The organism is Streptomyces sp. NPDC006923 (assembly GCF_040635655.1).
Taxonomy (GTDB): domain Bacteria; phylum Actinomycetota; class Actinomycetes; order Streptomycetales; family Streptomycetaceae; genus Streptomyces.
The window spans coordinates 400,013-508,907 of the sequence record NZ_JBEYIF010000004.1; the positions used below are offsets into that span (position 1 = coordinate 400,013).

110 protein-coding genes, 1 tRNA gene and 1 riboswitch (2 of these 112 cut by a window edge) are annotated in these 108,895 nt (G+C 70.9%); of the genes, 49 read left to right on the forward strand and 62 right to left on the reverse strand.

The genetic code is table 11. From position 1 onward, the window contains the following. The 3 genes from ABZ707_RS10175 to ABZ707_RS10185 form a co-directional block, all read left to right on the forward strand. On the forward strand, window positions 1–1,794 hold the 3' portion of the coding sequence (locus ABZ707_RS10175) for a heavy metal translocating P-type ATPase (protein ID WP_360170808.1). It extends 483 nt beyond the left edge of the window; only the last 1,794 of its 2,277 coding nucleotides appear in the window; the start codon falls outside the window, past its left edge; it ends in the stop codon at window positions 1,792–1,794. Between the two features lie 79 nt (window positions 1,795–1,873). After that, window positions 1,874–2,554 (forward strand): hypothetical protein, encoded by a 681-nt coding sequence (locus tag ABZ707_RS10180; protein WP_360171345.1) that lies wholly within the window; start codon window positions 1,874–1,876, stop codon window positions 2,552–2,554. Window positions 2,555–2,636: 82 nt separating this feature from the next. Further along, on the forward strand, window positions 2,637–3,848 hold the full coding sequence (locus ABZ707_RS10185) for a Cmx/CmrA family chloramphenicol efflux MFS transporter (protein ID WP_360171348.1): 1,212 nt from the start codon (window positions 2,637–2,639) through the stop codon (window positions 3,846–3,848). 32 nt (window positions 3,849–3,880) lie between these two features. Here the strand turns inward: ABZ707_RS10185 and ABZ707_RS10190 are convergent, their stop codons facing one another. Then, window positions 3,881–4,150 (reverse strand): DUF4031 domain-containing protein, encoded by a 270-nt coding sequence (locus ABZ707_RS10190; RefSeq protein WP_360170811.1) that lies wholly within the window; start codon window positions 4,148–4,150, stop codon window positions 3,881–3,883. Continuing rightward, on the reverse strand, window positions 4,147–4,539 hold the full coding sequence (locus tag ABZ707_RS10195; RefSeq protein WP_360170814.1) for a hypothetical protein: 393 nt from the start codon (window positions 4,537–4,539) through the stop codon (window positions 4,147–4,149). The genes ABZ707_RS10190 and ABZ707_RS10195 overlap by 4 nt, the downstream gene beginning before the upstream one ends. A 141-nt stretch (window positions 4,540–4,680) precedes the next feature. Between ABZ707_RS10195 and ABZ707_RS10200 the strand changes: the two genes are divergently transcribed. The 10 genes from ABZ707_RS10200 (at window position 4,681) to ABZ707_RS10245 (ending at window position 14,542) form a co-directional block, all read left to right on the forward strand. Continuing rightward, entirely contained in the window at window positions 4,681–5,601 is a 921-nt protein-coding gene (locus ABZ707_RS10200; RefSeq protein ID WP_360170817.1) for a MurR/RpiR family transcriptional regulator, read from the forward strand. 101 nt (window positions 5,602–5,702) lie between these two features. Next, window positions 5,703–6,665: an N-acetylmuramic acid 6-phosphate etherase gene (gene murQ, locus ABZ707_RS10205; protein ID WP_360170819.1), complete on the forward strand. Its 963-nt coding sequence runs from the start codon at window positions 5,703–5,705 to the stop codon at window positions 6,663–6,665. Between the two features lie 41 nt (window positions 6,666–6,706). Further along, window positions 6,707–8,251 carry a PTS transporter subunit EIIC gene (locus tag ABZ707_RS10210; RefSeq protein WP_360170821.1) on the forward strand — a complete coding sequence of 515 codons (1,545 nt, stop codon included), beginning with the start codon at window positions 6,707–6,709 and terminating at the stop codon, window positions 8,249–8,251. Window positions 8,252–8,363: 112 nt separating this feature from the next. Continuing rightward, window positions 8,364–10,841, forward strand: coding sequence for a SpoIIE family protein phosphatase (locus tag ABZ707_RS10215; protein WP_360170824.1), 2,478 nt, complete (start codon window positions 8,364–8,366; stop codon window positions 10,839–10,841). Between the two features lie 280 nt (window positions 10,842–11,121). Continuing rightward, the gene (locus tag ABZ707_RS10220) at window positions 11,122–11,388 is read left to right on the forward strand and encodes a hypothetical protein (RefSeq protein WP_360170827.1); all 267 of its coding nucleotides are present in this window, start codon (window positions 11,122–11,124) and stop codon (window positions 11,386–11,388) included. Continuing rightward, window positions 11,369–11,884, forward strand: a complete 516-nt coding sequence (locus ABZ707_RS10225; protein WP_360170830.1) for a DUF6879 family protein — start codon at window positions 11,369–11,371, stop codon at window positions 11,882–11,884. The genes ABZ707_RS10220 and ABZ707_RS10225 overlap by 20 nt, the downstream gene beginning before the upstream one ends. A gap of 41 nt (window positions 11,885–11,925) precedes the next feature. Beyond that, window positions 11,926–12,729 carry a helix-turn-helix transcriptional regulator gene (locus ABZ707_RS10230; RefSeq protein WP_360170833.1) on the forward strand — a complete coding sequence of 268 codons (804 nt, stop codon included), beginning with the start codon at window positions 11,926–11,928 and terminating at the stop codon, window positions 12,727–12,729. Window positions 12,730–12,817: 88 nt separating this feature from the next. After that, the gene (locus ABZ707_RS10235) at window positions 12,818–13,030 is read left to right on the forward strand and encodes a hypothetical protein (RefSeq protein ID WP_360170836.1); all 213 of its coding nucleotides are present in this window, start codon (window positions 12,818–12,820) and stop codon (window positions 13,028–13,030) included. Window positions 13,031–13,100: 70 nt separating this feature from the next. Beyond that, window positions 13,101–13,556 (forward strand): NUDIX domain-containing protein, encoded by a 456-nt coding sequence (locus ABZ707_RS10240; RefSeq protein WP_360170839.1) that lies wholly within the window; start codon window positions 13,101–13,103, stop codon window positions 13,554–13,556. A gap of 59 nt (window positions 13,557–13,615) precedes the next feature. Beyond that, the gene (locus ABZ707_RS10245; protein WP_360170842.1) at window positions 13,616–14,542 is read left to right on the forward strand and encodes a hypothetical protein; all 927 of its coding nucleotides are present in this window, start codon (window positions 13,616–13,618) and stop codon (window positions 14,540–14,542) included. Window positions 14,543–15,072: 530 nt separating this feature from the next. Here ABZ707_RS10245 and groL read toward each other — a convergent pair. The 4 genes from groL to thrC all read right to left on the reverse strand — a co-directional run bounded on the left by groL (window position 15,073) and on the right by thrC (window position 19,248). Further along, window positions 15,073–16,698, reverse strand: coding sequence for a chaperonin GroEL (gene groL / locus ABZ707_RS10250; RefSeq protein WP_360170845.1), 1,626 nt, complete (start codon window positions 16,696–16,698; stop codon window positions 15,073–15,075). 377 nt (window positions 16,699–17,075) lie between these two features. Beyond that, window positions 17,076–17,279, reverse strand: a complete 204-nt coding sequence (locus ABZ707_RS10255) for a cold-shock protein (RefSeq protein WP_005315736.1) — start codon at window positions 17,277–17,279, stop codon at window positions 17,076–17,078. 364 nt (window positions 17,280–17,643) lie between these two features. Next, on the reverse strand, window positions 17,644–17,919 hold the full coding sequence (locus ABZ707_RS10260; protein ID WP_360170849.1) for a ubiquitin-like small modifier protein 1: 276 nt from the start codon (window positions 17,917–17,919) through the stop codon (window positions 17,644–17,646). Window positions 17,920–17,952: 33 nt separating this feature from the next. Further along, complete coding sequence (gene thrC, locus ABZ707_RS10265; protein ID WP_360170852.1) at window positions 17,953–19,248, reverse strand: threonine synthase; 1,296 nt, start codon at window positions 19,246–19,248, stop codon at window positions 17,953–17,955. Between the two features lie 15 nt (window positions 19,249–19,263). Beyond that, a riboswitch (SAM riboswitch) is annotated at window positions 19,264–19,391 on the reverse strand. 155 nt (window positions 19,392–19,546) lie between these two features. Here thrC and ABZ707_RS10270 point away from each other — a divergent pair. The 3 genes from ABZ707_RS10270 (at window position 19,547) to ABZ707_RS10280 (ending at window position 22,226) form a co-directional block, all read left to right on the forward strand. Then, complete coding sequence (locus ABZ707_RS10270) at window positions 19,547–20,506, forward strand: glucosyl-3-phosphoglycerate synthase (protein WP_360171351.1); 960 nt, start codon at window positions 19,547–19,549, stop codon at window positions 20,504–20,506. 32 nt (window positions 20,507–20,538) lie between these two features. After that, complete coding sequence (locus tag ABZ707_RS10275; protein WP_360170855.1) at window positions 20,539–20,727, forward strand: hypothetical protein; 189 nt, start codon at window positions 20,539–20,541, stop codon at window positions 20,725–20,727. Between the two features lie 86 nt (window positions 20,728–20,813). After that, window positions 20,814–22,226 (forward strand): trehalose-6-phosphate synthase, encoded by a 1,413-nt coding sequence (locus tag ABZ707_RS10280; protein WP_360170858.1) that lies wholly within the window; start codon window positions 20,814–20,816, stop codon window positions 22,224–22,226. A 40-nt stretch (window positions 22,227–22,266) separates the two neighbouring features. On the opposite strand, the gene otsB is transcribed toward ABZ707_RS10280, so the two are convergent. The 3 genes from otsB to ABZ707_RS10295 all read right to left on the reverse strand — a co-directional run bounded on the left by otsB (window position 22,267) and on the right by ABZ707_RS10295 (window position 24,723). Next, complete coding sequence (gene otsB, locus ABZ707_RS10285; protein WP_360170861.1) at window positions 22,267–23,115, reverse strand: trehalose-phosphatase; 849 nt, start codon at window positions 23,113–23,115, stop codon at window positions 22,267–22,269. A gap of 90 nt (window positions 23,116–23,205) precedes the next feature. After that, window positions 23,206–23,490 carry a DUF3263 domain-containing protein gene (locus ABZ707_RS10290; RefSeq protein WP_360170864.1) on the reverse strand — a complete coding sequence of 95 codons (285 nt, stop codon included), beginning with the start codon at window positions 23,488–23,490 and terminating at the stop codon, window positions 23,206–23,208. 12 nt (window positions 23,491–23,502) lie between these two features. After that, window positions 23,503–24,723, reverse strand: a complete 1,221-nt coding sequence (locus ABZ707_RS10295; RefSeq protein ID WP_360171354.1) for an extracellular solute-binding protein — start codon at window positions 24,721–24,723, stop codon at window positions 23,503–23,505. Between the two features lie 290 nt (window positions 24,724–25,013). On the opposite strand from ABZ707_RS10295, the gene ABZ707_RS10300 reads away from it, so the two are divergent. From ABZ707_RS10300 to ABZ707_RS10315, 4 genes are all read left to right on the forward strand, one after another. Next, the gene (locus ABZ707_RS10300) at window positions 25,014–25,946 is read left to right on the forward strand and encodes an ROK family protein (RefSeq protein WP_360170867.1); all 933 of its coding nucleotides are present in this window, start codon (window positions 25,014–25,016) and stop codon (window positions 25,944–25,946) included. Continuing rightward, complete coding sequence (gene nagA, locus ABZ707_RS10305) at window positions 25,946–27,100, forward strand: N-acetylglucosamine-6-phosphate deacetylase (protein ID WP_360170870.1); 1,155 nt, start codon at window positions 25,946–25,948, stop codon at window positions 27,098–27,100. Before ABZ707_RS10300 ends, nagA begins: the two co-directional genes overlap by 1 nt. A 125-nt stretch (window positions 27,101–27,225) precedes the next feature. Then, window positions 27,226–28,176: a 1-phosphofructokinase family hexose kinase gene (locus tag ABZ707_RS10310; RefSeq protein ID WP_360170873.1), complete on the forward strand. Its 951-nt coding sequence runs from the start codon at window positions 27,226–27,228 to the stop codon at window positions 28,174–28,176. Window positions 28,177–28,230: 54 nt separating this feature from the next. After that, window positions 28,231–29,103: a class II fructose-bisphosphate aldolase gene (locus ABZ707_RS10315; RefSeq protein WP_360170876.1), complete on the forward strand. Its 873-nt coding sequence runs from the start codon at window positions 28,231–28,233 to the stop codon at window positions 29,101–29,103. Here ABZ707_RS10315 and ABZ707_RS10320 read toward each other — a convergent pair whose 3' ends face one another. Then, entirely contained in the window at window positions 29,104–30,096 is a 993-nt protein-coding gene (locus tag ABZ707_RS10320) for a CBM35 domain-containing protein (protein WP_360170879.1), read from the reverse strand. A 197-nt stretch (window positions 30,097–30,293) separates the two neighbouring features. Then, complete coding sequence (gene cdgB / locus ABZ707_RS10325) at window positions 30,294–32,006, reverse strand: diguanylate cyclase CdgB (protein WP_360170882.1); 1,713 nt, start codon at window positions 32,004–32,006, stop codon at window positions 30,294–30,296. Between the two features lie 347 nt (window positions 32,007–32,353). Here cdgB and ABZ707_RS10330 point away from each other — a divergent pair, with 347 nt between their 5' ends. Next, window positions 32,354–32,923, forward strand: a complete 570-nt coding sequence (locus tag ABZ707_RS10330) for a flavin reductase family protein (protein ID WP_360170885.1) — start codon at window positions 32,354–32,356, stop codon at window positions 32,921–32,923. Between the two features lie 41 nt (window positions 32,924–32,964). On the opposite strand, the gene arfB is transcribed toward ABZ707_RS10330, so the two are convergent. Further along, complete coding sequence (gene arfB, locus ABZ707_RS10335) at window positions 32,965–33,396, reverse strand: alternative ribosome rescue aminoacyl-tRNA hydrolase ArfB (protein ID WP_360170888.1); 432 nt, start codon at window positions 33,394–33,396, stop codon at window positions 32,965–32,967. Window positions 33,397–33,572: 176 nt separating this feature from the next. Here arfB and ABZ707_RS10340 point away from each other — a divergent pair, with 176 nt between their 5' ends. Then, window positions 33,573–34,148, forward strand: coding sequence for a TerD family protein (locus ABZ707_RS10340; RefSeq protein WP_360170891.1), 576 nt, complete (start codon window positions 33,573–33,575; stop codon window positions 34,146–34,148). A 115-nt stretch (window positions 34,149–34,263) separates the two neighbouring features. On the opposite strand, the gene ABZ707_RS10345 is transcribed toward ABZ707_RS10340, so the two are convergent. Continuing rightward, complete coding sequence (locus ABZ707_RS10345) at window positions 34,264–35,679, reverse strand: M1 family metallopeptidase (protein ID WP_360170894.1); 1,416 nt, start codon at window positions 35,677–35,679, stop codon at window positions 34,264–34,266. 274 nt (window positions 35,680–35,953) lie between these two features. Between ABZ707_RS10345 and ABZ707_RS10350 the strand changes: the two genes are divergently transcribed. Next, window positions 35,954–36,808, forward strand: coding sequence for a hypothetical protein (locus tag ABZ707_RS10350; protein WP_360170897.1), 855 nt, complete (start codon window positions 35,954–35,956; stop codon window positions 36,806–36,808). A 90-nt stretch (window positions 36,809–36,898) separates the two neighbouring features. Here ABZ707_RS10350 and ABZ707_RS10355 read toward each other — a convergent pair whose 3' ends face one another. Next, window positions 36,899–37,156 carry a hypothetical protein gene (locus ABZ707_RS10355; protein WP_360170900.1) on the reverse strand — a complete coding sequence of 86 codons (258 nt, stop codon included), beginning with the start codon at window positions 37,154–37,156 and terminating at the stop codon, window positions 36,899–36,901. Between the two features lie 152 nt (window positions 37,157–37,308). Between ABZ707_RS10355 and ABZ707_RS10360 the strand changes: the two genes are divergently transcribed. Continuing rightward, window positions 37,309–37,806 (forward strand): hypothetical protein, encoded by a 498-nt coding sequence (locus ABZ707_RS10360; protein ID WP_360170903.1) that lies wholly within the window; start codon window positions 37,309–37,311, stop codon window positions 37,804–37,806. A gap of 342 nt (window positions 37,807–38,148) precedes the next feature. On the opposite strand, the gene ABZ707_RS10365 is transcribed toward ABZ707_RS10360, so the two are convergent. Continuing rightward, complete coding sequence (locus tag ABZ707_RS10365) at window positions 38,149–38,835, reverse strand: pentapeptide repeat-containing protein (protein WP_360170906.1); 687 nt, start codon at window positions 38,833–38,835, stop codon at window positions 38,149–38,151. A gap of 178 nt (window positions 38,836–39,013) precedes the next feature. Here ABZ707_RS10365 and ABZ707_RS10370 point away from each other — a divergent pair, with 178 nt between their 5' ends. Together ABZ707_RS10370 and ABZ707_RS10375 are read left to right on the forward strand one after the other, a co-directional pair. Beyond that, window positions 39,014–40,012 carry a zinc-binding dehydrogenase gene (locus tag ABZ707_RS10370; RefSeq protein WP_360170909.1) on the forward strand — a complete coding sequence of 333 codons (999 nt, stop codon included), beginning with the start codon at window positions 39,014–39,016 and terminating at the stop codon, window positions 40,010–40,012. A gap of 123 nt (window positions 40,013–40,135) precedes the next feature. Next, window positions 40,136–41,707, forward strand: coding sequence for an MFS transporter (locus ABZ707_RS10375; RefSeq protein WP_360170912.1), 1,572 nt, complete (start codon window positions 40,136–40,138; stop codon window positions 41,705–41,707). A 48-nt stretch (window positions 41,708–41,755) separates the two neighbouring features. On the opposite strand, the gene ABZ707_RS10380 is transcribed toward ABZ707_RS10375, so the two are convergent. After that, window positions 41,756–42,232, reverse strand: a complete 477-nt coding sequence (locus tag ABZ707_RS10380; protein ID WP_360170915.1) for a GNAT family N-acetyltransferase — start codon at window positions 42,230–42,232, stop codon at window positions 41,756–41,758. 237 nt (window positions 42,233–42,469) lie between these two features. On the opposite strand from ABZ707_RS10380, the gene ABZ707_RS10385 reads away from it, so the two are divergent. Continuing rightward, window positions 42,470–43,126, forward strand: a complete 657-nt coding sequence (locus ABZ707_RS10385; RefSeq protein ID WP_360170918.1) for a rhomboid-like protein — start codon at window positions 42,470–42,472, stop codon at window positions 43,124–43,126. Then, entirely contained in the window at window positions 43,123–44,514 is a 1,392-nt protein-coding gene (locus ABZ707_RS10390; protein ID WP_360170921.1) for an FAD-dependent oxidoreductase, read from the forward strand. The genes ABZ707_RS10385 and ABZ707_RS10390 overlap by 4 nt, the downstream gene beginning before the upstream one ends. 26 nt (window positions 44,515–44,540) lie before the next feature. On the opposite strand, the gene ABZ707_RS10395 is transcribed toward ABZ707_RS10390, so the two are convergent. From ABZ707_RS10395 to ABZ707_RS10410, 4 genes are all read right to left on the reverse strand, one after another. Further along, on the reverse strand, window positions 44,541–46,970 hold the full coding sequence (locus ABZ707_RS10395; RefSeq protein ID WP_360170924.1) for a SpoIIE family protein phosphatase: 2,430 nt from the start codon (window positions 46,968–46,970) through the stop codon (window positions 44,541–44,543). 434 nt (window positions 46,971–47,404) lie between these two features. Next, window positions 47,405–47,755 carry a lantibiotic dehydratase C-terminal domain-containing protein gene (locus ABZ707_RS10400; protein WP_360171357.1) on the reverse strand — a complete coding sequence of 117 codons (351 nt, stop codon included), beginning with the start codon at window positions 47,753–47,755 and terminating at the stop codon, window positions 47,405–47,407. Further along, the gene (locus ABZ707_RS10405) at window positions 47,710–47,925 is read right to left on the reverse strand and encodes a hypothetical protein (RefSeq protein ID WP_360170927.1); all 216 of its coding nucleotides are present in this window, start codon (window positions 47,923–47,925) and stop codon (window positions 47,710–47,712) included. Before ABZ707_RS10405 ends, ABZ707_RS10400 begins: the two co-directional genes overlap by 46 nt. 113 nt (window positions 47,926–48,038) lie before the next feature. After that, entirely contained in the window at window positions 48,039–48,332 is a 294-nt protein-coding gene (locus ABZ707_RS10410) for a transposase (protein ID WP_360170929.1), read from the reverse strand. 683 nt (window positions 48,333–49,015) lie between these two features. Here ABZ707_RS10410 and ABZ707_RS10415 point away from each other — a divergent pair. Continuing rightward, entirely contained in the window at window positions 49,016–49,357 is a 342-nt protein-coding gene (locus ABZ707_RS10415; protein ID WP_360170932.1) for a hypothetical protein, read from the forward strand. A 579-nt stretch (window positions 49,358–49,936) separates the two neighbouring features. Here the strand turns inward: ABZ707_RS10415 and ABZ707_RS10420 are convergent. Then, window positions 49,937–50,010 (reverse strand) — tRNA-Thr (locus tag ABZ707_RS10420). A 330-nt stretch (window positions 50,011–50,340) separates the two neighbouring features. Here ABZ707_RS10420 and ugpC point away from each other — a divergent pair. From ugpC to ABZ707_RS10435, 3 genes are all read left to right on the forward strand, one after another. Continuing rightward, a complete protein-coding gene (ugpC, locus tag ABZ707_RS10425; protein ID WP_360170935.1) occupies window positions 50,341–51,462 on the forward strand; it encodes a sn-glycerol-3-phosphate ABC transporter ATP-binding protein UgpC in 1,122 nt (373 codons plus the stop codon). Window positions 51,463–51,695: 233 nt separating this feature from the next. Next, on the forward strand, window positions 51,696–52,118 hold the full coding sequence (locus ABZ707_RS10430; RefSeq protein WP_360170938.1) for a hypothetical protein: 423 nt from the start codon (window positions 51,696–51,698) through the stop codon (window positions 52,116–52,118). Between the two features lie 38 nt (window positions 52,119–52,156). Beyond that, window positions 52,157–52,873 carry a nucleotidyltransferase family protein gene (locus tag ABZ707_RS10435; protein WP_360170941.1) on the forward strand — a complete coding sequence of 239 codons (717 nt, stop codon included), beginning with the start codon at window positions 52,157–52,159 and terminating at the stop codon, window positions 52,871–52,873. A gap of 210 nt (window positions 52,874–53,083) precedes the next feature. Here ABZ707_RS10435 and ABZ707_RS10440 read toward each other — a convergent pair whose 3' ends face one another. The 7 genes from ABZ707_RS10440 to ABZ707_RS10470 form a co-directional block, all read right to left on the reverse strand. Then, entirely contained in the window at window positions 53,084–54,667 is a 1,584-nt protein-coding gene (locus ABZ707_RS10440) for a DoxX family membrane protein (protein ID WP_360171360.1), read from the reverse strand. A 248-nt stretch (window positions 54,668–54,915) separates the two neighbouring features. Then, window positions 54,916–55,866, reverse strand: coding sequence for a 23S rRNA (guanosine(2251)-2'-O)-methyltransferase RlmB (gene rlmB, locus ABZ707_RS10445; RefSeq protein ID WP_360170944.1), 951 nt, complete (start codon window positions 55,864–55,866; stop codon window positions 54,916–54,918). A 144-nt stretch (window positions 55,867–56,010) separates the two neighbouring features. After that, window positions 56,011–57,411, reverse strand: coding sequence for a cysteine--tRNA ligase (cysS, locus tag ABZ707_RS10450; RefSeq protein ID WP_360170947.1), 1,401 nt, complete (start codon window positions 57,409–57,411; stop codon window positions 56,011–56,013). 141 nt (window positions 57,412–57,552) lie between these two features. After that, window positions 57,553–57,957, reverse strand: coding sequence for a PPOX class F420-dependent oxidoreductase (locus tag ABZ707_RS10455; protein ID WP_360170950.1), 405 nt, complete (start codon window positions 57,955–57,957; stop codon window positions 57,553–57,555). A gap of 125 nt (window positions 57,958–58,082) precedes the next feature. Continuing rightward, on the reverse strand, window positions 58,083–58,589 hold the full coding sequence (gene ispF / locus ABZ707_RS10460; RefSeq protein WP_360170953.1) for a 2-C-methyl-D-erythritol 2,4-cyclodiphosphate synthase: 507 nt from the start codon (window positions 58,587–58,589) through the stop codon (window positions 58,083–58,085). Beyond that, window positions 58,579–59,325: a 2-C-methyl-D-erythritol 4-phosphate cytidylyltransferase gene (ispD, locus tag ABZ707_RS10465; protein ID WP_360170956.1), complete on the reverse strand. Its 747-nt coding sequence runs from the start codon at window positions 59,323–59,325 to the stop codon at window positions 58,579–58,581. Before ispD ends, ispF begins: the two co-directional genes overlap by 11 nt. Before the next feature lie 381 nt (window positions 59,326–59,706). Then, window positions 59,707–60,189 (reverse strand): CarD family transcriptional regulator, encoded by a 483-nt coding sequence (locus ABZ707_RS10470; protein WP_003953493.1) that lies wholly within the window; start codon window positions 60,187–60,189, stop codon window positions 59,707–59,709. A 590-nt stretch (window positions 60,190–60,779) separates the two neighbouring features. On the opposite strand from ABZ707_RS10470, the gene ABZ707_RS10475 reads away from it, so the two are divergent. Then, a complete protein-coding gene (locus ABZ707_RS10475; RefSeq protein WP_360170959.1) occupies window positions 60,780–61,457 on the forward strand; it encodes a DUF461 domain-containing protein in 678 nt (225 codons plus the stop codon). Between the two features lie 89 nt (window positions 61,458–61,546). On the opposite strand, the gene ABZ707_RS10480 is transcribed toward ABZ707_RS10475, so the two are convergent. Next, a complete protein-coding gene (locus tag ABZ707_RS10480) occupies window positions 61,547–62,227 on the reverse strand; it encodes a response regulator transcription factor (protein ID WP_046498012.1) in 681 nt (226 codons plus the stop codon). Further along, on the reverse strand, window positions 62,224–63,480 hold the full coding sequence (locus ABZ707_RS10485; protein WP_360170963.1) for an ATP-binding protein: 1,257 nt from the start codon (window positions 63,478–63,480) through the stop codon (window positions 62,224–62,226). The genes ABZ707_RS10480 and ABZ707_RS10485 overlap by 4 nt, the downstream gene beginning before the upstream one ends. Before the next feature lie 214 nt (window positions 63,481–63,694). Here ABZ707_RS10485 and phoU point away from each other — a divergent pair, with 214 nt between their 5' ends. Both phoU and ABZ707_RS10495 read left to right on the forward strand, forming a co-directional pair. Beyond that, window positions 63,695–64,375 (forward strand): phosphate signaling complex protein PhoU, encoded by a 681-nt coding sequence (phoU, locus tag ABZ707_RS10490; RefSeq protein WP_360170966.1) that lies wholly within the window; start codon window positions 63,695–63,697, stop codon window positions 64,373–64,375. A gap of 174 nt (window positions 64,376–64,549) precedes the next feature. Further along, entirely contained in the window at window positions 64,550–64,699 is a 150-nt protein-coding gene (locus tag ABZ707_RS10495; protein ID WP_319682107.1) for a hypothetical protein, read from the forward strand. A gap of 137 nt (window positions 64,700–64,836) precedes the next feature. Here ABZ707_RS10495 and ABZ707_RS10500 read toward each other — a convergent pair whose 3' ends face one another. Further along, window positions 64,837–65,595, reverse strand: coding sequence for a phosphoglyceromutase (locus tag ABZ707_RS10500; RefSeq protein WP_360170970.1), 759 nt, complete (start codon window positions 65,593–65,595; stop codon window positions 64,837–64,839). 173 nt (window positions 65,596–65,768) lie between these two features. On the opposite strand from ABZ707_RS10500, the gene ABZ707_RS10505 reads away from it, so the two are divergent. Further along, window positions 65,769–67,154, forward strand: coding sequence for an MFS transporter (locus tag ABZ707_RS10505; RefSeq protein WP_360170973.1), 1,386 nt, complete (start codon window positions 65,769–65,771; stop codon window positions 67,152–67,154). 56 nt (window positions 67,155–67,210) lie between these two features. On the opposite strand, the gene ABZ707_RS10510 is transcribed toward ABZ707_RS10505, so the two are convergent. From ABZ707_RS10510 to mshA, 3 genes are all read right to left on the reverse strand, one after another. Beyond that, window positions 67,211–68,902, reverse strand: a complete 1,692-nt coding sequence (locus ABZ707_RS10510; protein ID WP_360170976.1) for a glycosyl hydrolase family 28-related protein — start codon at window positions 68,900–68,902, stop codon at window positions 67,211–67,213. A gap of 123 nt (window positions 68,903–69,025) precedes the next feature. Beyond that, window positions 69,026–69,526, reverse strand: a complete 501-nt coding sequence (locus tag ABZ707_RS10515; protein WP_360171363.1) for a YbjN domain-containing protein — start codon at window positions 69,524–69,526, stop codon at window positions 69,026–69,028. Window positions 69,527–69,557: 31 nt separating this feature from the next. Then, entirely contained in the window at window positions 69,558–70,901 is a 1,344-nt protein-coding gene (mshA, locus tag ABZ707_RS10520; RefSeq protein WP_360170979.1) for a D-inositol-3-phosphate glycosyltransferase, read from the reverse strand. Between the two features lie 175 nt (window positions 70,902–71,076). Between mshA and ABZ707_RS10525 the strand changes: the two genes are divergently transcribed. The 3 genes from ABZ707_RS10525 (at window position 71,077) to ABZ707_RS10535 (ending at window position 74,766) form a co-directional block, all read left to right on the forward strand. Next, window positions 71,077–71,934 (forward strand): class I SAM-dependent methyltransferase, encoded by an 858-nt coding sequence (locus ABZ707_RS10525; RefSeq protein WP_360170982.1) that lies wholly within the window; start codon window positions 71,077–71,079, stop codon window positions 71,932–71,934. 185 nt (window positions 71,935–72,119) lie between these two features. Beyond that, complete coding sequence (locus ABZ707_RS10530; protein WP_360170985.1) at window positions 72,120–73,244, forward strand: NlpC/P60 family protein; 1,125 nt, start codon at window positions 72,120–72,122, stop codon at window positions 73,242–73,244. Window positions 73,245–73,527: 283 nt separating this feature from the next. Continuing rightward, a complete protein-coding gene (locus ABZ707_RS10535) occupies window positions 73,528–74,766 on the forward strand; it encodes a SpoIIE family protein phosphatase (protein WP_360170988.1) in 1,239 nt (412 codons plus the stop codon). A 12-nt stretch (window positions 74,767–74,778) separates the two neighbouring features. On the opposite strand, the gene ABZ707_RS10540 is transcribed toward ABZ707_RS10535, so the two are convergent. The 5 genes from ABZ707_RS10540 to ABZ707_RS10560 all read right to left on the reverse strand — a co-directional run bounded on the left by ABZ707_RS10540 (window position 74,779) and on the right by ABZ707_RS10560 (window position 78,894). Then, window positions 74,779–75,114, reverse strand: coding sequence for a DUF2516 family protein (locus tag ABZ707_RS10540; RefSeq protein WP_360170991.1), 336 nt, complete (start codon window positions 75,112–75,114; stop codon window positions 74,779–74,781). A 126-nt stretch (window positions 75,115–75,240) separates the two neighbouring features. Next, window positions 75,241–75,924 carry a hypothetical protein gene (locus ABZ707_RS10545; RefSeq protein ID WP_360170994.1) on the reverse strand — a complete coding sequence of 228 codons (684 nt, stop codon included), beginning with the start codon at window positions 75,922–75,924 and terminating at the stop codon, window positions 75,241–75,243. 18 nt (window positions 75,925–75,942) lie between these two features. Then, window positions 75,943–76,503 (reverse strand): helix-turn-helix transcriptional regulator, encoded by a 561-nt coding sequence (locus ABZ707_RS10550; protein WP_360170997.1) that lies wholly within the window; start codon window positions 76,501–76,503, stop codon window positions 75,943–75,945. Between the two features lie 165 nt (window positions 76,504–76,668). Continuing rightward, window positions 76,669–77,562 (reverse strand): NADP-dependent oxidoreductase, encoded by an 894-nt coding sequence (locus tag ABZ707_RS10555; RefSeq protein WP_360171000.1) that lies wholly within the window; start codon window positions 77,560–77,562, stop codon window positions 76,669–76,671. A 666-nt stretch (window positions 77,563–78,228) separates the two neighbouring features. Next, complete coding sequence (locus tag ABZ707_RS10560) at window positions 78,229–78,894, reverse strand: TetR/AcrR family transcriptional regulator C-terminal ligand-binding domain-containing protein (RefSeq protein ID WP_360171003.1); 666 nt, start codon at window positions 78,892–78,894, stop codon at window positions 78,229–78,231. A 163-nt stretch (window positions 78,895–79,057) separates the two neighbouring features. On the opposite strand from ABZ707_RS10560, the gene ABZ707_RS10565 reads away from it, so the two are divergent. The 4 genes from ABZ707_RS10565 to ABZ707_RS10580 all read left to right on the forward strand — a co-directional run bounded on the left by ABZ707_RS10565 (window position 79,058) and on the right by ABZ707_RS10580 (window position 81,751). Continuing rightward, window positions 79,058–80,131, forward strand: a complete 1,074-nt coding sequence (locus ABZ707_RS10565; protein ID WP_360171006.1) for an alkene reductase — start codon at window positions 79,058–79,060, stop codon at window positions 80,129–80,131. A 208-nt stretch (window positions 80,132–80,339) separates the two neighbouring features. Then, window positions 80,340–80,501 carry a hypothetical protein gene (locus tag ABZ707_RS10570; protein ID WP_360171009.1) on the forward strand — a complete coding sequence of 54 codons (162 nt, stop codon included), beginning with the start codon at window positions 80,340–80,342 and terminating at the stop codon, window positions 80,499–80,501. Between the two features lie 39 nt (window positions 80,502–80,540). Beyond that, the gene (locus ABZ707_RS10575; RefSeq protein WP_360171012.1) at window positions 80,541–81,173 is read left to right on the forward strand and encodes a helix-turn-helix domain-containing protein; all 633 of its coding nucleotides are present in this window, start codon (window positions 80,541–80,543) and stop codon (window positions 81,171–81,173) included. A gap of 290 nt (window positions 81,174–81,463) precedes the next feature. Next, window positions 81,464–81,751: a hypothetical protein gene (locus ABZ707_RS10580; RefSeq protein WP_360171015.1), complete on the forward strand. Its 288-nt coding sequence runs from the start codon at window positions 81,464–81,466 to the stop codon at window positions 81,749–81,751. A gap of 164 nt (window positions 81,752–81,915) precedes the next feature. Here the strand turns inward: ABZ707_RS10580 and ABZ707_RS10585 are convergent, their stop codons facing one another. The 5 genes from ABZ707_RS10585 to ABZ707_RS10605 all read right to left on the reverse strand — a co-directional run bounded on the left by ABZ707_RS10585 (window position 81,916) and on the right by ABZ707_RS10605 (window position 87,857). Beyond that, window positions 81,916–82,782 carry an AraC family transcriptional regulator gene (locus ABZ707_RS10585; protein ID WP_360171018.1) on the reverse strand — a complete coding sequence of 289 codons (867 nt, stop codon included), beginning with the start codon at window positions 82,780–82,782 and terminating at the stop codon, window positions 81,916–81,918. A gap of 126 nt (window positions 82,783–82,908) precedes the next feature. Continuing rightward, window positions 82,909–85,056: an RNA polymerase recycling motor ATPase HelR gene (gene helR / locus ABZ707_RS10590; RefSeq protein WP_360171021.1), complete on the reverse strand. Its 2,148-nt coding sequence runs from the start codon at window positions 85,054–85,056 to the stop codon at window positions 82,909–82,911. Window positions 85,057–85,456: 400 nt separating this feature from the next. Then, on the reverse strand, window positions 85,457–86,050 hold the full coding sequence (locus tag ABZ707_RS10595) for a DinB family protein (protein WP_360171024.1): 594 nt from the start codon (window positions 86,048–86,050) through the stop codon (window positions 85,457–85,459). Between the two features lie 213 nt (window positions 86,051–86,263). Beyond that, window positions 86,264–87,016 (reverse strand): DUF4232 domain-containing protein, encoded by a 753-nt coding sequence (locus ABZ707_RS10600; protein WP_360171027.1) that lies wholly within the window; start codon window positions 87,014–87,016, stop codon window positions 86,264–86,266. A gap of 517 nt (window positions 87,017–87,533) precedes the next feature. Beyond that, complete coding sequence (locus ABZ707_RS10605; RefSeq protein WP_360171030.1) at window positions 87,534–87,857, reverse strand: MiAMP1 family antimicrobial peptide; 324 nt, start codon at window positions 87,855–87,857, stop codon at window positions 87,534–87,536. Between the two features lie 169 nt (window positions 87,858–88,026). Here ABZ707_RS10605 and ABZ707_RS10610 point away from each other — a divergent pair, with 169 nt between their 5' ends. After that, a complete protein-coding gene (locus tag ABZ707_RS10610; RefSeq protein WP_360171033.1) occupies window positions 88,027–88,446 on the forward strand; it encodes a helix-turn-helix transcriptional regulator in 420 nt (139 codons plus the stop codon). Window positions 88,447–88,456: 10 nt separating this feature from the next. Then, on the forward strand, window positions 88,457–88,873 hold the full coding sequence (locus tag ABZ707_RS10615; protein WP_360171036.1) for a VOC family protein: 417 nt from the start codon (window positions 88,457–88,459) through the stop codon (window positions 88,871–88,873). Here the strand turns inward: ABZ707_RS10615 and ABZ707_RS10620 are convergent. The 5 genes from ABZ707_RS10620 to ABZ707_RS10640 form a co-directional block, all read right to left on the reverse strand. Next, window positions 88,851–91,031 carry an AAA family ATPase gene (locus ABZ707_RS10620; RefSeq protein ID WP_360171039.1) on the reverse strand — a complete coding sequence of 727 codons (2,181 nt, stop codon included), beginning with the start codon at window positions 91,029–91,031 and terminating at the stop codon, window positions 88,851–88,853. The two genes, ABZ707_RS10615 and ABZ707_RS10620, sit on opposite strands and share 23 nt — an antisense overlap. A 77-nt stretch (window positions 91,032–91,108) precedes the next feature. Further along, window positions 91,109–91,768 (reverse strand): TetR family transcriptional regulator, encoded by a 660-nt coding sequence (locus ABZ707_RS10625; RefSeq protein ID WP_360171042.1) that lies wholly within the window; start codon window positions 91,766–91,768, stop codon window positions 91,109–91,111. A 78-nt stretch (window positions 91,769–91,846) separates the two neighbouring features. Further along, window positions 91,847–93,088, reverse strand: coding sequence for a GNAT family N-acetyltransferase (locus ABZ707_RS10630; RefSeq protein WP_360171045.1), 1,242 nt, complete (start codon window positions 93,086–93,088; stop codon window positions 91,847–91,849). 102 nt (window positions 93,089–93,190) lie between these two features. Beyond that, window positions 93,191–94,147, reverse strand: a complete 957-nt coding sequence (locus tag ABZ707_RS10635) for an asparaginase (protein WP_360171366.1) — start codon at window positions 94,145–94,147, stop codon at window positions 93,191–93,193. A gap of 61 nt (window positions 94,148–94,208) precedes the next feature. Further along, window positions 94,209–94,883, reverse strand: coding sequence for an ABC transporter substrate-binding protein (locus ABZ707_RS10640; protein WP_360171048.1), 675 nt, complete (start codon window positions 94,881–94,883; stop codon window positions 94,209–94,211). Between the two features lie 166 nt (window positions 94,884–95,049). Between ABZ707_RS10640 and dtd the strand changes: the two genes are divergently transcribed. Next, entirely contained in the window at window positions 95,050–95,487 is a 438-nt protein-coding gene (gene dtd, locus ABZ707_RS10645; protein ID WP_360171051.1) for a D-aminoacyl-tRNA deacylase, read from the forward strand. A 75-nt stretch (window positions 95,488–95,562) separates the two neighbouring features. Here dtd and ABZ707_RS10650 read toward each other — a convergent pair whose 3' ends face one another. The 6 genes from ABZ707_RS10650 to ABZ707_RS10675 all read right to left on the reverse strand — a co-directional run bounded on the left by ABZ707_RS10650 (window position 95,563) and on the right by ABZ707_RS10675 (window position 100,610). Beyond that, window positions 95,563–96,528, reverse strand: a complete 966-nt coding sequence (locus tag ABZ707_RS10650) for a folate-binding protein (RefSeq protein ID WP_360171054.1) — start codon at window positions 96,526–96,528, stop codon at window positions 95,563–95,565. 10 nt (window positions 96,529–96,538) lie between these two features. After that, window positions 96,539–96,976, reverse strand: coding sequence for a transcriptional repressor (locus ABZ707_RS10655; protein ID WP_360171057.1), 438 nt, complete (start codon window positions 96,974–96,976; stop codon window positions 96,539–96,541). A gap of 101 nt (window positions 96,977–97,077) precedes the next feature. Further along, a complete protein-coding gene (locus ABZ707_RS10660; protein WP_360171060.1) occupies window positions 97,078–97,650 on the reverse strand; it encodes an FABP family protein in 573 nt (190 codons plus the stop codon). 271 nt (window positions 97,651–97,921) lie between these two features. Beyond that, window positions 97,922–98,905, reverse strand: a complete 984-nt coding sequence (locus ABZ707_RS10665; protein ID WP_360171063.1) for a hypothetical protein — start codon at window positions 98,903–98,905, stop codon at window positions 97,922–97,924. Beyond that, on the reverse strand, window positions 98,902–99,807 hold the full coding sequence (locus ABZ707_RS10670; protein ID WP_360171066.1) for a hypothetical protein: 906 nt from the start codon (window positions 99,805–99,807) through the stop codon (window positions 98,902–98,904). The genes ABZ707_RS10665 and ABZ707_RS10670 overlap by 4 nt, the downstream gene beginning before the upstream one ends. Further along, the gene (locus ABZ707_RS10675; protein ID WP_360171069.1) at window positions 99,804–100,610 is read right to left on the reverse strand and encodes a hypothetical protein; all 807 of its coding nucleotides are present in this window, start codon (window positions 100,608–100,610) and stop codon (window positions 99,804–99,806) included. The genes ABZ707_RS10670 and ABZ707_RS10675 overlap by 4 nt, the downstream gene beginning before the upstream one ends. Before the next feature lie 107 nt (window positions 100,611–100,717). On the opposite strand from ABZ707_RS10675, the gene ABZ707_RS10680 reads away from it, so the two are divergent. Continuing rightward, the gene (locus ABZ707_RS10680) at window positions 100,718–101,086 is read left to right on the forward strand and encodes a DsrE family protein (RefSeq protein WP_360171072.1); all 369 of its coding nucleotides are present in this window, start codon (window positions 100,718–100,720) and stop codon (window positions 101,084–101,086) included. A gap of 122 nt (window positions 101,087–101,208) precedes the next feature. Here the strand turns inward: ABZ707_RS10680 and ABZ707_RS10685 are convergent, their stop codons facing one another. The 7 genes from ABZ707_RS10685 to ABZ707_RS10715 all read right to left on the reverse strand — a co-directional run bounded on the left by ABZ707_RS10685 (window position 101,209) and on the right by ABZ707_RS10715 (window position 106,746). Beyond that, the gene (locus tag ABZ707_RS10685; RefSeq protein ID WP_360171075.1) at window positions 101,209–101,499 is read right to left on the reverse strand and encodes a DUF3099 domain-containing protein; all 291 of its coding nucleotides are present in this window, start codon (window positions 101,497–101,499) and stop codon (window positions 101,209–101,211) included. Window positions 101,500–101,650: 151 nt separating this feature from the next. Next, on the reverse strand, window positions 101,651–101,938 hold the full coding sequence (locus ABZ707_RS10690; protein ID WP_014047432.1) for a DUF1416 domain-containing protein: 288 nt from the start codon (window positions 101,936–101,938) through the stop codon (window positions 101,651–101,653). A 29-nt stretch (window positions 101,939–101,967) separates the two neighbouring features. After that, window positions 101,968–102,807, reverse strand: coding sequence for a sulfurtransferase (locus tag ABZ707_RS10695; RefSeq protein ID WP_360171078.1), 840 nt, complete (start codon window positions 102,805–102,807; stop codon window positions 101,968–101,970). A 502-nt stretch (window positions 102,808–103,309) separates the two neighbouring features. Beyond that, window positions 103,310–104,059 (reverse strand): DUF2993 domain-containing protein, encoded by a 750-nt coding sequence (locus ABZ707_RS10700; RefSeq protein ID WP_360171081.1) that lies wholly within the window; start codon window positions 104,057–104,059, stop codon window positions 103,310–103,312. Window positions 104,060–104,193: 134 nt separating this feature from the next. After that, the gene (locus ABZ707_RS10705) at window positions 104,194–105,507 is read right to left on the reverse strand and encodes a hypothetical protein (RefSeq protein ID WP_360171084.1); all 1,314 of its coding nucleotides are present in this window, start codon (window positions 105,505–105,507) and stop codon (window positions 104,194–104,196) included. A 10-nt stretch (window positions 105,508–105,517) separates the two neighbouring features. Then, window positions 105,518–105,772: a MoaD/ThiS family protein gene (locus tag ABZ707_RS10710; RefSeq protein ID WP_319682044.1), complete on the reverse strand. Its 255-nt coding sequence runs from the start codon at window positions 105,770–105,772 to the stop codon at window positions 105,518–105,520. 101 nt (window positions 105,773–105,873) lie between these two features. Next, window positions 105,874–106,746: an alpha/beta fold hydrolase gene (locus ABZ707_RS10715; protein WP_360171088.1), complete on the reverse strand. Its 873-nt coding sequence runs from the start codon at window positions 106,744–106,746 to the stop codon at window positions 105,874–105,876. A gap of 339 nt (window positions 106,747–107,085) precedes the next feature. Here ABZ707_RS10715 and ABZ707_RS10720 point away from each other — a divergent pair, with 339 nt between their 5' ends. Next, complete coding sequence (locus ABZ707_RS10720) at window positions 107,086–107,910, forward strand: response regulator transcription factor (protein WP_360171091.1); 825 nt, start codon at window positions 107,086–107,088, stop codon at window positions 107,908–107,910. A gap of 24 nt (window positions 107,911–107,934) precedes the next feature. Further along, window positions 107,935–108,895, forward strand: the 5' portion of a protein-coding gene (locus ABZ707_RS10725) for a LacI family DNA-binding transcriptional regulator (RefSeq protein ID WP_360171094.1). 62 nt of this gene lie beyond the right edge of the window; 961 of the gene's 1,023 nt are visible here — the first part of the coding sequence; the start codon lies at window positions 107,935–107,937; its stop codon lies beyond the right edge, outside the window.

The window sequence follows — 108,895 nt, forward strand, 5'->3', positions numbered from 1 at the left end:
GCCCGCCATGGCGCGGCGACGATGGACACCCTGATCTCCGTCGGGACGTCGGCCGCGTTCCTCTGGTCGCTCTGGGCGCTGTTCTTCGGTATGGCGGGCATGCCCGGGATGACCCATCCCTTCGAGCTGACCGTCAGCCGTGGCGACGGCACCGGGAACATCTATCTCGAAGCCGCCGCCGGGGTCACCGCGTTCATCCTCGCCGGGCGTTTCTTCGAGGTCCGCTCCAAGCGCAAGGCCGGGGCCGCGCTCCGCGCGCTGATGGAGCTGGGCGCCCGGGAGGTCACCGTCCTGCGCGACGGACGCGAGGTCACCCTGCCCACGGCGGAGCTGAAGGCCGGTGACCACTTCGTCGTACGGCCCGGCGAGAAGATCGCCACCGACGGCACCGTCGTCGAGGGCTCCTCGGCCGTCGACGCCTCGATGCTCACCGGAGAGTCGGTGCCCGTCGAGGTCGCGGCCGGCGACGCGGTGACGGGCGCGACGCTCAACGCGGGCGGCCGGCTCGTCGTCGAGGCCACCCGGGTCGGCGCCGACACCCAGCTCGCCCGGATGGCCCGCATGGTGGAGGACGCGCAGAACGGCAAGGCCGCCGTCCAGCGTCTCGCCGACAGGATCTCCGCCGTGTTCGTGCCGGTCGTGATGGTCCTCTCGCTCGCCACGCTCGGCTTCTGGCTGGGCACCGGCGCGGGCCTGACCGCCGCCTTCACCGCCGCCGTGGCCGTACTGATCATCGCCTGCCCCTGCGCCCTGGGCCTGGCCACTCCGACCGCGCTGATGGTCGGCACCGGGCGCGGCGCGCAGCTCGGCATCCTGATCAAGGGCCCCGAGGTACTGGAGTCCACGCGCCGCGTCGACACGGTCGTCCTCGACAAGACCGGCACGGTCACCACCGGCCGGATGACCCTGCTCGCCACGCACATCGCGCGGGACGCCCAGGAGTCCGAGGTGCTGCGGCTGGCGGGCGCACTGGAGCACTACTCGGAGCACCCCATCGCCCGCGCCGTCGCCGAGGGCGCCACCGAGCGCGTCGGCGCCCTGCCCCCGCCCTCGGACTTCGCGAACCTCCCGGGGCTCGGCGTCCAGGGCGTGGTCGAGGGCCATGCCGTCCTGGTGGGCCGGACGAAGCTGCTCGCGCAGTGGGAGATCGGCCTCCCGGCGGAGCTGGAGCGGGCCGCGCAAGCCGCCGAGGCCGCGGGCCGTACGGCCATCGCGGTGGCCTGGGACGGCGAGGCGCGGGCCGTTCTCGAAGTCGCCGACGCGGTCAAGGAGACCAGCCCGGAGGCGATCCGCCGGCTGCGCGCCCTGCGTCTCACCCCCATCCTGCTCACCGGCGACAACAAGGCCGTGGCCGAGTCCGTCGCCGCCGAGGTGGGCATCGACCGGGTGATCGCGGAGGTGATGCCCGAGGACAAGGTCGAGGTCATCAAGAAGCTCCAGGCCGACGGCAGGAGCGTCGCCATGGTCGGTGACGGCGTCAACGACGCCGCCGCGCTCGCCCAGGCGGATCTCGGGCTCGCCATGGGCACCGGCACCGACGCGGCCATCGAGGCCGGTGACCTCACGCTCGTACGCGGCGATCTGCGCGCCGCCGCCGACGCGATCCGGCTGGCCCGCCGCACCCTGGGCACGATCCGTACGAATCTCTTCTGGGCCTTCGCCTACAACGTCGCCGCGCTGCCGCTCGCCGCGGCCGGCCTGCTGAATCCGATGATCGCGGGAGCCGCCATGGCCTTCTCCTCGGTCTTTGTCGTCGGCAACTCGCTGCGGCTGCGGGGTTTCCGGGCCTCCTGAGATCCGGCGCCCGCCCGGGTCCCGGCACACCCGCGTCGGGTGTGCCGGGACCCGGGCTTATCGTCGTCGCATGCCCGACATGCCCGGTCCCGATCCGCGCAGCCGCTTCGTCGCGGCGCTGCTCGCCGTCCGCGACACACCCCGGGAAGCCGGTGGGCCCGGGGGCCCGCCGGATCCCGCCGCCTACGCCGACCGGCTGCTGGCCCGCTGGGCCGAGCCGCAGCGGCGGTATCACACCACCGCTCATCTCGTCACCGTGCTGGATCACATCGACACCCTGGCCGGGTACGCCGACGATCCCGATCTCGTCCGGCTCGCCGCCTGGTTCCACGACGCCGTCTACCGGCCGGACCGCGAGGAGAACGAGGAGCGCTCCGCCCGCCTCGCCGAGCGCGCCCTGCCCGAGGCCGGTCTGAGCCGGGACCGCACGGCAGAGGTCGCCCGGCTCGTCCGGCTCACCACCGGCCACGCCGCCGCGCCCGGCGACCGGAACGGCGCGGTCCTGTGCGACGCCGACCTCGCGATCCTGGCCTCGGCACCCGACGCGTACGCCCGCTACGCGGCGGCGGTGCGGGAGGAGTACGGCTTTGTCCCGGACGACGCCTTCCGCGCGGGGCGGGCCGCCGTACTGGAGCAACTCCTCGCGCTGCCGAGCCTGTTCCGCACCCCGTACGGCGCCGGGGAGTGGGAGGCGCGGGCCCGCGCGAACCTCGCGGCGGAGCTGCGGACCCTCACGGCCGGGACGGACGGCACCGGCTGACGCCCGCGGGCCACCGGGAATGCGGCGGCGGACCGGGGCGTTGTCTGCTGTCATGCCTGACTCCGCCGATCGTCGCTCCCGTATGCCGCTCGCCGTCTACATCCTCGGTCTCTCGGTCTTCGCGCTCGGCACCAGTGAGTTCATGCTCTCCGGTCTGCTGCCGTCCCTCGCCGACGACATGGACGTGTCCATCCCCACCGCCGGGCTCCTCATCTCGGCCTTCGCGATCGGCATGGTGGTCGGCGCGCCGCTGCTCGCGGTGGCCACGCTGCGGCTCCCGCGCCGGACCACGCTGGTCGTCCTGATCTCGGTCTTCGGCCTGGGCCAGGTCGCCGGCGCGCTCGCGCCGACCTATGAGGTGCTCTTCGCGTCCCGGGTGATCAGCGCCTTCGCCTGCGCCGGATTCTGGGCGGTCGGCGCGGCCGTCGCCATCGCGATGGTCCCGCTCAACGCGCGGGCGCGCGCCATGGCCGTGATGATCGGCGGACTGTCCATCGCGAATGTGCTCGGGGTGCCGGCCGGCGCCTTCCTCGGCGAACACCTCGGCTGGCGCTCCGCGTTCTGGGCGGTCGGCGCCTCGTCCGCCGTCGCGCTGATCGGGGTGCTGACCCTGATCCCGCGTATCCCGCTGCCGGCCGAGAAGCCGCGGCTCCGGCGGGAGGTGACCATCTACCGCGACCGGCAGGTCTGGCTGGCCATCGCCGTCACGGCGCTCGCCGCCGGCGGGGTCTTCTGCGCCTTCTCGTATCTCGCCCCGCTGCTCACGGACGTGGCCGGGATGGACGACGGCTGGGTCCCGACCGTGCTCGCGCTCTTCGGCGTCGGCGCGCTCGTCGGTACGGCCGTCGGCGGACGGTACGCGGACGCGCATCTCTTCGGCGTGATGATCAGCGGTGTCACCGCGTCGGCGGTCCTGCTGGGCGTGCTGGCGCTCACCGCCTCGAACCCGGTCGCCGTCGTCATCCTGACCTTCCTCCTCGGTGTCTCGGCCTTCTACACGGCCCCGGCGCTCAACGCCCGTATGTTCAACATCGCGGCCGCGGCGCCCACCCTCGCCGGGGCCACCGCCACCGCCGCGTTCAATCTGGGCAACGCGGGCGGCCCGTGGCTCGGCGGCGCCGCGATCGACGCGGACTTCGGCTTCGCCTCCACCGCCTGGGCGGGCGCGGCGATGGCGGTGGCCGCCATCGGCCTGGCGGTGCTGTCCCTGCGCCACCACCGGAAGAGCCCCAGCCGGATCGTCACGGGCTCGTCCCCGGCGCCCGCCGTCGCGGACGACCGGGCCCAGGTCTGAGCCCGGACCGCCGGTCGTTCCTTGGCGGGGCATCAGGCCGCCGGGCGGCCCTTGGGCCGTCGCAGGCCCGCCTCGGTGATCCTGCGGACGAGTTCCTTGGAGCCGACCTCCACCGCGCCCGCGCTCACCGCGTCCGGGTAGCGGTGCGAGGGGACGTCGTAGTGGTCGCGTTCGAACGCGCGCCGGGGGCAGCCGATCGACGCGGCGAAGGCGTGCAGCTCCGCGAACGACTCGTCACTCACCATGTGGGACCACATCCGGCCGTGACCCGGCCAGGTCGGCGGATCGATGTAGACCGTCACGGGGTCTCCGCCCGGCCCGCGGTGTCCAGCGCGCCCACGGCCGCGACCACCACGCCCGCCTCCGCGCAGACCCACCGGGGATCGGGGCCCAGCTCCGGATCGACGTCCAGCGCGTGCGGCTCGGTCTCGGTGCACACCGGGCAGAGCGGCCAGCGCCCGTACCGCTCCAGCAGCGCGTCCTGGACGTCCTGCGCGACCAGCCCGGTCACATAGGAGGCGCCCTCGGGCCACTGCTCCACCCACCAGCGGCGATGCGACACGGACTCCTCGACCAGGGACACGACGTCCGGCCTCGCGACGTCGTCCGCCGCGAGATCGGCCAGGACCAGGGCGCGGGCACCGTGCAGCGCCAGCTCCAGCGGGTTCACATCAAGGTTCGCGTCGTCCATCCCGCCATTTTCACACCCACGGCCCGAGGGTGTCCGCGACCGGCGGCGGCCGGCTCCGGCCGTCCGCGCCGTACGCGGGCCGTCGTGGCGCCCACCGGACAGGGGGTTGACCGCGAACGGCTGTGAAAATATCTTTCACTCGTGACCCAAGACGTGAAGGAAAGTTTCAGCGGTGTGGCCCCGCCCGCTCCCGCGGCCCTCGCGGCCAAGGTGCGGACGCTCGCGCCGTCCATGACGCGCTCCATGCAACTCGTCGCCGAGGCCGTGGCCGGCGACCCGGCCGGCTGCGCGGCCCTCACCGTCACCGGTCTCGCCGAGCTGACCGGCACGAGCGAGGCCACGGTGGTCCGCACAGCGCGCCTCCTCGGCTATCCCGGCTACCGCGATCTGCGGCTCGCGCTCGCGGGCCTCGCCGCCCAGCAGGAGTCGGGCCGCGCTCCCGCCGTCACGGCGGACATAGCGGTGGACGACCCGATCGCGGACGTCGTCGCCAAGCTCGCCTACGACGAGCAGCAGACCCTGGCCGACACGGCCGCCGCGCTCGACACCGTCCAGCTCGGTGCCGTCGTCGCCGCGTCGGCCGCCGCCCGCCGGATCGACATCTACGGCGTCGGCGCGTCCTCCCTCGTCGGGCAGGACCTCGCGCAGAAGCTGCTGCGGATCGGCCTGATCGCGCACGCCCACACCGACCCGCACCTCGCCGTCACCAACGCCGTGCAGCTCCGCTCCGGCGATGTGGCCATCGCGATCACCCACTCCGGCTCCACCGGCGATGTCATCGAGCCGCTCCGGGTCGCCTTCGACCGGGGTGCGACGACGGTCGCGATCACCGGCCGGCCCGACGCGCCCGTGTCGCAGTACGCCGACCATGTGCTGACGACCTCCACCGCGCGGGAGAGCGAGCTGCGCCCGGCCGCCATGTCCAGCCGGACGAGCCAGCTCCTTGTCGTCGACTGCCTGTTCATAGGGGTCGCCCAGCGCACCTACGAGACGGCCGCGCCCGCCCTCTCGGCGTCGTACGAGGCCCTCGCGCACCGCCACAGCCCGCGCAGCACCCGCTGACCGGCGCACCGGCCCCCGCCCGCCCCGGCAGACCCGCCCGTGCCGCCCGACGCCGCACCCGCACCCGCACCCGCACCCGCAGAAGAAAGAGCCCCGGCTTCATGACCTCCACGCCCGCCGACTCCGCGACACCCCGGTACGGCGACCTCCGCGCGCAGCTCGACACGCTCACCACCGAGGAGTTCCGCCCGGAGCTGGCCGAGATCGACCAGCTCTCCACCCTGGACATCGCCACGATCATGAACGGCGAGGACAGCACCGTCCCCACCGCCGTCGCCGCACGGATCCCGCTGATCGCCGCCGCCATCGACGCCACCGCCGAGCGGGCCGCCCGCGGCGGCCGGCTGATCTACGCGGGCGCGGGCACGGCGGGACGGCTCGGCGTGCTGGACGCCAGCGAGTGCCCGCCCACCTTCAACACGGACCCGGACGAGGTCGTCGGTCTGATCGCGGGCGGCCCCACCGCGCTGGTGACCGCCGTCGAGGGCGCCGAGGACTCCAAGGAGATGGCCGCCGCCGACCTGGACGGCCTGAAGCTCACCGCGGCCGACACGGTGGTCGGCATCTCCGCCTCCGGCCGCACCCCGTACGCGATCGGCGCGGTCGAGCACGCCCGTCGCCTCGGCGCGCTCACCATCGGCCTGTCCTGCAACGCCGGCAGCGCGCTGGCCGCGGCGGCCGAGCACGGCATCGAGATCGTCGTCGGCCCCGAACTGCTGACGGGCTCCACCCGCCTCAAGGCCGGTACGGCGCAGAAGCTCGTCCTGAACATGATCTCGACGATCACCATGATCAGGCTCGGCAAGACCTACGGAAATCTGATGGTCGACGTCCGCGCGTCGAACGAGAAGCTCCGCGCCCGCTCCCGCCGCATCGTCGCGCTCGCCACGGGCGCGACCGACGACGAGATCGAGACCGCCCTCACCGCGACCGGCGGGGAGGTGAAGAACGCCATCCTCACCATCCTCGGCGAGGTCGACGGCCCCACCGCGGCCTCGCTCCTCGCCGACTCCGACGGCCATCTGCGCGCCGCGCTCCAGGCCGCCCACACCAGCACCGGCTGAACGTCCCGCACCACCCCTCGCACAGCAAGGCACCACGCACCATGGCAACAGACAAGAACCGCGCCACGGCCGAAGCGATCCTGCCGCTCGTCGGCGGCGCCGGAAACATCTCCTCCATCGCGCACTGCATGACCCGGCTCCGCCTCGGTCTGCGCGACCGTTCCCTTGTCCAGGACGAGGCGCTCACGGCGCTGCCCGCCGTCATGGGCGTGGTCGAGGACGAGACGTACCAGATCGTCCTCGGCCCGGGCACGGTCGCCCGGGTCACCCCCGAGTTCGAGTCGCTGGTGGAGGAGGCGCGGGCGGCCGTCCCCGGCCCGGCTCCGGCGCCCGCCGGCGCCCCCACGGCAACCGCCACCACCGCCGACGAGCTGGCCGCCCAGGGGGCCGCGATCCGAGCGGAGCGGAAGGCCAGGAACGCCACCCCGTTCAAGCTCTTCCTGCGCCGGATCGCCAATATCTTCGTACCGCTGATCCCGGCGCTCATCGGCTGCGGCATCATCGCCGGTCTCAACGGCCTGCTGACCAATCTCCACTGGCTTCCGGCGATAGTCCCGGCGCTCGCCGCGCTGGCCTCCGGCTTCATGTCGCTGATCGCCGTCTTCGTCGGCTACAACACGGCACGGGAGTTCGGCGGTACGCCGATCCTGGGCGGCGCGGTCGCGGCGATCATCGTCTTCCCCGGCGTCGCGAACATCGACGCGTTCGGCCAGAAGCTCGCTCCGGGCCAGGGCGGGGTGCTGGGGGCGCTCGGCGCGGCGGTTCTCGCCGTCCAGGTGGAGAAGTGGTGCCGCCGGTGGGTCCCGGAGGCCCTGGACGTCCTGGTGACGCCGACACTGACCGTCCTTGTCTCCGGTCTGGTCACCGTCTTCGGCCTGATGTATGTGGCCGGCGAGGTCTCCACGGCCATCGGTGACTTCGCCAACTGGCTCCTGGCCAACGGCGGTTCGGGGGCGGGCTTTGTCCTCGGCGGTCTCTTCCTGCCACTGGTGATGCTGGGGCTGCACCAGGCGCTCATCCCCCTTCACACGACGCTCATCGAACAGCAGGGCTACACCGTCCTGCTGCCCATCCTCGCCATGGCCGGCGCCGGCCAGGTCGGCGCTGCGGTGGCGGTCTACTTCCGCCTCCCCCGCAACGGCTCGATCCGCCGGACGATCAAGTCGGCCCTTCCCGCCGGATTCCTGGGCGTCGGCGAGCCGCTGATCTACGGGGTCTCGCTGCCGCTGGGCCGCCCGTTTGTCACGGCCTGCGTCGGCGGCGCGTTCGGCGGCGGCTTCGTGGGCCTGTTCAACCAGCTCGGCGCGGCCGTCGGCTCGACGGCGATCGGCCCGTCCGGCTGGGCGCTGTTCCCGCTGCTCGACGGCGACAGGGGCCTGGGCGAGATGGCCGCGGTCTATGGCGGCGGCCTGCTGGTGGGCTATGTCGCGGGCTTCGTCGCCACGTACTACTTCGGCTTCACCAGGGCGATGCTGAGCGAGCTCAACGTCGGCACCGACCCGGAGCCGGAGACGGCACCGGCGGCGGCCGTACCGGCTCCGAGCACAGCTCCGGCGGCGCCGCGGCAGGCACCGGCCAGGACCTGACCTCGGGGAGCCGGGCCGGCGACGGGCGGCGGCGTACCGGCGCCTCACAGAGATGTCAGGGAGTGTGGAATTATATGAGTAATGGACATCTATGTGGTGATTGGAGCCCGGCATGCCCGGCTCTGACGGCCGGATGCCCGGGGCGACATCAGAGGCGCTCGGGCTGCCGGGAGCGGCGGTCGCGGTGATCGACGCGGAAGGTTCCGTGATCGGGTGGACGGAGGCCGCGGCACGGCTTCTGGGCTACCGGGCCTCGGAAGTGGTGAACCGCTCCGCCACCCACCTGCTGATGTCCGACGGCGCGGAGCCGGACCCGTCGGCCTGGTCCGCCCTGGCCGGCGCGCGGGAGCCCTGGTCGGGGATGGTGCGGGTGCGGCACCGGGACGGCCGCCCGATCAATATGAGCGTGTGGGCGTCTCCGCTGGCCGCCGAGGACGGCAGGCGGGACTGGTTCATATCGGCGGCCGACCTGTCCGGCACGCCCCTGCCCTCCGGCACCGACGAACTGGTCCTGAGGTCACTCCTCGACGACTCACCGATCGGCATGGCCATCTGGGACGCCGATCTCCGCTGCATCTGGCTGAACAGCACGGTCGAGCGCAGGATCGGCCCGCTGCGCCACCAGCGGCTGGGGCGGCGGGCGGCGGACTCGCTGCCCGGATTCGACACCGACTCGGTCGAGGCCGCGATGCGCCAGGTCCTCAAGGACGGCAAACCGGTGATCGACCACGAATACCGCTGGACCGCCGAGGACGGAAACGAGGAGCGCGTGTTCTCGTCCTCCTTCTTCCGCCTCGACGGACCCGGCGGGAGCCCTCTCGGGGTGTGCTCGATGGTCGTGGACATCACCACCAGTGCGGCGCGCCAGCGCCTCGCCGTCCTCAGTGAGGCGAGCACCCGCATCGGCCGCACCCTGGATGTCATGAGCACCGCGCAGGAACTGGCGGAGGTCGCCGTGCCGCTGCTCGCGGACTATGCCACGGTCGACCTGGCCGAGGCGGTCCCGCTCGGCGAGGAGCCGCTGATGCGCGTGGAGGCCACGGACAGCGGCGTCCCGGTGTTCCGCCGGGCCGGGGTGACCTCGGTCCATGCCGGGATCCCCGAGTCCATGTGGCGCCGCGGGGACCCGGTGTTCGTACCGCCGTCATCTCCCTTCACCGCCGTCCTGAACACGGGAGAAGCACACTTCGAGCCCGTTCTGGACTCCTCCCCCGGCACCTGGCTCGACCAGGACCCCGGCCGGGCCAGGACCATCCACGAGAACGGCATGCACTCGCTGATGATCCTTCCGCTCAAGGCGCGCGGCGTGATCCTGGGCATCGCGGTGTTCATCCGTACGGACACGCCAGCGGCCTTCTCGCGGGACGACCGGCTCCTCGCCGAGGAAATCGTCGTACGGGCCGCGCTGAGCCTGGACAACGCGCGCCGCTACACACGTGAGCGGACGACGGCCCTGGCGCTCCAGCGCTATCTGCTGCCGCGCAACCCGTCGGGCGGCAGCGCCGTCGACGTGGCCTGGCGGTATCTTCCCGCGGACGTGCACGACGGAGTCGGCGGCGACTGGTTCGACGTGATCCCGCTGTCCGGCGCCCGGGTCGCCCTGGTCGTCGGCGATGTCGTCGGGCACGGCATCAACGCGGCGGCCACCATGGGGCGGCTGCGTACCGCCGTGCACACCCTCGCGGACATGGACCTGCCGCCCGAGGAGGTCCTCGCCCGCCTCGACGACCTGGTCGCCCGGCTGACGGACGAGGACGCCGGCGCCAGGGGCTACGCCACCCCGGTCATGGGCGGCACCTGCGTGTACGCCGTCTACGACCCGGTCACCCGCCGCTGCACCATGGCCCGCGCCGGACACCCGCCGCCCGCGATCGTCGACCCGGACGGCAATGTCACCTTCCCCACGGTGCCCTCCGGCGCGCCGATCGGCCTCGGCGTCGGCATGCTCTCCTTCCAGTCCGTCGAGATGGAACTCCCGGAGGGCAGCATGATCGCCCTCTACACCGACGGCCTCGTCGAGACCCGCGAGGCCGACATCGACGTCGGGCTGAACCGGCTGCGGGCCGCGCTCGCCGGGGCCCGGGGCACGCTGGAGCAGATCTGCTCGGACGTGGTCGACTCCGTGGTGGCGCAGGCACCGGCCGAGGACGACGTCGCGCTGCTGCTGGCCCGTACCCGCTCGCTCAGCACGGACCAGTACGTCTCCTGGGAGCTGTCCACGGACCCGGCCGTCGTCGGCAAGGCCAGGTCCCTGGCCGTCCGTCAGCTCGCGGTGTGGGGGCTGGAGGAGCTCAGCACGACCGTGGAACTGATCGTCAGCGAACTGGTCACCAACGCCATCCGTTACAGCTCGGGCGCCATCCGGCTCCGGCTGATCCGGCACAAGTCACTGACGTGCGAGGTCGCGGACGGCGACAGCAACTCCCCGCGGCTGCGCCACGCCCGCTCGACCGACGAGAACGGCCGTGGCCTCTTCCTCATCGCGGAGCTGTCCCGCCGGTGGGGCACCCGCATCGCGCCCGGCGGAAAGATCGTCTGGGCCGAACTCACCCTGCCCACCGGCGCGGCGCTCCCTCCCTCCTCCCGGTGACCGGCGAAGACATCAGTCCCTGACGACACGACGCGCCTCCTCCGGTGGCACGTCGGCACGGGCTCTGGGTCTTTCGTTACGTGCCACCCTCGCGGAGTTCGAGGAGCACTGGCAATCGACACCGTGGCACCACGAGCACCGGCGCTATCACTCGCACCAGGGCGGCGGGCGCCGGGGTTTGTTGCGTCGCGCCAACGTCCCTCACGACCCCTTGACCGTGTGAGCCGAGTGGACGACGCTCAAGCAATCTGCCGCAATCGGACCGACAGGGGGAGAGGTCATGCGCCTGCGTTTCCTGGGGATCATCCCGGACACCGGCAAGGACGATTCGCCCACCATCTGGCTGGACGAGGACAGTGGAGACCTGCTGATCCAGTCCTACCGGGCCACCGAGGAGGAGGTGAAGGCGTGCCAGGAGGTCGGTTCGATCCCCGGCCACGGCACGGACGTCCCGGACCACGAAGCGATCATTCGGCTGCCCAAGGTCATGATCCAGTACATTCCTCGTCCGGACGGAGGCATCGCCGATGAAGCCTCCGGCACGTGAGCCGTTGTCCCGTGCACGGCGAACCGCGATCCACCTGGAGGTTCGTGATCAGTACGCGAGCACTGACCCCGATTTCCTCGAATGGTGCGAGGGGCGCCGCACATTCACGCCGGACAACCGTGCGGACTGGTGGGAAGGCTGGCACGACGCGGTACAGGCTGCCGTTTCGCGTGGGGTCTCGGTTCGTCGTGTCCGCGTGGTGTCCGAGCCTCTGACTGAGTACGTCCGGTGGGAACACGACTATGCGGTGACCAATATCGCCGCCGGTGAGGATGTTCGTTGGCTTCCCCGACGCCAAGCAAAAGACCTCGCGGTGCCCGCTGTTGATTTCTGGGTATTCGACGGCGAGTTGGTGCTTTTCCATCACTTCAGCGGGGACGGCGTTCTGACGGAACGCGAGTACGTCAACGACGCAACCTTGGCCGCGTGGTGCACTGACGCATTCGATGCCGTCTGGGAGCGGGCCACGCCTCACGAGGAGTACAAGCCGGTCTAGTGCAATCAGCATCATCCAGCGCCCAAGAGGCCCGGCACGCCTTGGCCAACCGTCTTCGCGAGTTGATCAAGGATGCCGGACTGGACGGCAAGGATCTCGCAGCCCTGTGCGGCTGGCACCCCTCAAAGGTTTCCCGGATCTCGACAGCGAAGACACAACCGAGTGAGGACGATATTCGGTCGTGGTGCCGTGCATGTGACGCCGAGGATCAGACAGGCGACTTGATCGCCTCGCTTCGGGCCGCAGAAGGCACATGGCTGACGTGGCGTCGGCTGGAGCGCGCGGGACTCAAACGGTCCCAGGAGGAGAGGCTACCGCTATACCAGCGCACGCGGCGTTTCCGCTCATATAGCGTGTGGGCACTTCCCGGACTGCTTCAGACCTACCAATACACCGAGGACGTACTTCGGACGATTCAGCAGCAGCGGGTGCCGGTGGATGACGTGGCCGACGCAGTGGCGGCCCGTATGGAGCGGCAGCGAGTGCTGCGCGAGGGGCAGCGAGTATTTGCTTTCCTGATCGAAGAACCCGTTCTCAGAAACACGCTCAGCACTGCGGAAGCTCAGGAAGAACAGCTGGAGCAGCTACTCACTGCAAGCGCCTTGCCCCATGTCAGTCTCGGTGTCGTTCCTGTCGCTCAGCGACGCCCTCAACTTCCAGTTGAGAACTTTTGGATCTATGACAACGCGCAAGTCAATGTGGAGTTGGTGTCGGGTTATTTGACGCTTACTCAGCCCACTGAGGTCAAGGCGTACTCGGATACCTACACCAAGCTCGCCGACATGGCCGTCTACGGTGCGCGGGCACGTGCCTTGATCTGCAAGGCACGTGACTCGCTCGTCTGACTCGTCTGCAATCACCTGCAATCGGCTGCGAGTTGAGGTCCTCACCGTCCTAGCGTTGTTGTGCTCCAGACGACGCGAAGGGGCCTGCATGAGCGAGCGGCACACCTACCCGAGTGCGCCGACGGCCTTGCCGCTGAGGCTGGACGCCGAACCAAAGCCGGTACCGGGCTGTGCGCACTGCCACAACATCGCCAGGAAGCACGACCGGGCGCAGGTGAACGGCGACGCGAGCAAGCACCGCGCTGCCCGTACTGGCCGCAACTGGCTGTCTGCCACTCCGAACCGGCCGGCTGGCGCGTGACCCGCTCCCCACCGCTCCGGTTGAATCAGCCGCGGGCGCCCCCGGCGCCTGCCCTACCGAAGGGGTACGCATGAAAAGGATCGTCGCCCGGGTGTGGAAACTAATCCGCGGCCCTCTGCAGTGGCGCGTCCTGTGGTTTGCGCACGCCAAATTCATGGTTGGCGTGACGGGCGTGGTGCGAAACGAACAAGGTCAAGTCCTCTTGCTCAAGCACCGAATGTGGCCCGCCGACCGCCCATGGGGCCTTCCTACCGGCTACGCCGTCAAGAGCGAGGAATTCCCGAAGACGATCGTTCGGGAGGTTCGGGAAGAAACTGGCCTTGAAGTCCTTCCGGGAAGACTGGTCCAGGTGACCAGCGGCTACAAACTACGAGTGGAAATCGCCTACGAGGCGCTTCACACGGGTGGAACTCTCAAGCTCGACAGCTTCGAGATTCTGGAGGCGAAATGGTTCAGCCCGGACGCGCTCCCGGATGGGATGCAAGAGAGTCACGTTCAGCTCATCAAGGCGGGCTCGTCGACTTAACGGAACTCGCGCCCAACGAGTCCGTAACCGGCGCTGGGGCAATCGCCGCACTGGCAGCCATGCGCGCCGACGCGTCCCCACTGACGGGCAAACATCCCGCCCACGTCTTTCGGCCCCTCTCAGAAATACTCAGCCGGTGGGCGGCAGACGGAATCGACACCACCCCGTTTCATGCTGGTGTCGAAAACGCCAAGCGCCGGTACGCCGGGTACGGGCTGGCCACGATGCTGCCGCTTGATCGCGTGCTGGTCGGCTGTGACTCCTCGCGTGCCGGTGCCTTCGGCGGGTTTCACCACCCGGACCAGGGATACCGGCACTTTCAGATGGTGGCCGTCATCACCATGTACGGACCCATGGAACGCCGGAATCCTGAGCGCCCCGCACTGGCCCTTCTCGACCTGCTTCGCGCGTACGCCCATGACTGCCTTCACTACGGGTCGCGTCGGCGGTATGTGGAAGTGGCAGGCGTGCCCGTCCGAACTCAATATGGAATTAACTACCGCCGGTCGACCGGACAGTCCTATTCGGCTGCCGACCAGCACGGAAGTCACCACACTCGCAATATCGGAATCGTCATGGAAGGTGCGTGCGACAAAGAGGCGCGTTCCATCACCCGGCAGACGGTGGAGCGCTTCGGCGTGACGGAGCCCTCAGACGTTCTCGGTTCCCTCGCGTTTCGGGACATGACGGGAACGCTGAGGGAGGGGGACGCCGACCGCGCGGCGGGGCTGTCGGGAAGCGACGAGCAGACGCGATACGCGGCGGCCCTCACTGGCTACGAGAACGGCGTCAATCGTCGCTATGCCCGCTTCCTTGAGGAGTTCGCACCCGGTGAAGAAGACGAGTGCCACACACGGCTCCTCGGAGCCATCATCAGCGGTGACGCGACGGTGCTGGGGGCATGGCTGGACGAGCGGCACGGCCCGGGGACCTTCACTGGTCTGTTCCGCACGCCGGGGTACTTCGACCCTGGCTTGACCGCGTGAGCGGTCTCCCGACGGCCCCATCCGTGCGCTGCCCCGTGGCGCACGGGCGGGTCTGCTGTGTGCCCTGACGCTCGTCCTCGCATCGGTCGCGCACGTAGGTGCCTCGCTGCACACGGTGTAGACGTACCCGGGTTCCCGCAGGTGCCGCACCGCACGGCGGGACTCCGGTACATCGAGCGCGCGAGGCCCCGAGGTGACCCTGTACGCGTGCCCGAGTCACGCCGTGGCGCTCGGTGCGGGCCCCGACCCCAGAGGACGAGCTACGCGCCTCGTAGCGACCCCGCAGACAGCCAAACGTCCCGATCGGCGACTCCGCGCGGGGCCCTGTCATTGGCGCGGACGTGCGGGACGGACGTGCGGGTGGGCGCAGAACTGGCAGTGAGACGCGTTGAGGTCCGCGAGCGTCACCCCGGCCCGGACGGTCACTCCGCGTCCCGCCGCCGCGTCCGTCCAGCGAGAAACGCCCGAGGGCGGCACCCCTTCGCGGGGGTGCCGCCCTCGGTCAGGACGGTTGATCGGCCGGAGGCAGATCAGAAGTCCATGTCACCGCCCGGCATGCCGCCGCCCGGAGCGGCCGCGCCGGCCTTCTCGGGCTTGTCGGCGATGACGGCCTCGGTGGTGAGGAAGAGCGCCGCGATGGAGGCCGCGTTCTGCAGAGCGGAACGGGTCACCTTCGCGGGGTCGATGATGCCCTCGGCGATCATGTCGACGTACTCGCCGGTCGCGGCGTTCAGGCCGTGACCGACCGTCAGGTTCCGGACCTTCTCGACGACGACGCCGCCCTCAAGACCACCGTTGACGGCGATCTGCTTGAGCGGGGCCTCCAGCGCGAGCTTGACGATCGCGGCACCGGTGGCCTCGTCACCTTCGAGCTCCAGCTTCTCGAAGACCGAGGAAGCCTGCAGCAGGGCCACGCCACCACCGGCGACGATGCCCTCCTCGACGGCGGCCTTGGCGTTGCGCACCGCGTCCTCGATGCGGTGCTTGCGCTCCTTGAGCTCGACCTCGGTCGCGGCGCCGGCCTTGATGACGGCCACGCCGCCGGCCAGCTTCGCGAGGCGCTCCTGGAGCTTCTCGCGGTCGTAGTCCGAGTCGCTGTTCTCGATCTCGGCGCGGATCTGGTTGACCCGCCCGGCGACCTGCTCGCTCTCGCCGGCACCGTCGACGATGGTGGTCTCGTCCTTGGTGATGACGACCTTGCGGGCGCGGCCCAGCAGGTCCAGGCCGGCGTTCTCCAGCTTGAGGCCGACCTCCTCGGAGATGACCGTGCCGCCGGTGAGGATGGCGATGTCGTTGAGCATGGCCTTGCGGCGGTCGCCGAAGCCCGGGGCCTTGACGGCGACGGACTTGAAGGTGCCACGGATCTTGTTGACGACCAGGGTCGACAGGGCCTCGCCCTCGACGTCCTCCGCGATGATCAGCAGGGGCTTGCCCGACTGCATGACCTTCTCCAGCAGCGGAAGGAGGTCCTTCACGTTGCTGATCTTGGAGTTGACGATCAGGATGTACGGGTCGTCCAGGGACGACTCCATGCGCTCCATGTCGGTGGCGAAGTACGCCGAGATGTAGCCCTTGTCGAAGCGCATACCCTCGGTGAGCTCAAGCTCCAGGCCGAAGGTCTGGGACTCCTCGACGGTGATGACGCCTTCCTTGCCGACCTTGTCCATGGCCTCGGCGATCAGCTCGCCGATCTGGGTGTCGGCGGCGGAGATGGAGGCGGTCGAAGCGATCTGCTCCTTGGTCTCCACGTCCTTGGCCTGCTCCAGCAGGGCGCCGGAGACGGCCTCCACGGCCTTCTCGATGCCACGCTTGAGGGCCATCGGGTTGGCGCCGGCGGCCACGTTGCGCAGGCCCTCGCGGACGAGCGCCTGGGCGAGGACGGTCGCGGTGGTCGTACCGTCACCGGCGACGTCGTCCGTCTTCTTGGCGACTTCCTTGACCAGCTCGGCGCCGATCTTCTCGTACGGGTCCTCGAGCTCGATCTCCTTGGCGATGGACACACCATCGTTGGTGATCGTGGGGGCGCCCCACTTCTTCTCGAGGACGACGTTGCGACCCTTGGGGCCAAGGGTGACCTTGACGGCGTCGGCGAGCTGGTTCATCCCGCGCTCGAGACCGCGCCGTGCCTCCTCGTCGAACGCGATGATCTTGGCCATGTGAAGTGGTCCTCCCGGACAGGGGGTCTCCCCAGGCCGCCAGGCCCAGGGGGCGGGTGGAACGGACCGTACCGGCGCCCGCGACGGACGACCTGAGAGCCGTGCGGTTCCTTGCCCCGCAGGCTCTTCGGGCCTCACCGACCCGGTCCTCAAGCTGTCACTCTCACTTGCAGAGTGCTAATGCCAATGATTAGCACTCGACCCCTGCGAGTGCAAGCTTGTGCTGCCGACACGAGCCCTCGGACGGACAACGCGGGACACGGGACACGGGACGCGGAACACGGGACGAACGCCCGGGAACGCACGAGGGGCCCGCATCCCATCTCTGGGACACGGACCCTTCGGCGTGAGTGCGTCGGTGGCCGATCGCGCCGGAATCAGACGGCGAGCTTGACCATGTCCGCCTGCGGACCCTTCTGGCCCTGCGAGATCTCGAACTCCACTCGCTGACCTTCTTCAAGGGTGCGGTACCCGTCCATCTGGATCGCGCTGTAGTGGACGAAAACATCCGCACCACCGTCGACCGCGATGAAGCCGTACCCCTTCTCCGCGTTGAACCACTTGACGGTGCCCTGAGCCATGCCTAACTCCCCTATTACTGGCCCTTACCGGGGGCCACACTTCGCGTCGGAACGCGTCGACCGCGGCTGAATGTATCTGCCCAACTGCCCTCTGCAACAGGTCAATCGGACGAGAATTCTGGGCATGGCCGAACAGGCATAGCGATGAATTCGCTGCGTTCCAGGGCAAGTCGGGCCGGGCAAAGCGCACGTATAGCGCAAATGTCACCAGGACTTCGGCCCCATGTTGTCGCGTTCTCATATGTGCCGGGCACGGGCGGACGGGGGGCCTTCCCACACTGTATCGCGCTCAACCATTCAGAATGGCCCCCTCCGCTTCTCGCGGAGAGGGCCACTGAGGCACTGCGGGCACGATCCGGCGGACTCAGCCTCCGGCGACGGCGGGGATGATCGAGATGCCCGCGCCCTCGGGGGTGGCGGTCTCCAGGCCCTGCTCGAAACGGACGTCGTCGTCGTTCACGTACACGTTCACAAAGCGGCGCAGCTTGCCCTGGTCGTCCAGGACGCGGGCGGCGATGCCGGGGTGGCTGCTCTCCAGGGACTGGATGACCTCGGAGAGGGTCGCGCCCTCCGCCAGGACCTCGGCCTGACCACCGGTGTACGTGCGGAGAATGGTGGGGATGCGGACCTTGACGCTCATGGTGGGGTGCCTTCCTTCAGTGGTGGGCGGTGCTCAGCGGGCCAGGCCGGCGTCGCGGAACGCGTCGAGGCTCGGGCGGATCGTCGCTGTCGGGCCGGTCGTCGGCGCCACGGCGTCGAGGGTCTTCAGACCGTCACCGGTGTTGAGGACCACGGTGGTCAGGGCCGGGTCGAGGACACCGGCCTCGATCAGCTTCCTGGTCACGCCCACGGTCACGCCGCCGGCCGTCTCCGCGAAGATCCCCTCGGTGCGCGCCAGCAGCTTGATCGCGTCGACGATCTGCTCGTCGTCGACGTCCTCGACGGCGCCCCCGGTGCGCCGGGCGATGTCCAGGACATACGGGCCGTCGGCCGGATTCCCGATCGCCAGGGACTTGGCGATGGTGTTCGGCTTCTGCGGCCGTACGACGTCATGGCCCGCCTTGAAGGCGGTGGACACCGGGGAGCAGCCCTCGGCCTGGGCGCCGAAGATCTTGTACGGGCGGTCCTCGACCAGGCCCAGCTTGATCAGCTCCTGAAGACCCTTGTCGATCTTCGTGAGCTGGGATCCGGAGGCGATCGGGACGACGATCTGGTCGGGCAGGCGCCAGCCGAGCTGCTCGCAGATCTCGTACGCGAGCGTCTTGGAGCCCTCGCCGTAGTACGGGCGGAGGTTGACGTTGACGAAGCCCCAGCCCTCGCCCAGCGGGTCGCCGATCAGCTCGGAACAGAAGCGGTTGACATCGTCGTAGTTTCCCTCGATGCCGACCAGTTCTCCGCCGTAGACGGCGGCCATGACGACCTTGCCCTGCTCCAGGTCGTGCGGGATGAACACGCAGGAGCGGAATCCGGCCCGCGCGGCGGCGGCGCCGACCGCGCCCGCGAGATTGCCGGTGGAGGAGCAGGAGAGGGTGGTGAAGCCGAAGGCGCGGGCGGCCTCGACGGCGATGGCGACGACCCGGTCCTTGAAGGAGTGCGTCGGATTGCCGGAGTCGTCCTTGACGTACAGGCCGCCGGTGACGCCCAGTTCACGGGCGAGATTGTCGGCCTTGACCAGCTTGGTGAAGCCGGGGTTGATGTTCGGCTTGTCGGCCACGTCGGCCGGGACGGGCAGCAGCGGGGCGTAGCGCCAGATGTTGTCCGGGCCCTCCGCGATGCGCTTCTTCAGCTCTTCCGGGGTGCCGCTCGGCAGGTCGTACGCCACTTCGAGCGGCCCGAAACAGCTCGCACAGGCGAAGATGGGGCCGAGGTCGAAACGCTCTCCGCATTCGCGGCACGAGAGTGCGGCGGCGGGGCCGAGATCGACGGATCCGGGGCGGACGTCGGTGGGGTGGACGGTCTGCGCAGACATGGAGGCGAGGCCCTTTCCTCATCTTCCTCACGACGCGTTTCGCCGCGAGACGGAATTGGCACCTTCCCCACCGTGACCTCGCGGTCGGCGGGAGGGTTGCCGGGGCTTCTACGGGCCGTTCCCTCTGCCCCTCTGGATGAGCGCTATGGCGCCGGACCCGGGGTCCGGTGCGTTTTTCCACGGAACGACCCCCGACATGCGACGGCCATTCGTGTTGTTCAAGACTGTAACCGAAGGACCGGACGGTTGAGCTAGTCGTCCGCACCGCGAGATGGATCACTTTCAGGGAGTACCGACCGTGCTGGAAGAGGTGGAACGCTGGCTGACCAGGCGTTCCTGGTCCGTCGCCGACCGTAAGGTCGACCAGCTCCTGGTGGCGAAGGCCACGCGCGGCAGCACGGTGAGCGTGGTGCTGCCGGCCCTCGACGAGGAGGGGACGGTCGGCGAGATCGTCTCCGTGATCCGTCGCGAGCTGATGGAGAAGGCGCCACTCGTCGATGAACTGGTAGTGATCGATTCCGGTTCCGCCGACCGGACGGCCGAGGTCGCGGCGGCGGCCGGCGCGCGGGTGGTGCACCGGGACTCGATCCTGCCGCGGCTGCCCGCGCTGCCCGGCAAGGGCGAGGTGCTGTGGCGCTCGCTGCTGGTGACGAGCGGCGACATCGTGTGCTTCGTCGACGCGGATCTGCGGAACTTCTCGGCGGACTTCGTGTCCGGCACCGTGGGTCCGCTGCTGACCGACCCGGACGTGCAGTTCGTCAAGGCGATGTACGACCGGCCGCTGGGCGGGGAGCCCGGGGGCCCGGCGGGCGGCCAGGGCGGACGGGTGACGGAGCTGGTGGCGCGTCCGCTGCTGAATCTGCACTGGCCCCGGCTCGCCGGTTTCGTTCAGCCGCTGGGCGGCGAGTACGCGGCGCGGCGCTCGCTGCTGGAGCGGCTGCCCTTCCCGGTGGGCTACGGCGTGGAGCTGGGGCTGCTCGTGGACGCCCTGCACACGGTGGGGCTCGACGCGCTGGCCCAGGTCGACGTGGGGGTGCGCGTGCACCGGCACCAGGATGACCGCGCCCTCGGGCGGATGGCCGCGGCGATCTACCGTACGGCTCAGCTACGGCTGTCCCGGGCGCACCTGGTACGGCCGGAGCTGACGCAGTTCGAGCGGGGCGCGGACGGCTTCGTGGCGCGCACGCACGCCGTGGACACGGAGGAGCGCCCGCCGGTGCGGGAGATCGCGGAGTACCCGGCCGGGCGTGCGGCGTAGCCGCCGGCCCTCACGACCTCTCCCTCGTGGGCGTGACATGGCTTCTTGTGGCGCTGGCCATGGCACTGGCGCTGCTGTGTTCCGGGCGGGTGACGGCGGCGGGTTCCGGACGGCCGGACGGCGCCGCCGAGCGGTGGTGGCTGCTCGGCGGGATGGTGGTGGCGCCGGCCGGCGCCGGGGTGGTCGCCCTGGCCGCGGCGCGGAGCCGCCGCCGGGGCTGAGCCGTCACCGGCCGTGCGGCCCGCGTCACCCCCATGGAGTGTCTTCCGTACGTTTGAGCGTTTCCGGGACGGGCTAGGTTCGGCACATGGTCACCCAGCAAGCCGCCCAGGTCCTCGTCGCGTCCAATCGCGGCCCTCTTTCGTACACGCTGCGCGACGACGGCGCGCTGGAGCCGAAGAGGGGCGGCGGCGGGCTGGTGTCCGGTCTGTCCGCCATCGGGCCCGAGACGGACGCGGTCTGGGTGTGCGCGGCGCTCGGGGACGGCGACCGGGAGGCCGTGCGCCGCACGGGCGGCCGGCTGGATCCGGCCGACACGGGCGGGCAGCGCGTCCGCATGCTCGACATCGCGCCGGAGGTCTACGCGGACGCGTACAACGGCGTCGCCAACTCCACGCTGTGGTTTGTGCACCATCTGCTCTACCAGACGCCGCTGGAGCCGTCCTTCGGCCCGGAGTTCCGCGCCCAGTGGGCCTCGTACGAGACCTACAACCGCGCCTTCGCCGAGGCGCTGGCCGACGAGGCGGGCGAGGGCGCGTCGGTCCTGGTGCAGGACTACCACCTGGCGCTGGTGCCGGGGATGCTGCGCGCGCTCCGGCCCGATCTGCGGATCGGGCACTTCTCGCACACGCCGTGGGCGCCGGCCGACTACTTCCGGCTGCTGCCCGACGACATCGCGCGCCAGCTCCTGCGCGGCATCCTGGGCGCGGACCGCGCGGCCTTCCTGACCCGCCGCTGGGCGGACGCCTTCACCGCCTGCTGCACGGCGCTGCTGGGCGGCACGGGGAACACCCGGATCGGCGTGCACGGCCTGGGCGCGGACGCGGACTTCCTGCGCGAGCGCGCGCACCGCCCGGACGTGGACGAGCGCATGGAGTCCCTCCGGGCACAGATCGGCGGCACCGACCGGAAGACCATCGTCCGGGTGGACCGCACGGAGCTGTCCAAAAACATCGTCCGCGGCCTGCTCTCCTACCGCCGGCTGCTGGCCGACCGGCCCGAATGGCGCGAACGCGTCGTCCATGTCGCCTTCGCCTACCCCTCCCGGCAGGATCTGGCGGTCTACCGGGACTACACCGCCGAGGTGCGGCGGCTGGCGGACGAGATCAACGCCGAGTTCGGCACGGAGGGCTGGCTGCCGGTCGTCCTTCATGTGAAGGACGACTTCGCCCGTTCGCTGGCCGCCTACCGGCTGGCGGACGTGGCCCTGGTCAATCCGATCCGCGACGGCATGAATCTGGTCGCCAAGGAGATCCCGGTCGTCTCGGAACACGGCTGTGCGCTGGTGCTGTCGCGGGAGGCGGGCGCGTACGAGGAGCTGGCCGAGGACGCGCTGGTGGTGAACCCGTACGACATCACGGCCACCGCCTCGGCCCTGCACGAGGCGCTCACCATGGAGCCGCACGAGCGGGCGGAGCGCACCAAGCGGCTCGCCGCCGCGGCGACCGCGCTGCCGCCGCAGCGGTGGTTCCTGGACCAGCTCGACGCGCTGCGGGCCTGACGGCCGGGCGGGCGCGGCCGGCCGCGCCCGCCGCACGGCATCAGGCGTCGGCCGCCGCTCGCGCCACGGCCGCGAGGAAGTCCACCACCGCCGCCGGGCCCGGCAGCAGGAGGTCGGCCCGCTCGGCCAGCTCGGGCACTTCCGTGCCGCTGCACACCAGCAGGCCCGGGTGGCCATCCGCGCGCAGGGACTCGACGGCCGCGTACGCGGGAAGGTCTCCCAGGTCGTCGCCCGCGTACAGGACCGTCTCCGCGCCCGTCTCGCGTACGTACTTCGCCAGCGCCACGCCCTTGTCGACCCCGGGCGGGCGCAGTTCCAGGACCATGCGGCCCGGTTCGAGGATCAGGCCGTGGCGGGCGGCCAGTCCGGCGAGCGGCTCGCGCAGCGCGTCGAAGGCGGCCTCCGGGTCCGAGGCGCGGCGGGTGTGGACCGCGACCGCCTGGCCCTTCTCCTCGATCCAGGTGCCGCGCCAGGCGCCGAACCGGTCGAGGAAGCCGGGGAGTTCCGCGCGGACCGCTTCCACACCGGGGTTCGCGGCGGGCGCGTGGACGGTGCCGGTGACGGCGTCCCAGCGCTCCGCGCCGTAGTGGCCGAGGACGACGAGATGCTCCAGGCCCGGCACCCCGGCGAAGCCGCCGTACCGGACCGCGACCCCGGCCGGGCGGCCGGTGATCACCGCGACGGACGCGACCCGCGGCGCCAGGGCGGCCAGCGCCGCGGCGGCGCGCGGGTGGGCGCGGGCCTGCTCGGGGTCGGGGACGATCTCGGCGAGGGTGCCGTCGAAGTCGAGGGCGACGACGGCCTTGCCCGGCCGGGCGAGGAGCGCGGCCAGGCCGTCGGCACCGGCGGCGGTGGCCGGAGTCGGCAGGGGATACGGAGTGCTGCCCATGTCCTCGACCCTATCCGCGGATCCCGGGTCACAATCACGGCCGGCGGAACCCGTGCGCGCGCGGCCCCGGACACGGGCGCACGGCCGCTCTCAGCGGCGCTTCCTGCGCTCGTCCCTGATCCGGCGCAGCCGGTTCACCGTCACCGGATCGTGCGCCAGCGCACGCGGATCGTCCAGCAGCGCGCCCAGGAGCTGGTAGTAGCGGGTCGGCGAGATCCCGAGCCGCTCCCTGACCGCCCGCTCCTTGGCGCCCGGCCCCGGCCAGCCGCGCCGCTCCATGGCGAGGACGGCGCGGTCCCGCTCGGACAGCTCCGCGGGACCGCGTACGTCGTCGGCCTCGGCCGGTTCTCCCGGCTCGGGCGGGTGTGCGGTCATAGGGACGTCACGCTACTCGGCGGCCTCCGCCGACGACGCGTCGCGGGCTATCCGCGCGAGGACATTCGCGGGGCTGGCGCCGGGCTCGACCGCCTCGCCGATGTTCTTCTTGATGCTCTCGCTGACGCTCGCCCAGGTGTTCTTGCCGTACGGGTACAGCTCCGAATTGGGCAGCGCCGCCAGGAACTTGGCCAGGCCCTTGTACTTCGGGTCCGCCGACATCGCGTCGTCCGCGCTGTAGGTGACGGGCAGCAGGTCGTACTGGCCGACGAAGTCCAGGACGTTCTTGTCCTCGTACACGAAGTCCAGGAACTTGCCGATCTCCACGCGGTGCTTGTTCTGCTTGAAGGCCATCATCCAGTCGGCGACGCCCATCGTCGGCATGGGCTTGCCGTCGCTGCTGGGCAGCCGCACCGTACCGACCTTGATGCCCGCCTTCTCGGCGTCCTTCAGCAGCGTCGGGTGGCCGTTGAGCATGCCGACCCGGCCGTCGGTGAACGCCTTGAAGGCGTCGGCGCGGTCCAGCTTCGCGGGGGCGACCGGGCCGGTGAGCTTCGGGTCGACGAGGTTCTTCTTGAGCCACTCGAAGGTCGCGACGTTCTCGGCCGAGTCGATGCTGTACGAGCCGTCCGCGGTGTCGGTGTAGCCGCCCCCGCCGCTCAGCAGCCACATCATGCTCTCGGCCTGGGACTCCTCGGAGCCCAGCGGCAGCGCGAACGGCGTCGGCACGCCTGTCTGCTTGAGGGCCTCGGCGTCGCTCCTGATGTCGTCCCAGTCCTTCGGGGCGCTCAGCCCGGCCTGGTCGAAGAGCTTCTGGTTGTAGAAGAGCAGCCGGGACGAGGCGATGAACGGCAGTCCGTACTGGATCCGGTTGACCTTGCCCGCGTCGGAGAGCTGCGAGAGAAAGTTCGCCTGCGTCGGTATGGAAAGCGTCTCGTCGGCGCTGTAGAGCTTGCCGGCCTTGGCGTAGTCGGCATAGGCACCGATCTGCGCGATGTCGGGCGCGTTGTTCCGCTGCACCATCTCGGCCACATCGCTGTCGACGGTCTTCCACGAGCGGACATCGACATCGATCTTGATACCGGGGTTCTTGGACTCGAACTCCCCGGCCAGCGCGGACCAGTATTTCTCGGAACTGTTGGCCGCGCCGTTGCCGTAATCGGCCGCCACGAGTCTGAGGGTGACGTCCGCGCTGCCTGCCGAGCCGCCACAACCGGCGAGCGCCATCGTCATGCCCAGCGCGGCCGAGGCCGCTGTCACTCCCAGATAGCGCTGCACAGGTCTGCTACCGCCTTTGTTCTTTCATTGCCGCAAGGCCCACGTCGTTTCCCGTGAAACCCCGTTGTGAAACAGCGATTTTCCCTCATCCGGAGGTTTGCGGTCCACGCGGGGTCGGTTTCGCTTCGGCAACGTCTGTCCCCGGCGTAAACCGGCTCACCGGAGGGCGGGCGTTTGTATGGGCGCACAACAATCCCGAACAGTGGACTAGACCTTTCCATGGTCGACGCGCGAGACTGTGTCCCGTGAGACACGTCATCGCCCTGGATGTGGGCGGCACCGGCATGAAAGCCGCCCTGGTCGGGTCGGACGGCGCGCTGCTCCACGAGGCGCGGCGGCCGACCGGCAGAGAGCGGGGCCCCGACGCGGTCGTCGAGACCATCCTCGGTTTCGCCGCCGAGCTGCGCGCGTACGGCACCGAGCACTACGGCGAGAGCGCCGCCGCCGCCGGAGTCGCCGTACCGGGCATCGTCGACGCGGAGCGCGGGACAGCGGTCTACGCCGCCAACCTGGGCTGGCGCGACGTGCCGCTGCGGGACCTGCTCGGTGAGCGGCTCGGCGGTGTACCCGTGGCGCTGGGACACGACGTGCGCACCGGTGGCCTCGCCGAGGGCCGTCTGGGCGCGGGCAAGGGCGCCGAGCGGTTCCTGTTCGTGGCGCTGGGCACCGGGATCGCGGGCGCCATCGGCATCAACGGGGTCATCGAGGCGGGCGCGCACGGTTCGGCGGGCGAGATCGGCCATGTCGTGGTCCGGCCCGACGGCCCGCTCTGCGGCTGCGAGCAGCGCGGCTGCCTGGAGACGCTCGCCTCCGCCGCGGCCGTCACCCGCGCCTGGGCGGCCGCGAGCGGCGACCCGGAGGCGGACGCCGCCGACTGCGCGGAGGCCGTACGGGCCGGCGACCCGGCGGCCGTACGGGTGTGGCGGGACGCGGTCGACGCGCTCGCCGCCGGGCTGGTCACCGCCCTCACCCTGCTGGACCCCCGCACGCTGATCATCGGTGGCGGTCTCGCCGAAGCGGGAGAAACCTTGTTCACACCCCTGCGGGCCGCGGTCGAGGAGCGAGTGACGTTCCAGACGGTGCCCGAGATCGTCCCGGCGGCCCTCGGGGACACCGCCGGATGCCTGGGCGCGGGGCTGCTCGCCTGGGACCTACTCGCCACGGAGGTATCCGCCTGATGGCCGTACGCGCCGAAAGCACCGTTCTCGCCGGCGCCCGGGTGGTGCTGCCCAGCGGGACCGTGGAGGGCGGCCGGGTGATCGTCGAGGGCGGCCGGATCGCGGACGCCGTCCCGGCCGGCGCCGCCACGCTGGATCTGTCGGGGCACTGGGTGGTCCCCGGCTTCGTGGACATGCACAACCACGGCGGCGGCGGTGCCTCCTTCACCTCGGGTTCGGTGGACGAGGTCCTCAAGGGCGTCCGTACGCACCGCGAGCACGGCACCACCACGCTCGTCGCCTCCGCCGTCACCGGCGAGATGGACTTCCTCGCCCAGCGCGCGGGCATCCTCTCCGAACTGGTCGAGCAGGGCGATCTGGCGGGCATCCACTTCGAGGGCCCGTTCATCTCGCCGTGCCGCAAGGGCGCGCACAGCGAGTCCCTGCTGCGCGACCCGGACCCGGCCGAGGTGCGCAAGCTGCTCGACGCGGCGCGCGGCACGGCCAGGATGGTGACGCTCGCCACCGAACTGCCGGGTGGCATCGACTCCGTACGGCTGCTCGTGGAACACGGTGTGATCGCCGCCATCGGGCACACCGACGCCACGTACGAGGAGACCGTCGAGGCCATCGACGCGGGCGCGACCGTCGCCACGCACCTCTTCAACGCGATGCCCCCGCTGGGCCACCGGGCGCCGGGGCCGATCGCCGCGCTGCTGGAGGACGAGCGGGTCACCGTCGAGCTGATCAACGACGGCACGCATCTGCACCCGGCGGCGCTGGAGCTGGCCTTCCACCGCGCGGGCGCGGGCCGGGTCGCCTTCATCACGGACGCGATGGACGCGGCGGGCTTCGGCGACGGGCTGTACCAGCTCGGCCCGCTCGCCGTCGAGGTCAGGGAAGGCGTCGCACGGCTGGTGGAGGGCGGCTCGATCGCCGGCTCCACCCTGACGCTGGACACCGCCTTCCGGCGCGCCGCGACAGTGGACCGGCTGCCGGTCGAGGACATCGTGCGGGCGGTCTCCGCCAACCCGGCGAAGCTGCTCGGCCTGTACGACCGGGTCGGCTCGCTGGAGCCGGGCAAGGACGCGGACCTGGTCGTCCTGGACGCGGACTTCTCGGTCACCGGCGTACTGCGCAAGGGCGAATGGGTGGTTGAGCCCCACCTGGGGTAATTTCACCACAAGAACATACGAGTACGGCGAAGGCGGTCGGCCCGGGGTCTGGGCCAACCGCCTTCTTTTTGGCATGATCGCCCCCGTAATCAGCCGAACAAGCTCGTCCTCCGGGGGTGTGACGGATGATCCTGACGGTCACGCTCAACACCGCGCTGGACATCACCTACCGCGTCCCCGCGCTGGTCCCGGCCACCACGCACCGCGTCGGCGAGGTCATCGAACGGCCCGGCGGGAAGGGCCTGAACGTCGCACGCGTGCTGTCCGCGCTGGGCCACGAGAGTGTGGTGACCGGGTTCGCGGGCGGCCGGACCGGCGACGTACTGCGAGAGCTGCTCGCCGGTTCCGGCGGCGGACCGGGCGCCGCGTCCCCGGGCCCCGTCGACGCGCTCGTCCCGATCGCGGGCGCCACCCGGCGCACGGTCGCCGTCGTGGACCGGACGACCGGCACCACCACCCAGCTCAATGAACCGGGCCCGACCGTCTCGACCGCCGAATGGGCCGCCTTCCTCACCGGTTACGACCGGCTGCTCACCGGCGCCGACGCCGTGGCCCTGTGCGGCAGCCTGCCTCCCGGCATCCATGTCGGCGCGTACGCCGAGCTGATCCGCCGGGCGCGCGGCGCCGGAGTGCCCGTGCTCCTCGACACCGGCGGCGAACCGCTGCGCCGGGGCATCGCCGCCCGGCCCGACCTGGTCAAGCCGAACGCCGTCGAACTCGCCGGGCTCACCGGCGCCCGCGATCCGCTGCCCGCCGCGCTCGACACACGCCGGCGCGGCGCCCACTGCGTCATCGCCTCGCTCGGCGCCGACGGCCTCCTCGCCGTCACCCCGGACGGCGTCTGGCAGGCGGCCCCGCCCGTCGCGGCGCGGGGCAACCCCACGGGCGCGGGCGACTCCGCGGTGGCCGGGCTGCTCTCCGGGCTTGTCGAAGGGCTTGCCTGGCCGGCCCGGCTGACCCGCGCGGTCGCGCTGGCCACGGCGACGGTCCTGGCCCCGGCCGCGGGCGAGTTCGACGCGCGGTCCTACGAAGAGCTGCTGCCGCGCGTCGCGGTGACGGAGCGCCGGACGGCATGAGCGCGGGCCGTACGGCCGGATACCCGTACAGCCGGAAACCTGGGGGACGGACGCATGCCACTGGTCAGCACGGGTGAACTCGTCTCGGCCGCGGTGACCGCGGGACGCGGGCTCGCCGCCTTCAATGTGATCACCCTGGAGCACGCGGAGGCCATCGCCGCCGGCGCCGAGCGGACCGGCGCGCCCGCGGTCCTCCAGGTGTCGGAGAACGCGGTGCGGTTCCACGGCGGCGAGCCCGGTCCCGTCGCCGCGGCCGCGGCGGCCGTCGCCCGCGCCTCCTCCGCGCGGCTCTCGCTCCACCTCGACCATGTCGAGTCGGCGGAGCTGCTGCGGACCGCGCCCGCAACGGGCTTCAGCTCGGTGATGTTCGACGCCTCGAAGCTGCCGTACGCGGAGAATCTGAAGGCCACCGCGGCGGCCGTACGCCACTGCCACGACCACGGCGTCTGGATCGAGGCCGAACTGGGCGCGGTGGGCGGCAAGGCCGGCGCGGGAGGGGACGGACCGTCCCCCGGCGCCCACGCTCCCGGTGTGCGGACGGATCCGGCGGAGGCGCTCGTCTTCGTCGCCGAGACCGGCGTCGACGCGCTGGCCGTCGCGGTGGGCTCCGCGCACGCGATGACCCGGCGCACGGCCGCTCTCGACCACGCGCTGATCAGGGCCCTGCGGGACACCGTCCCTGTACCGCTCGTCCTGCACGGCTCCTCCGGCGTCCCCGACGACGAGATCCGCCGGGCGGTCGCCGCCGGGATGGTCAAGATCAATGTCGGCACGGCGCTCAACTCGGCCTACACCGGAGCCGTGCGGGAGTTCCTGACGGCGCGTCCGTCGACGGTGGACCCGCGGAAATACCTCGTCCCGGCTCGCGAGGCGATGGCCGGGACGGTGGCGGGGTTCCTGCGGGTGATCAGCGGCTCCGGCGAATGATCACGCCTTGGGAGGCGTGACCTCCAGCCAGTCGAGGATGGCATCGCACTGATTGCCCGCCTCGCAGGAGATCTTGATCGTGTTCTTGCCCTGCTGGAGATCGACCGGCGCCCAGGTGGTCTGCCAGTTCTTCTCCCAGTTGGGGTCATTGGAACTGATGAAGTTCTTCAGACCGAGCGGAGAGGAGTTCGCCTTGCCGTTGACGGTCAGCGTGGCGTTGGCGTCCTTGGCCGGGATGGCGTAGCGCACGGACAGCGCGTACCGGCCCGCCTTCTCGATGTCCGCGGTCCAGGTCACCGAGGCACCCGGGGCGTTGAACCCCGACACATACGCCCCGCCGGTGCCCTGGGCGCCCTTGATGTCCGTCGCGAGGACGGCGGGCGGCCCGAGCTTGAGGGTGGCCGCGTCCTGCTTGGGCAGCCGCTCCTCCTTCTCCGGCTTCTGGTCCGTGTCGTCCTGCTGGTCGCCGGGCGCCGCCGACTGGCCGACGGTCGGGCCGTCCGACGGCGCCGCGTCGCCCTGCTCGTCGCCACCGCCGCCGGAGAGCGCCACCGTGATTCCGATCACCACCACGGCGACCACGGCGATGGCACCGATCAGCAGGCCCTTGGTGTTGGGGCCGCTGCCGCGTCCGCCGCCCCGCTGGGCGGGCACCTGACGGGTGGTGGCACCGCCGGGCTGGGTCTCGGGCGTCGCGTAGTTCGCCGGTGGCTGCTGACCGTAGGGAGCCTGGCCGTACTGCTGCTGGCCGTACTGCTGCTGACCGTACGGCGGCTGCTGCGGCGGGACCTGCTGCTGGCCGTACTGGCGCTCGCCGACCGTTCTGACCTGGTTGTACGACGTCCTGGGCACACCGGGCTGCCCGGCCGGGCCGGGGTAGCCGTAGCCGCCCTGGCGTCGCTGACCGGCGCCTGCCGCCTGTCCGTCCTCGTACAGATAGCCGAACGGATCGTCGTCCTCGGGCGTGCTAGCGCCGTTGTTCCCGGCCGTCATCCCTGGTCACTCCTTACCATCTCGCCAGCGTCGCCGACCGGCCGAGCCTACCTCGAATGAGCAAGGCCCCGGACGGGCCTTGACCCATGGGAGCCCACTGTGCGGCCCCTTGGTGAACAACGTGTCGCGCCCGTGTCCCAGCCGTGTCCCGAACACGACAGGTGCGGGCCGATCCACGAAAACCGCCCGGACACCCGTCAACCCGCCCGGCGGTGGACCTTGCTGCGCGAGCGCTTTTCGATGTACATGCGCTGGTCAGCGGATTGCAGTACCTCCTCCACCGACATGCCGCAGCTCGCCCAGCCGATCCCGAAACTCGCGCCGACCCGCACGGCCCGGCCGTCGACCCGGATCGGCGGAATGATCGCGTTCCGCAGCCGGACGGCGAGGTCGGCGGCGTCCGCCGCGCCCAGGCCGTCGGCGAGGACGACGAATTCGTCACCGCCGAGCCGGGCGACGGTGTCCCCGTCCCGTACGCCGGTGGTCAACCGATGCGCGACCTCGATCAGTACGGCGTCACCGGTGTTGTGGCCGAAGCGGTCATTGATCGACTTGAAACCGTCAAGGTCGCAGAAGAGGACCGCGAGGCCCTTGCCGCCGTCGTCGCCCTCCCCGTCCTCGCGGGGCGCGACCATGTGCACATGGTGGTCGAAGGGGCCGCCGTCGGGGCCGAAGCCGCCGCGCGCGACCCGCTCTTCGTAGCCGTCGTATCCGTCATAGCCGTCGTAGGCGTCGTAGGCGTCGTATCCGGGCTCGTACAGGACGGTGCCCTCGTATCCGCCGTACGCCGCGTCCAGGGCCTCGACCGCGGTCTCCCTCGGAGCGTGCGGGCGCGAGCAGAGCCGGGCGCTGAGGCGGGCACGCAGTTCCGCGCTGTTCGGCAGGCCGGTGAGCGAGTCGTGCGAGGCGCGGTGGGCGAGCTGGAGCTCGCGGCTCTTGCGCTCCTCTATGTCCTCGACATGGGTGAGCAGGAAACGCGGGCCGTCCGCCGTGTCCGCGACGACGGAGTTGCGCAGCGAGACCCAGACGTACGAACCGTCCCGGCGGGCCAGCCGCAGCTCGGCGCGGCCGCCCTCGGCGGAGGTGCGGAGCAGGGTCCCGATGTCCTCGGGATGGACCAGATCGGAGAACGAGAGCCGGCGCATCGCGGAGGCCGGGCGGCCCAGCAGCCGGCAGAGCGCGTCATTGGTCCGCAGCAGCCGGCCGTGCTGGTCACCGCCCATCTCGGCGACGGCCATACCGCTCGGCGCGTACTCGAACGCCTGCCGGAAGGATTCCTCGCTGGCCCGCAGCGCCTGCTGTTCGCGCTCCAGCCGGACGAGGGCGCGCTGCATGTTTGCTCGCAGACGAGCGTTGCTGATCGCAATGGCCGCCTGGGACGCGTACATCTGGAGGGCCTCCTGGCCCCAGGGGCCCGGACGGCGCCCGCCGCGCGGCCGGTCGACCGAGATCACCCCGAGGAGTTCGTTCCCGCCCCCCGACGCGTACATCGGGGCGTAGAGACGGTCCTGGGGGTGCCATTCGTCCTCGAACCGGGGCTCGGGGCCCTCGGTGTACCACTGCGGAACGTCGTCCTCCAGCAGGACCCAGCCCTCGGTGTGCGGTATGAACCGCAGCGAACCCCAGCTCTCCCCCATCGCCAGCCGCCGCTCCCAGGAACCGCGGGACCCGACCCGGCCGGTGATCAGGGCTTCCGCGGCGGCGCTGCCGGCGAAGGCGGCGACGACGAGGTCACCGTCGGCCTGGACGACATTGACGCACGCGAGCTGGTAGCCGAGCCCGTCCACGATGCCGTCGGCGACGGTCTGCAGGGTGTCTGCCAGGCTCCGGGCCTTGTTGAGTTCGGCGACGGCCTGATGCAGTTGCCGCAGGGTCGCAAGGCGGACATACGGCTCCGACTCGGTCTCCATTACTCGCTCTCCCCGAGACCTCGACAGCAACTCCAGGAATCTCATCGGCTCTCGTATCGCACTGTCCTCGCCACTGAATCACAGCGAGCTGTGCGGCCGGTACACAGGGTCAACAAATACTGCGCTCTGTGAGTCAAGTCACATCACCCGATGAATGATGCGGCGCGCCCGCCGGAACCGGTCCACGGATTTCCTGAACGCAAATTCCGGCCGTCCACCAGCCGCCCGCCCGGTCGCGGGGGATCGTCCCGCCGCCCACCGGGCACCGACTGCGGCGCTGGTCCTAGGACCAGGCTGGTCCCCTGGCCCGATGCGGCCGGGGGAGAGCCGAGACTAGCGTCTCCCCCGTGCCCCAGACGACCCCCGCTCCCCAGGCCGAGGCCATCCCCCATCCTGAGGGGGTGAGCAACGACGAGTTCCGCGCCGCCCTGTCCCGGCTGGCCGCGGGTGTGGTGCTGGTGACGGCGCACGAACCCGCCCTGAGTCCGGGCAGCCCCCGCGGCGAGGACGCCGGGATGACGGCGACCGCCTTCATGTCCGTCTCCCTGGACCCGCCGCTGGTGCTGCTCAGCGTCCGCAACGGCTCCCGGATGGACGACCTGCTCGCCGAACAGCCGCTGTGGGCGGCCTCGTTGCTCACCGAGAGCCAGCGCCACATCGCGGGCCGGTTCTCGATGAAGGGCCGGATCAGCGACCGGCTGCTCTTCGAGGACATCCCCTACCGGCGCGGGGAGTTGAGCGGAGCGCCCCTGGTCGGCGGGGCGCTGGCGGCGCTGGAGTGCCGTACGGAACAGCGGGTCGAGGCGGGCGACCACACGCTGGTCATCGGCCGTGTCCTGGCGGCGGACCTGCCGAGCGCGGAGGGCGGACCGCTGACGTACTTCAAGGGCCGCTACCGCCACCTCAGCCAGGGCTGACCCGGCCCGGCCCCGGCGGGCGGCCCTCCGATGACGGGGGGTCAGGACCAGTCGCGGCCGGTGCGCCCGCGCTTGGTCTGCGCGCGCTGCTTCTTCTCCCGCAGCCTGCGCTCGTTGATACCGCGCGGGATCTTCGTCTTGCGGCGCGCCCTCGGCGGCGGCGCCGTCGCCTCGGCGAGCAGCGACACCAGCCGGACCGCCGCCGTCTCGCGGTTGCGCCACTGGGAGCGGTGCTCCGACGCGCGTACGGTGATCACGCCGCCCACCAGTCGGTTCGCGAGCCGCTCCAGCGCCCGCTCCTTCCACACCGGCGGGAGCGCCGCCGTTGCGGCGAGATCGAACCGCAGCTCCACCTGCGAGTCGCTGGTGTTGACGTGCTGTCCGCCGGGCCCGGACGAACGCGAGAAACGCCACATGAGCTCGGCCTCCGGCAGGGAGACCGAACCGCGGATGACATACGGGGGCCCGGACATACCTCCATGGTCCCGTGTCCCCGGCGTCCGCGTCACCCTCTTTTCCCCGCCTGCCGCCCCCTCGGGTAAAGAAAGTAAAGCGAAAGGAACCTCCGGGTCCTCTGTCTGCGTTAAGCGGGGTGACGGTAACTTCGGGAGTGCTCGAAGCCCGCAGACGACAACGAAAGGGACATCCCATGGCTGTAAGCCTGTCCAAGGGCGGCAACGTCTCGCTCACCAAGGAGGCACCCGGCCTGACCGCCGTCACGGTGGGCCTCGGCTGGGACGTCCGCACCACCACCGGCACCGATTTCGACCTCGACGCCTCCGCCATCGCGGTGAACCCGGGCGGCAAGGTCGTCTCCGACAGCCACTTCGTCTTCTTCAACAACAAGTCGACGCCGGACCAGACGATCGTCCACACCGGTGACAACCGCACCGGCGCGGGCGAGGGCGACGACGAGGCGATCAACGTCAACCTGGCGGGTCTGCCGGCCGACGTCGAGAAGATCGTCTTCCCGGTCTCCATCTACGACGCCGAGACCCGCAGCCAGAACTTCGGCCAGGTGCGGAACGCGTACATCCGCATCGTCAACCAGGCCGGCGGCGCCGAGATCGCCCGCTACGACCTGAGCGAGGACGCCGCCACCGAGACCGCCATGGTCTTCGGTGAGCTGTACCGCAACGGCGCGGACTGGAAGTTCCGCGCGGTCGGCCAGGGTTACGCCTCCGGCCTGGTGGGCATCGCCACCGACTTCGGCGTCAACCTCTGACCCGTACGCGGTGACCACGGGTGGGTTCCGGCCTCGGCCGGGGCCCGCCCGTTCGCGTTCCCGCCGGACACGCCGGTGACGGGGCTGACGGGCGTGACGGGGGCGTGTGACGTCCTCAGCCGCGGGCGGGCCTGCCGTGGCCGTACAGCCATGGCTCCCACACCTCCCGGAGGTCCCGTCCGGACTCCCGCTCCGCGTAGGCCGTGAAGTCCTCGGTGGAGGCGTTGTCATGACGGCGCGTCCGCAGCCAGCCCCGCAGGATACGGAAGAACGCCTTGTCGCCCACCGTCTCCCGCACCCGGTGGAGGACCATGGCGCCGCCGCCGTACACCGGCGGCCGGGAGATGTCCGCGGGGGTGGGCGGGTCGGCCGGCGGGAAGACCCAGTTGTCGTCGTCGTCATACGCCTCGTCGAAGCTCTGCCGCACCGGTACGTCCTTGGTGTCCTCCTCCCAGAGCCACTCCGTGTACTCCGCGAACCCCTCGTTGAGCCACATGTCGTGCCAGGACTTGGGCGACACCGAGTTGCCGAACCACTGGTGGGCCAGCTCGTGCACCAGCGTCCCCACGCCGGTCGGTCCGGGGAGGAAGGGCCTGTTCTGGGTCTCCAGGGCATATCCGGAGTCACGCGGCCGGCCGATGATCACACCGGTGGAGGAGAAGGGATACGGGCCCAGAGTCCGTTCCGCCCACTCGATGATCCCCGGTACCGCCGCGACCAGATCCGCGCTCTCCTCGGCGACGGTCGGATCGACCGCCGTGAAGACCGGCACCGAGATTTTCCTGGGCCGCTTCCCGGCGTCCTTCGGCGTCCCGGGCCCGTTGCCCGGTTCTGCCGCACTGGTCGAGACGGTCCGGTACGGGCCGATGGCGACCGTGGCCAGATAGCTCGCCATCGGCTCGGCCGAGTGCCAGGTGAAGGCGGTCCGGCCGCCCTCCGGGCGCTCGTCCGTCAGCTCACCGTTGGAGATGGCCTTGAGGCCGCGCGGGACGGTGATCCGGATGTCGTACGACGCCTTGTCGCTCGGATGGTGATTGCCCGGGAACCACGCCATGGAGCCGGTCGGCTCGCCCAGCGCGACCGCCCGGGAGCCGGATCTGAGCCAGCCCTCCTCCGAGGTGTCCGGATCGGTGATCTTCTCGGGCGTCCCGGAGTAACGGACGACCGTACGGAAGGTGTCACCGCGGTCGATGCCGTCGCGGGGGCGCAGCGTCAGCTCCGTACCGGACCGGTGCACGGCGGCCTTGTCGCCCTCCACGGTCGCGGAGTCGACCGTCATGCCGGCGAAGTCGAGATTGAAGGCGCTGAGGTCCTGGGTGGCACGGGCGGTGATCTCGGCGATGCCCCGGAGCCGGCCGCTGGCCGGGGCGTAGTCGAGGGTCAGGCCATAGTGCCGGACGTCGTAGCCGCCGTTCCCGAGCCGTGGGAAGTAGGGGTCGCGCAGGCCCGCGGCACCGGGCTTGCCGTCGTGGGCGCAGCCGGTGAGGACGAGCAGGGCAAGAGCGAGTGCTACGGGGGTGCGCTGGTCCACGCGGTGATCGTAGGCCGCGGAGCGCTCCGGCGCGGCTCCACGGCGCGGCGCCGCCGGGTGGCCGCCCGGCCGGTGCGGACGGGCGTTCGGAGGCGGTCGCGGCCCGGGGGCGGCGGCCCGGGACGGGGAGTGCGGGCGCCACAGTCGGCAGCCGGTGGGGGGGTTTTACCTCATTGCGGTGAACGCGCGACTGATCACGGTTGGTGACGCACCCCGCGTAGGGACACCTTCCTCTGAACGGGCGCCTCCCGCGCCCAGACGGAAGGACAACACCATGCTGCGCACCGTCGCTGGAACGCTCACCGCCGTAGCGGCCCTCGGTATCGGCATGGCCACCCCGTCGGTGGCCGCACCGCTCCCGATGGCCGCTCCCGTCCCGGTGAGCGGTTTGACCTGTGACGGCGATACCTACAAGTGCACCGCCGCGCTGAAGTTCGGCGACGGCAACTGGAAGGCCACCTGGACAGTGGCGGTCACCCACCAGGCGACCAGCCCGGCCGCCACCAACACGACCACCACCAACACCGGCCGGACGCCGACCAGCACCAACACGACCGGCACGACCAGCACCGGCCGGACGCCGACCAGCACCCCCAGCACGGCCAGCCCAGCCAACATCGCGGGCATGCCCGGCATGGCCGGCATGCCCGGCATGGCGGGCCGGATTCCGACCATGACGGCCACCAGCGGTCCGGGCACGGCCAACTCGGCGACGCTGGGCTTCAGAGCCCTGGCGCCCGTTCCCGCCACCGTCGTGACCTGCGACGGCAACACCTACAAGTGCACCGCCGCGCTCAAGTTCGGCGACGGCAACTGGAAGGCCACCTGGGCGGTGGCGGTCGCCCACCAGACGACCGGCACGGCCACCACCGGCACAACCACCACCACCGGCAAGACACCGACGAGCACGACGAGCACGACGAGCACGACCAACACGACGCCGACCACCCCGGCCACGACCAGCACCACGCCGACCGGTACCGCCACCCCGGGCCTCAGGGCCGCGGCTCCCGTCCCCGTCACCGGTGTGACCTGCGACGGCGACACCGGCAAGTGCACCGCCGCGCTCAGGTTCGGCGACGGCAACTGGAAGGCCACCTGGAACGCCACCGTCGCCCACCAGAAGTGACGGCCCGCTCCGCCACGGCGGCGGACACCGGGTGACAGCGCGCGGCGGGCGGGGGACCGGATGCCCCCGCCCGCCCGCGCGGATACGAGTTCAGCCGACGAGGTCGTTGCCGGCCTTGACCGCGTCGGACCCGGCCTTCACCGCGCCCTTCACGGCACCCACCTTTTTGCCCACCTTGTTCCCGATGACGCCTTCGGCCACCGGCCTGGCCTTTTCACCGGCGACGGTCGCGGTCTTCGCCGCGCCGCTGAGGGTCCCGCCGAGGTCGGACGCGTGGGCGCAGGGAGCGACGGCGGCCAGGAGCGCGGAGCCCGCTGCCGCGGTGGTGAGAAATCGACGCACGTTCATGGTCGTTACAACGCGCGGTCGCCCCGTGAGGACACGCGGCCGCGGACCGGTCCGGCCGCCCGCGGCCCGTACCGCCGCCGCGGGACACGGGCTCCGGAGAGGTACGGCCGTCCGGCTGCCGGGCCGCCGCGGGGCCATGACACGATCGGCCCGTGCTCGACATCGGCTACTCACTCTCCCGCCGCTTCCCCGATCCGCCACAGACGGACTACCGCCTCGCGGACGTCCGGGCGCTGCGGCACGACCTCTTCTGCGGGGACGTCTATCTCGCCGACACCCACGCGGACCGTGAGGTGTCCACAGCCTGGGGATGGGTGCCGGTGCTCGACTTCGCCTGGGCCCTGTGCGACATCGTCGAGCAGCTCGACCGCGACCCGCGCGGCAGCCGCTCGTCCAAACCCCAGCACGCCGAGCTGGACTTCACGGAATCGGCGGACCGCATGCTCTTCCAGCGGCGCTTCGGCTGGGTCGATGTGGAAGCCGACTGGATGCCCGGCGACGAGCCTCCGCTGACCTTCAGCCACCGGCTGCTGCGCCGCGAGGCGCGTGACTTCCTGCACGACCTGATCGCGGACCTCGCCGATATGCACGAGGGCCTGGCCGACAACCCGATCGTCTGGGATCTCCAGTCCCGCTTCGCGCGCGTCTGAGGCTTTTCCCGCACCGAATCCTGCCGCACCCGGGGCTTCCGGCGCGCGTCCGGGCGGCTCGGGCCGCGCCCGGGCTCTTCGCGCACCGCAGCGGGTGTACCGCCCACGTCATTTCCTCACACGGTGGTCACAGAGCCCACCCAGTGAATCCCGGCCCGGCAGGCGTACATCCTTCGGCGTCGGGCACACGAGCATGTGCCGGAGCACCGCCGGGAAGCGGGCGACCGCCTCCTCCCCCCACTCAAGGCCGTGTCTCCGGAGCACACGAAGACCCCGACCCATCCCCCCAGGTCGGGGTCTTCGAAGGTCCGGCGGGCTTCCGGGCTCCCCGGGCCGCACGCCTCACCCCGCCGGATCCTCCACCCGCACACCTATCTGGGCCGCGAACGCCGGTGCGAGCTGGAGCAGTTGGGCCGAGCTGATGACGGCGCCCGCCAGCCGGTCCAAGCCGCGCGCGATATCCAGCTCGGCCACCGTCCGCAGATCGACGTCCTTCATCCGGACGCTGCTGAAGTCGGCCCGCCTGAGCACGCAGTCCCGGAACTCCACCCGTTCCAGCTCCGCTCCCGCGAAGTCCACCTCGGACAGCACACAGCCCTCGAACACCACGTCCTTCAGCCGGGCCTTGCGCAGATTCAGATAGTCGATCTTGCCCCCGCGGAACAGCACCCGCTCCAGCACCGCGCCATGGGCCTGCGTACCGCCCAGCCGCGCGTCCACCACCTCCACGTCCCGCAGCGATGCCCCCGCCAGCTCCGTGCCCACCCCCCGGACGCCGCTGAGCAGGCAGTCGATGAACCGCGCCCGCCCCAGCGCCGTCTCGTCCAGCACGCAGTCCCGCAGCGCGCAGTCGATGAACCGCGCCCCCGGGCCGCCCTGCCCGCTCAGGTCCCGGTCCCTGAACTCCAGCCCGTCGTAATCGCCGTCCGGCTCAAGGCCGCCGCGGTACGGACTCAGCGGCGGCAGCCGAACCTCCGCACGGCGTACCGCCACCGGTGCCGTCCCGCTCCTCGTCGTCTTCCGTGCCATCCCCCCATGGTGACGTACACCACTGACGGCGTCCCCGATGTCACGGATCACGTCCCGCCGGCCACCGCGTCCGCCGGGGCCAGGTGCCGGGCCCCGGACCGCCAGGGGCGCTTGACCTCAAGCCGACTTGAGGTCGGACGCTGGTCTCCCGCGACCCGACGATCCCCAGGGAGCCCGTATGCAAGCCGTCCGCCTCCACGCCTTCGGCCCCGCCGAGAACCTCACGTACGAGCGGACCGGTGACCCGGAGCCCGGCCCCGGCCAGGTACGGATCGCCGTCGCCGCCGCCGGCGTCCACCTTCTCGACACCGCCCTGCGCCAGGGCCTGACGGGCCCTTATCCCGCGCCGGGCGAGCTGCCCACGATCCCGGGCCGCGAGGTGGCCGGCACGGTCGAGTCGCTCGGCGAGGGCGTCGGCGCCGACTGGCTCGGCAAGCGCGTCGTCGTCCATCTCGGGATGGTCCCCGGCGGTTACGCCGAACTCGCCGTCGCCGACACCACCCGGCTCCATGAGATCCCCGCCGGACTCGACGAGGCCGAGGCGGTGGCCATGATCGGCACGGGCCGCACCACGATGGGCATCCTCCAGTTCACCGACCTGGGCCCCGACGACATCGCTCTCGTACCGGCCGCGGCCGGCGGCATCGGCACCCTGCTGGTGCAGTACGCGAAGAACGCCGGCGCCACCGTCGTCGGCCTCGCGGGCGGCCCCGCGAAGGCCGCTCTCGTCGCGGAGAACGGCGCCGACCTCGCCGTCGACTACACCCGGCCCGACTGGGCCGGCGAGGTGAGCGCCTATCTGGGTGACCGCGGTGCGACCGTCGTCTTCGACTCCGTCGGCGGGGCCATTGGCCTGGAGGCGGTCGGACTCCTCGCCAAAGGCGGCACACACCTGGTCTTCGGCTGGTCGGGCGCGGGGCCGCACGACGGAGAGCCGCTGTCCTTCACCGAGGAGGAGCTGACGGAGCGCGGCATCACCTCGGAGTCGGTCCTCGGCCCCGTGATGCTGGAGAAGGCGGGCGGCGACATACGCGTACTCGAGGAGCGCGCGCTCGCCGAGGCCGCCGCCGGCCGGCTGCGCCCCGCCGTACAGCGCTTCCCGCTCGCGGAGGCCGCGCGCGCCCACCGGGCGCTGGAGACGCGGGGCACCGTCGGAAAGGTCGTCCTGGAGCCCTGAGACGGCGGGGCCCGGTCCAGGGCAGTAAGGAGCGAAAAGGGGCGATCCATGATGTTCTGGGCGGAGCTTTCCGGCCAGACGCCGGGACTGAACAGCGGAGATCCACGGTGAGGGAAGATCTCTATGAGCGACCCGGCGATATCCGGCCGACCGCCCGGCCCCAGGACCGGTCCTCCGTCCGGCGCCCCGGGCACCGAGGCCGACGCCCACCGCTGGTGGGCACTGGCCGTCATCGCGACCGCCCAGCTCATGGTCGTACTCGACGCCACGATCGTGAACATCGCCCTGCCGTCCGCCCAGCGCGAGCTGGGCCTCACCAACGGCAACCGGCAATGGGTTATCACCGCCTACACCCTCGCCTTCGGCGGACTCCTGCTGCTCGGCGGCCGGATCGCCGACCTCGTCGGCCGTAAACGCACCTTCGTCATCGGGCTCATCGGCTTCGCCGCCGCCTCCGCGCTCGGCGGCGCGTCCGTGGGCCCGCTCATGCTCTTCGCGGCCCGCGCGCTCCAGGGCGTCTTCGCCGCCCTCCTCGCGCCGTCCGCGCTCTCCCTGCTCACCACCACCTTCACCATCGGCAGAGAACGCGCCAAAGCCTTCGGGATCTACAGCGCCATCGCCGGCGCCGGCTCCGTCATCGGCCTGCTCCTCGGCGGCGTCCTCACCGAATACCTGTCCTGGCGCTGGTGCCTGTACGTCAATGTGCCGATCGCCGTCCTCGCCGTCATCGGCGCGCTCACCCTGCTGCGCGACCGGGCAGGCCAGCGGGGAGCACACCTCGACATCCCCGGAGCCGTGCTCGGCTGCGGTGGGCTCGTCGCGCTCGTCTACGGATTCAGCGAGGCCGAATCCGCGGGCTGGACGGCCCCCCTCGTCCTCGGCCTGCTCAGCGGCGCCATCGCGCTCCTCGCCGCCTTCACCTGGTGGGGAACCCGCGCGCCGGGCCCGCTGCTGCCGCCGCGCGTCATCAGCGAACGCAACCGCGGCGGCTCCGTACTCACCATGTGCCTGACCACCATCGGTCTCTTCGGGGCGTTCCTCTTCATGACCTTCTTCCTGCAGAACATCCTCGGCTACTCACCCCTCAGAACGGGCCTGGCCTTCCTGCCGATGTCCGCCGGAATCATCATCGGCTCGACCCAGATCTCCGCACGGCTGCTGCACCACGTACCGCCGCGCCTGCTCCTGGGCCCGGGACTGCTGCTCGGCGCGGGCGGGCTCTACTCCCTGACGTTCATCGACACCCACTCCAGCTACTCGGGCCACATCCTGCCCGGCACCCTGATGCTGGGCCTCGGCCTCGGGCTCACCTTCATGCCCGCCATCGCGACCGCCACCGGCGGAGTCCCGCCGAAGGACGCGGGCGTCGCCTCCGCCACCGTCAACACCGCCCAGCAGGTCGGCGGCTCCATCGGTACGGCCCTGCTCAACACCATCGCCGCGACCAGCACCAGCGCCTATCTGGCCGACCGCCTCAGCTCCCCCGCCCGGCGGAACGACCTCACACCGGCCGAGCGGACCGATGCCGTCAACACGGCCGTCGTCCACGGTTTCACCGTCGCCATCGGCTGGGCCGCGGTCATCCTGCTGGTCGCGGCCGTCCTCGCCGTACTGCTGGTCAACGCCCGCTCCCCCAGCAACCGCGAGTCCGCCGAAGCGCGGCCGGAACCCGCCGCGGTCCGGCCGCCCGCCTGAGCGGCGCCGTGCCGGAACGGATCCCCGGGCCCCGGGCGGGCTCGGCGGCTACCGGGCCCCGCCCAGCTCGGCCAGGGCCTCGTCCGTCAGCCGGAACACCGTCCACCCGTCCTGCGGTCGCGCGCCCAGCGACCGGTAGAAGGCGATCGACGGCTCGTTCCAGTCCAGCACCGACCATTCGAGCCGCTCATAGCCGCGCTCCACACAGATCCGCGCCAGCTCCGTCAGCAGCGCCTTGCCGTGCCCGCCGCCGCGCCGTTCCGGACGTACGTACAGGTCCTCCAGATACAGCCCGTGCACCCCGCGCCAGGTCGAGAAATTCAAGAACCACAGCGCGAAGCCGACCGGCTCCCCGTCCTCAGACTCCGCGATGTGCGCGAACGCCGCCGGCCGCTCCCCGAACAGCGCCTCATGGAGCTGCGCCTCGGTCGCCCGCGCCTCGTCCAGGGCCTTCTCGTATGCGGCCAGCTCCCGGATCATCGCGTGGATCACCGGAACATCGGCCTCTGTGGCAGTTCGAATCATGACCGCAGCCTGCCCGCTCCGTCCCCACCGCGCCAACAGCGACCGAGCGACGGACATATCCGGACCGGATCCCCTGTCCGCGCTCCGTCACGCATCCGCCACCCGCTGTTCCGGAGCACCCGCCCCGGCGTCCGGGCCCGCGCGCCCCACCTCACCCGGGTGCTTCGACCGTGTTTCCGCCGGCCCCGCCGGAATGTCCATCACGCGCGGATCCCACGACCGTGCGTGAATCTGCCCATGCGCCGCATTCACCCCAAGATCCGCGCCTGGATCACCAGCGCGCCCGGCACCTACCTCTGGCTGGCCGCCCTCTTCGTCACCACCGTCGCGCTCCACCACATGTCGCCCGAGTTCGAAAGGGAACTCCTGCTCCAGCACTCCACCAACATCCACGAGCTGTCCGTCAACCCCGTCCGCGTCCTCATCACCAGCGCCTTCTGGATCGACGGCGGGAGCTGGCTCCCGTACGCCCTGCTCTACACCGCGCTCCACGCCCCCGCCGAACGCTGGCTGGGCACACCCCGCTGGCTCGCCGTCGTCGCCGCCGCCCACATCGGCGCCACCCTCATCAGCGAAGGCGTCCTCGGCTGGGCCATCCACCACGGCCACGCCCCGCAGTCCGCCGTCAACACCCTCGACGTCGGCGTCAGCTACGCCCTCGCCGGCATCGCCGGGATCCTCATCCACCGCGTGCCCCGCCCCTGGAACCTGCCCTACATCACCGCCGTCGCGGTCTTCTACGGCGCGCCCCTCATCACCGGCCGCACCTTCACCGACATCGGACACCTCACCGCCGTGCTGATCGGCCTCGCCTGCTACCCCCTCACGCCCGCCCACGGCCCCCGCCAAAGCCTCGACAAAGGTGTGGAGAGCGGTGTACGAACACCCTCATGACCAGCACGATCAACGGCGGTATCTCCTTCTGGTACGCGCAGGACGGCATACCCGCACCACGGGAGCCCTTCCCCGGCGACGCCACCGCCGACGTCTGTGTCGTCGGCGGCGGCTACACCGGCCTCTGGACGGCCTACTACCTCAAAAAGGCCGTCCCCTTCCTCAACATCACCGTCCTGGAGAGCACGTTCTGCGGCTACGGAGCCTCCGGACGCAACGGCGGCTGGCTCTACAACGGCATCGCGGGCCGTGACCGCTACGCCCGGCTGCACGGCCACGACGCCGCCGTACGCCTCCAGCGGGCCATGAACGACACGGTCGCCGAAGTCATCCGCACCGCCGCCGCCGAGAACATCGACGCGGACATCCACCAGGGCGGCGTCCTCGAAGTCGCCCGCACCCCCGCCCAGCTCAGCCGCCTCAGGGCCTTCCACTCCGTCGAAACAGCCTTCGGCGAGACCGACCGGATCCTGCGCGGCGCCCGCGAGACCGCCGACTGCGTCCGGGTCAGCGGGGCCGTGGGATCGAGCTGGACCCCGCACGGCGCCCGGCTGCACCCCGCCAAGCTGGTCAAAGGTCTCGCCGCCGCCGTCGAGGCACTCGGCGTCACCATCCACGAATCGACGCCCGTCACCGAGATCAGGCCCCAACACGCCGTCACCCCCTACGGCACCGTCCGCGCCCCGTACGTCCTGCGCTGCACGGAGGGCTTCACAGCGGCGCTCAAAGGCGCCCGCCGCACCTGGCTGCCCATGAACTCCTCCATGATCGCCACCGAGCCCCTGCCCGACAGCGTCTGGGACACCATCGGCTGGGACGGCCGCGAAACCCTCGGCGACCTGGCCCACGCGTACATGTACGCCCAGCGCACCGCCGACGACCGCATCGCCCTCGGTGGCCGTGGCCACCCGTACCGCTACGGCTCGAAGACCGACAACGACGGCCGCACGGGGGCCGCCACCGTCGAAGCCCTCCGCGATCTCCTTGTCCGCTTCTTCCCCGCCACCGCCGGAGCCCGCGTCGACCACGCCTGGTCCGGCGTCCTGGGCGTCCCCCGCGACTGGTGCGCCACCGTCACCCTCGACCGCACCACCGGCCTCGGCTGGGCGGGCGGCTACGTCGGCTCCGGAGTCGCCACCGCCAATCTCGCCGCGCGCACCCTGCGCGACCTGATCCAGCAGGACTCGGGCCAGTCGGGAGCCACCGAACTCACCACCCTGCCCTGGGTCAACCACAAGGTCCGCTCATGGGAACCGGAGCCCTTCCGCTGGCTCGGCGTCCACGGCATGTACGCGGCCTACCGCGCCGCCGACCGCCGTGAGTCCACGGCCGCGACCGCCGTCACCAGCCGTATGGCCCGGTTCGCCGACCGTGTCTCGGGGCGCTGACCTCGCGTCCCGGCGGACCTCGCGTCCTAAGCGGGCTGCGGGGTCAGTTCCTGTTCGGCCCACACGGTTTTGCCGTCCGCCGTGTAGCGGGTGCCCCGTCGGTGGGACATCTGCGCCACCAAGAAGAGACCCCGGCCGTCCTCGTCGGTGGTCCGGGCGTGCCGCAGCCGCGGGACGCTGTTGCTCGTGTCATGGACCTCGCAGGTCAGGAGCTGATGCCGGATCAGCCGCAGGCCGATGGGACCGGTGGCGTGGCGGATGGCGTTGGTGACCAGCTCGCTGACGATCAGTTCGGTGGTCGTGGCCAGTTCCTGGAGTCCCCACAGACTGAGCTGCCGGAGGGCCAGGGACCGGGCGGTACGGACGACGGCCGGGTCGGTCGGCAGTTCCCAGGAGACCGTCTGGCTCGGGCTGAGGGTGCGGGTCCGGGCGAGGAGCAGGGTGACGTCGTCGTACGGCGCCGGGGACGGCAGCGAATCGACCACGGTCGAGCACAGTTCGTCCAGCGGCAGGCCGGGCTGTGCCAGGACGGCGCGGAGGCGGCGCATTCCGGCGTCGATGTCCTGTTCGCGGGTCTCGACCAGGCCGTCGGTGTAGAGGGCGAGGGTGCTCTCCTCGGGCAGTTCCAGCTCCACCGCCTCGAAGGGCACCAGGCCGAGGCCGAGCGGCGTTCCGGCGGGAAGGTCGGCGAAGGTGACCTGGCCGTCCGGGCCGATGATCGCGGGCGGGGGGTGGCCGGCCCGGGCCATCGAGCAGTGCCTGGTGACCGGGTCGTAGACGACATAGAGGCAGGTGGCTCCGAGGAACGCGGTGGCCGTGCCGTTGTCGTCGACGTCCTCTCCGATGAGACGGATCGCCAGGTCGTCCAGGTGGGCCAGCAGTTCGTCGGGCGGCAGGTCCATGTCCGCGAGGGTGTGCACGGCGGTACGCAGCCGCCCCATGGTCGCCGCCGCGTTGATGCCGTGCCCGACCACATCGCCGACGACCAGGGCGACCCGGGCGCCGGACAGCGGGATCACGTCGAACCAGTCGCCGCCCGCGCCATGGCGGCTGTCGGCCGGCATGTAGTGCGAGGCGACGTCGACGGCGGTGCCGCCGGCCAGGCGCTGCGGCAGCAGATTGCGCTGGAGCGCGAAGGCCGTGGCACGTTCGCGGGTGTACCGGTTGGCGTTGTCCAGCGACAGCGCCGCCCGGCTGACGAGTTCCTCGGCGAGGAGCAGATCGTCCTCCTCGAACGGCACCGGGTCCTCCGTACGCGCGAAGAACGCCACACCCAGGATCCTGCCGCGTGCCTGGATCGGCACATACATGCAGGAGTGCATCCCGGACTCACGGATCTTCTCCACCCGTGCGGGGTCCTGGCCGAACCACGAGCCGGGAGAGGTGTCCACGACCGGTTCCAGGCGGGACTTCCCGCAGGACAGCACGCGGGCGAACGGCGAGGCGGGCGGGACAAAGACCTCCGCGCCCCGTTCCCACATGGCCTCCGGCGCTCCCCGGCGGACCGATGCCATACCGGCCCGGCAGACCACCGCGACGCGCCCGGCCGTTGTCCCCGGCCGGGCCGGCTCCTCACCGCGCGGAATCGAGTCCGAGAGGTCCACGGCGGCGAAGTCGGCGAAGAGCGGCACCGCGAGATCGGCCAGCTCCTGCCCGGTCCGCATGACGTCCAGGGTGGTGCCTATCCGCGTACTGGCCTCGTTGAGGATCGCCAGCCGTTCACGCGCCCGCTCCCTGCGGGTGACGTCCACCCACATGGCGCACACGCCCATCGGCCGGCCCTCCGCGTCCTCCAGGCGAAAGAACGAGACGGAGAAGGCGCGCCTGCGATGGCGGTCCACCGGCACCCAGGCCCGGAACTCGAAGTCGATCACCGGGCTGCCGGTGTGCAGCACGCGCCGCATGACGCCCTCGACCGTCTCGGCCTCGGCGACGCCGGGCAGCGACTCCGTCAGCCGGCGCCCCAGTCTCTCCGCACGGGGGATGCCGTCCTGCTGCTCCAGGACATCGTTGACCCAGGTGCAGCGGAGTTCCAGATCACGGACGATGACTCCGATCGGCGCACCGGCCAGCATCGACTCCAGTCCGCTCGCCGGACCGGGCGGGGCCCCGGGCATGCCGGTCGCCGAGACCAGCCAGGACGTGACTCCCGCCGCCCCGGAGAGCGGCGACACCCGCAGGCACGTATCGATCCTGCGGCCGTCGCGGTGGCGGAGCGCGGCACGACCGCACCAGCCGCCCCGGGTACGGCACTCCCGTGCCGCCAGGGTCTTCAGCAGACGCTCCGCGGAGAACAACAGCGCCCCGGCCGGCCGGCCCATCAGCTCCGCGGCCGAATAACCCGTCAGCCGTTCGGCTGCGGGCGTCCAGCCGGTCACCGCTCCTTTCTCGTCCACGACCGCTGTGGCCGCGTCCGTCCGCACGTCGGGGAACACGCGCTCAGGGTTGTCCACCATGGCCATCCCGCCTGCGAGGTGCCTCCCGTACAGCCCAAACCAGCCATACGGTAAAGCCGGTCATTCTATTGTATACATATGGGTGGTAATGGAGACTTTAATGGGTTTATCCCGCGATCCACGCGCCCGGGTGTCCACACAAGAATCAACCCCGGGATCTCCTCCGCCCGCCCATCTCGCAGAACGGGCCCCACGACCGGCGCCCCGTCACCCACCGGGGCCGACGGAGACCCGCCGCACCATGCGCGCTCCCCTGCCCACCGATTCCCCTCACCGACCCCCGAACCCGCGACAAAAGGCAACGGGATTTCCGTCGCGCCGTGTGCGCATCACGTCACTCCGCGTGGAGCTGTCGCAAAGCGCGCGCATGGTGACGCCGAAGAGCAGCGGGACGGTCGGCTACGACTGTCTGATCTACGCCGTGGGCAGCGGCGTCACGTGGCGCGGTGGACGCCGGGCGCGAGCAGGGACCGGACGCTCGCGTTCGGTCCGGTCTCCCCCGCCGCGGCGAGCCGGGCGGCGCCGTCCAGGTACTCCTTCTCGGCCAGCGGCTCCTCGCCGGGAGCGAGCCGACAGGCCGCGCTGTGCCGGGTCCGCAGGGCCGCCTCCGTCGCGGCGTACGCGTCCGGGGAGAGGTCCCCGATACGCAGCCGCAGATGCGGGCCCGCCTGCCCGTAACGGATGAAGAACCACGGTCTGCCGGGCGGGAGTTCACGGGTCGTGGGGCCGATGACGTCGGTCAGGACCCGGTCGTGGGCCGAGCGGGCGGCGGTGGGCAGGTGCAGATGCCGGGTGAGGTTTCCCCGTGATCTTGTCGTCGACCGGCCTTGATCCCGGGACGCTCGGCGTGGAAGTCACGGCCGATCAGGTCCGGGGCCGGCTTCGCCTTCTTGTCCGGCCGGGTCAGCGAGTGGTTCTTGCGCCGGGTGACGCCCCGGATGTCGCGCTCGCGCATCACGCGTAGGAGGAGGAGCGAGCGACCTTCAGTACCCGGCACAGCAACGTGATCGGGTAGTTGCCTTCTCCGTGTGGATGAACCGGTAGAACTCGCTCACCGGTCATTCTCCTTCACGAAGAAGGCAGCCGCTTTTTCAGGCTCTCGATCGTCCGCTGCTGTTCGCGGTTCTCCCGCCGCAGCCGCCGCAGTTCCTCACGCCCGGCGCTGGCCAGCTCGCCGCCCCGGCCCTCGCCCCGGTCGGCCTCGGCCTCGGCCTCGGCCTTGCGGTACCAGCCGCGCAGGGACTCGGAGCTGATGCCGAGTTCCCGGCCCACGACGGTGACCGCCTTGCCCGAGGAGCCGACGAGCGCGATCGCGTCGCGCTTGAACTCCTCGGTGCACCGCTTCGTGTACTCGCTTCCCACTTGGTGCTACTTCCTCTGGAACCTCAGGTCCCAGTCTCCAGGTGTTCAGGTGTCCACGATCAAGGGGAAGCTTCAGAACGCTGGGTGATCCAAGGATTGTTCAAGGTTTCCGCAAGGCCCGATCGGCATGCTCCCCTCAGCGGCGCCGCCAAGCCTTACACCAGACAGCGCGGCGCCACCCACACGAGAGGTCGATCATGGGACCAGGCACTGGGCGTGTTGCGAAAGTAGCGCCGTCCGCCCGGAGGGCGGGGCCCGCGGCGTCTGGTGTGTGCGATCGCGAGGCGGAGGATCGTTCGCGTACGGGACGTACTCGGACGACTCCGGCAACGCGGCGAGCGTGCGGGCCAGGCATCGCGGGCCGGGCGAGGCTTTCGCAACAGGCCCTGGCCGCAGAGTAGCCATCACCCTGTCCGGCGCCGCCTTGCTGGGCACCCTCGCCGTCGCCACCCCGCCTCGGCCACCCGAAGGCGGGCATGACCTGAGGGTTTGCGGCGGAGGCCATTCCCTTGGATGACGCGTTGTCGGCCGGGCACTGTGAGCGCACGCGATCACCAACGGAACGGGCGGGACTCACCACCGCCGACCCCCGGCCCATGAGTCAACCGCCATCTCACACCTCGTACACGAAAATCCAGAGAGGGAACCCGTTGAAGATCAAACGTCTCCTTGCAGGATCAGCCATGTGTGCAGCGCTTATCGCCGGCATCGCCACCTCTCCGGCCTACGCATACGACTTCCAACTGCCCAACGCCAACGGATCCGCCACCGTCTGGCTGACACGGGACGCCGGCTTCCTGTGGGAGGTCTGCGACGACGCCCCGGACGGCATGAGGGCCATGGCGACAATCTCCACCTCATACGACAGCATCACACTGACAGCCGCAGGTACCGCCGGGACATGCGACGAGGGCAGGCTGTACCCCAACCCGCTCCCAGGAGAGACGGTCAACGTCAAGGTCTGGGTACAGAACGGAGCGAACGGCGCGCAGCAGCACGTCCGTCGGGGGATCTACTACCCCTGACGGCCACTTGTCCGCCGGTGACCCACACGAAGCCGGCGGCCTGACCCCATGCCCTGACGCACAGATGCCCCCAGCCCGCTTACCTCGGGCTGAGGGCATCGTCACGTGCGGGTCAGGCAGTCGAGCCGTCGCCGGCGTCGATGAGTTCGAGCAGGGCTGCGGGCTGTACTTCCTTTGCCTGTACTTCCTTTGCCACCGGGGATCCTCGTCATGATCGTCTCCGACGCCCTCGGGCACAGCGACACCCGGATCACGTGGGACACCTACCAGAGCGCCCTCCCCCACGTCGGCAAGAGCGCGGCCGAGGCCACCGCGAGGCTGGTTCCTTTCCAACGCAGGGCCGAGGCGGAGAAGGCCGCCCGCACGGCGGAGAAGGCCCGGAAGAAGTCCCAGCGGGCCAAGAATGCCAAGAAGGCGCGGGCCACGATCGAACAGAAGCCGAACCTGAAAAGCGCACGAAGCAGGGCCCGCCGGTCCTCCGCTCACGCACGCCCCGTCACAGCCTCCCCGCCGTGCGGCACGTCCTGCCCGGAGCAACAGAAAACCCCAGGTCAGGGGCCTGACCTGGGGTTCACCCGGAGCCCCCTGTCGGATTCGAACCGACGACCTACGCATTACAAGTGCGTTGCTCTGGCCATCTGAGCTAAGGAGGCATTTCCCGCACGCAAAAGCCACACGCGAAGGTTCTGACACTCTACACAGCGCCCGGCCGCCCCAGCCACCGAAGTTGGGCGCCCCGGCGAAGGCCACGAGGGCCCCATGAGGGCGCCGCGAGGGCGCCGCGACGGCGCCGACGGGGCGGGGTCGGCACCGGGGTCAGCAATGTCACCGTCCCCGGACTACTGACAGATCCCTGATCCGGGGGTACCGTCACCTCCAGTTCACCCAGGTGGACTAGACCCATCTTCCGCCCTCCGGCGGGAGACCCATTCCTTTACTCGGATCGTCCGGCACGTTCCTGCCGGTGAGGGGAAGACAGCGCCATGGCAACCGTTTCTTTCGACAAGGCAACCCGTATCTACCCGGGTTCCACCAAGCCCGCCGTCGATCAGCTCGAGATCGAGATCGCGGACGGCGAGTTCCTCGTACTGGTCGGGCCCTCCGGCTGTGGCAAGTCGACCTCCCTGCGCATGCTCGCGGGTCTTGAGGACGTCAACGGCGGCGCCATCCGCATCGGTGACCGCGACGTCACGCACCTGCCGCCGAAGGACCGGGACATCGCCATGGTGTTCCAGAACTACGCGCTGTACCCGCACATGTCCGTCGCCGACAACATGGGCTTCGCGCTGAAGATCGCCGGTGTGAACAAGGCGGAGATCCGCAAGAAGGTCGAAGAGGCCGCGAAGATCCTCGACCTCAGCGAGTACCTGGACCGCAAGCCGAAGGCGCTCTCCGGTGGTCAGCGCCAGCGTGTGGCGATGGGCCGTGCCATCGTGCGTGAGCCGCAGGTGTTCCTCATGGACGAGCCGCTGTCGAACCTCGACGCCAAGCTCCGTGTCTCCACCCGTACGCAGATCGCGTCGCTCCAGCGCCGTCTCGGCATCACCACGGTGTACGTGACCCACGACCAGGTCGAGGCCATGACCATGGGCGACCGGGTCGCGGTCCTCAAGGACGGTCTGCTTCAGCAGGTGGACTCGCCGCGCAACATGTACGACCGCCCGGCCAACCTCTTCGTCGCCGGCTTCATCGGCTCCCCGGCCATGAACCTGGTCGAGGTACCGATCATCGACGGCGGTGTGAAGTTCGGCAACAGCGTCGTCCCGGTCTCCCGCGAGGCGCTCGCCGCCGCCGCGGACAAGGGTGACAAGACCGTCACGGTCGGTGTCCGCCCCGAGCACTTCGACATCGCCGGGGAGAGCGCCACCGACGCGCTCTCCAAGGACGCCCCGGCCGGTCTGGCCGTGACGGTCAACGTCGTCGAGGAGCTGGGCGCCGACGGTTACGTCTACGGCACCGCTGACCTCGGCAGCGAGAAGAAGGACCTCGTGGTCCGCGTCAACGGCCGCGCCGTGCCGGAGAAGGGCGCCAAGCTGCACGTCGTGCCGCAGGCGGGCGAGACGCACGTCTTCTCCACGTCGACGGGCGAGCGCCTCACCGACTGACAGCCCTCAGCCGGTTCAAACCACTGACGCGCCCGCGCCGGACAACGGCGCGAAATCGTCCGCACGGCCCCGCACTCCGGTGCGGGGCCGTGTGCGTCTGTCGATAAATACCCTGACACAGCGACCATTTCGGACAGGGGTCGTCAACACCCCATTCGAAAAAACCTCTCGAACCATCCCTCGGGCGAGTGACTAAATGTCGCCAAATCATCACTGGCCGCTACGCTCGCTGCGTGACCCACACTGCCCGCCGTATCGGCCGAACTCTTGCTTTCGTACTGCCCGTCGTCCTGGTGCTCTCCGGGACCCTCGCGGTCGCCCGTGTTCCGTGGGCGTCCAGCACCTCCGAGTCGCAGATCCTGACCGCTTCCTCGGACACCGCCTCGGTCCGGGCCAAGTCCCGTGCCCCGCAGGACATTCTGCGCGACAAGCTGCTCGCGGAGCTCCAGGAGAAGGACCCCGGGATCGCCCTGACACATCTTCAGCGCCAGGTCGAGGAGCGCCCGTCGCTCGCCAGGCACTGCATGTCGATCGCCCGCGCCCTGGGCCGCGCCGCCGTCGCGACGTACGGTCCCACCCGCGCGCAGTCGTTCTCGCGTCCCGTCTGCGACACGTCGTTCGCTTACGGGGTGTCCCAGCAGACCGCGGGGAGCTGACCGCCGCCGCCCTGTCCGCCCCGCCTATCGTTCACGGCATGCATACGTTTCCGACGCAGGCCGTGGTCCTCGCGGGCGGCCAGGGGTCGCGGCTGCGCCCGTACACCGATGACCGTCCCAAGCCGATGGTCGAGATTCCCGGTACGGGGACCCCGATCATCGGCCATCAGCTTGCCTGGCTGGCCGCCGAGGGCGTGACCGACGCCGTCATCTCGTGCGGCCATCTCGCCGAAGTCCTCCAGGAGTGGCTGGACTCGGCCGACCTACCGCTGCGTGTGACCACCGTGGTGGAGCCCGAGCCCCTGGGCCGTGGCGGGGGCCTCAAGTACGCCGCCGCGGGGCTGCCGGAGCCCGAGCGGCCCTGGTACGCGACCAACGGCGACATCTGGACGCGTTTCTCGCTGCGCGACATGGCGGCGTTCCACGGCGAGCGTGATGCCACGGCCACACTGGCGCTGGCCCGGCCGCGGATTCCCTGGGGCGCTGTCGAGACCGATGAGTTCGGCCATGTCCTGGACTTCATCGAGTCGCCCCCGTCGCCTTATCTGATCAACGCCGGCGTGTATGTGTTCTCCGCTGCGTTCGTCGAGCTGCTGCCGGACCGCGGCGACCATGAGCGGACGACATTTCCCCGGCTGGCGCGTGAGCGGAGGCTGGCGGGCTATCCGCTGCCGAACGGCGCGTACTGGCGGGCCATCGACACGGCGAAGGACCTCACCGAGGCCGCCAAGGAGCTTGGCGCCACGGCCCGCTGAGGCCACACCCGGAGGACCCCGCCGTACGGAAACCGCGGTACGGGACGCCGTACGGACACCTGCTGCACGCAGCCCGCTGTACGCAAACCGCGCCGTACGCGAACCTCGGTACGTAATCCCGCCGTACGGAGACCTGGCGACGGCCCCCGGGCGCGGGGGAAGGGGCGGCCTACCCTCACCGGTGGCCGCCCCTTCGTCCGTGCCCCGGCGTCAGCCGAGAAGGCCACCGATGGGGTTGCTGTTGCTGCCGCCGGAGGAGGAGCCTCCGCCGGATCCGCCGCCGTCACCGCCCCCGCTTCCACCGCCGTCGCCCGGTCCGCCCGAGGAGGACGGTCCCTGGCTGCTGGACGGCGGCGGGGCCTGCTCGACCGGCTGCGAGGGCTCCCGGCCCGTGCCCTGGGTCTCGCTGGGCTGCTGCCGGCTCTGCCCGGTGCCGGCGCCGCCGGTCTCCCGGACACCGCCCTGGTCCGGCGTGGACTGCTCGGCCGAGGGGCTGCCGGAGCTGGTCGCGGACGGCTCCGACGGCTTGCCGCTCTTCGTGTCGCCGCCGGGCGCGCTGCTGCGACCGCCGCGCGGGGTCTCGGGCAGCGGCACACCGGGAAGCTGGTTCACCGGGTCGTGGTTGGGGCCCGGCACGGTGACCATGTCGGAGGAGCGCACGGCGCCGCCGAGGACCGAACCGATCAGCAGGGTGAGGCCGATGACGACGGTCGCGACGGCGGCGCCCCGGCGCAGCACATGGGACCGCAGGTCCCAGATGTCCGAGCGTGGTCCGAGCTTGCGCCACGCCTCGCCCGCGAGGCGTCCGTCGATGGAGTAGACGGGCGCGCCCGCGATGATCAGCGGGGACCAGGCGGCGAGATAGATGATGTCCGGCGCGTCGTACGCCGGGACGGTGTGCCAGCTCACCGTGAGAAGCAGTGCGGCCGACAGCAGCGCGCCGAGGCAGGCGGCGACCCGCTGCCAGAGTCCGAGGACGGTGAGTACGCCCGCCACGATCTGGAGGAAGGAGATGCTGAGGCCCGCGCCGACGGGATGGGACAGCGCGAAATCCCTGAGGGGTTCGGCGAGGGCCCACGGGTGCAGCGAGTTCAGCCACTTGACCATGGAGCCGCGTTCGCCGCCGTCGAAGTAGACGGGGTCGCAGAGCTTGCCCATGCCGGCGTAGATGGAGATGAAGCCGAGGAAGACACGGAGCGGGAGCAGCACGACGCCGAGGTTCATCCGGCGGCCGGGGTAGTAGGCGTGCCGGACGGTGGCGGCGTCGGCGGCCCGGGCGCCGCCCGCCGCGTGCCGCTGCGGTCGGGACCGGTCGGTGAAGTCGCCCCCGAAGCCCCGGCCGAGGCCGAGGTCCGCGGTGTCGTACGGCTCCGGCTCGGGCAGGTCGTACGCGCCGACGGCCTGCCGCATCGGCGGCAGCAGCGGGGCCCCCGCGGTGCGGGGCCGCCCGCCGCCGACGAGCGGGGTCGGCATCGTACTGTCGTCGTCGAGGTCGAGCCGGGGGATGACCTGGGTGGCGCCCGTGTCGTATCCCCTCTCCGGCACGTCGTGGTAGCCGCCGCGCGGCGGCAGCACGGAGGAGTTCCGTACGGCCTGGAGGAGCCGGGTCGCTCCGGGGTCGCCCGGCTCGGACTTTCCGCTCCAGACGACGGGGGCCCGGCGGCGCGCCGTCCCGCCGGCGCCGCTCATGGCGGGGATGCGTACGGTGCTGGGGCGCTGGGCCGATGCGAGCTTCACCCGGAAGCTGGCGTGGTTCACGATGACCTGCGCGGGATCGGAGTCCACTTTGAGCATGCTCAGCGGGGGCTGATCATCGAACCCGGGCCGGGGCGTTCTGGTGTCCACACTCATCTAACCGAGTGACTTGTGTTTAGGACACTGCCTTGACGCGCGGGAAATGTCCGAGGCCCGTCAAGATCACCAAGCAGGGCCGTTCGGGTGGTGGCCCCGGGGGCCGGCGAAGGCGCCCGAGTCCGCGGCGAGACCCTGTCGCGGAGTCGGGCGGGCCCTGGTCAGGGCCCCGGCGGGAGTCGCGTCCGGCCTCAGACGCGGCGGCGGGACGCCTCGTACAGGACCACTCCTGCCGCGACTCCGGCGTTCAGTGATTCCGCGCCGCCCGGCATCGGGATCCGTACCCGGAAGTCGCAGGTCTCGCCGACCAGCCGGGACAGGCCCTTGCCCTCGCTGCCGACGACGATCACCACGGGACCGCCGAGGGCTTCGAGGTCGCCGACCTCTGCATCGCCGTCCGCCGCGAGGCCGACGACCAGCAGGCCGGCCTTCTGGTACGCCTCCAGGGTGCGGGTGAGGTTGGTGGCGCGGGCGACCGGTGTACGGGCCGCCGTACCGGCCGAGGACTTCCAGGCACCTGCGGTCATACCGGCGGCGCGCCGCTCAGGTACGACGACACCGTGGCCGCCGAAGGCGGAGACGGAGCGGACGACGGCGCCGAGGTTGCGCGGGTCGGTGATGCCGTCGAGGACCACGATCAGCGGGTCCTCGCCCTCGTCGAAGGCGGCGGCCGCGAGGTCGTCGGGGTGCGCGTACTCGTAGGGCGGGACCTGGAGGACGAGACCCTGGTGGTTGAGGCCGTTGGTCATCCGGTCCAGCTCGGGCTTGGGGGCCTCCATCAGGTGGATGCCGCCGCGGTCGGCCGCGAGCTGGAGCGCCTCGCGGACGCGCTCGTCGTTGTCGATGAACTGCTGGACGTAGAGGGTCGTCGCGGGCACGCCGTCGCGCAGCGCCTCGAAGACGGGGTTGCGGCCGACGACCATCTCGCTGGTGCCCTTGCCGCCGCGGCGGGCGATCTGGCGCCGGGCGGTCTGGCGGGCCTTGGCGTTGGCGGCGCGGTTCTGGACATGGCCCTTGCGGGCGGACGCGGGCGGCGTGGGGCCCTTGCCCTCAAGGCCGCGGCGTCGCTTGCCACCGCTGCCGACCTGCGCGCCCTTCTTGTTGGACGTGCGGCGGTTCCTGCGCTGGCTGTTCCCGGCCATGACCTACCTGTTTCGTTGCTTCTGGTTGTTTCCGACGTGTCAGACGTGTCAGACGTGCGTACGAGCCGTACGCGGGGCGTTCATGTGTGTCTCAGCGTACGTAACGGTGCCGCCCGGCGGACCGGGCGGCACCGTCGGGCGTGATCAGCGCGGGCCCAGGGTCCAGCGCGGCCCCGAGGGGCTGTCCTCGATGACGAGTCCGGTCTGCTGGAGCTGGTCCCTGATGGCGTCCGCGCTGCCCCAGTCCTTGCGGCCGCGCGCGGCCTCGCGCTGTTCGAGGACGAGCCGTACGAGGGTGTCGACGACACCGTGGAGGTCTTCGCCGCGGTCGGCCTCGCCTGCCCAGTGCGGGTCGAGCGGGTCCAGGCCGAGGACGCCGAGCATGGCCCGTACCTCGGCGAGCCGGGCGACGGCGGCTTCCTTGTCGTCGGCGGCGAGCGCGGAGTTGCCCTGGCGCACGGTGGTGTGGACGATCGCCAGGGCTCCCGGGACGCCCAGGTCGTCATCCATGGCCTCGGCGAAGGCGGGCGGCACCTCGACGGCGGGGTCGACGACTCCGCCGGCCTTCTCGACGACGCGCTGGATGAAGCCCTCGATCCGCGCGAAGGCGGATTCGGCCTCGCGCAGCGCCTCCTCGCTGTACTCGATCATCGAGCGGTAGTGCGGGGTGCCGAGGTAGTAGCGCAGGACGATGGGGCGCCACTGCTTGACCATCTCGGAGACGAGCACCGAGTTGCCCAGGGACTTGGACATCTTCTCGCCGCTCATGGTGACCCAGGCGTTGTGCACCCAGTACGCGGCGAAGTCGTCGCCGTACCCCTTGGCCTGCGCGATCTCGTTCTCGTGGTGCGGGAAGATCAGGTCGAGACCGCCGCCGTGGATGTCGAAGGCGGCGCCCAGGTACTTGTGCGCCATCGCGGAGCACTCCAGGTGCCAGCCGGGACGGCCGCGTCCCCAGGGTGTCTCCCAGCTCGGCTCACCGGGCTTCGCGGCCTTCCACATCGCGAAGTCCCGCGGGTCCCGCTTGCCGGTCTCACCCTCGCCGGACGGCTGGCGCAGATCGTCCAGGTCCTGGTTGGACAGCTCCAGATAGCCGGGGAAGGACCGGACGTCGAAGTAGACGTTGCCGTCGGCCTCGTAGGCGTGACCGCGCTCGATGAGGCCGCGCATCATCTCGGTCATCTCGGTGATGTGGCCGGTGGCGCGCGGTTCGTAGGTGGGCGGCAGGCAGCCGAGCGCGTCGTAGCCCGCGTTGAAGGCGCGCTCGTTCTCGTAACCGATGGACCACCACGGGCGGCCCTGGGCGGCCGATTTCGCGATGATCTTGTCGTCGATGTCGGTGACGTTGCGGATGAACGTCACGTCGTAGCCGCGGTACTCGAACCAGCGGCGCATGATGTCGAAGTTCAGTCCCGACCTGATGTGCCCGATGTGCGGTGCGGCCTGCACGGTGGCGCCACACAGGTAGATCGAGACACAGCCCCGCGTGAGCGGGACGAAGTCGCGGATCTGCCGGGCGCCGGTGTCGTACAGCCGAATAGTCACCTGACAAGGGTAGTGCGCCTGGGGTAGTGCCCCGCGACCCTTTGGACCGCGGGGACACACAAGCGTGACACTTATGACCTCTCGGCCGTGTCATTCGTCATGCCCCGGGGCCGCCGCCGGCATTTCCCTGGGACCGGGGCATCAGATCCGGCCGACGACCTTGCGGGGGGTGACGCGGATGACGACGCGCTCGTTGTCCTGCGCGGAGTCCGGGTTGAACTCGGCGTACGGCTTGCCCATGTACTTGAGCGACAGCTCGTCGATCAGCTCCTGGCCGCCCTCGGTGGTGAGGGAGGCGGAACCGCGGATCTCCGCGTAGGTGTACGGCGCGTCGACGGGCTGTACGACGACGGTCACCCGGGGGTCGCGGCGCAGGTTCTGTTCCTTGCGCCGGCCGACGGTGGTCGAGATGAGCAGTTCGTCCCCGTCACGCTTGACCCAGACCGGCGACACCTGGGGACTGCCGTCGGGCTGGATGGTGGCGATATTGACGAAGACCGGCTCGTCGAGGAGTTGCTTGAGCCGGTCGGAGAATGCGGCTGCCATGGGTGCCTTCCTGCAACTGAGGCGAGGGTCCCAGGCGCGGGCTCCGCGCCTGGGACCGTGGTCACGGCTGTAGCCATACCCGACGGCGTCCCGCGGCTACGCCCCATGGAGGCGTTTTCGGCCGGTCAGCGCGAACGGACCACCAGCGCCGTGGCGATGGCGGCGAGCCCTTCGCCGCGCCCGGTGAAGCCGAGCCCGTCCGAGGTGGCGGCGGAGACCGAGACGGGTGCGCCGGCGGCCTCGGAGAGGACCTTCTGCGCCTCTTCCCGCCGTTTGCCGATCTTCGGCCGGAGTCCGACGACCTGGACGGCCACATTGCCGATCGTGAAACCGGCCTCCCGCACGATTCTGGCGGCCTCCGCGAGGAGGGTGAGCCCCGGCGCTCCGGACCACTCGGGACGGCCGGTGCCGAAGTGCGCGCCGAGATCGCCGAGGCCCGCGGCGGAGAACAGCGCGTTACAGGCCGCGTGGGCGACGACGTCGGCGTCGGAGTGGCCGGCCAGGCCGGGGCCCTCGTTCTCCCAGCGGAGCCCGGCGCACCAGAGCTCGCGGCCCTCCTCGAAGGCGTGGATGTCGGTGCCGATGCCGACGAGCGGAAGCACCACGGGCGGCGGGGTCGCCTCAGAAGCCATCGTTGGCCCTCCTCCGGGCGAGAACGGCCTCGGCCAGCACCAGGTCCAGCGGCCGGGTCACCTTGAACGCCTCCTCGTGGCCGGGCACCACCACGACCGGGGCGCCGAGCCGCTCGACCATACCGGCACAGTCCGTCGCGCCCTCACCCACCGCCGGCACGGTCCTGTGGGCGCGCTGGAGCGTGTCGCGGTCGAAACCCTGCGGGGTCTGCACGGCGCGCAGCAGGGCCCGGTCCGGCGTGGCGACGACCGGTTCCGGCTCGCCCTTCTCCCGGGGCTCGACCTGCTTGACGGTGTCCGCGAGGGGCAGCGCGGGCACGACGGCCGGCGCCCCGTCGCGTACGGCCTCGACGACGGCGTCCACGGTGTCGACGGGTACCAGCGGGCGGGCCGCGTCGTGGACGAGGACGGTGGTGATGCCGTCCGGGAGGGCCTCGATGCCCAGCCGTACGGATTCCTGGCGGGTCTCCCCGCCGGGCACGACGAGATAGTCGGTGCGCTCGGGCAGCGCGTGTTCGTCGAGGAGGTTCTTCACCTCGGCGGCGCCGTCGGGCGGCGCGACCACGACGACGAGCGAGACCGCGCGGGAGGCGGCCATCGCGCGGACGGCGTGGACCAGCATCGGTGTGCCGCCCAGCGCCCTGAGCGCCTTGGGGGCGCCGGGGCCGAGCCGTACCCCCCGGCCTGCTGCGGGGATCACCGCGGCGGTGCGGTGCGGGCTGGCGTGGTCTGACATCGGTTGCACTCCGGCAGGTTTGTTTCCTCGGCCGACATGGGTATGGCCCCTGCGTGCCTGGCGCGACGCCTTGACCGGACCCTTCCGTGACACCTGGTCGAGGCGGGCCGCGCGGGCAGCCGGGCCGGGCTCGCCGCCGCCGGAAGCGGTATCGGCGGGACGGCGCGGATATCTGGACAGCGCGGCATTTCGGTCGTGCCGAATGTGCTGGTGTGTACGGGGGATGTGCACGCGGGACGTACGCGAAATGTCGGCCTGGATGCGGGTATACGGACATGCCGCAGCGCCCGGCGACACAGCATTTCTTTATCGCTGGTCAGCGGGCACCACGGCATTCACTGCGTTGTACGGCATGCGCTGCTGGAAAGGCAGCGTCATGATTCAGGACGCGAGGACCTCGTCGAGCAGAGCCTCGGCCTTGTCTTCATTCGTGTTCTCCGCGAGAGCCAGCTCGCTGACAAGAATCTGCCGCGCCTTGGCGAGCATGCGCTTCTCACCTGCGGAGAGTCCGCGCTCGCGCTCCCGACGCCACAGGTCGCGCACCACTTCAGCGACCTTGATGACATCGCCGGAGGCGAGCTTCTCGAGATTTGCCTTGTAGCGACGGGACCAGTTCGTCGGCTCTTCGGCGTAAGGCGCTCTGAGCACCTCGAAGACCCGGTCCAGCCCGTCCTGACCGACCACATCGCGTACGCCGACGAACTCCGCATTGTCCGCCGGGACACGCACCGTCAAGTCGCCTTGGGCGACCTTGAGCACCAAGTAGGTCTTGTCCACGCCTTTGATCTGGCGAGTTTCGATGGCCTCGATCAGCGCGGCCCCGTGATGGGGATAGACCACGGTGTCGCCTACCTTGAACGTCATGTGACAGGTACCCCTTCCGTGGCTATCCAGGGTAACACGAGAATGGCTTCTTCTGAATGGCGTTTTCGCAGGTCAGGGCGCATCTCAGGGCTTGACAACAGCGACACGAACGTGCTGCGGACGCCTTCCGGAAGGGGGTATTCGCAGGTCGGAGCGGCTGCGCGGGCGTGCGGAAACGCGCGCGTTACCCACCGCGCCACACCCCTCGAAGAGGCTGAACGTCCCGATTTGCCGGATTCCAGACGGCGAAGTTCATGTACTCCGTTCGGATGTCGCTCACCCGTACGGACGGAACTGGGACGGAAGTACGACGGAAGTGTGAGAGTTTCTGAATTTGATCACCACGGCACCCGGCACGGTATTCGTAAGGAATGTGTGGCGACCGGAGAAATTGATCACCGGCGTTATGTGAACGGCCGTTGAAACCGCCTGATGAGGACGCGCGGCGGCCCGGCCGGAGCGGGCCGTCGGCGGCAGGAGGCGGGTCGGGTGCGGGGCGGCGACGACGGCTCGGTAACCTGAGCCCGCTGATACAGCTTCACCTCGTCCACCAGCCCCTCCGTCCGAACGTCCTAGGAGTTGCCGCCGCCGTGAGCCGCAGCCTTCGACGCGGCGCTCTCGCCGCTACTGCCATCGTGTTCTCGCTCGCCCCGCTCTCCGCCTGCGCGGCCGGCAACAACGCGCAGACGCTCGGCGTCAAGCCGGACAGCGCCGCCACCTCCGTCGACGAGATCACCATCCAGAACGCGACGGTCGTCACCCAGCCCGAGGCCGACGCGGAAGGCCCGGCCGTCGTCACCGGCACGGTCTTCAACAACGGCCGCAGCGCGCAGACGCTCGACGCGATCAAGCTGCCCGGCACCACCGCCACGGTGAAGCTGTCGCCGGCCAAGGGCTCGGGGCCGGTCACCGTGCCGGCCGGCGGCTGGGTGCGGTTCGGCGGCGCGGGCAATGCCTCCGCCATGATCGAGAACGGCCGCGAGGCCGCGCGCAACGGCGACGCGCAGCAGGTCGTCTTCACCTTCAGCAAGACCGGTGAGGTGGGCCTGCGCGCCCTTGTCGCGCCCTCGACCAGCTACTTCGAGGAGGTCGGCCCCAGCGCGCTGCCGACGCCGTCCACGCCACCCGCCGCTCCCGGCTCCGCGTCGCCTTCCGGGTCTCCCTCGGGCTCGCCGTCCGGCGCCGTCACCGAGTCCGGCGAGCCCGGCTCGCCGGAGGTGCCCACGGACTCCGCGTCCGCGTCCTCCCCGGTGGGCACGGTCGGCTGAGCGCCGGCGCCGTACGGGCCACGACATGACGGTGGCGCTCCGCCCGGGATCCGGGAGGAGCGCCACCGTCGTACGAACCACCACGCGGTTTACGGCTCGAACTTGTAGCCCAGGCCGCGCACCGTCACCAGATAGCGCGGCGCGCCCGGGTCGGGCTCGATCTTGGCGCGAAGCCGCTTGACGTGGACGTCCAGGGTCTTGGTGTCACCGACATAGTCGGCGCCCCACACCCGGTCGATGAGCTGCATACGGGTCAGCACGCGGCCCGCGTTGCGCAGCAGCATCTCCAGCAGGTCGAACTCCTTGAGCGGCAGGTCGACCTTGCCGCCGGAGACCGTCACGACATGGCGGTCCACGTCCATCCGGACGGGGCCGGCCTCCAGCGCGGCCGGAGTGACCTCCTCCGGCTCGCCCCGGCGGCGCAGGACCGCGCGGATGCGGGCGACGAGCTCCCGCGAGGAGAACGGCTTGGTCACATAGTCGTCGGCCCCTATCTCCAGGCCGACGACCTTGTCGATCTCGCTGTCCTTGGCGGTGACCATGATCACCGGAACATTGGACCTGCCGCGGAGCTGACGGCAGACCTCCGTCCCCGGCAGGCCGGGCAGCATCAGGTCGAGGAGGACGAGGTCGGCGCCGTTGCGTTCGAACTCGTCGAGCCCCGCGGGCCCGGTGGTCGCGATCGCGACCTCGAAGCCCTCCTTGCGGAGCATGTAGGAAAGGGCGTCGCTGAAGGATTCCTCATCCTCGACGACGAGCACTCGGGTCACGGAAGGACCTCCGGGGCAGGAATCACGGTCGGTTGATCAAGCTCGATGCTTGTGTCGTAGGGCCGGTCGTCTTCGTCCGGGCCGGTGGATGTGCGGTCCCGTACGGCGCCCGCCTCGGGGAGCCTCAGGGTGAAGGTGGAGCCCTGACCCTCGGAGCTCCACACAGTGACTTCCCCGCCGTGCGAGGCCGCCACGTGCTTGACGATGGCGAGGCCGAGCCCCGTACCACCGGTGGCGCGGGAACGAGCCGGGTCGACGCGGTAGAAACGCTCGAACACCCGCTCCCGGTCCTTCTCGGAGATGCCGATGCCCTGGTCGGTCACGGCTATCTCGATCAGATCCCCGCCGGGGGCGGGGACCCGGTGCGCGGCGATGCCGACGCGGGTGCGGGCCGGAGAGTAGTTGACCGCGTTCTCGACGAGGTTGCCGAGGGCGGCGGCGAGCTGGCCGCGGTTGCCCCAGACGTACAGGTCGACGGTGCCGCCCGCGGCCATGGTGATCTGTTTGGTGGACGCCGCGTGCCGGGACCGGTCTATGGCCTCGTCGACGAGTTCGTCCACGCGTACCGGCTCGGCGTCCTCCAGCGGGTCGTCGTTCTGCACCCGGGAGAGATCGATGAGTTCCTGTACGAGATTGGTGAGCCGGGTCGCCTCGATCTGCATCCGGCCGGCGAAGCGGGTGACCGCCTCGGGGTCGTCGGAGGCGTCCATCACGGCCTCGGAGAGCAGGGACAGCGCGCCGGTGGGGGTCTTGAGTTCGTGGCTGACATTGGCGACGAAGTCGCGCCGCACCGCCTCGATACGGCGTGCCTCGGTGAGGTCCTCGACCAGGAGCAGGACCAGGCGGGAGCCGAGCGGAGCGACCCGGGCGGAGACGGCGAGGGCCTCGCCGCGGCCCGTGCCGCGCCGGGGGAGGTCCAGCTCCACCTGTCGTATCTCGCCGTCCCTGCGAGTGTCGCGCGCCATGTGCAGCATCGGCTCGACCGCGAGCTTGCCCCCTCTGACCAGGCCCAGCGCGTAGGCGGCGGAGCTGGCCTTGACCACGGAGTCGCTCTCGTCGAGAACGACCGCCGAGGAGCGGAGCACGGAAAGTACGGTGTCGACGCCCGGGGGCAGCACGGCATCCGTATGCAGGGAGGTACGGGTGGGCCTCGCCTGGTCGCGTTCGCTCCAGCGAAACGCCAGCATGGCGATCACGCCGGTACACACCCCGGCGATCGCTGCCAATGCGGCGACCGCCGCGTTCACGTCCATGGCCCCAGGTTATGCGCGGTCAGTGACACTCTCCCAGCCGTCAAGGTGTCTCCTCCAACACTCGTCGCCCAGAGTTCACTGAGGAGAAAGTGCCGGTTCACTTGGGAGGGAGGCGCCGGACGCGTGCTCGACAGAACGTGGGAACGTGGGGCACAGCCCAGGCCCAGGCCCCGGCACCGGCAGGAACGTCAAGAGGTCAAGAGAGGGACATCCCATGCGGGACGCGTACCACGAGGAACTGGACTCGATAAGCGAGGACCTGGTCGAGATGGCCCGGCTGGTCGGTTCCGCCATCGGGCGTGCCACGACCGCCATGCTCGACGCCGACCTGAAGCTCGCCGAGAGCGTGATCGCCTCGGACGAGAAGGTCGACCAGCTCCAGCACGACCTGGAGGCGCGGGCCATCGCGCTGCTGGCGCGGCAGCAGCCGGTCGCGACCGATCTGCGGATCGTGGTGACGTCCCTGCGGATGAGCGCCGATCTGGAGCGCGCGGGCGACCTCGCCCAGCATGTCGCGAAGCAGGCGCGGCTCCGCTTCCCGGAGTCGCCCGTACCGCACGATCTGCACACCACGCTTCTGGAGATGGGGCAGCTCGCCCAGCGTCTGATGGCGAAGGCCGCCGAGGTGATCATCACCAAGGATGTCGAGCTGGCGCTGGAGCTGGAGCAGGACGACGACGACATGGACCTGCTGCACCGCACGCTGTTCCAGCACCTGATGGACGACCGCTGGAAGCACGGCATCGAGACCGCGGTGGACGTGACGCTGCTGGGCCGCTATTACGAGCGTTTCGCCGACCACGCGGTCTCGGTCGCCAAGCGGGTCGTCTACCTGGTGACGGGCGAGCACGCCGATGAGATCCAGCCCGTGGACACCCCGGTCGAAGGGGCCTGAGCAGGCCGCACCGAAGGGCGCCGGGCAGGGCGCCGGGCCGGCCCGGGGCGCGGGACTTCGAAGGGGCGCGGGGGGCGTATCGCGGCAGTTGCCCTATGCGCTGTTGATGCGCCCGCCTCGGAGGGCATGCAATGGGCAGAGGCGACACCGTTGTACGCCTTTGAGGAGGATCCCATGGCCGATTCCCCTACGACCGACCCCCAGCAGGAAGCGCCCGTCGAACTGACGCACCTGCCCGTCCTCGGAGCCTGCGGTTGCGGTTCGGGCTGCGGCTGCGGCTGCCAGTCGGGCGCGCCGTGCCAGTGCGGAAGCTGCTCGGGCTGACGCGCCGCACCACGGACACCGCAGCACATGCGCAGAGAAGAGCCCCGTCCAAGAGCTGGACGGGGCTCTTCCGCGTCGCGTACGGCACCACCGCCTGGCGAAAAGCCTCTGTCTCGCGACAGGACCGGTGGTGGTCGCTACTTCTTGCCCTGGTTCTTGACGGCCTCGATGGCCGCCGCCGCCGCGTCCGCGTCCAGGTAGGTGCCGCCCGGCGTGACCGGGTGGAAGTCGGCGTCCAGGTCGTAGACGAGCGGGATGCCGGTCGGGATGTTGAGGCCCGCGATGTCCGCGTCGGAGACGCCGTCCAGGTGCTTGACCAGCGCACGCAGGCTGTTGCCGTGGGCGGCGATCAGGACCGTGCGGCCGGTCAGCAGGTCCGGGACGATCGAGTCGTACCAGTACGGCAGCATCCGCTCGACGACGTCCTTGAGGCACTCCGTGCGCGGACGCAGCTCGGTCGGGATCGTGGCGTAGCGCGGGTCGTCGCTCTGCGAGAAGTCCGCGCCGTCCTCCAGGGGCGGCGGCGGGGTGTCGTACGAGCGGCGCCACAGCATGAACTGCTCCTCGCCGAACTCCGCGAGTGTCTGCGCCTTGTCCTTGCCCTGGAGCGCGCCGTAGTGGCGCTCGTTCAGCCGCCAGGAGCGGTGGACGGGGATCCAGTGGCGGTCGGCGGCCTCCAGCGCGAGCTGCGCGGTGCGGATGGCGCGCTTCTGGACGGAGGTGTGCAGCACGTCGGGCAGCAGGCCGGCGTCCTTCAGCAGCTCACCGCCGCGGACTGCCTCCTTCTCGCCCTTGTCGGTGAGGTTGACGTCCACCCAGCCGGTGAACAGGTTCTTCGCGTTCCATTCGCTCTCGCCATGGCGGAGGAGGATCAGCTTGTACGGTGCGTCGGCCATGAGCCAGAGCCTAATGGACCCGTCTCGCGCGGGTGCGTCGGCCATGGGACAGCTCCCGACCGGCCCGTCGACCCGCTCCTGACGGCAATTGGCTGGCGCCCGCCGCACGACCACCCGTAAGGTGCCAGTGGCCGCCTGGCCGCTTACCGAGAGCCGCCCCGGGGGGGATACGCATGTCTGTCGCCGGTCTGAGACGCGCCGCGAGGGAGAGCGTCTCGGGACTGCCCCGGGAGTTCTGGTGGCTGTGGACGAGCACGCTGGTCAACCGGCTGGGGGCGTTCGTCGCCACGTTCATGGCGCTGTATCTCACCCTCGACCGGGGCTACTCGGCCTCGTACGCGGGCCTGGTGGCATCGCTCCACGGCCTCGGCGGAGTGGCCTCCTCGCTCGGCGCGGGCGTGATGGCCGACCGGCTGGGCCGCCGGCCCACGATGCTGATCGCGCAGTCGTCGACGGCCGCGTCCGTGGCGCTGCTCGGTTTTATGCGCGATCCGGTGGCGATCGCGGCGGTGGCGTTCCTGGTCGGTATGGCCTCCAACGCGTCACGCCCGGCGGTCCAGGCGATGATGGCGGACATCGTCAGACCCGAGGACCGGGTGCGGGCGTTCTCGTTGAACTACTGGGCGATCAATCTGGGCTTCGCGGTCTCGTCGGTGGCGGCGGGCCTCATCGCGCAGCACAGCTATCTCGCCGGGTTCCTGGGCGAGGCCGCGATGACGCTCTTCTGCGCCGTACTGGTCTTCCTGAAGGTGCCCGAGTCCCGGCCCCAGCGGGCGAAGGCCACACCGGAGAAGCCGGCGGCGGCGGAGGCCGGGCTGGGGACGGTCCTGCGGGACGGCCGCTTCATGAGCGTCGTCGCCCTGTCCTTCGTGGTCTCGCTGATCTTCCAGCAAGGATTCGTCGGGCTGCCGGTGGCTATGGGCAGGGACGGGTTCAGCAGCGCCGACTTCGGCATGGCCATCGCCGTCAACGGTTTCCTGATCGTCGTGTTGCAGATCCCGCTCACCCGCTTCCTCCAGCGGCGCGACCCGCGGCGGCTGCTGATCGTCTCGTCGGTGCTCGCCGGGTACGGCTTCGGGCTGACGGCGTTCGCCGGGTCGATCGCCGTCTACATCCTGACCATCTGTGTCTGGACACTGGCCGAGATCGTCAACGCCCCGACGCAGACAGGACTGGTGGTACGGCTCTCTCCCGTGCACGGCCGGGGCCGCTACCAGGGCATGTACACCATGTCCTGGTCGGTGGCGGCCCTGGTCGCACCGCTGATGTCGGGCTTTGTCATCGACCGCTTCGGCGCGGAGTGGCTGTGGGGCGCCTGCGCCGTCCTGGGTACGGCGGCGGGCCTCGGGTACTGGCTGCTGATGCGAGGTCTGTCGGAGTCCGGATCCGGCCCCGAACCGGAATCGGCACCGGCACCGGGGCCGGAAGGCGATCCGGTACGGGGCACGGTGCCCGCTCTCCCGGCGGTGACGCCCACTCCCCCCGCTACGGTGCCCGCTCCCCCGGCGGCGGTACGCGCGGAGCCGGTGGCACCCACGGACACGGCGGGCTTCCGGTAGGCCGTCCGGCCCACGCGTGAACCGCCCCGCCCGCGCGGCCCGCGCTCACCTCCCGGTCAGCGCGACTCGCGCTGCGCCTCGTACAGGTTGCGGGGCCAGAGGTCCTCGGGACGGCCGTACGCCTCCAGCCTGGCGTGCAACTCGCCCGTGAAGTCCGGGACATCGATCTGGTCGAACTCACGGACCTCGCTGATACCGGCCGTCACGCTGTAGGGAGCGATCCCGTCGATCTTGATCAGGCCCGCGCGTTGATTGGTGACGGTCACATTCCAGTGCGCGAACCGCGCTCCGTACAGCGGTCCCGCGATGGCGTCGCCGCCGTGCCGGCCGTCGTTGCTGACCGTGATCTCGGTGCGCACATTGGCGAACGGCATGCCCCGGTGCGTGTCGAAGGTGCCCATCTCCATCCGCCCGCGCGACCAGACGTTGTGGCTGGACAGGCCCTCGACATTGATGCCGTGGAGCTGCGTGCCCGCCGGCGCCGGGACGGTGCGCCGCTCGATCACGAAGTCCTCGATCAGGTTGTCGTGCGAGCCCTCGCGGCAGTAGTACGGATGGTGGGAGCCACGGCCCGCCACCCTCGTACGGCGCAGGGTGCACGCGGACGCCGCGATCAGGCCGAAGCCGTTGTCGACATGGCGGACGACCACGTCGTCGGCCCAGCAGTCGTAGGCGCACTGGAAGGCGACGCCGTTGTGGCCCTTGTCGAGGAGGTGCGGGGACTGCGGGGTCTCGACCGCCTCCAGGGTCAGTCCCTCGACGCCGGAGCCGGTGAGCGGAGTGACCGAAGTGGTCAGCCTGGGGTCCCATTCCGGCCGTACGTCCAGCGGAAGCGGACGCTCCAGGGTCACCTCGCGGCCGTGTACGGCGGTGACGCGCACCGGCCATTCGTAGGGCACATAGGACGTCAGCTTGGTCATGGCGTCCCAGTCGTACGCCTCGGCGCCTGGGCCGCCGCCCGCCATGTGTGTCAGGAGGGTGTGGTCCGCGTCGTCGGCGAGCCGCAGCAGGACGAGCTGACCGCGCCGCAGTCCGGCGGCGTCCTCGACGGTCAGGGAACGGTCGCCGCGCTTGGCGGGGGCGACGGTGGCGAGGGTCCGCCACTCGTCGCGCCGGTTGCCCGTCCAGCCCTCGAACGGCCAGGCCCGGCCCCTGATGGCGGTGGTGAGCGTGGACCAACGCTCTTGCGGGCAGAGCCAGATGAGGCCGCCCGCCCAGGACCAGCTCGACTTGTCGCCGCCGTAACGGCTGCCGTAGGGGCCGATCACCTCGGTGAGGTTCCGTGGCGCGTACAGCGTCGTACGGCCGCTGCCCGCGCCGCGCAGGACGACATCGCTGTGGCCGATGCGGATCACATCGTCGATCCGGTAGGTGCCGGGCGGGACGAGGACCGTGCCGCCGCCGCGCGCTCCGGCAGCGGCGAGGGCACGGTTGATCGCGGGGGCGTCGTCGGTGGAGCCGTCGCCCTTGGCGCCGTACGCGCGGACATCGGCGACGACGCGCGGGCGCGGGAGGCATCGGGCGCCCGCGCGCACTCCGGCCCGTCCGACGTAGGGGATCTGCGGGTGCGTGTACGGCGATCGTGCGAACTCCCGCCAGAGCGCGGACGTCCTGAGCGGCCGGCGCTCACCGGCGGCAGCGGTCCCGGCGCCGAGTCCGAGTCCGGAAGCCGCCGCTCCGGCCGCCGCGACGGCGACCGCGCTGCCCAGCAAGGCCCTTCTGCCGATGGCACGTTGACCGTCCCGCATGACCGCCTCCATGTACGTGAACGACGTTCAGAGCTGCGTCTGGAGTGAGCATGCCATGCACCTGGGCACCGGGGAAGAGCCGGGCGCCGGGTACGGCTCCGGCTCGGAGGACACCGCCCGGATTCAGCCAGAAGAACGCTTGGTCAGATGCGCGAACGCGTCCAGGTTCCGCGTCGACTCGCCCCGGGACACCCGCCAGGCGTACTCCTTGCGGATCGCGCTCGCGAACCCCAGCTCCAGCAGCGTGTTGAAGGAGCCGTCCGCCGCTTCGAGGACCGAGCCGAGCAGCCGGTCGATCTCCTCCTCGGTGACGGCCGGAAGCGGGAGTTTGCCGGTCAGATAGATGTCGCCGAGGCGGTCGACCGCGTAACTCACCCCGTACAGCTTGAGATTGCGCTCCAGCAGCCAGCGGTGGACGGCCTCGGCGTTCTCGTCGGGGCGCCGGATCACAAAGGCGTTGAGGGAGAGCGCGTGCCGGCCGACCAGGAGGGAGCAGGTGGTGGACAGCTTGCGGGTGCCGGGCAGGGTGACGACATAGGAGCCCGCTTCCGGGCTCTCCCACTCCAGCCCCGCGTCCTTCAGCGTCCGCTCGACGACCCGCGCGGCGCGGGCGTCCTGAGCCATGACCGGGGTGTGCTCGCCGGTGCCCTGTGCGTCAGCCATGGTGCGAGCGTACGCGGCGGCGGTGAGCGCGCACGGCCGCCGCGTACACGTCCGCCGTCGCCGAGGCCGCCGTGTCCCAGCCGAAGGACTGGGCATGGCGCGAGGCCGCTTCGCCCATCCGGTTGACCAGCTCCGGGTGGTCGAGGAAGACGCGCAGCACACGCGCGTACGCCGCCGGGTCATGGCCGGTGACCAGGAAGCCGGTCGTCCCGTCCCGCACCGCCACCGGAAGGCCGCCCACCGCGGCGGCCACCACGGGGGTGCCCGCCGCCTGGGCCTCTATCGCGACCAGGCCGAAGGATTCGCTGTACGAGGGCATGACCAGCACGGATGCGGCCCGGAACCAGTCGGCGAGCCGGTCCTGGCCGACCGGCGGCCGGAATCGCACCACATCGGCGATCCCGAGGCGCGCCGCGAGTTTCTGCAGCCCCTCCGGCTTGGCCAGACCGCTGCCGCTGGGTCCGCCGACGACCGGCACGACAATCCTGGTACGCAGCGAGGGGTCCCGCTCCAGCAGCACGGCCACGGCGCGCAGCAGCACGTCGGGCGCCTTCAGCGGCTGGATACGGCCCGCGAAGAGCGGAATGAACGCGTCCGGCGGCAGTCCGAGGCGGGCGCGGGCAGCGGCGCGGCCGTCCCCCGGAGAGAAGCAGTCCAGGTTGACGCCGGGGTGGACCACGGCGGCCTTGGCGGGGTCGGCGTCGTAGAAGCGGACGAGTTCGTCGGCCTCCTCCGCCGTATTGGCGATCAGCCGGTCCGCGGCGCGCACGATCTGGGTCTCGCCGATGACCCGGGCGGCGGGCTCGGGGCTGTCGTCCTCGGCGAGCGCGGCGTTCTTCACCTTCGCCATGGTGTGCATGGCGTGGACGAGCGGGACGCCCCATCGCTCGGAGGCGAGCCAGCCGACGTGCCCGGACAGCCAGTAGTGGGAGTGGACGAGGTCGTAGTGGCCGGGCCGGTGAGCGGCCCATGCGTGCATCACGCCGTGGACGAAGGCGCAGAGCTGCGCGGGCAGTTCCTCCTTGGCCAGGCCCCCGTAGGGGCCGGCGTCCACATGCCGTACGAGCACTCCCGGCGCCAGCTCCACTGCGGGCGGCAGTCCGCCGGCGGTGGAACGCGTGAAGATCTCCACCTCGATGTCGATGGCCGCGAGCCGTTTCGCCAGCTCGACGATGTAGACGTTCATGCCGCCCGCGTCGCCCGTGCCCGGCTGGTGCAGCGGGGAGGTGTGGACGCTGAGCATGGCGATCCGCCGGGGCCGACGGGGCTGACCGGGGAGCCGGAGACGGGGTGGGCCTACCAACGTGCCTGCGATACGGGACACGTACTGGCTCACGTCCACGATCCTCTCGCTCGGTGCTCGGAGCACGACAAAACGAGGGTGTACTCGCCCTCCGAAGCCCATTAACAGTGCGGTAGCCTCTTTCATTCCGCTTTGCCAAATCATTACCCTGGATCAGTGAACTCCCGGCCGGGCGTTCACTCTCTCCGGGGTCGTTACGCTCCTCCTCATGGTGTCCGCGTCCCCTTCGTCCCGCCAGGCGGCCCGCTCGGCGGGGCAGCCGCCCTCCCGCCCGGTGGGCACGGCGACCCGTGGCACCACCCACCAGAACCGGCTCCGCCGCATGGACCGCTGGATCACCGCCGTCCATGGACCCGCGCTGCGCCGCTGCGCCGATCCCGTCGTGGTGGACCTCGGATACGGCGCCGCCCCCTGGACCGCCGTCGAGCTGCTGCGGCGGCTGCGCACGGCGGAGCCGCGCACCGAAGTCGTCGGCATCGAGATCGACCCGGCCCGGGTCGCCGCGGCGAAGCCGTACGAGCGGGACGGGCTGAGTTTCCGGCACGGCGGCTTCGAGGTCCCGCTGTCCGGCGGGCGGCGGCCGGTGCTCATCCGGGCGGCGAATGTGCTGCGGCAGTATGAGGAGGACGGGGTCGCCGCGGTCTGGGCGCGGCTGTGCGCCCGCCTCGCCCCCGACGGACTGCTGGTGGAGGGGACGTGCGACGAGATCGGACGGCGGCATGTGTGGGTCGCGCTCGGCCCCGAGGGGCCGCGGACGGTCACCTTCGCGGCGCGGCTCGGCTCTCTGGGCCGCCCCTCCGACCTGGCGGAACGGCTGCCCAAGGCGCTGATCCACCGCAATGTGCCGGGCGAGCCGGTCCACGCGTTCCTGCGGGACTTCGACCGGGCGTGGGCGGCGGCCGCTCCGTACGCGTCGCTGGGCGCGCGGCAGCGCTGGATCAGGGCCGTACGGGATCTCGGGGACGACTGGCCGCTCATGGACGATCCGAGGCGCCGGCGGCAGGGTGAGGTGACGGTGAACTGGGCGGCGCTCGCACCGCGTTCCGGCCCGGACGGTCAGATGTGACCACGGGCACACGGCCACGGGAACGCCACCGGGCGGCCGTTCGTCTTAGGTAAGAGGTGGGACCTGTGAGGTTCCGTCTCCCTCTGTCGTTTTGACGTAGGACATGGCACGATCGCGGCGACGACAGGTAATTGCTGACGGTACGTCAGCTTTGTCCGCCGCCGGTCGGCTTGGAGGGGGAGCTCGTGAACCGACGCCGCTGTGCCGCTGCCGCGATCACCGTGGTCTGCGCGCTCGCCGTACTGGCCTCGCCGGATGTGACGCACCAGGCGTACGCGGCGCCCGTCCCGCCGCCCGTGTCGTCCTCCCCGCCGGCCGTGCCGCCTCCCCCGGTCGAACTCCCGCCCGGGGTGCGGCCGCCCGCCGCCTCCGGCGAGAGGTCCCTCGAAGACATCCGCCTGGAGATCGACGGCCTCTACCAGAAGGCCGCCGCCGCGACCGACGCGTACAACCTCGCCGAGGAGCAGGCCGCGAAGCAGTCGGCCGAAGTCGTCTCGCTCGCCGAGGAGATCGTCCGCGGCCAGCTCCGGATCGACGAGCTGAAGGAGCGCGCGGGCGCCGCCGCCCGCGCCCAGTACCGCGGTGGCGGGCTGCCGCCCGAGGCGCAGTTGATACTCACCGACGATCCGCAGCTCTTCCTGGACGGCGCCGGCCGGATCCAGGAAGGCCAGAAGGCCACCCAGGCGCTCATCGCCGAACTGTCCAGGGCTCAGGAGGATTTGCGGACGTACACCGCGGACGCGGGCACGCAGTGGCAGAAGCTCGAAGCCAACCGGACCACGAGGGAGAAGGCGAAGCGGGAGATCACCCAGCAGATCGCCGCCGCCGAGAAGCTCGAAGCGAGCCTGGCCAAGGACGAGCTGGCGCAGTTGGCGCGGCTGGAGAGTGACGCGGCGCTGCGGGCGCAGTCGGCCTGGCTCGGCTCCGGAGTGCTCGACGACATCAACCGCCGGTCGAGCGAGCGGGGCAGGAAGGCGATCCAGTTCGCCACGGGGCAGATCGGCAAGCCCTATGTCTGGGGCGCCGAGGGCCCGTCCTCGTACGACTGTTCCGGGCTGACCTCGCAGGCATGGGCGGCGGCCGGCCGGGGCATCCCGCGCACCTCGCAGGAACAGTGGCGGCTGCTGCCGCACATCGACATCAGGGATATGCGGCCCGGTGATCTGATCATCTACCACCAGGACGCCAGCCATGTCGGGATGTACATAGGCGACGGCAAAATCGTGCACGCGCCGAGGCCGGGCCGGAATGTGACGCTGGCGGGCGCGGGCTCGATGCGGATCCTCGGGGTCGTCCGGCCGGACAAGTGACACGCCGGGGCCCACAGACCCCAGCAAACAGGGCTATCCGGGCCATGACGCGCATGTGACACAGCCCATGTTCCCCCGCACCCGGGGTGGTTCTCGCGCGTGATGTTTGTCATGGGAGCGGCCGGAAACACCCCCGCGCACTTACCAGAAGCGGCATATGACGGGGGCGCCTCGCTTGTGCGCCATTCCGCTGGAGCGTTGGCTACCGCTAAGGTCCCCGTCTGGTGGGGCGTCGATCGACGTTCCACCGCGCCCTCGGGGGGTGGGAAGGAAACCCAGACCGATGTCCGTACCCGTACCGCGGCAGCGCACAAGCTCGACAGCCGAGAGGCCTCCGGCCGCGGAGAACGCCAAGGGCGACCTCATGCTTTTGGTGATCGAGGACGACCCGGCGGGCACGTTCACCGCTCCCGAACTGCCGGAGGGAGCCGGGACACGTGTCCGCATCCGTACCGCGCGCAACCTCACCGAGGCGGAGCGGCTGCTCACGGACGACATCCACTGCATCCTCGTGGATCTCGCGCTGCCGGGGACGGACGACAGCGATGAGCTGGCCCCGCTGAAGCATGTCCTGCGGCTCGCTCCCCGCCATGCCGTCCTGGCGCTCGCGGCGGAGGGCGACGCCGAACGCGCGGCCGCGGCCGTACGGGTCGGCGCCCAGGACTACCTCTTCCGGCACGAACTGGACGGACGGCTGCTGAGCCGGGCCATCCGGTACGCCGTCGAGCGCAAGCGGGCGGACATCGCGCAGCGCCAGCTCACCGAGTCACGGCTGCGCGCGCAGGAGAACGCCCGGCTGGAACGCGGTCTGCTGCCCACCCCCCTGCTCCAGGGCTCGGACCTGCGCTTCGCCGCGCGCTACCGGCCCGGCCGCTCCAGAGCGCTGCTGGGCGGGGACTTCTACGACACCGTCCGCACACCGGACGGCACGGTCCACGCGATGATCGGCGACGTCTGCGGACACGGCCCCGACGAGGCCGCGCTCGGCGTGGAGCTGCGGATCGCCTGGCGGGCGCTGACCCTGGCCGGGCTCTGTGGCGACCGGCTGCTCTCCACGCTCCAGGAGGTGCTGGAGCACGAGCGGGAGAGCGAGGAGATCTTCGCGACGCTCTGCACGGTGGACATCGCGCCGGACGGACGGCAGGCCGGGCTGTGCCTGGCCGGCCACCCCTCGCCGCTGATCACCCGGCAGGGCAGGGCGGCGCAACTGCTGCCGTACGACGAGGAGGGCGGCCCGGCCCTGGGGCTGCTGCCGCGCGCCCGCTGGCCCCGCCACCAGGTCGAGCTGGGCGGATCCTGGAGCCTGATGATGTACACCGACGGCATGATCGAGGGCCGGGTGGGCCCCGGCTCCTCGCAGCGGCTGGGCCAGGAGGGCATGGTCGAGATGATCAACCAGCAGCTCGCGCGGGGTCTGGCCGGCGACGACCTGCTGGAGGCGGCGGTCACCCAGGTGCGGGAGCTGAACGGCGGTGAGCTGACCGACGACGTGGCGGTGCTGCTGCTGGGGCGCGGCGCGTAGGAGCCGCGCGGCTCAGCGTCCGCCGTTGTACGGGCCGTAGGGACCGTCGCTGCTGGAGCCACCGCGGCGACCGCCGCCACCGGAGATCTGGCGGATGGCGGGCCGCACGTCGACCATGAAGACGATCGTGGCGACAAGCCCGGCGATCTGCAGGAACAGGATCGGCACAAAGAGATTCACGGCGACTGTGACACCCAGAAGGATCAGCCAGAACTTCTTCGACTGCTTGTCCGCGGCGCGGTAGGCGTCGTCGCGAGCCAGCAACGAGAACGCCAACGCCACGACGGCGAGGACAAGCATGGCCATATTGAGCAGCCAGAGAAACGTACCGAATCCCGAGAGCAACATGCAGAGCACCGCCTGATAAGTGGAGGAAACGCCTCGCGGCCCGAACGCCAAGCTACCCGGACAACGGGCCGGACACCCGTGCGGTGCCCGGCCCGTCGCCTTTGATACGTATTCGCTACGCGGCCACTACTTGGCCGACGGCGGCGTGGACTTCTTCACCGTCGTCGCCTTGCGCGGGGTGGTCTTCTTCACCGCGGCCGGCTTGGCGGTCGTGGACGACTTGGCCGAACTCACACCGGTCTGCTTGGCGGGGCTCGCACCGGCCGGCTTCGCGGGGGTCGCCCCGGCCGGCTTGGCGGGGGTCGTGACGGGCCTGGTGACGGGCTTCACCTCGGCCGCCCTGGGCTTCGGCTTCGGCTCGGGCTCAACGGCGACGGCGATCTCGGTGATCTCGTCCGCCGCCTCGCCGCGCCACGCCCGCACGGTCTGCTCGCCGCGCTCGGCGACCTTCTCGTAGGTCTCACGGGCCCTGACCGCGTACTCCGCGGCCACGCCCAGGCTGCGCAGCGCCAGGTCCTGGGCGGTCTCGCCCAGCTTCTTCAGGTCGGAGTCGAACGAACCGAACACCTCGGAGACCTTGGCCTGCACCGTCGCCTGGGCCTCCCGGGCCTGGACGGTGACCTTGTCCTGGACGACCTTGGGGTCCGAATTGCGTACGGCGTCGAGCCGGCTCGGAGCCTCGGCCCGGAGCTGCTCGATCAGGCCGGGCACCTTCCTGGCCTGCTCCACGGCGATATCGGCGGTGCCGGCCGCGAAGTAGAGGGGGGTGGGGTCGGTGAGGGTCTTGCGCAGGTCATCGGCGATGGCCATGACTGTGGTCCTCCCGGATCAGTTTGAGGGTGGGGTGGCAGCGCTGCCGCCGGCCGTGGCGCCGGGGCCGTCGGTGGGGGTGTCCTCGAAGGCCACGGCTACGCCGACGTCCGCACCGGCCGTCCGTTCCGTGGACTTCTTGCCCTTCACGCTCTCCGTACTCGGGGCGCTGTCCGTACTCGGGGTGTCGTCCCCGCGCTGGGCACCGTCCGCGCTTTGGGCACTGTCCGTATCGAGCGCGTTCTCCTTGCGGAACGACTCGTAGATCTGGAGCAGCACCTGCTTCTGCCGCTCGTTTATCGAGGGGTCGGCGAGGATGACGGCACGCGTCTCCAGCTCCTCGCGCTCCCGCTCGTCCAACATCCCGGCCTGCACATACAGCGTCTCGGCGGAGATCCGCAGCGCCTTGGCGAGCTGCTGCAGAATGTCCGCACTCGGCTTGCGCAGACCGCGTTCGATCTGGCTCAGATACGGATTGGACACCCCGGCGGCATCGGCGAGCTGCCGAAGCGACAGCCGCGCGTTGCGCCGCTGATCGCGCAGGTACTCACCGAGATTGCCGACGTTGAGTGATGCCATGCCCTCATAGTGCGGCACTCCTGCTAACTATTGCAAGCGCATGCTTGCAATAGTGTTACGCCTCCTTGGGCACGGGCTTGTCGCTGAGCCCTTCATCTGGCGGATGCGTAGCCGAGTTGGCGGGGCCGAGCACATGAGTCGGCGGGCAGGGCAGGGGGCCGGCTTTCAGATGATCAGGACCCGGCGCCCGCGAGTGTGGCCGGCCTGGCTGTCGATGTGCGCCGCCGCGGCCTCGGCCAGCGTGTACGACTTCTCGATCGGGATCCGGAGCTTTCCCCGCGAGATGAGGTCGACGGCCTCGGCGAGCGCTTCCGGCACGCTCCCGGCTACGCCGGAGAACCGGACACCGAGCGCCGGCGCGCCGAGATCGGCGATGGAGATCACCTTCTGTGGATCCCCGGTCAGCTCGACGAGCTCGCGGATCACACCCGAGCCGGCCAGGTCGAGAGCTGCGTCGACATGGCCGAGCTGCCGCACTCGCTCGACCCAGCCCTCGCCGTATGTCGTGGCGAGGGCGCCCAAGCCGCGCAGATAGCCCTGGTTCGCGGCCCCCGCTGTGCCGATCACCACGATGCCGCGGTCGCGGGCGATCTGCAGAACCGCTGATCCGACTCCCCCGGACGCTCCGCTGACCAGCAGTGTCTGTCCGGACCGCACGCCGACCTCGCGGACGACGCGCAGCGCCGCCTCCACCACGGAGGGGTACCCGGCCGCCTCTTCGAAGGTCAGCCCCTCGGGCATACGGGCCCAGGCCGACAGCACGGCGAACTCGGCATAGGTGCTTGATCCTTCGCCGAACACATGGTCGCCGACCTCGACCCCCTCTACGCCCTCGCCGACCTCGTCCACCACCCCGGAGGCGTCCAGCCCGACTCCGGAGGGCAACTCGATCGGATGCGCCCCCAGGATCTGGCCTTCGCGGATCCTCCAGTCGACGGGATTCACGCCCACCGCCCGCACGGCGATACGTACCTGACCGGGGCCCGCGTGGGGTTCCTCGGCGTCCACGAGTTGCAGCACGTCCGGACCGCCGAACTCGGCGAAGCTCACTTTCCTCATGCGGCAGACACTAACACTAACGGATAGCGTTTCGAATCTGTTGTGGTTTCGTATCTGGTAGTGCCAGGTTATGATCGCACCGCCATCTCAGGCGCAGCCCCACCACGTCGACCGCGCATCCGCCAGATGAAGTGCCAAGTCACAACCTGGGCCCCGTCTGAGCGACAGGGCCCAGGACTACGGCCGTACCGAACGAGCAGCCACCTGGTCGGCAACGCTTCGCCCTGGACGCGAGGCGCCCGCATGGCCGGCTCACCCGGCTGCGGGCAACACGCCTCGGCTGAGGACGGTGCAGCGAGCCCGTCACGGCGCCGATCACGGTTTCGGTTGTCTGGCGGCGGCGCAGTTTCGTCCTTCCCGTCAAACAGCGACATGGCGGGCCTGACGCGCTCTTGGCCGGTCCTGGCTCCGATGGTGTGCGTCAGAATCAGGTTGGATCCGAATCCGGTGGAGTTCACATTGCCGTTGTTGGCCCGGAACTCGGCAATGATGCGGTCGTTGAGATCGCGGCACTGGTCCACGAGAACGTTCTGGGGATGCGGCGATGTCAGCCGCACCGGGAGTACGGCCGCAGACTAATTCCCCCTGCACCGGCCCGCATCCGGCATGAATGTACGCTGGCGTACAGCATTCCCTCCTGGTGGCATCGCCCCGGGCGCGCGGGCGTCATCCGGCGGGGCTGGGGGGAGAGCTCCCGGTCTCTCTCTGAGGGTTCTCCAGCAAGGGCAGCAGGATGCGGTCCACCAGGCGCTCCTGTTCGTCGCGTCCGGGCACTTGGCCGGTGAAGAGGGCGTCGAAGAGCAGCTGTCCCAGGGTGAGCTGGAGGCATGCGGGCACGTCGGCTCCCTGGCGCAGCTCTCCGCGCCGGCCTGCCTGCTCCGCGATTGCCGCACCGACCTTGAGGCTCGCGCGCTCCACCTGGGAACGGGCCGCGTCGCGAAGATCCCGGTGATCGCGTACGGCTTCCACGAGGCTGACCAGCGACACCCCGTTCTTGCCCCGCAATGCGGCGGCCATCTCACCCGCGGTGGCAAGCAGGTCCTCGCGCAGGCTGCCGGTGTCGGGAGCGAGCACGGCGCGCCCCTCCGACTGCCGGCGCAGCGCTTCGGCGACCATTTCGTCCTTGGTCTTCCACTTGCCGTAAATCGTCGCCTTCGACGCGCGTGCGCGGGCAGCCACGGCATCCACTGTCAGCGCCTCGAAGCCTGCTTCGGCCACCAGTTCCAGTGCGACGGCCAGGATCGCATTCTCGCGGGCGCGGCCCCGCTTCGGTGAACCGGTGGACGCGGGGCCCTCGGCGGAGGGGGCGGAAGAGGAGCTGGTGGGGAGCACGGGGATCACCTTACGGCCGGCGGCGGGCAGAGGGGCGGGGCCTCGCGGAAATAGTGAACGGTGTCGTACAGTTCTACGAGCGAGTTTCTGTACGTCAGCGTACAGAAAGGGCCGCTGTTTCGGGCGGCCCGCACCGATCTCTCTCTTCTTGGAAGGCATCACCATGACCACCGCTTTTGATCCCATCAAGGTCGGCCCCTACGAGCTGAAGAACCGCATCGCGATGGCTCCGATGACCCGCAGCCGCGCTTACGGCCCCGACCGCAGCCCCTCCCTGATGGCCGCCGAGTACTACTCTCAGCGCGCCAGCGCTGGCCTGATCGTGACCGAGGGCACCCAGCCCAACGTCATCGGCCAGGGCTACCCCTTCACCCCCGGCCTGCACAACGACTCGCAGGTGCAGGCATGGCGCCAGGTTACCGAGGCCGTCCATGACAAGGGCGGCGTGATCTTCGCCCAGCTCATGCACACCGGCCGCATCGGCCACCCGGCCAACTACGACACCCCTCTCACCTCGACCGGCCCGTCCGCCGTCCAGGCCGCTGGGCAGACCTTCACCCCCGAGGGCATGAAGAACTTCGTCGTACCGGTCGAGATGACCGCCGACGACATCCGCCAGACCGTCGAGGACTTCGCCTCCGCGGCGCGCAACGCGATCGACGCCGGATTCGACGGCGTGGAGATCCACGGCGCGAACGGCTACCTGCTGCAGCAGTTCCTTTCCACCAACGCCAACACCCGTACCGACGAGTGGGGCGGCAGCCCCCGCAACCGGATCCGCTTCACCACCGAGGTCGTCGAGGCCGTCGCTGCCGCGATCGGCGCGAGCCGGACCGGGCTGCGCATCTCCCCGGCGAACCCTTTCAACGACATCGTCGAGGACGACTACACCGAGACCTACCCCCTGCTCCTGGAAGCCATCAACCCCTTGGGCCTGGCCTACCTCCACGTCATGGAGACCATGGCCCCCGACCTCACTCCCGTCCTGCGCGAGCAGTGGAACGGCATCTTCATGCTCAACCCCGTCACCCCCGGCTGGCGCACCGGTGTCGAGCATCTGCCCCTCATCGAGGACCGCGCGGCCGACATCCTCTCCTTCGGCCAGCTCTTTATGGCCAATCCCGACCTCCCGCACCGCCTCGCCACCGGAGCACCCCTCAACGAAGCCGACATGAGCAAGGCATACGGCGGCGACGGCGCCGGCTACACCGACTACCCCACCCTTGAGAACAGCTGAACCCTTCTAGGCGAAGGGCGGCTCGCCCAGCTGCCCGCCCGCACTTCGCTCCCAGGGCGCGGGCGGGCAGTCAGGGCCCAGGCGCAGCAACCACCGGACGGCGGGACACCGGGCCTCACCCGCCTCCAGAGAGCCGCGCACGCCACCAACCTCACCGATCTCGACTACGCCATCGCCGACTTCGGCACTAGGAACCCCGCCCAGCGCGATGACTGAACCCGCCGCGCTGAGCTTGCCCAATGCTCTCCAAGACGCCGGCCTGACGGACCGGTCCGGCGCCGACCAGGCGATCGCGCACACCTTCGAGTTCGAGCAGATCGTTAACGGACACCCCGGCCACACCGATCGGAGCCTTGGCGGCAGAAAGTAAAGCTAACGGGTAGCGTTTCATATCTGGTAGTGTCACTACATGACCGTGCCGAACGGGCGCCGTGAGCGCAAGAAAGCCGCGACCCGCCAGAAGATCGCCGACACCGCCCTGCGGCTCTTCCTGGAACGCGGCTTCGACGCGGTGGGCATCCGTGACGTGGCCGCCGAGGCCGACGTGGCCGTCACCACGGTCTTCTCCCACTTCGCCTCGAAAGAGGCCCTGGTGTTCGAGCAGGACGAAGACTTCGAGCTACGCCTCACACGGGCGGTCACCGACCGGGCGCACGAGCCGCTCATCCCCGCGCTGCGCCGCGAGGTCCAGGCCCTGGTGCGACATTGCACGGCGGACAGCGCCACCCCGATCTGGCACATGATCGACGCATCACCCGCCCTGCGGGAGTACGAGGAGTCCATGAGGCTGCGCCATGCAGAGGCACTGGCAACAGCCATGGCCGCCGATCCCGCCCTGTCACGGACCACCACGGCCTGCCGGGCCATCGCCAGATTCGTGATCGACGCCTATTCGCTGGCCCGTGAGGCGGCCGATCCGCAGGCCGCGCTCGACGAGACCTTCCGGATGATCGAGGCGGCATGGGCCGTCACCCACCCCTCCGCACACTCCACCGGCGCAGCCGAACCGCAGCCGGTTTCCGGGGCGGGCCGGCGCACATGAGAGAGCGGACCGCCATCTCATGCCCCCAGCCCCGCCAGCTCGACCGCCCATCCGCCAGATGAAGTGCTACGTCACAGCGCTCTGTGACTGTTCGCGATAGTTGTCACTTCGCAGAGCTAGTTGGCATTGATCGGGTCACGCCACCTCGGCCGAGATGCGCCGAAGCACGAGAGTTGACACGTAAGCAGGCTCGTTGCCACTCGGGGGCGTCGGCTGGCGTTTGCAGGGGCGTGGACCGGGGGCCGCCTGGGCAGGCAACCACTGCTGTCGCTGAGGAGTTCAGGAAGATCGTGAACACCGACGACATGTGCGTCAATGCAGCCAGTACGGAAGAGCTCTCCCCCGGCCTGCCGGAGGATGTCGACGGTGGCGGCAAGGCCGTCGATTGTGTGGCCACGCCCATCGGCCGTGCGGATTCGGATCCCGAACACACCCGCGTGCCGGTTGGCAGGGACCAGACCGTCCCATACGACGAAGGTACCCCCGGCAATCAAGGCGTCACGAGCAGAGCCGCATGCCGGGGTCTGTTCGCGAAGCATGTCAATGAGGTCTTCGCGACTCACACCATGCCCCGGTGAGGGGAAGGCGATGGCGAACACCAGAAAGGCCCGGACTCCTCCGAGACATCGGACCCCCAACGTCTCAGCCACGTCCGGGCCTTCCAGGTCAGAGCCCGCACTCCCCGGGCTCGTCCGAGACAGGACACGGCTCGTCGGGCCGCGCGGGCGGCTTGCCGCCCCGTTCAGCCGCGCTCGGGCTCCACCGGGAGCCACAGTTCGGCGTCGGCCTCGGTCTTCTCCGGCGACAGGCGGGTGCGCAGAATCTCGGGGCCGGTGCGGCTGCGGTACGGGTTCGACGGGAACCACTCGGTGAAGACGTCCCGCCACAGCTCCTGGATGGCCTGCGGCGCCGGCCCGGAAGTGGTGAAGACCGCCCAGGTGCCGGCCGGGACCGCCAGCGTGGTCGTGCCCTCGGGAGCGGCCGCGGACGTGATCACGCCGTGGTAGTAGTCGAGTTCGGTGCCCTCGGCGCGGCTGGGGTCCAGGTCGTCGCAGACCGCGACAATGCCGCGCGGCTCCTGGTCCGACAGCGTGTCCAGGGCCTCCAGGGTCTGGGGGTCGATCCCTCGGACGAAGTCCATGATCGCCCGGTTCGGCCCGGAATGGATGAGCGGTATACGGGCCTTGAGCCCGACGACGGTGAAGTCCGCCTTGTCGACAACGCGGTAGCGCATACTGACACTCCCTTCGACGGTGAGGTGGAAGGCCATCCGGGACTGGGAGCTGAGCGCGGCACCGGTACGCCGGGCCTCGCCCGGCCCGATGCCGTGCATGGCACGGAACGCCCGCGCGAACGCCTCGCCGGAGCCGTAGCCGTAGCGCACCGCGATCTCCAGCAGCGTCTCTCGCCCCGCGAGTACTTCGGCGCCCGCGAGGGTGAGCCGACGGCGCCGGATGTACTCCGACAGCGGGATGCCCGCGAGCGCGGAGAACATCCGGCGCAGGTGGTACTCCGAGGTGGCCGCGATGCGTGCCAGCTCGTCCGCCTGGATGTCCTGGTCGAGATGGCGCTCGATGTGCTCCATGGCCTGGTTCAGCCGCTCCAGCATGCCCGGGACCCTTCCTCTTGACGATCACCACGTTAGGCAGCGCCTACCGCCCCGGACCCGACATCCTGTGCCCGATGACGTCGGATGCGCAGGCCGCCCGGAACGTCCGAGCCGCGCGCGGCCGACTCAGGAGCTGGTGAGGATGACGAGTTGCTGCGTCGCCCGGGTCATCGCGACATAGCGGTCCACCGCTCCTTCGATGTCCTTGCCGAATTCCTCCGGGTCGACGAGGACGACCAGGTCGAACTCAAGTCCTTTCGTCAGCTCCGGGGTCAGCGACCGGACGCGGGACGTCGTCCGGAACGCGGGATCGCCGATGACGCAGGCGATCCCGTCGGCGTGCGCCGCCAGCCAGGTGTCCAGGACCGAGTTCAGATCCGCAGCGGGTCCGTGTACGACGGGGATGCCGCTGCTGCGGATCGAGGTCGGCACATTGGCGTCCGGGAGCACGGCCCGGATGACCGGCTCGGCCTCCGCCATGATTTCTTCCGGCGTCCGGTAGTTGACGCTCAGGGAGGCCAGGGTGACCCGGTCGAGCCCGATCCGCTCAAGCCGTTCCTGCCACGACTCCGTGAAGCCGTGCCTGGCCTGGGCACGGTCGCCGACGATGGTGAAGCTCCGGGAGGGGCACCGGAGCAGCAGCATCTGCCACTCCGCGTCGGTCAGCTCCTGCGCCTCGTCCACGACGACGTGCGCGAACGGGCCGGCCAGCAGGTCCGGTTCGGTGCTGGGCGACACGGACTCGTCGACCAGGGTGTCCCGCATGTCCTGGCCGTGCAGCATCGTCACCACACCTTCGCCGTCGTCATCGGTCTGCAGCAGGGCGTCGACGACCTTGGCCATGCGCTCGCTTTCGGCGGCGACGGCGGCGGTGTGCCGGCGCTTACGCCGTGACGCCTCCGGATCGCCGAGCCGCTGCCGCGCCGCGTCCAGGAGAGGCAGGTCGGACACCGTCCAGGGCTGGGTCTCCGCGCGCCGCAGCCGCCGGACGTCGTCGGGGCTGAGCCAGGGAGCGCACTTGCGCAGGTAGGCGGGTACCGACCACAGGTCCTTGACCAGGTCCGCCGCTTCGATCAGCGGCCAGGCGCGGTTGAAGGCCGTGCGCAGCTCCCGGTTCTGCCGCAGCGACGTGCGGAGCAGGTCCGGCGAGACATCACCTTCGTGCTTGTCCACCAGGATCGCGAGCAGTTCCTCCCAGACCTGCTCGCGCGCCTCGTTGTGCGGCGTGCCGGGTTCCGCCGCTTCGAACGCCACAGCCCAGTCGTCGGCGCTCAGCCGGATGTCGGACCAGTGGGTCACCACCGTCATCCCGGTGGTGGGGGGCTCCTCGTAGAATCTGACGGCCGTCTCGATCGCCTTGACCAGCGTCGCGGACGACTTCAGGAGGGCCACGTCCGGGTCGGCCTCCACCACTGCCTCGGCCCCCTCGGCCACGAGATCCCGCAGGGTGCAGATCTGTACGCCCTCCTCTCCCAGGCTGGGGAGGACGTCGGCGACATAGCCCAGATAGGGCTGGTGCGGGCCGACGAACAGCACACCGCCCCTGCGGTGGCCGAGACGGGGGTCGGAGTAGAGGAGGTAGGCGGACCGGTGCAGCGCGACGACCGTCTTCCCCGTGCCGGGACCGCCGTCGACAACAAGAGCGCCCCGGGATCCCGCGCGGATGATGGCGTCCTGGTCGGCCTGGATGGTGCCGAGCACGTCGCGCATCCGGGTCGACCGGTTGCCGCCCAGGCTGGCGATGAAGGCGGACTGGTCGTCGAGGGCGGCGTGCCCGTCGAAGCCGTCCGGGGTGAACACCTCGTCCCAGTAGTCGCTGATCCGGCCGCGGGTCCAGCGATACCTGCGGCGGCTGGCCAGGCCCATCGGGTTGGCGTGGGTGGCTCCGAAGAACGGCTCGACCGCCGGAGAGCGCCAGTCGAGCAGCAGCCGGCGGCCCGTGCTGTCCGTGAGGCCGAGCCGTCCGACGTAGACGGGCTCGGGGTTGTCCGCACCGACCATGTGTCCGAGGCACAGGTCCAGACCGAAGCGGCGCAGCGCGCGCAGGCGAGAGGTCAGCCGGTGGATCTCCACATCCCGGTCCATCGCCTGCCGTCCGGCGCCACCGGGCGCCCTGCGCTCGGCGTCGAGGCGGTCGGACAGCTCGGCGATCGTTTCCTCAAGGCACTCCGCGATGGCCGCGAAATGCTGCTCGTCGGCGGCGATCAGCGCCGGGTCGGCCTTGGGCGAGAGGCGGTCGGGAAGGTCGAACGCACTGGTGGTCAGGGGATTCACTCATCAGCTCCGATATGAGGTCGCGTGCGGCGGTGCGCGCGGTGAGGCGTCTGGACGGTGCGACGGCCCAGGTGGCCGTGACGGTCGACGCTCCGCCCGACATGGCAACACACGCAGGTCGCGAGTCTCGATTCCGTGGCTTCCGGCCTCGGTCGGGCGATTCTCCGGCATGACCGGGGTCTTGCCGCAAGCCCCCCGGTGCGCTATACGTTGAGAGTGGAAAGAGGTGGGTATCCCCCTTTCCTCCTTCGTCGGCCGTCGACGGACCTCTTCCTCACGGAGCAAGCGCCTCGCCGCGCCGCCGATACGTCGGGCGTCGGCGTCTCACTCGGGCCCGCCGTCACGCGTTCGTCCCAGTGCGTCATCACGCGTTCGGCCCGGCCCGAGTCCCGGCCCGATGTCACGCGTTCCGGTCGGCCTCCTGAGCTGTCCGCTCCAGCCGGTTCCGGTGCTCCTTCCACCACGCCGAATCGCCCGGCGCCATGCCGTCGTTGCCCTTGTTCATCCCCACGGCACCGTCCACCAGCTCCCGGACGATGTCGGCGTGCCCGGCGTGCCGGTGCGTGTCGGCGATCACGCGCACAATGGCATGATGCAACGTCACCTCGTCCCTGTCGCTCGGCCACCACGGCACCCTGCCGGTGGTGTCCAGGGCCAGTGCGTCGATCGTGGCGTCCGCGTGCGCCCACGCCCGGCGGTAGAGCCCCACGATGTCCTCGCGTGACTCGTCGGCGGTGGCCCACATGTCGTCGTTGGGCTCGGCACCGTCGTCGAGCCAGGGCTGCGGCTCGCCGGACGGCCGTCCGAAGGTGTCGCCGAGGTAGCCCAGCTCCACGCCTGCCACGTGTTTCACCAGGCCCAGGATGTTGGTGCCGGTCGGCGTCAGCGGGCGGCGGGCGTCGTACTCCGAAAGCCCTTCGAGCTTCCACAGCAGGGCGTCGCGGGCGGACTGGAGGTAAAAATGAAGGTCGGCCTTGGCATCCGATGCGGTCATGGGGCAAGTCTGCCGCTCACGCGATCCCTGTCCACCGTCTTTTCCCCTGGCCTTTTCCTGGTCTGTTTTCCATGGCCTTTCCCACCGCTCGCGGGAAAGCGGGGTCGCCCGGACCGGCGGAGACGGCGGCGGCCCCCGGACCCGGAGCACCCGGGCGGACCCGTTGCGGCCGTGGTGCGGCCGCAGCGGGTCCGGTTGCCTTGCCGCGAACTGTCAGGAGGAGAAAGGCACGGCGTCCGCCGCCGAGGTGTGCCAGTTGGTGACGATCGGCTTGTCGACGGTGATCGGGCCGACCGGCAGGGAGACCGGGTTGGGGTCGTCGTTGCCGATGGCGACGATGATGCTGTCCAGCTCCTTGCCGCCGTTGTCCGCGGTGGTCTTCGGGTTGACGCCCGCGTAGACGGTGACGCCCCTGGTCAGGGTGATCTGGTCGCCGGCGACCTGCTCCGCCGGGCGCGCCTGCGTACCGTCGGATCCGAAGGCCACTGTCGGGAGCCCGCTGGGCAGGACACAGGTGATACCGGGGTTGGCCTTCGCGATGATCAGGATGTATCCGCCGGCCTGGCTCTCGGCCCTGGTGCTCCAGGAGATGTCGTTGGCGCCGCAGACCTGCCCGTAACCGGGCTTGTCACCGCTGCCGGAGCCGCCGCTGTGGTAGCCCGCGTTGAGGCCGGAGGCGCCACCGCTGCCCGAGGCGCTGCTGCCCGTACCGGCCTTGTCGCCCGAGCCGTTGCCGCTGCCGTTTCCCTTGCTCGCGCTCTCCTTGTCCTCGGTGCCGGAGCCCTGAGAGGTGTCAGGACCGGTGGCGTCCGCGGCGGAGCCGGTTGTGGTGGCCGCGCCCTCCACGGGGGCGGAGGAAGAGGACTTCGCGGCGCCGGTGTCCGCGTCCTGGCACGCGGTCAGTGACAGGGCGGCGACGAGGGCGGTGGCGGCCAGGGCGGTGGTACGGATGCGGTGCTTGCGCATGATTCTTCTTCCCGTGTCGGTTGGATCGAGCCCGCCGCCCGCACCGGACGCGGTGATGCGACGGCGCGGTGGGCTCGGAGAGTCAGAGAGGTGACAACGGCGACAACGGCAAGGGACGCGGTCGTCGAAGCGACGGCGTTTCCCGGGCCGGTGCTGCTGTCTGGTCACAGCTTTCGGCCCGCGCTGTCCCAGCGGCAACCATCCACCGGGAGAATGGGACGCCGGAATGAAAAAACCCGCTCTGACCTGCGGAGATACCAAGCCCCTGGAACGGTCTTCCGGGACGGGCCGGGGCCCGTGAGCCGCATCCCGTCCGGTCGGTCTTCGCGGATCGGCGGGTGACGCGAGCCGTGTGGGCCGGCGGCGACACGGCGAAGACACCCGCGGCCCTGCCCCCTGGAGGAGGAGCAGGGCCGCGGGTGCCGGTCAGCGGGACCGGTCAGCGGGACCGGTCAGCGGGACCGGTCAGCGGGACCGGTCAGCGGGACCGGTCAGCGGGACCGGTCAGCGGGACCGGTCAGCAGTGGATGAAGATGCTTCGCCAGCCGAACGGCTTGGCACTGTGCGCGTCGCCCCTGAAGGTGTAATGGCTCACCCCCCGGCAACCTCTGCTGTTGTACATGGTCGCGTCCTGGCCGGTGTGGTCGAACCGGTAGGCCGCGCGGAAGTTGGGATCGATGTTGCTGCAGCCGCAGGGCGAGATCTGCTTGGCCCGGCCGGTGTCCTGCGGGCCCTCCCAGCTCAGGAAACTGCTCGCGAAGGCCGTGCTTGTGCCCAGGGCCAGTACGGAGGTCATCACCGCGGTGGTGACAACGGAACGGAGAGCATGACGGTGACGCATGGGACTCCCAACGGTGCGTGGTGCGGTACATCACCATCAGTACCCAACTGAAGACTGAGAGTTACCAGTTGTCGGTAGCAGGCGGGCGCGGGCCGAGAGCGCGCACCGGTCGGCATACGCGCCCCCGGTACCCGGGCACGCCCGTCGGGCGGCGTGCGATGCTGGGGCGGTGACCCAAGCCGACCTGGTCCGGCTGCGCCAGGCCCGCGACCTGATGGACCGCGACTACGCGCGACCGCTCGACGTCCCGGCGCTGGCGCGTACCGCGCTCATGTCGCCCGGACATTTCTCCCGCAGCTTCCGCGCCGCCTTCGGTGAGACCCCGTACAGCTACCTGATGACCCGCCGGATCGAGCGGGCCAAGGCGCTGCTGCGCCGTGGTGATCTGTCGGTGACGGAGGTCTGTTTCGCGGTCGGGTGCTCGTCGCTGGGGTCGTTCAGCTCGCGGTTCACCGAACTGGTCGGCGAGAGCCCCAGCGCCTACCGGTCCCGGGGTCATGACCAGGGCGCGGCCGTCCCGGCCTGCATCGCCAAGATCATGACGCGACCGGTCAGGAATCGAGAAGCGCCCTCAGCCGCCCGCCCGTAGCGTGATCGGTATGGACATCACGCTTTCGCAGTGCTTCATCGCAGTTGACGACCACGACAAGGCCCTCGCCTTCTACCGCGACATTCTCGGCCTTGAGGTACGCAATGACGTCGGGTTCGAGGGGATGCGCTGGGTGACGGTCGGCTCGCCGTCCCAGCCGGACGTGAACATCGTCCTCGAACCGCCCGTCGCGAACCCGAACGCCTCACCCGCCGACAAGAAGGCGGTAGCGGAGCTGATGGCCAAGGGCCTGATGCGCGGCGTCATCTTCGCGACCGAGGACTGCGACGCCACCTTCGAACACATCCAGGCCGCCGGCGGCGAGGTGCTCCAGGAGCCGGTCGACCAGCCCTACGGCGTCCGCGACTGCGCCTTCCGCGACCCCTCCGGCAATATGCTGCGCTTCACCCAGCCCCGCGCCGCGTGACCTCAGGGGGGACCGTCCCGGCCAGCGCCGCCGGCAGCGGGCGGGTGTGCACGATGTCGAGGCGCGACACCGCGCGGGTCAGGGCCACATACAGCCGGTGCGGCCCGCGCGCCTCCGCCGCCACGACGGCTGCCGGCTCGGCCAGGACGACATGGTCGTACTCCAGGCCCTTCGCCGCCGTCGCGGGCAGCACGGTCACCCGGGCGGCCTCGGCGCCGATGTCGTCCGCCGCCGCCGTGGCGATGCCGGCCGCCGCCAGGGCCGTACGGAGCCGCTCCGCCTCGGGGCCCGCCGCGATCACCCCGATCGAGCCCTCGTGCGCGAGCGCGGCCCGGACCGCCTCGGTCACGGCGCCGGTCAGCTCACCGGCCTGACGGATCGTCAGTTGACCGTCTCCACGCAGGGAACTGGCCGGTGGTACATCGACGTCCAGCGTCGCCAGCAGCCGGTTGGCCATCTCCACGACGGCCCCCGGCACCCGGAAGCCGGTGGTCAGCGAGACCACCGCGGCCTCCGGTCTGCCGAGGTGGGCCAGGAGTCCGGGCCAGGAGCGCGCGGCCCAGGGGGTGGTGCCCTGGGCCAGGTCGCCCAGCACGGTCAGTGAGCCGAAACGCGCCCGGCGGGCGATCGCGCGGCACTCCATCGGAGAGAGGTCCTGTGCCTCGTCGATGACGAGATGGCCGTAGCCCTCGGGGTGTTCGAGCAGGCCGGCGAGTTCGTCCAGCAGCACCAGATCCGCGGCCGACCACGGCAGCGTCCTGGCCGTCCGCGCGGTGATCACGGGGCCGCGCCCCGGCGGTGTCCGCCGGATCGCCCGCTGCTCCCCCGCGGTGAGGACACCGGCCGCCCAGCGCGCCGGATCGGCGAGCAGCTCCGCCAGCACCTCCTCGGGCGTGGCCCGGGGCCAGACCGTGTCGAGGTATGAGGTGACGGCACGCGACCGGCCGACCCGCCGCGCCCAGAGCGCGGACTTCGGACCCGCCCGGCGCTCCGCCTGGAGCTGGACCGCCCGGACGGCGCGGCTGCGCACCCGCTCCCGGCCCACGGCGTACGGAGGCGCCTCGGCCCGCACCTCGTCGACGAGGCGCTCCAGCTCTTCGAGCCCGACCCGCCAGCGGTACGAGCCGTCGGGGACGGTGAGCGGCCCGGCGGGCGCGGCGACCCTCCCGTACAGCGCCCGGCGCAGCACCTCGGCCATCCGGGCGTCGTGTTTGACGACGGCGGCGGCCTCGGTGTCCTGCGTACCCACCGGGTGGCGGGCGATCTCGTCGGCGATCGTCGACTGGCGGACTCCGGTCTCACCGAGGGCGGGCAGCACCTCGGCGATGTAGGAGAGGAAGGTGCGGTTGGGGCCGAGGATCAGCAGACCTCCGCGCTGGATCCGCTGCGGGTGGGTGTAGAGGAGATACGCGGCGCGATGCAGGCCGACGGCGGTCTTTCCGGTGCCGGGAGCGCCCTGGACACAGAGGGACTCGGCGAGTCCGGCCCGTACGAGGTCGTCCTGTTCGGGCTGGATGGTGGCCGCGATGTCGCGCATCGGGCCGACGCGGGGACGCTCGATCTCACCGGTGAGGATCGCGCCGCCGGTGCCGCTTCCCGCCGCGCCCCGGGCTTCACTGTCCGTCCCGCCCTCCGCTCCCGGCCGTGAGCCGGGTGTCAGACGCTCGTCCTCCAGGCTGGTCAGGTCGTCCGGCTCCCCGGTACTCCAGGGGGCCCAGCCGAACCGGCGGCGCACGGCCACGCCCTGCGGATCGCGCGCGCTCGCCCGGTAGAAGGCGCGTGAGACGGGTGCGCGCCAGTCGATGACCAGCGGCGGGGCGGAGGGGTGTGCGCTGATCCGGCGGCGGCCGATGTGGTAGCTCTGCCCGCTGTGGCCGCCGGCGGTGTGCTCGTCGTCGTCCGCTTCTCCGGCCGGGGCCGAGAAGTCCAGGCGGCCGAAGAAGAGCGGGCCGTCCGGCTCCAGCCGCAGCTCCTTGGCACGGCTGCGCAGATGGCGGCCGAGCACCTCGGCGTCGGCGCCGGAGGCGAAGGCGTTCTCACCGGTGACGACCTGTTCGTGGGCGTCGCCGACCATGCCGGTCAGCGCGGCGCGGCAGGTCTCGTGGTAGGTCCGTTCGCGGTCGAGTTCGCCGGCGAGGTCAGGGTGGGGTGCCGTCATTCCATCGAGAATAACGCAACCGAGTTAAAAACTTAACCGAGTATCACTATGCCTTACGACATCGCCGCGCCGGATCCTCACCAGAGGCTGAGCCCGTCGCGCAGCCGCCCGAACGCCAGCTCCGCGGCGGCCACCGCGTCGGGACGGACCTCCGCGGCCGTCTCCCCGGCGGCGATCCGACGCCAGTTCTCCAGCGCGAGAATCCGCTGTACGGCGATGATCTGCCCGGCCCCGAGCGCGCCCTCGATCCCGCCGCCGAGCGCCCCGGCCAGCGCCTCCTCGGAGCGCCGCTGGTACGCGTAGAGCCGGGCGACCAGGCTCGGCGTCCCGTACAGCAGCCGGTGATAGGCGAGCACACGCTCGTCGTCATTGAGCCCGGTCACCGGATCGCGCCGGTCGAGACCGGCCAGGAAATGCCGCCGCAGGGCGTCCAGCGGGCGGACCCCGCCGGGCCGTCCCGACACCACCCGGGCCGCCTCGTCCTCATGGTCGGCGAACCGGTGCAGCGCCAGATCCTCCTTGGCCGGGAAGTACCGGAAGAGGGTCGGCTTGGAGATCCCGGCCGCCGCCGCGACCTCGGCGACGGAGACGGCGTCGAAGCCCTTCGCGAGGAAGAGCGCGATCGCCGCGTCGGAGATGACCCGGTGCCGCTGCCGCTTCTTGCGCTCCCGCAGCCCGAGGCCGGAGTCCTGGCCCAGGCCGCTGCCGCGGTCCTCGTTACCGTCGTCGCCGTTCATGACCATAAAGCGTACGCAGCGCCGCCCCCCGACCGGACCGAGCACCGGCCGCGGTCCCGCCCAGCGGGCGTCCGGGCGTCAGAAGATGTCCGGGCACCAGGGCCGCCGGGCTGTACGGAAGAGCGATTCCGCGAGCGCCGCCGCGCCGGGCCTCTCCTCGGTCAGGACGCCCAGTGCGGCCAGCCGCACCGCCGACGCGTCTCCCAGGTACAGCGCGCCCAGCTCCCGAGCCCCCAGGGCGATGTCGGGCGACTCCGTGGTCGGGGCGCAGCCGGCCCCGGCCGGGGAGGCGTCCAGCCGGAAACGGCCGCCCGCCGGCCCGCCGTCGTCGTGGATCTCCAGCACCAGGGTGCCCGGTACGGCGTAGGTACGGGCCTCCAGGGCCCGTACGACATCGAGGATCCGCACCCACAGATAGTCGGCGTGGGACACGACGCGCGCGGCACGCGGGTCGGGAAGGAAGTGCGGCAGCAGGTCGTCCGGCGCGCGGCACCCCGTCCTCACGGTGGTGACCCAGTCGATCGAGCAGATGAACTGCCACAGGGCGCGCTCCGCGGCCGGGGTCAGCGCGGTCAGCCGCCGTACGGACGCGGTGTTCAGCGGCTGCTTGGCGTCGCCCCAGGCGGCGTCGGCGGTATAGACGGCCAGGCCCTCGATCTCACCGGCCGCCGAGCGGTAGACCGCGTAGAACGGCTCGGTCCAGGGGTGAGCGCTGGGCGCCTGGCCGGTGTTGAGCTGCCACCAGCGCTCGTCGCGGTCGATCGCGCCGGGCTGGAGGGCCCGGAAACGGTCGTGGAACTCGGGGCCGAATTTCCGTACGTCCGCGCCGTCGGCCAGGTCGATCCGGCCGCCGTCCGCCGGGCCCGCCCAGCGCGGGTCCAGACCCGCGCGCGGTACGTCGATCGACCACTCGGTGATCGAGGTGGCCGGGCCGAAACCGTACCGGCCGTAGATCGGGTACTCGGCGGCGATCAGCGTGGCCACGGCGTCACCGCGCTCCCGGGCTGCGGCCAGATCGGCGGCCATCATCCGGCTGAGCAGCCCGCGCCGGCGGTGTGTGGGCGAGACGGTGACATTGGAGATCGCGTCCGCCGTCAGCACGGCGCCGCCGACCACGGTGAGCTCCTGGGTGAAGGACCGGAAGGTCGCCACACAGCGTCCGTCGTCGAACGCGCCCCGCGTACGGTTCAGATCGGTACTGGCGAGCCGCCCGGCCATCGCCTCGTCCGACATGACCGGCGGGCGAAGAAACCCGGTGTCCATGGCGCGCACCCAGTCGGGATACTCGGACTCGGTGACATGACGGACCTCAGGATTCATGGTCACCAAGCTAGGCGGTGCGTTTGCCCGCCCGCACCCCGTTTTTCACCCGCGCGCGCCCGCACCTGCCCGGCGCCGTCCGCCCGGCCGGCGCCACCTCGCTCAGAACGCCGCGCGGACCCCGCCGACCTCACCGCCGCCGCCCAGCAGCGGCGCCCGCCCGATCCGGCCCACCACCTCGGCGTCCACGCCCAGCAGCCCGAGCGCGCGGGCCAGGACAGGACCGAGCGCCCGTGTCCCGCCGTCGTCGATCTTGAAGGCCAGCGCACGGCCGTCCGGCAGCGCCACCGCCTGGACCGCCTCGGCGCCCATCTTGGAGAGCGTGCCCGGCACCTCCCGCATCAGCCAGGTGTCGGGGCGGCGCGTGCCCGCGACAAACTCGGGGTGGGCGCGCATCGCGTCCGCCACCCGCCGTTCCGGCGTGCCCGGCGCGGCCAGCACGAAGTGCCGGAAGGCACGGGCCAGTCCGGTGAGGCTGAGCGCCATCAGCGGCGCGCCGCAGCCGTCCGTGCCCACGGCGGAGACCCGCTCGCCCGCCGCCTCCTCGACCACCGTGCGCACCAGGCGCTGGAGCGGATGGCCCTGGTCCAGATAGCTGTCCGTCGGCCAGCCGTTCAGCGCGCAGGCCGCCAGCATCGCCGTGTGCTTGCCCGAGCAGTTCATGACGACGCGGTCGCGCGCCAGGCCGGCGGCGAGATATGCCTCCGCCTCGACCGGGTCCAGCGGCAGATCCGGCGGCGTCCCCAGGTCGGCGTCCGTCAGCCCGTACTCGGCGAGCATCTCCCGGACCAGAGCGAGGTGGAAGGCCTCGCCCGAGTGGCTCGCGGACGCCAGGGCCAGCCGCTCACCCGACAGTTCGAGTCCGGCCCGCAGCACGGCCGCCGCCTGCATCGGCTTGTTGCTGGAGCGGGGAAAGACCGGCGCGGCCGGATCACCGACCTCCAGCTCCACCGCGCCGTCGGCGGCGAGCAGCACCAGCGACCCCCGATGGCGGCTCTCGACAAAACCGGACCGCACGGCTTCCGCGAGGACCGGGGGTATGGCGGTGGCGCTGGTCATCATCAGCCTTCCGGGGCCGGACCCGCTCCGGAAGGCATCAGCGGCATGAGCATCAGCGGCATTACGTGAGCAGGTCGTCTACTTGTGCTTCTCCCTCACGGTACCTGCGGGCGATCTCCGCACTGCAATCGTCAGCGGTCCGTTGCAGTTGGTGACGGCGGCGCGAGAGCTGCTGCTCATTGCCGACCAGCCGTCCCATCGCCGAGAGCAGCTCCTCGTCCGTGCGCGCCTCCAGATCCGAGAGCTCCACCTCGGCGAGCGTCTCGGCAGCCAGTTGCCGGTACTCCGCGCTGCGCGGTGTGGAGAGCGTCACATGGCGCGCGGACGAACGGTGCCGCGAGGGGCTGTCGGTGAGGATCTCCGACAGCCGGTCGACCACGGGGGTCTCCGGCGCGGTACGGCGGGCCAGCTCGGCCCGCAGGATGTCGATCCGGCCCTGGAGCAGCCGCCGCAGATAGCTGAGATCGGCCTCGTCGCGCTGTGAGTCACGGCGCAGCGCGCGCAGCTCGGGCAGGCGCAGGACCCTGAAGTCGTACGGCCGGGGCGCGGGCAGTGAGCCGTCGACGGCGGCCCGCTGCACGGGCGGGCGCAGGCCGGGTGCTCCCGGGCCGCCGCCCGCGCCCGGAGGACCCGTGCCCAGGCCGGTGCCGCCTCCCGCCGGGCCGCTGCCGGTCCCCGTGGTCGTCCGGGTCGTCGGTACGGGACCGGGCGACTGCCCGGCGCCAGATGTACTCATCGCGCGTACTTCCCCTCACTCCGCTGGGGAGACCCGTCCCTCGCTCCGCTGGGAACCCCCATCCCTCGACCGGTACGCGAACGCACCGCCTCCGTGCATCGTGCCACTCCGGCCACCGGGCATGCGTGCAATCTGCACCCGTTCGGCCCCCGATAGGTTGGCCCGTATGCGTGCAGTGGTGCAGAGGGTCGACGGCGCGAGCGTCGTCGTCGTGACGGAGTCCGGTACGGAAACGGTCGGCGAGATCGTCGGCGAAGGACTGTGTGTGCTGGTGGGAGTCACCCATGAGGACACCAGGGAGAAGGCGGCCCAGCTTGCCCGCAAGCTCTGGTCGCTGCGGATCCTGGAGGGCGAGAAGTCCTGTTCCGATGTGAACGCCCCGCTCCTGGTGATTTCGCAGTTCACTCTCTACGGGGACGCCCGCAAGGGTCGCCGCCCCACCTGGAACGCGGCGGCGCCCGGCGCGGTGGCCGAGCCGCTGGTCGACGAGGTGGTGGCGCGGCTGCGTGAGCTGGGAGCGCGGGTGGAGACGGGCCGGTTCGGCGCGGACATGCGCGTCTCGCTCACCAATCACGGCCCGTTCACGGTGACGCTCGACATGTGACACCGGGAGCGCGCCGGTCTCCGGCGCCTTCACGGTGTCACTCCGGGGCCCCGGCGGAGGCGGCCCGGGAAGCGCTCAGGCTTCCACGACCGCTTCCTGCGCCGCCGCCGTGTCACCCGCCATCAGCTCCGCGTCCACCGGCACATTGCGCTTGACCAGGGCCAGCGCGATCGGGCCGAGTTCGTGGTGGCGGGCCGAGGTGGTGATGAAGCCGAGCTGGCGCCCCTCGGCGCCGTCCGCCGCGAGCCGCACCGGGGTGCCGTGGCCCGGCAGATGGACCTCGCTGCCGTCCAGGTGCAGGAAGACCAGCCGGCGGGGCGGCTTGCCCAGATTGTGCACCCGGGCCACGGTCTCCTGGCCCCGGTAGCAGCCCTTCTGCAAATGGACGGCGCTGCCGATCCAGCCCAGCTCGTGCGGGATGGTCCGGTGGTCGGTCTCGAAGCCGAGGCGCGGCCGGTGGCTCTCGATGCGCAGGGCCTCGTACGCGAGGATGCCGGCCAGCGGGCCGTGCGCCGCCGCGTAGGACTCCAGGCCGGCGCGCGGCAGGAAGACGTCCCGGCCGTACGGGGTCTCCCGGACGACGGCGCCCGCCGGGGCCTCCGCGATGGAGCCGGCGGGCAGGTGGACCACCGCGAACTCGTCGGTGCGGTCCGCGACCTCGACCCGGTAGAAGAACTTCATGGACTCCAGATAGGCGACGAGCGCCTCCTGGGTGCCCGGCTCGACATGCGCCCAGACCGTGCTGCCGTCGTCCACGAGATAGAGCGCGTGCTCGATGTGGCCGTTCGCGGAGAGGACCAGCGCCTCGGTCGCGCGGCCCGGCGGCAGCTCGCTGACATGCTGGGTGAGCAGCAGATGCAGCCAGCTCAGCCGGTCGTCACCGGTGACGGTGACGACAGCGCGATGCGAGAGGTCGACGATTCCGGTGCCGTCGGCGAGGGCGCGCTGTTCGCGGAACAGATCGCCGTAGTGTGCGGCGACACCTTCGTCCTGGCCTTCGGCGGCGACGGCTCCGGGCAGGGCCAGCAGGGGACTCTTCATACCGATCAGCCTACGACTCGCCGTTCGCGGCGCGGGCGGTGCAGTTGCGGCAGCGGCCGAAGATCGCGAAGTGCTTCATGTCCGTCGTGAAGCCGAAACTCTCGCGGAGCTTGTCGGTGAACTCCGCGGCGACCTCGGTATCGGCCTCGATGACGTTCGTACAGTCCCGGCAGACCATGTGGATGTGATGGTGGCGGTCGGCCAGGTGGTACGTCGGGGCGCCGTGCCCGAGATGGGCGTGCGAGACCAGTCCCAGCTCCTCCAGCAGCTCCAGCGTCCGGTAGACGGTGGAGATGTTCACGCCGGAGGCCGTTCTGCGCACCTCGCCGAGGATCTCGTCCGGGGTCGCGTGTTCGAGGGAGTCGACGGCTTCCAGGACAAGCTGGCGCTGGGGGGTCAGCCGGTAGCCGCGCTGCCGCAGATCACTCTTCCAGTCGGTGCTCACCACGGACCCAGTGTAGGCAGGCGCGCCCCGCACGGGGAGCGATCGCGCCGACCCGGAGAAGCCGGTGGATCCGCGGGAGGAGCGGCCCCACGTGCGGAGGGGGCCTACTTGAAGAAGGCGATGCCGTCGTCCGGCAGGTCACCGAGGTCCTTGGCCCAGGCTTCCACCTGGTCCGGCGACACGACCTTCTTGAGGTGCGCGGACATGTACGGCCGCAGCGGGACGTCGGGGGTGGACTTCTCGCCCACCCACATCAGGTCGCCCTTCACATAGCCGTAGAGCCGCTTGCCACCGCTGTACGGGCCGGAGGCCGCCGTCCGCGCCACCGCGTCGGTGACCAGGTCGATCTGCGGCTTCTGGTCGGCCAGCTCGCCGTACCAGACCTCCACGACACCCTGGTCACGGACCATCACGACCTCGACCTTGCGGTCCTTGTCGATCCGCCAGAAGCCCGACTCGGACTCGATCGGCCGGACCTTCTTGCCCTCGGCGTCCAGTGCCCAGGTGTGGGACACGTACTCGACGAAGTCCCTGCCGTCATGGCTGAAGGTGACTTCCTGGCCGAAATTGGCCTTCTCCTCGCCGGGGAAGTCGAAGACGCCGACGCCCTCCCAGTCGCCGAGGAGGAAGACGAGGGGGACAAGGTCCGGATGCAGGTCGGACGGAATCTCGATCATGAGCAGCTCAGGCGATCTGTAGTGGTGAGAGGGCAGGCGCGGGAGAGGGCCGGACGCCGGTGCGCGGGCGCGACGGGGTCAGCGCTGGCCCTGGTACAGCTTCTTCACGGTCAGAGCGGCGAAGGCGAGCACGCCGACGCAGACGAGGACCAGCAGGGAAGTGAAAAAGTCCTCAAGCACGGGGGCTCCTCGGATGAGTGGTGCGGACGGGAAGGGCCGGGCCCCAGCCTAATGGGTGGGAGCCCGGCCCTCTCGATGAGGTGCTTCCCGCTCAGCCGAGGAGCTGGTTCTGGAGGATCAGCGTCTGGTGGAACGGCACACCGGCGGTGCCGCCCTTCCTCTCCTGCACGACCAGCGCGAGGGTGTCACCGGCCAGCACATACGCCTGGCGGGCCTGGGTCTCGCCGTACGGCTTGGGCTCCGCGTACACATAGGTCGTGGTGTCCTGCACGGCCCCCGCGGTGTCGGACCACTCCTCGTCCAGCTCGGTGGTGGGCGCGGCGGCCAGCGGGGCTCCGGCGACCAGCCCGGCGAGCACCTGCCGGTCCTTGAAACCCTCCGCGAACGCGATCGAGTCGAAGCGCAGCAGGTACACGCGCGCGCTGGTGCCGTCGGGCATCGTCCAGCCGCGCGCCGCGATGTGCCGTACGGCGTAGTCGCGCAGACCCGTCCTGAGTTCGGCGCGTTTCTCCGGCACGTACTCCGCCAGGAACCGCTCGGGGCTCACCCAGCCGCCGGTCAGCTTCTTGTCGGGGGTGGCCCCGGCCGGGGCGGGCAGCAGCAGATCACGCAGATCCGCGTGGTGGATCTCCGCCGTGTTGGCCTCGTTGAACGGGCGCGGGGAGCCGGCCGGCAGGGCGGGCAGGGTGAGCCGCGGGTAGTCCCAGCGGCCGTCGCTCCGGGTGGCGAGTCCCGGGACATCGGTGCGCTCCATCCCGGTGAGGGAGAGGGCGACACCGGTGCCGAGGCCACCGCAGACCAGCACGGCCGCGGTCCAGCGCGCGACCGCGCGCAGCACCCGGCGGGGCGGCCCCGGCAGGCGCGGAGGCCCGCCGGGAAGGGCTCCCGCTTCCGGCCCCGGGAGCCCGGCGGCCGGTGGCACCGGCGGCCGGTCCGGCAGCGGCGGTACGGAGGCGGCGGGCGCGGGCTGGGGGACGGCCACCGGCGCGGGCGCGTCCGTGACGGCGGAACCGGCCACCGGGCCGGAGCCCGGCGCGGGCGCGGCCTCCGCCGGAGGGGCTGCCTGCTCGGTCATATGTACTTCCCCGGGGATGCGATGTGGCCGAGCTGATTCTTCATCAGATCGGCCACGGCGGACGTGTCGAGCGGCTTTGTGCCGTACGCGACGACCTGGACGGTCAGTTCGCCGTCGTACGCCACGCACTCCATCGCGTCCAGCTCGGTCTTGGCGTGCTGGGTAGCCAGGAAGCAGGCGGCCTTCCTGTGACCCTCGACGGCCGGGCCCTTGCGGGCGCCGGGGCGCTGCGACTGGCTCTTGTACCAGCTGTGGACGGCTTCGCGGTTGGTGATCCGCATGACATAGATCTCGGCGACGAGGTCGCCCTCATCCGTGGTGTAGGAGCGCGAGGCGAGCCCCTTGACGCCGAGCTTGTCGATCTCCTTGTTGAGCTCCCGCCGGATCCTGCCGGAGAGCCCTTCCCCGACCGACTTCATGAGCGTCGTCGCCTGCTTGGCGGTCAGCTCACCGTCGTTGCCGAACTCCCCCAGGTCCGGGCCGAGGCGGAAGCCCTCGGGCACGGGCAGCAGTTTCCGGCTGAGGTCGCTGTCGGTCCGGCCCTTGCCGATGTCACCGGCCGGGTCCCGGTCCGGCTTGGCTGCCGTCTTCTGCCAGACGGTGGTGGGCGCGGTCTTGTCGGCCCGGTCGACGGTGTTCTTGGTGTACGCGATCCCGCCGCCCGCGGCGCCGAGGACCAGGACGGCGGGGAGTACGGTCCCGACGAGCCGCCGCGCGAGAGTGCGCCGGGGCGGCGCGGCCGGAGACGCGGGAGCGCCGTCAGGACCGGCCACGGGCGGCGCCGGGACCACCGGCTCGGCCGGAGCGGTCGGTTCCACCGGGGCCGGCGGTTCGACCGGGGCCGGCGGGGCGGGCTCGTCGGCCGGCTCCGGGGCGGGCGGGGTGTTCCGGTCTTCGGTCACAGGCGCTCCAGTTGCCGCTCGGCCAGCGTCCGGATGTCCTTCTTGCTGATCGGCTTGGTGTCCAGGATGTTGATGTCGAGCATGATGTTGCCGCGCTGCGCGATGGCACGGGCCCGGTAGGACGCCATGTATCGCGCCGTCTCCGGGCTGGCCCGGTACACGTAGTAGCGGCCGTTGCCGCTGCCCTTGACCGGGTCGCCCGAGTTCCCCGCGCCCTTCTTCGGGTCGGGCATGTACGCCTGCTGGCCCTCGGCGTGGTCGACGGCGCTCATGCTCGATCCGTCCTGGAACTGCACGAGCGTGATGTTCGTCGTGCGGTATTCGCCCTGTTCCCAGCTGGTGACCGCGATCCGGCGCAGGTCGGCCCCGGCCAGTTCGGTGAACATGTAGTCCTCGCTCTCGAAGTCAAGGGCGTAACCGCTGAGCGAGAGCCAGCCCTTGCCGATCCCGTACGCGTCGCCGTCGCGCGTGCCGGAGGGCTTGGCGAGCAGCAGTGTGCGCAGATCGCCGTTTGTTCTGACCCGGTGGTCCTCCTTGGCGGACAGCGGGTCCGCCTCCTTGCCCTTCGGGAGGGGCTTGGCGGGATAGGCCAGGCCCGGCTGGGAGAGTGCCGCGAGCGGGGTGGGCGCGCGGTCGGCCTGGACCGTATAACCGGCGGCGGCGCCGCCGATGACACCGAGCGCCGCGGCCGCGGCGATCAGCAGGGTCGTACGGCCGCGTCGGCGCGGCGGCCTGGGCGGCCGGGCCGGAAAAGGCTGAGGCTCCGGAAAGCCCACCGGCTCCGGAGTTGGCAGTGATGGCAAAAGGGGGTCCCCCCACGAGACCTGAGGCGCGGATTCCGTTACCCGCGCACAGACCTGACCCCTGAGTGTGAAGAGGGGTTGTACGGCGGCGGATTACAGTTCGGCATATGCAATCGGCGAAGAAGCTCGTGATCAAAGTGACCGCCGGGTCCGACGCCCCGGAACGGTGCTCCCAGGCCTTCACGGTGGCCGCGGTCGCCGTGGCCAGCGGAGTGGAGGTCTCGCTCTGGCTGACGGGCGAGTCCGCGTGGTTCGCGCTGCCCGGACGTGCCGCTGAGTTCGAGCTGCCGCACTCCGCGCCGCTGCCGAATCTCATCGAGTCGATCCAGGCGGGCGGCCTGATCACGCTGTGCACCCAGTGCGCGGCGCGGCGCGACATCGCGGAGAAGGACGTGCTGGAGGGTGTGCGGATCGCCGGGGCGCAGGTGTTCGTGAGCGAGGTCATGGCCGAGGGCGTTCAGGCACTCGTCTACTGATCGGGCGCGCGCTCACCCGTCGCGCGTCAGTCCGTCCCGTCCGGGCGGTCACGCCCAGGACGAGCCAGGCCGTACGGGCGGTGCCGGGCGCCCGCGCGCCCTTCAACGGATCCGGTGCGCGTCTACAGGTCCTGCCTGCGCCCGTCGGACGGTGGCTTGTCGCGTTTCTTGCCGTCCAGTTCGTCCCACCACTCGTCGGACGTGGGGTCCCCGGTCGGGTCGTCCCACCAGCGGTCGTCCCTGCCGCGCGCGTTTCCCACCATGGCGGCGACCGGCGGGATGATCATGGCGACCACACAGAGCCCGACAGCGGCCGGGACCGACCAGAGCCGTACGAAGGCCCAGGCGGAGACGAAGAGGGCCAGACATCCGCCCATCAACAGGAAGTACCAACGACGCCGTCGCGTGTACATGCCTCCAGCGTACGACCGAACCGCCCGGAGCGGACCTCGCGCGGACCGGGCCTCCGGGACGGGCCGCCCCCGGAGCGGCTCGGAGGGCCGCACCCCTTCCAGTGAGCGTCCAACTCCCCGGGGTGCGGCCCTCCGGCCGGTTGCGACGAACTCAGACCGCGATCGCGACCTCGGAGAGACCACCGGTCTGCGCGACGACCGTACGGTCCGCGGTGCCGCCGGGGACGAGCGCGCGCAGCGTCCAGGTGCCCTCGGCCGCGTAGAAGCGGAACTGCCCGGTCGCCGAGGTCGGGACCTCGGCGGTGAACTCGCCGGTCGAGTCCAGCAGACGCACGTAACCGGTGACGGGCTCGCCGTCACGGGTCACGGAACCCTGGATGGTGGTTTCACCGGGCTTGATCGTCGAGGCGTCGGGGCCGCCGGCCTGTGCTCCACACATACTGTTCAGTCCTCCGGGTCGGGGCGGATTTACTTGTTGGCGCCGAGCTCGATCGGCACACCGATGAGCGAGCCGTACTCGGTCCAGGAGCCGTCGTAGTTCCTGACGTTCTCGACACCGAGCAGCTCGTGCAGCACGAACCAGGTCAGCGCGGAGCGCTCGCCGATGCGGCAGTACGCGATGGTGTCCTTCGACAGGTCGACCTGCTCGTCGGTGTAGAGCTCCTTGAGCTCGTCGTCCGACTTGAAGGTGCCGTCGTCGTTGGCGTTCTTCGACCACGGGATGTTGCGGGCGGTCGGGATGTGGCCCGGACGCTGCGACTGCTCCTGCGGGAGGTGCGCGGGGGCGAGCAGCTTGCCGCTGAACTCGTCGGGCGAGCGCACGTCGACCAGGTTCTGCGTGCCGATCGCGGCGACCGCGTCGTCACGGAAGGCGCGGATCGAGGTGTCCTGGGGCTTGGCCTTGTACGAGGTGGCGGCGCGCTCCGGGACGGCCTCGACCAGGTCGCGGGAGTCCAGCTCCCACTTCTTGCGGCCACCGTCGAGGAGCTTGACGGAGTCGTGGCCGTAGAGCTTGAAGTACCAGTACGCGTAGGAGGCGAACCAGTTGTTGTTGCCGCCGTAGAGGACGACGGTGTCGTCGTTGGCGATGCCCTTCGCCGACAGGAGCTTCTCGAAGCCCTCCTGGTCGATGAAGTCGCGGCGGACCGGGTCCTGGAGGTCGGCCTTCCAGTCGATCCTGACCGCGTTCTTGATGTGGTTCTTGTCGTAGGCGGAGGTGTCCTCGTCGACCTCGACGATGACAACCTTCGGGTCGTCGATGTGGGCCTCGACCCAGTCGGCGTCTACCAGGACGTCGCTGCGGCTCATGCTTTTCTCCTCCGGGGCAGTGTGCGGCGGGGTGATACGGGGAGGGCTTCCGGGCACGGGGCGGGGAGGCCTGCGTACGGCGCGGAGTGGCCCTGAGCTACTCGAAGGACCTGGAAAACGGGACGCTGACGTCCCGCTCAGACAGTGCGACAGAGCATGGCGGAGACGCGGCACAGGTCGACTGCCCGCCGCTTCGTGAGATCCGCCTGTCCCCGCTGCCGGAGACCGCTGATAAAGCACTGCATATGTCGATCGTAGGGACGTTCAGGCAGCCATGTCACCGGTGATTCGCATGATGAGACGCGATCGTCCAACAGGTGAGACGAAGGCCGGGCCGGCCGGGTGGGCGCCGGCCGGCCGGGCCGCCGCGCGCGCTTTCCATCTGCGGACCGGACTCCGGCGTCTCACCATCCGGCCGGCCACCGCTCCGGGCCATCCGGCGCGGAGCCGTCCGGGGCGGGCACCCGGCGCGCGGGCACCCGGCGCGTGGGCATCCCGGCGCTCAGCCCGAGAGCGAGACGTCCGTACCCGTGCCCGAGAAGCGCAAACCGTCCTCGGCGGCGACGACCTTGTCGAGCTTGATGGTCGACGGCATCCCGTCGATCTTCAGGTCGTAGTTGACCACGTCCCGCACCTGGTCGTTCAGCCCCGGCACCGGAAGCTGGGGCAGGTCCTCCGCCCGCAGCCGGACCGTGTTGCCGCCCTCCAGCGACACCGTGCTGTACGCGGTGACGGTCTGGCCGCCCAGCAGGGCCCTGACCGTGTCGGGAACCGCTATGCCCGCGCCCTCCAGCACCTCCGTCAGCGAACCGGAGAGCTTGACCTGCCCCTTGGCGGCCCGCTCGGCCCCGGCGTAGCCCACGCTCGCGCCCTTCGGCGCCGACTTGGCCAGGTCCGCGTACGAGATGTGCGCGGAGCCGTTGGCCGTCGCCGCAGTCGCGGACGAGAAGCTGCTGTCGATCGTGACGTCCCTGAGCTCGGCCTGGACATCGGTGACCTCGACATTGTGGCCGTCCGCGCTGGCGCTGACACCGTCGAGGGAGATGTCGACCTCGTCCAGCGAGGAGCCGAGGATCTGGGTCAGGAAGGGAAAGCCCTTGATGGAGACCTGGGGATCGGTGGTCAGCCCCTGGCTCGACTTGATCTTGTCGGCCACCTGTCCCTCGGCGAAGTACACGGCCGCGCGGTCGGCGGCGACGAACAGCCCGCCGAAGACGATGACGAGTATCAGCAGAATTCGCAGTGCGCGCATTGCTCGGGATCCCCCACTGGGTCGTTTCGGCCCCCTGACGATCGTGAGCGTAACGCCAGTCGGGAGATGGCTCCTGCCGGAGTGACCGACGTCCGGCGGGGGTGTACGGTTCCCGGCCCCCGCCGGAGCGCCGCTCAGGCCAGCACGCGGCCCAGCAGGTAGACCGCAGGCGCGGCGGCCGTGAGCGGCAGCGCCACTCCCGCCGTCATGTGCACGAAGCGGGACGGGTAGTCGTAGCTCGCGGCCCGCAGCCCGACCAGCGCGCAGACGCCCGCGCCCAGCCCCAGCAGCGCGGCGCCCGAGCCCAGGTCCGTCAGCCCCCCGGCCACGATCCCGGCGCCCGCCGCGACCAGCAGCGCGACCACGACGGAGACGGCACCCGGCAGCGGCAGCGCGCGGGCGACCGTCGCCGCCGCGACCGCGACGGCTCCGACGACGACCGCGTCCGGCACGGCGGCGAGATGTCCCGCGGTGAGGATGGCGAGCGCCGCCGAGGCGACCGTGGCCATCAGGCCCTGCATCCGCTCGTCGGCGCCCGCGCGGCTGCGCAGTTGCAGGACGACGGTGAGCAGCACCCACACGCCGAGCGTGCCGATGATCGCGGCCGGCGCGTTCTCCTTGCCGACGGCGAGCAGGACGATGTCGGCTGTCACGCCGCCCAGGAAGGCGAGCGCGATGCCCTGCCGGGCCGGCCACATGCCGTTCAGCCGGAACCAGCCAGCCGCGGTGACGGCCTGGAGCAGGACGAGCGGGACGAGCAGCGCGTACGGTCCGACGGCCGCGCCTCCGGCCAGCAGCAGCCCGAGCAGCGCGGTCAGCCCGGCCGGCTGCATACCCGGCGGGATGATCGGCGACCGGCCCTCGGCGCGGGCCCGCTGCGCGTCGGTGATCCGGGCGTTGCCCATGGTGGTGGGCGCGTTGTAGCCGCCGGAGTCGGCGGGCGGGGCGGCCGGTGCGGCGGTCTCGCGCGGCGCGGGCGCGGCGGACTCGTGCGGCGAGGACGCCTCCGGTGGCAGCGGATAGGCGCTCTGCGGCGGCAGATACGCGGTGTCGGCGGCGGCGGACCGCTGGTGCTGCTGGTGCTGCTGGTGCTGCTGGTGCTGCTGGTGCTGCTGCGACTGATACGTCCCCTGCTGCGGCTGCTGGGCCCCGGCCTGGTGTCCCTGCGCCTGCTGCCACCCCACCTGCGGCTGGTACTGGGTGTCCCAGGTCTGGCCCTCCCAGGTCTGCGCGGCGTCCTCGTGGCCCCGTGCGGGCTGCCGCGGCTCGGCCCAGCCCCCGGACGTGTCCTGGTCCTGGGGAGCGCCCTGGGACGGCTGCCGGGGGCGGCCGTACTGGTCGTACGCGCCCTGGTCGTGAGTGCCCTGCTCGCCGTACCGGCCCGGCCCATACTGACCGTACGAGTGCGGCTGGTCCTGACCGTACGGATGCTGCTGATCGTTGCTCATGTTGTGCGGTTCACCCTCCTGCGAACGGCGGGAGCACCTCGACCGTGCCGCCCTCGGCAAGCCGTACGGTCTCATGGCCACGGGTCCCCACGGGGTCGCCGTCGACCAGGAACGAACACCTCTGGAGTACACGGACCAGCTCGCCCGGATGCCTCAGCCGTGCCGCGTCGAGCGCCTCGGCCAGGTTGTCCGCCGCGTACGGCTCCTCCGCGATGCCCGCCGCGGCCTTGGCCGCGGCCCAGTAGCGGATCGTGCCCGCTGCCATCGGTACTCCTTTCGCCGGGTCCATTGTGGACGACGGCCCGCACCGGCCGGAGACGGGCCACGCTCCCGGGGCCCGCGCTCCCGCATCCCGGACGAGCGGCCCTACGCCTCCCGGACCTCTTCCGGCCGTCCGGCACCGGGCGGTACCGCCGCGTTCACCAGCCAGTCCCCGAGCCGCCCCAGCAGCGCCTCGTCGGCGGCGTTCTCCGCATGGCCCATACCCGGCTCCAGCCACAGCTCCGCCGGTCCGGCCGCCGCCAGCGTGCGCGGATGGTCCAGCGGGAAGTACGGATCGCGGTCGCCGTGCACGACGAGCAGCGGTGTCGGCGCGATCAGCGGGACCGACTCGACCGGGGACAGCGGCACCGGGTCCCAGTCCCGGTCGTGGATCCGGGTCCGGAAGCCGTAGCGGCCGACGAGCCGTCCGGCGGGACGCGTCACCACCCAGTGCAGCCGCCGCATCGGAGCCGTCCCCCGGTAGTACCAGCGCGCGGGCGCGCTCACGGCCGCCACGGCATCCGTCCGCGCCTCCGTGCGCCCCCTGTGCAACGCGGCATGGCGCAGGACGACCGAGCCGCCCATCGAGAAGCCCACGGTCACCACCTTCGAATGGCCGAGGGAGCGTGCCCATTCCACCGCCGCCGCCAGGTCGAGGACCTCGCGGTCGCCGACCGTGGAGCGACCGCCGGAGCGTCCGTGGCCACGGAACGAGAAGGTCACCACGGCGGCACGCTGCGCGAACACCCGGGCGGCGCGGCGTACGGCGGGCCGGTCCACCGATCCGGTGAAGCCGTGGGCGACCACGATCGCGGTCCCGCCGGCCGGTCCGCGATCTTCCGCGAAACCTGCTGTACACGAGGCGTACACAGCCTCGACGGAGACGCCGTCGGCGGTCCTGAGCACCGCCCTCCGGCCGCCCGGCGAGCGGTCGGAAACGGATGATCTGCGGGCTTGACCCTCGGACACGGAGCGCATGTGGGTTATTCTGCTCGGAACAGGATCCGGGCAATGTAGCCCCCGGGTCCTTTTGTGTTTCCCGAGCGTTGTTACAGACAGATGACGTAAACGGAACTCATACACAGAAGGAACAGAAGGCACAGAAGGAAGGCGGGCCCCAGGGACGCGGGGCCGACCCGGCAGCATCGCGGGACAAGCACCACAAACGCAACAAGTAGTACAAATGCAGTATCGGTAGTAACCAGTACAGCAGTACCAGCAGTGCCGCATACGTCCTCGCAGGGACCGAGGAGGAACCGACGTAATGGGCAAGCGAACCGTGTATGGCAACAGCCCGATCCAGGCAGGTGGTCGGCGATGAGCTCTCTGCTGCTCCTGACCAATGCCCTCCAGCCCTCGACGGAGGTGCTCCCCGCCCTCGGGCTGCTGCTCCACAATGTGCGGGTGGCCCCGGCCGAAGGGCCCGCTCTCGTCGACACCCCCGGTGCCGACGTCATCCTGATCGACGGCCGGCGCGACCTTCCACAGGTGCGCTCGCTCTGCCAGCTCCTGAGGTCCACCGGACCCGGCTGCCCGCTGATCCTGGTGGTGACGGAGGGCGGCCTCGCCGCCGTCACCGCGGACTGGGGCATCGACGACGTGCTGCTCGACACAGCGGGTCCGGCCGAGGTCGAGGCCCGGCTGCGGCTCGCGACGGGCCGCCAGCAGATCTCGGCCGACGACTCCCCGATGGAGATCCGCAACGGCGATCTGTCGGTCGACGAGGCGACGTACAGCGCGAAGCTCAAGGGCCGGGTCCTCGACCTGACCTTCAAGGAGTTCGAGCTGCTGAAGTATCTCGCCCAGCACCCGGGCCGGGTGTTCACCCGCGCCCAGCTCCTCCAGGAGGTCTGGGGGTACGACTACTTCGGCGGTACGCGGACGGTCGACGTCCATGTACGGCGGCTGCGCGCCAAGCTCGGCCCCGAGCACGAGTCCCTCATCGGGACCGTGCGCAACGTCGGCTACCGCTTCGTCGCACCGGAGAAGCCGGAGCGCGGCTCCGAGGACGCCAAGGCGAAGGCCGCGGCCGGCCCGGCGGAACCCCACCACGAGAAGGCCGCGGAAGGGCCTCGGCACCACGCGCCGGACACCGCGCTCGACGAGGCCGGGGAAGGTGCGGTACGGCCTGCCAAGCGGTAGGTCATCACGCGTAGACTGCCGCGCGTGGCCAAGGTGACGCGGGACGATGTCGCACGACTGGCGGGGACTTCGACCGCGGTCGTCAGCTATGTCATCAACAACGGACCCCGGCCGGTCGCCCCGGCCACGCGCGAGCGGGTACTCGCCGCGATCAAGGAGCTGGGCTACCGGCCCGACCGGGTCGCCCAGGCGATGGCCTCGCGGCGGACCGACCTCATAGGGATGGTGGTACCGGACGCCCGGCAGCCGTTCTTCGCCGAGATGGCGCACGCGGTGGAACAGGCGGCGGCCGAGCGCGGGAAAATGGTCCTCGTCGGCAACTCCGACTACCGCGACGAGCGCGAGGTCCACTATCTGCGGGCCTTCCTCGGGATGCGGGTCTCGGGGCTGATCCTGGTCAGCCAGGGCCCGAGCGAACGCGCCGCGGCCGAGATCGAGGCGTGGGACGCCCGGGTGGTGCTGCTGCACGAGCGCCCCGAGGCGATCGACGACGTGGCGGTCGTCACCGACGACATCGGCGGCGCCCAGCTCGCCACCCGGCATCTGCTGGAGCACGGCCATCCCTATGTGGCCTGCCTCGGCGGGGTCGAGTCCACGCCCTCCGTCGGCGACCCGGTGGCCGACCATGTCGAGGGCTGGCGCCGGGCCATGCTGGAATCCGGGCGGTCCGTGGAGGGCCGCCTCTTTCAGGCGCCGTACAACCGCTACGACGCCTACCGGGTCGCGCTGGAGCTGCTCGCGGGTCCCGACAGACCGCCGGCGATCTTCTGCTCCACCGACGACCAGGCGATCGGCGTGCTGCGGGCCGCGCGTGAGCTGCGCCTGGACGTCCCCGGTGAGCTGGCCGTGGCCGGCTTCGACGACGTCAAGGAGGCCGGGCTCACGGACCCGCCGCTGACGACGATCTCCTCCGACCGCCCCGCGATGGCACGGGCGGCGGTGGACCTGGTGCTGGACGACGGACTGCGGGTCGCGGGATCACGGC

What these genes read in the sequence shown, in the direction of transcription:
- ABZ707_RS10710 (WP_319682044.1), bottom strand. Translation starts at nt 105,772, where the DNA reads ATGGCAGCGGGCACGATCCGCTACTGGGCCGCGGCCAAGGCCGCGGCG.
- ABZ707_RS10550 (WP_360170997.1), bottom strand. Translation starts at nt 76,503, where the DNA reads ATGGCATCACTCAACGTCGGCAATCTCGGTGAGTACCTGCGCGATCAG.
- ABZ707_RS10375 (WP_360170912.1), top strand. Translation starts at nt 40,136, where the DNA reads ATGAGCGACCCGGCGATATCCGGCCGACCGCCCGGCCCCAGGACCGGT.
- ABZ707_RS10630 (WP_360171045.1), bottom strand. Translation starts at nt 93,088, where the DNA reads ATGAATCCTGAGGTCCGTCATGTCACCGAGTCCGAGTATCCCGACTGG.
- ABZ707_RS10220 (WP_360170827.1), top strand. Translation starts at nt 11,122, where the DNA reads ATGCGCCTGCGTTTCCTGGGGATCATCCCGGACACCGGCAAGGACGAT.
- ABZ707_RS10455 (WP_360170950.1), bottom strand. Translation starts at nt 57,957, where the DNA reads ATGGCAGCCGCATTCTCCGACCGGCTCAAGCAACTCCTCGACGAGCCG.
- ABZ707_RS10280 (WP_360170858.1), top strand. Translation starts at nt 20,814, where the DNA reads ATGGTCACCCAGCAAGCCGCCCAGGTCCTCGTCGCGTCCAATCGCGGC.
- ABZ707_RS10555 (WP_360171000.1), bottom strand. Translation starts at nt 77,562, where the DNA reads ATGAGGAAAGTGAGCTTCGCCGAGTTCGGCGGTCCGGACGTGCTGCAA.
- ABZ707_RS10535 (WP_360170988.1), top strand. Translation starts at nt 73,528, where the DNA reads ATGTCCGTACCCGTACCGCGGCAGCGCACAAGCTCGACAGCCGAGAGG.
- ABZ707_RS10295 (WP_360171354.1), bottom strand. Translation starts at nt 24,723, where the DNA reads ATGACGATGGCGCTCGCCGGTTGTGGCGGCTCGGCAGGCAGCGCGGAC.
- ABZ707_RS10350 (WP_360170897.1), top strand. Translation starts at nt 35,954, where the DNA reads ATGCTGCGCACCGTCGCTGGAACGCTCACCGCCGTAGCGGCCCTCGGT.
- ABZ707_RS10720 (WP_360171091.1), top strand. Translation starts at nt 107,086, where the DNA reads ATGAGCTCTCTGCTGCTCCTGACCAATGCCCTCCAGCCCTCGACGGAG.
- ABZ707_RS10380 (WP_360170915.1), bottom strand. Translation starts at nt 42,232, where the DNA reads ATGATTCGAACTGCCACAGAGGCCGATGTTCCGGTGATCCACGCGATG.
- ABZ707_RS10635 (WP_360171366.1), bottom strand. Translation starts at nt 94,147, where the DNA reads ATGACCAGCGCCACCGCCATACCCCCGGTCCTCGCGGAAGCCGTGCGG.
- ABZ707_RS10195 (WP_360170814.1), bottom strand. Translation starts at nt 4,539, where the DNA reads ATGGACGACGCGAACCTTGATGTGAACCCGCTGGAGCTGGCGCTGCAC.
- ABZ707_RS10470 (WP_003953493.1), bottom strand. Translation starts at nt 60,189, where the DNA reads ATGACGTTCAAGGTAGGCGACACCGTGGTCTATCCCCATCACGGGGCC.
- ABZ707_RS10680 (WP_360171072.1), top strand. Translation starts at nt 100,718, where the DNA reads ATGCAATCGGCGAAGAAGCTCGTGATCAAAGTGACCGCCGGGTCCGAC.
- ABZ707_RS10505 (WP_360170973.1), top strand. Translation starts at nt 65,769, where the DNA reads ATGTCTGTCGCCGGTCTGAGACGCGCCGCGAGGGAGAGCGTCTCGGGA.
- ABZ707_RS10435 (WP_360170941.1), top strand. Translation starts at nt 52,157, where the DNA reads ATGCATACGTTTCCGACGCAGGCCGTGGTCCTCGCGGGCGGCCAGGGG.
- ABZ707_RS10595 (WP_360171024.1), bottom strand. Translation starts at nt 86,050, where the DNA reads ATGACCGCATCGGATGCCAAGGCCGACCTTCATTTTTACCTCCAGTCC.
- ABZ707_RS10525 (WP_360170982.1), top strand. Translation starts at nt 71,077, where the DNA reads ATGGTGTCCGCGTCCCCTTCGTCCCGCCAGGCGGCCCGCTCGGCGGGG.
- ABZ707_RS10540 (WP_360170991.1), bottom strand. Translation starts at nt 75,114, where the DNA reads ATGTTGCTCTCGGGATTCGGTACGTTTCTCTGGCTGCTCAATATGGCC.
- ABZ707_RS10625 (WP_360171042.1), bottom strand. Translation starts at nt 91,768, where the DNA reads ATGAACGGCGACGACGGTAACGAGGACCGCGGCAGCGGCCTGGGCCAG.
- ABZ707_RS10385 (WP_360170918.1), top strand. Translation starts at nt 42,470, where the DNA reads ATGCGCCGCATTCACCCCAAGATCCGCGCCTGGATCACCAGCGCGCCC.
- ABZ707_RS10310 (WP_360170873.1), top strand. Translation starts at nt 27,226, where the DNA reads ATGATCCTGACGGTCACGCTCAACACCGCGCTGGACATCACCTACCGC.
- ABZ707_RS10255 (WP_005315736.1), bottom strand. Translation starts at nt 17,279, where the DNA reads ATGGCTCAGGGCACCGTCAAGTGGTTCAACGCGGAGAAGGGGTACGGC.
- ABZ707_RS10715 (WP_360171088.1), bottom strand. Translation starts at nt 106,746, where the DNA reads ATGCGCTCCGTGTCCGAGGGTCAAGCCCGCAGATCATCCGTTTCCGAC.
- ABZ707_RS10705 (WP_360171084.1), bottom strand. Translation starts at nt 105,507, where the DNA reads ATGAGCAACGATCAGCAGCATCCGTACGGTCAGGACCAGCCGCACTCG.
- arfB (WP_360170888.1), bottom strand. Translation starts at nt 33,396, where the DNA reads ATGTCCGGGCCCCCGTATGTCATCCGCGGTTCGGTCTCCCTGCCGGAG.
- ABZ707_RS10260 (WP_360170849.1), bottom strand. Translation starts at nt 17,919, where the DNA reads ATGAGCGTCAAGGTCCGCATCCCCACCATTCTCCGCACGTACACCGGT.
- ABZ707_RS10370 (WP_360170909.1), top strand. Translation starts at nt 39,014, where the DNA reads ATGCAAGCCGTCCGCCTCCACGCCTTCGGCCCCGCCGAGAACCTCACG.
- ABZ707_RS10605 (WP_360171030.1), bottom strand. Translation starts at nt 87,857, where the DNA reads ATGCGTCACCGTCATGCTCTCCGTTCCGTTGTCACCACCGCGGTGATG.
- ABZ707_RS10695 (WP_360171078.1), bottom strand. Translation starts at nt 102,807, where the DNA reads ATGAGCCGCAGCGACGTCCTGGTAGACGCCGACTGGGTCGAGGCCCAC.
- cdgB (WP_360170882.1), bottom strand. Translation starts at nt 32,006, where the DNA reads ATGGAGACCGAGTCGGAGCCGTATGTCCGCCTTGCGACCCTGCGGCAA.
- ABZ707_RS10615 (WP_360171036.1), top strand. Translation starts at nt 88,457, where the DNA reads ATGGACATCACGCTTTCGCAGTGCTTCATCGCAGTTGACGACCACGAC.
- ABZ707_RS10700 (WP_360171081.1), bottom strand. Translation starts at nt 104,059, where the DNA reads ATGCGCGCACTGCGAATTCTGCTGATACTCGTCATCGTCTTCGGCGGG.
- thrC (WP_360170852.1), bottom strand. Translation starts at nt 19,248, where the DNA reads ATGTCTGCGCAGACCGTCCACCCCACCGACGTCCGCCCCGGATCCGTC.
- ABZ707_RS10575 (WP_360171012.1), top strand. Translation starts at nt 80,541, where the DNA reads ATGACCGTGCCGAACGGGCGCCGTGAGCGCAAGAAAGCCGCGACCCGC.
- ABZ707_RS10495 (WP_319682107.1), top strand. Translation starts at nt 64,550, where the DNA reads ATGGCCGATTCCCCTACGACCGACCCCCAGCAGGAAGCGCCCGTCGAA.
- ABZ707_RS10660 (WP_360171060.1), bottom strand. Translation starts at nt 97,650, where the DNA reads ATGATCGAGATTCCGTCCGACCTGCATCCGGACCTTGTCCCCCTCGTC.
- ABZ707_RS10685 (WP_360171075.1), bottom strand. Translation starts at nt 101,499, where the DNA reads ATGTACACGCGACGGCGTCGTTGGTACTTCCTGTTGATGGGCGGATGT.
- ABZ707_RS10570 (WP_360171009.1), top strand. Translation starts at nt 80,340, where the DNA reads ATGACTGAACCCGCCGCGCTGAGCTTGCCCAATGCTCTCCAAGACGCC.
- ABZ707_RS10365 (WP_360170906.1), bottom strand. Translation starts at nt 38,835, where the DNA reads ATGGCACGGAAGACGACGAGGAGCGGGACGGCACCGGTGGCGGTACGC.
- ABZ707_RS10210 (WP_360170821.1), top strand. Translation starts at nt 6,707, where the DNA reads ATGGCAACAGACAAGAACCGCGCCACGGCCGAAGCGATCCTGCCGCTC.
- ABZ707_RS10585 (WP_360171018.1), bottom strand. Translation starts at nt 82,782, where the DNA reads ATGCTGGAGCGGCTGAACCAGGCCATGGAGCACATCGAGCGCCATCTC.
- ugpC (WP_360170935.1), top strand. Translation starts at nt 50,341, where the DNA reads ATGGCAACCGTTTCTTTCGACAAGGCAACCCGTATCTACCCGGGTTCC.
- ABZ707_RS10225 (WP_360170830.1), top strand. Translation starts at nt 11,369, where the DNA reads ATGAAGCCTCCGGCACGTGAGCCGTTGTCCCGTGCACGGCGAACCGCG.
- murQ (WP_360170819.1), top strand. Translation starts at nt 5,703, where the DNA reads ATGACCTCCACGCCCGCCGACTCCGCGACACCCCGGTACGGCGACCTC.
- ABZ707_RS10185 (WP_360171348.1), top strand. Translation starts at nt 2,637, where the DNA reads ATGCCGCTCGCCGTCTACATCCTCGGTCTCTCGGTCTTCGCGCTCGGC.
- ABZ707_RS10340 (WP_360170891.1), top strand. Translation starts at nt 33,573, where the DNA reads ATGGCTGTAAGCCTGTCCAAGGGCGGCAACGTCTCGCTCACCAAGGAG.
- ABZ707_RS10240 (WP_360170839.1), top strand. Translation starts at nt 13,101, where the DNA reads ATGAAAAGGATCGTCGCCCGGGTGTGGAAACTAATCCGCGGCCCTCTG.
- ABZ707_RS10665 (WP_360171063.1), bottom strand. Translation starts at nt 98,905, where the DNA reads ATGACCGAGCAGGCAGCCCCTCCGGCGGAGGCCGCGCCCGCGCCGGGC.
- ABZ707_RS10565 (WP_360171006.1), top strand. Translation starts at nt 79,058, where the DNA reads ATGACCACCGCTTTTGATCCCATCAAGGTCGGCCCCTACGAGCTGAAG.
- ABZ707_RS10600 (WP_360171027.1), bottom strand. Translation starts at nt 87,016, where the DNA reads ATGCGCAAGCACCGCATCCGTACCACCGCCCTGGCCGCCACCGCCCTC.
- ABZ707_RS10245 (WP_360170842.1), top strand. Translation starts at nt 13,616, where the DNA reads ATGCGCGCCGACGCGTCCCCACTGACGGGCAAACATCCCGCCCACGTC.
- phoU (WP_360170966.1), top strand. Translation starts at nt 63,695, where the DNA reads ATGCGGGACGCGTACCACGAGGAACTGGACTCGATAAGCGAGGACCTG.
- ABZ707_RS10640 (WP_360171048.1), bottom strand. Translation starts at nt 94,883, where the DNA reads ATGAGTACATCTGGCGCCGGGCAGTCGCCCGGTCCCGTACCGACGACC.
- ABZ707_RS10235 (WP_360170836.1), top strand. Translation starts at nt 12,818, where the DNA reads ATGAGCGAGCGGCACACCTACCCGAGTGCGCCGACGGCCTTGCCGCTG.
- ABZ707_RS10395 (WP_360170924.1), bottom strand. Translation starts at nt 46,970, where the DNA reads ATGGTGGACAACCCTGAGCGCGTGTTCCCCGACGTGCGGACGGACGCG.
- ABZ707_RS10650 (WP_360171054.1), bottom strand. Translation starts at nt 96,528, where the DNA reads ATGAAGAGTCCCCTGCTGGCCCTGCCCGGAGCCGTCGCCGCCGAAGGC.
- nagA (WP_360170870.1), top strand. Translation starts at nt 25,946, where the DNA reads ATGGCCGTACGCGCCGAAAGCACCGTTCTCGCCGGCGCCCGGGTGGTG.
- ABZ707_RS10215 (WP_360170824.1), top strand. Translation starts at nt 8,364, where the DNA reads ATGCCCGGCTCTGACGGCCGGATGCCCGGGGCGACATCAGAGGCGCTC.
- groL (WP_360170845.1), bottom strand. Translation starts at nt 16,698, where the DNA reads ATGGCCAAGATCATCGCGTTCGACGAGGAGGCACGGCGCGGTCTCGAG.
- rlmB (WP_360170944.1), bottom strand. Translation starts at nt 55,866, where the DNA reads ATGGCCGGGAACAGCCAGCGCAGGAACCGCCGCACGTCCAACAAGAAG.
- otsB (WP_360170861.1), bottom strand. Translation starts at nt 23,115, where the DNA reads ATGGGCAGCACTCCGTATCCCCTGCCGACTCCGGCCACCGCCGCCGGT.
- ABZ707_RS10290 (WP_360170864.1), bottom strand. Translation starts at nt 23,490, where the DNA reads ATGACCGCACACCCGCCCGAGCCGGGAGAACCGGCCGAGGCCGACGAC.
- ABZ707_RS10390 (WP_360170921.1), top strand. Translation starts at nt 43,123, where the DNA reads ATGACCAGCACGATCAACGGCGGTATCTCCTTCTGGTACGCGCAGGAC.
- ABZ707_RS10320 (WP_360170879.1), bottom strand. Translation starts at nt 30,096, where the DNA reads ATGACGGCCGGGAACAACGGCGCTAGCACGCCCGAGGACGACGATCCG.
- ABZ707_RS10180 (WP_360171345.1), top strand. Translation starts at nt 1,874, where the DNA reads ATGCCCGGTCCCGATCCGCGCAGCCGCTTCGTCGCGGCGCTGCTCGCC.
- ABZ707_RS10355 (WP_360170900.1), bottom strand. Translation starts at nt 37,156, where the DNA reads ATGAACGTGCGTCGATTTCTCACCACCGCGGCAGCGGGCTCCGCGCTC.
- ABZ707_RS10485 (WP_360170963.1), bottom strand. Translation starts at nt 63,480, where the DNA reads ATGGACGTGAACGCGGCGGTCGCCGCATTGGCAGCGATCGCCGGGGTG.
- ABZ707_RS10515 (WP_360171363.1), bottom strand. Translation starts at nt 69,526, where the DNA reads ATGGCTCAGGACGCCCGCGCCGCGCGGGTCGTCGAGCGGACGCTGAAG.
- dtd (WP_360171051.1), top strand. Translation starts at nt 95,050, where the DNA reads ATGCGTGCAGTGGTGCAGAGGGTCGACGGCGCGAGCGTCGTCGTCGTG.
- ABZ707_RS10510 (WP_360170976.1), bottom strand. Translation starts at nt 68,902, where the DNA reads ATGCGGGACGGTCAACGTGCCATCGGCAGAAGGGCCTTGCTGGGCAGC.
- ABZ707_RS10315 (WP_360170876.1), top strand. Translation starts at nt 28,231, where the DNA reads ATGCCACTGGTCAGCACGGGTGAACTCGTCTCGGCCGCGGTGACCGCG.
- ABZ707_RS10415 (WP_360170932.1), top strand. Translation starts at nt 49,016, where the DNA reads ATGTGTGCAGCGCTTATCGCCGGCATCGCCACCTCTCCGGCCTACGCA.
- ABZ707_RS10545 (WP_360170994.1), bottom strand. Translation starts at nt 75,924, where the DNA reads ATGGCCATCGCCGATGACCTGCGCAAGACCCTCACCGACCCCACCCCC.
- ABZ707_RS10500 (WP_360170970.1), bottom strand. Translation starts at nt 65,595, where the DNA reads ATGGCCGACGCACCGTACAAGCTGATCCTCCTCCGCCATGGCGAGAGC.
- ispD (WP_360170956.1), bottom strand. Translation starts at nt 59,325, where the DNA reads ATGTCAGACCACGCCAGCCCGCACCGCACCGCCGCGGTGATCCCCGCA.
- ABZ707_RS10405 (WP_360170927.1), bottom strand. Translation starts at nt 47,925, where the DNA reads ATGCGCGAGCGCGACATCCGGGGCGTCACCCGGCGCAAGAACCACTCG.
- ABZ707_RS10620 (WP_360171039.1), bottom strand. Translation starts at nt 91,031, where the DNA reads ATGACGGCACCCCACCCTGACCTCGCCGGCGAACTCGACCGCGAACGG.
- ABZ707_RS10690 (WP_014047432.1), bottom strand. Translation starts at nt 101,938, where the DNA reads ATGTGTGGAGCACAGGCCGGCGGCCCCGACGCCTCGACGATCAAGCCC.
- ABZ707_RS10440 (WP_360171360.1), bottom strand. Translation starts at nt 54,667, where the DNA reads ATGCTCAAAGTGGACTCCGATCCCGCGCAGGTCATCGTGAACCACGCC.
- ispF (WP_360170953.1), bottom strand. Translation starts at nt 58,589, where the DNA reads ATGGCTTCTGAGGCGACCCCGCCGCCCGTGGTGCTTCCGCTCGTCGGC.